This window comes from Arthrobacter sp. MDT1-49-2, from assembly GCF_059090185.1.
Genome location: NZ_JBNHFK010000006.1, coordinates 1 through 113,022 on the forward strand (window position 1 = coordinate 1; position 113,022 = coordinate 113,022).

At 66.3% G+C, this 113,022-nt stretch carries 108 protein-coding genes and 1 riboswitch (1 of these 109 only partly in view); of the genes, 72 read left to right on the top strand and 36 right to left on the bottom strand.

Annotated features, from left to right (window positions below; translation table 11 throughout):
* Nucleotides 1-132: 132 nt before the first annotated feature.
* Nucleotides 133-672, bottom strand: a complete 540-nt coding sequence (locus AC5RTS_RS09460; protein WP_493991812.1) for a YceI family protein — start codon at nt 670-672, stop codon at nt 133-135.
* Nucleotides 673-831: 159 nt separating this feature from the next.
* On the opposite strand from AC5RTS_RS09460, the gene AC5RTS_RS09465 reads away from it, so the two are divergent.
* The 5 genes from AC5RTS_RS09465 (at nt 832) to ccsB (ending at nt 5,802) form a co-directional block, all read left to right on the top strand.
* Complete coding sequence (locus AC5RTS_RS09465) at nt 832-1,494, top strand: histidine phosphatase family protein (RefSeq protein ID WP_493991813.1); 663 nt, start codon at nt 832-834, stop codon at nt 1,492-1,494.
* Between the two features lie 59 nt (nt 1,495-1,553).
* Nucleotides 1,554-2,183: a TlpA family protein disulfide reductase gene (locus tag AC5RTS_RS09470; RefSeq protein ID WP_493991814.1), complete on the top strand. Its 630-nt coding sequence runs from the start codon at nt 1,554-1,556 to the stop codon at nt 2,181-2,183.
* A gap of 4 nt (nt 2,184-2,187) precedes the next feature.
* Entirely contained in the window at nt 2,188-2,985 is a 798-nt protein-coding gene (locus AC5RTS_RS09475; RefSeq protein ID WP_493991815.1) for a cytochrome c biogenesis CcdA family protein, read from the top strand.
* 67 nt (nt 2,986-3,052) lie between these two features.
* Entirely contained in the window at nt 3,053-4,771 is a 1,719-nt protein-coding gene (resB, locus tag AC5RTS_RS09480) for a cytochrome c biogenesis protein ResB (RefSeq protein WP_493991816.1), read from the top strand.
* Nucleotides 4,771-5,802 carry a c-type cytochrome biogenesis protein CcsB gene (ccsB, locus tag AC5RTS_RS09485; protein ID WP_493991817.1) on the top strand — a complete coding sequence of 344 codons (1,032 nt, stop codon included), beginning with the start codon at nt 4,771-4,773 and terminating at the stop codon, nt 5,800-5,802. Before resB ends, ccsB begins: the two co-directional genes overlap by 1 nt.
* 485 nt (nt 5,803-6,287) lie before the next feature.
* Here ccsB and AC5RTS_RS09490 read toward each other — a convergent pair whose 3' ends face one another.
* Entirely contained in the window at nt 6,288-6,668 is a 381-nt protein-coding gene (locus AC5RTS_RS09490) for a PLD nuclease N-terminal domain-containing protein (protein ID WP_493991818.1), read from the bottom strand.
* Between the two features lie 86 nt (nt 6,669-6,754).
* Here AC5RTS_RS09490 and AC5RTS_RS09495 point away from each other — a divergent pair, with 86 nt between their 5' ends.
* The gene (locus AC5RTS_RS09495; protein ID WP_493991819.1) at nt 6,755-7,060 is read left to right on the top strand and encodes a DUF4229 domain-containing protein; all 306 of its coding nucleotides are present in this window, start codon (nt 6,755-6,757) and stop codon (nt 7,058-7,060) included.
* 133 nt (nt 7,061-7,193) lie between these two features.
* Here AC5RTS_RS09495 and AC5RTS_RS09500 read toward each other — a convergent pair whose 3' ends face one another.
* From AC5RTS_RS09500 to AC5RTS_RS09510, 3 genes are read right to left on the bottom strand one after another with little or no spacing between them, the layout of a single operon-like run.
* A complete protein-coding gene (locus tag AC5RTS_RS09500) occupies nt 7,194-8,078 on the bottom strand; it encodes a 1,4-dihydroxy-2-naphthoate polyprenyltransferase (protein WP_493991820.1) in 885 nt (294 codons plus the stop codon).
* A 39-nt stretch (nt 8,079-8,117) separates the two neighbouring features.
* On the bottom strand, nt 8,118-9,254 hold the full coding sequence (locus AC5RTS_RS09505) for an AMP-binding protein (RefSeq protein WP_493991821.1): 1,137 nt from the start codon (nt 9,252-9,254) through the stop codon (nt 8,118-8,120).
* 7 nt (nt 9,255-9,261) lie between these two features.
* Complete coding sequence (locus AC5RTS_RS09510; RefSeq protein WP_493991822.1) at nt 9,262-10,215, bottom strand: 1,4-dihydroxy-2-naphthoyl-CoA synthase; 954 nt, start codon at nt 10,213-10,215, stop codon at nt 9,262-9,264.
* A 138-nt stretch (nt 10,216-10,353) separates the two neighbouring features.
* Here AC5RTS_RS09510 and AC5RTS_RS09515 point away from each other — a divergent pair, with 138 nt between their 5' ends.
* The 9 genes from AC5RTS_RS09515 (at nt 10,354) to AC5RTS_RS09555 (ending at nt 21,542) form a co-directional block, all read left to right on the top strand.
* Nucleotides 10,354-14,073: a nitrate reductase subunit alpha gene (locus tag AC5RTS_RS09515; protein WP_493991823.1), complete on the top strand. Its 3,720-nt coding sequence runs from the start codon at nt 10,354-10,356 to the stop codon at nt 14,071-14,073.
* Complete coding sequence (narH, locus tag AC5RTS_RS09520) at nt 14,073-15,860, top strand: nitrate reductase subunit beta (RefSeq protein WP_493991824.1); 1,788 nt, start codon at nt 14,073-14,075, stop codon at nt 15,858-15,860. The genes AC5RTS_RS09515 and narH overlap by 1 nt, the downstream gene beginning before the upstream one ends.
* Nucleotides 15,857-16,555: a nitrate reductase molybdenum cofactor assembly chaperone gene (gene narJ / locus AC5RTS_RS09525; protein WP_493991825.1), complete on the top strand. Its 699-nt coding sequence runs from the start codon at nt 15,857-15,859 to the stop codon at nt 16,553-16,555. The genes narH and narJ overlap by 4 nt, the downstream gene beginning before the upstream one ends.
* 29 nt (nt 16,556-16,584) lie before the next feature.
* Entirely contained in the window at nt 16,585-17,403 is an 819-nt protein-coding gene (narI, locus tag AC5RTS_RS09530; protein ID WP_493992012.1) for a respiratory nitrate reductase subunit gamma, read from the top strand.
* Between the two features lie 34 nt (nt 17,404-17,437).
* Entirely contained in the window at nt 17,438-18,670 is a 1,233-nt protein-coding gene (locus AC5RTS_RS09535) for an MFS transporter (protein WP_493991826.1), read from the top strand.
* 62 nt (nt 18,671-18,732) lie between these two features.
* Complete coding sequence (locus AC5RTS_RS09540; protein WP_493991827.1) at nt 18,733-19,473, top strand: histidine phosphatase family protein; 741 nt, start codon at nt 18,733-18,735, stop codon at nt 19,471-19,473.
* Nucleotides 19,454-20,335, top strand: a complete 882-nt coding sequence (locus AC5RTS_RS09545) for an NAD(P)H-hydrate dehydratase (protein WP_493991828.1) — start codon at nt 19,454-19,456, stop codon at nt 20,333-20,335. Before AC5RTS_RS09540 ends, AC5RTS_RS09545 begins: the two co-directional genes overlap by 20 nt.
* Nucleotides 20,336-20,429: 94 nt before the next feature.
* The gene (locus AC5RTS_RS09550) at nt 20,430-21,191 is read left to right on the top strand and encodes a CPBP family intramembrane glutamic endopeptidase (RefSeq protein ID WP_493991829.1); all 762 of its coding nucleotides are present in this window, start codon (nt 20,430-20,432) and stop codon (nt 21,189-21,191) included.
* Between the two features lie 192 nt (nt 21,192-21,383).
* A complete protein-coding gene (locus tag AC5RTS_RS09555) occupies nt 21,384-21,542 on the top strand; it encodes a hypothetical protein (protein ID WP_493991830.1) in 159 nt (52 codons plus the stop codon).
* On the opposite strand, the gene AC5RTS_RS09560 is transcribed toward AC5RTS_RS09555, so the two are convergent.
* From AC5RTS_RS09560 to AC5RTS_RS09580, 5 genes are all read right to left on the bottom strand, one after another.
* A complete protein-coding gene (locus tag AC5RTS_RS09560; protein WP_493991831.1) occupies nt 21,535-21,969 on the bottom strand; it encodes a VOC family protein in 435 nt (144 codons plus the stop codon). The genes AC5RTS_RS09555 and AC5RTS_RS09560 overlap by 8 nt on opposite strands.
* 237 nt (nt 21,970-22,206) lie before the next feature.
* On the bottom strand, nt 22,207-22,641 hold the full coding sequence (locus AC5RTS_RS09565) for a hypothetical protein (RefSeq protein WP_493991832.1): 435 nt from the start codon (nt 22,639-22,641) through the stop codon (nt 22,207-22,209).
* A 15-nt stretch (nt 22,642-22,656) separates the two neighbouring features.
* Nucleotides 22,657-22,789, bottom strand: a riboswitch (SAM riboswitch).
* Nucleotides 22,790-23,114: 325 nt separating this feature from the next.
* Nucleotides 23,115-24,212 carry a CU044_5270 family protein gene (locus tag AC5RTS_RS09570; protein ID WP_493991833.1) on the bottom strand — a complete coding sequence of 366 codons (1,098 nt, stop codon included), beginning with the start codon at nt 24,210-24,212 and terminating at the stop codon, nt 23,115-23,117.
* Entirely contained in the window at nt 24,212-24,736 is a 525-nt protein-coding gene (locus AC5RTS_RS09575; protein WP_493991834.1) for an RNA polymerase sigma factor, read from the bottom strand. The genes AC5RTS_RS09570 and AC5RTS_RS09575 overlap by 1 nt, the downstream gene beginning before the upstream one ends.
* 219 nt (nt 24,737-24,955) lie before the next feature.
* On the bottom strand, nt 24,956-25,975 hold the full coding sequence (locus tag AC5RTS_RS09580) for an LLM class flavin-dependent oxidoreductase (protein WP_493992013.1): 1,020 nt from the start codon (nt 25,973-25,975) through the stop codon (nt 24,956-24,958).
* A gap of 80 nt (nt 25,976-26,055) precedes the next feature.
* Here AC5RTS_RS09580 and AC5RTS_RS09585 point away from each other — a divergent pair, with 80 nt between their 5' ends.
* The 3 genes from AC5RTS_RS09585 (at nt 26,056) to AC5RTS_RS09595 (ending at nt 29,171) form a co-directional block, all read left to right on the top strand.
* Complete coding sequence (locus AC5RTS_RS09585) at nt 26,056-26,607, top strand: RBBP9/YdeN family alpha/beta hydrolase (RefSeq protein WP_493991835.1); 552 nt, start codon at nt 26,056-26,058, stop codon at nt 26,605-26,607.
* A 10-nt stretch (nt 26,608-26,617) separates the two neighbouring features.
* Nucleotides 26,618-27,685 carry an ATP-dependent DNA ligase gene (locus tag AC5RTS_RS09590; protein WP_493991836.1) on the top strand — a complete coding sequence of 356 codons (1,068 nt, stop codon included), beginning with the start codon at nt 26,618-26,620 and terminating at the stop codon, nt 27,683-27,685.
* A 115-nt stretch (nt 27,686-27,800) separates the two neighbouring features.
* The gene (locus tag AC5RTS_RS09595; protein WP_493991837.1) at nt 27,801-29,171 is read left to right on the top strand and encodes an FAD-binding oxidoreductase; all 1,371 of its coding nucleotides are present in this window, start codon (nt 27,801-27,803) and stop codon (nt 29,169-29,171) included.
* A gap of 77 nt (nt 29,172-29,248) precedes the next feature.
* On the opposite strand, the gene AC5RTS_RS09600 is transcribed toward AC5RTS_RS09595, so the two are convergent.
* Nucleotides 29,249-30,241 (bottom strand): SGNH/GDSL hydrolase family protein, encoded by a 993-nt coding sequence (locus tag AC5RTS_RS09600; protein WP_493991838.1) that lies wholly within the window; start codon nt 30,239-30,241, stop codon nt 29,249-29,251.
* 280 nt (nt 30,242-30,521) lie between these two features.
* Here AC5RTS_RS09600 and paaZ point away from each other — a divergent pair, with 280 nt between their 5' ends.
* On the top strand, nt 30,522-32,594 hold the full coding sequence (gene paaZ, locus AC5RTS_RS09605) for a phenylacetic acid degradation bifunctional protein PaaZ (protein ID WP_493991839.1): 2,073 nt from the start codon (nt 30,522-30,524) through the stop codon (nt 32,592-32,594).
* Between the two features lie 6 nt (nt 32,595-32,600).
* On the opposite strand, the gene AC5RTS_RS09610 is transcribed toward paaZ, so the two are convergent.
* The gene (locus AC5RTS_RS09610) at nt 32,601-33,227 is read right to left on the bottom strand and encodes a TetR/AcrR family transcriptional regulator (RefSeq protein ID WP_493991840.1); all 627 of its coding nucleotides are present in this window, start codon (nt 33,225-33,227) and stop codon (nt 32,601-32,603) included.
* Nucleotides 33,228-33,482: 255 nt separating this feature from the next.
* On the opposite strand from AC5RTS_RS09610, the gene AC5RTS_RS09615 reads away from it, so the two are divergent.
* From AC5RTS_RS09615 to AC5RTS_RS09640, 6 genes are all read left to right on the top strand, one after another.
* Nucleotides 33,483-34,466: a DedA family protein gene (locus AC5RTS_RS09615; protein ID WP_493991841.1), complete on the top strand. Its 984-nt coding sequence runs from the start codon at nt 33,483-33,485 to the stop codon at nt 34,464-34,466.
* 415 nt (nt 34,467-34,881) lie between these two features.
* On the top strand, nt 34,882-36,180 hold the full coding sequence (locus AC5RTS_RS09620; protein ID WP_493991842.1) for an ABC transporter substrate-binding protein: 1,299 nt from the start codon (nt 34,882-34,884) through the stop codon (nt 36,178-36,180).
* 105 nt (nt 36,181-36,285) lie between these two features.
* Nucleotides 36,286-37,245, top strand: a complete 960-nt coding sequence (locus AC5RTS_RS09625) for a carbohydrate ABC transporter permease (protein WP_493991843.1) — start codon at nt 36,286-36,288, stop codon at nt 37,243-37,245.
* Entirely contained in the window at nt 37,242-38,186 is a 945-nt protein-coding gene (locus tag AC5RTS_RS09630) for a carbohydrate ABC transporter permease (protein WP_493991844.1), read from the top strand. Before AC5RTS_RS09625 ends, AC5RTS_RS09630 begins: the two co-directional genes overlap by 4 nt.
* Entirely contained in the window at nt 38,183-39,643 is a 1,461-nt protein-coding gene (locus AC5RTS_RS09635) for a GH1 family beta-glucosidase (RefSeq protein WP_493991845.1), read from the top strand. The genes AC5RTS_RS09630 and AC5RTS_RS09635 overlap by 4 nt, the downstream gene beginning before the upstream one ends.
* The gene (locus AC5RTS_RS09640) at nt 39,640-40,692 is read left to right on the top strand and encodes a LacI family DNA-binding transcriptional regulator (protein WP_493991846.1); all 1,053 of its coding nucleotides are present in this window, start codon (nt 39,640-39,642) and stop codon (nt 40,690-40,692) included. Before AC5RTS_RS09635 ends, AC5RTS_RS09640 begins: the two co-directional genes overlap by 4 nt.
* On the opposite strand, the gene AC5RTS_RS09645 is transcribed toward AC5RTS_RS09640, so the two are convergent.
* Complete coding sequence (locus tag AC5RTS_RS09645; protein WP_493991847.1) at nt 40,693-42,870, bottom strand: S9 family peptidase; 2,178 nt, start codon at nt 42,868-42,870, stop codon at nt 40,693-40,695.
* Nucleotides 42,871-43,017: 147 nt separating this feature from the next.
* On the opposite strand from AC5RTS_RS09645, the gene AC5RTS_RS09650 reads away from it, so the two are divergent.
* Both AC5RTS_RS09650 and AC5RTS_RS09655 read left to right on the top strand, forming a co-directional pair.
* Nucleotides 43,018-43,440 carry a hypothetical protein gene (locus AC5RTS_RS09650; RefSeq protein WP_493991848.1) on the top strand — a complete coding sequence of 141 codons (423 nt, stop codon included), beginning with the start codon at nt 43,018-43,020 and terminating at the stop codon, nt 43,438-43,440.
* A 15-nt stretch (nt 43,441-43,455) separates the two neighbouring features.
* Nucleotides 43,456-43,668 carry a helix-turn-helix transcriptional regulator gene (locus AC5RTS_RS09655; RefSeq protein WP_493991849.1) on the top strand — a complete coding sequence of 71 codons (213 nt, stop codon included), beginning with the start codon at nt 43,456-43,458 and terminating at the stop codon, nt 43,666-43,668.
* On the opposite strand, the gene AC5RTS_RS09660 is transcribed toward AC5RTS_RS09655, so the two are convergent.
* Nucleotides 43,665-44,270, bottom strand: a complete 606-nt coding sequence (locus tag AC5RTS_RS09660) for a hypothetical protein (protein WP_493991850.1) — start codon at nt 44,268-44,270, stop codon at nt 43,665-43,667. The genes AC5RTS_RS09655 and AC5RTS_RS09660 overlap by 4 nt on opposite strands.
* A gap of 145 nt (nt 44,271-44,415) precedes the next feature.
* On the opposite strand from AC5RTS_RS09660, the gene paaA reads away from it, so the two are divergent.
* The 7 genes from paaA (at nt 44,416) to AC5RTS_RS09695 (ending at nt 49,339) form a co-directional block, all read left to right on the top strand.
* Nucleotides 44,416-45,348: a 1,2-phenylacetyl-CoA epoxidase subunit PaaA gene (gene paaA / locus AC5RTS_RS09665; protein WP_493991851.1), complete on the top strand. Its 933-nt coding sequence runs from the start codon at nt 44,416-44,418 to the stop codon at nt 45,346-45,348.
* Between the two features lie 2 nt (nt 45,349-45,350).
* Nucleotides 45,351-45,701 carry a 1,2-phenylacetyl-CoA epoxidase subunit PaaB gene (paaB, locus tag AC5RTS_RS09670; RefSeq protein WP_493991852.1) on the top strand — a complete coding sequence of 117 codons (351 nt, stop codon included), beginning with the start codon at nt 45,351-45,353 and terminating at the stop codon, nt 45,699-45,701.
* Nucleotides 45,698-46,516 (top strand): 1,2-phenylacetyl-CoA epoxidase subunit PaaC, encoded by an 819-nt coding sequence (gene paaC, locus AC5RTS_RS09675; protein ID WP_493991853.1) that lies wholly within the window; start codon nt 45,698-45,700, stop codon nt 46,514-46,516. Before paaB ends, paaC begins: the two co-directional genes overlap by 4 nt.
* Before the next feature lie 5 nt (nt 46,517-46,521).
* Nucleotides 46,522-47,025, top strand: a complete 504-nt coding sequence (gene paaD, locus AC5RTS_RS09680; RefSeq protein WP_493991854.1) for a 1,2-phenylacetyl-CoA epoxidase subunit PaaD — start codon at nt 46,522-46,524, stop codon at nt 47,023-47,025.
* Between the two features lie 3 nt (nt 47,026-47,028).
* Nucleotides 47,029-48,159, top strand: coding sequence for a 1,2-phenylacetyl-CoA epoxidase subunit PaaE (gene paaE / locus AC5RTS_RS09685; RefSeq protein ID WP_493991855.1), 1,131 nt, complete (start codon nt 47,029-47,031; stop codon nt 48,157-48,159).
* Between the two features lie 9 nt (nt 48,160-48,168).
* The gene (locus tag AC5RTS_RS09690) at nt 48,169-48,936 is read left to right on the top strand and encodes an enoyl-CoA hydratase/isomerase family protein (RefSeq protein ID WP_493991856.1); all 768 of its coding nucleotides are present in this window, start codon (nt 48,169-48,171) and stop codon (nt 48,934-48,936) included.
* Nucleotides 48,937-49,090: 154 nt separating this feature from the next.
* Entirely contained in the window at nt 49,091-49,339 is a 249-nt protein-coding gene (locus tag AC5RTS_RS09695) for a DUF6480 family protein (RefSeq protein WP_493991857.1), read from the top strand.
* A 113-nt stretch (nt 49,340-49,452) separates the two neighbouring features.
* Here AC5RTS_RS09695 and AC5RTS_RS09700 read toward each other — a convergent pair whose 3' ends face one another.
* Entirely contained in the window at nt 49,453-50,286 is an 834-nt protein-coding gene (locus tag AC5RTS_RS09700) for an SDR family oxidoreductase (RefSeq protein WP_493991858.1), read from the bottom strand.
* A 94-nt stretch (nt 50,287-50,380) separates the two neighbouring features.
* Nucleotides 50,381-50,830: an Lrp/AsnC family transcriptional regulator gene (locus AC5RTS_RS09705; protein ID WP_493991859.1), complete on the bottom strand. Its 450-nt coding sequence runs from the start codon at nt 50,828-50,830 to the stop codon at nt 50,381-50,383.
* A gap of 188 nt (nt 50,831-51,018) precedes the next feature.
* Between AC5RTS_RS09705 and pdhA the strand changes: the two genes are divergently transcribed.
* The 5 genes from pdhA to AC5RTS_RS09730 all read left to right on the top strand — a co-directional run bounded on the left by pdhA (nt 51,019) and on the right by AC5RTS_RS09730 (nt 57,004).
* A complete protein-coding gene (gene pdhA / locus AC5RTS_RS09710) occupies nt 51,019-52,182 on the top strand; it encodes a pyruvate dehydrogenase (acetyl-transferring) E1 component subunit alpha (protein ID WP_493991860.1) in 1,164 nt (387 codons plus the stop codon).
* Nucleotides 52,183-52,205: 23 nt separating this feature from the next.
* Entirely contained in the window at nt 52,206-53,324 is a 1,119-nt protein-coding gene (locus AC5RTS_RS09715; RefSeq protein WP_493991861.1) for an alpha-ketoacid dehydrogenase subunit beta, read from the top strand.
* The gene (locus AC5RTS_RS09720; protein ID WP_493991862.1) at nt 53,282-54,763 is read left to right on the top strand and encodes a dihydrolipoamide acetyltransferase family protein; all 1,482 of its coding nucleotides are present in this window, start codon (nt 53,282-53,284) and stop codon (nt 54,761-54,763) included. The genes AC5RTS_RS09715 and AC5RTS_RS09720 overlap by 43 nt, the downstream gene beginning before the upstream one ends.
* Nucleotides 54,764-54,824: 61 nt before the next feature.
* Complete coding sequence (locus AC5RTS_RS09725; RefSeq protein ID WP_493991863.1) at nt 54,825-55,685, top strand: MBL fold metallo-hydrolase; 861 nt, start codon at nt 54,825-54,827, stop codon at nt 55,683-55,685.
* Nucleotides 55,686-55,726: 41 nt separating this feature from the next.
* Nucleotides 55,727-57,004 (top strand): MFS transporter, encoded by a 1,278-nt coding sequence (locus AC5RTS_RS09730; protein WP_493991864.1) that lies wholly within the window; start codon nt 55,727-55,729, stop codon nt 57,002-57,004.
* On the opposite strand, the gene AC5RTS_RS09735 is transcribed toward AC5RTS_RS09730, so the two are convergent.
* The gene (locus AC5RTS_RS09735; protein ID WP_493991865.1) at nt 56,970-57,878 is read right to left on the bottom strand and encodes a phosphatase PAP2 family protein; all 909 of its coding nucleotides are present in this window, start codon (nt 57,876-57,878) and stop codon (nt 56,970-56,972) included. The two genes, AC5RTS_RS09730 and AC5RTS_RS09735, sit on opposite strands and share 35 nt — an antisense overlap.
* Before the next feature lie 86 nt (nt 57,879-57,964).
* On the opposite strand from AC5RTS_RS09735, the gene AC5RTS_RS09740 reads away from it, so the two are divergent.
* Nucleotides 57,965-58,990, top strand: a complete 1,026-nt coding sequence (locus AC5RTS_RS09740; RefSeq protein WP_493991866.1) for an o-succinylbenzoate synthase — start codon at nt 57,965-57,967, stop codon at nt 58,988-58,990.
* Nucleotides 58,991-59,108: 118 nt separating this feature from the next.
* Here AC5RTS_RS09740 and AC5RTS_RS09745 read toward each other — a convergent pair whose 3' ends face one another.
* Nucleotides 59,109-59,537, bottom strand: a complete 429-nt coding sequence (locus tag AC5RTS_RS09745) for an ACT domain-containing protein (RefSeq protein ID WP_493991867.1) — start codon at nt 59,535-59,537, stop codon at nt 59,109-59,111.
* Between the two features lie 386 nt (nt 59,538-59,923).
* On the opposite strand from AC5RTS_RS09745, the gene AC5RTS_RS09750 reads away from it, so the two are divergent.
* The 3 genes from AC5RTS_RS09750 (at nt 59,924) to menD (ending at nt 64,514) form a co-directional block, all read left to right on the top strand.
* Nucleotides 59,924-61,210 carry an amidohydrolase family protein gene (locus AC5RTS_RS09750; protein WP_493991868.1) on the top strand — a complete coding sequence of 429 codons (1,287 nt, stop codon included), beginning with the start codon at nt 59,924-59,926 and terminating at the stop codon, nt 61,208-61,210.
* Between the two features lie 35 nt (nt 61,211-61,245).
* Nucleotides 61,246-62,766: a nucleobase:cation symporter-2 family protein gene (locus tag AC5RTS_RS09755; protein ID WP_493991869.1), complete on the top strand. Its 1,521-nt coding sequence runs from the start codon at nt 61,246-61,248 to the stop codon at nt 62,764-62,766.
* Between the two features lie 80 nt (nt 62,767-62,846).
* Nucleotides 62,847-64,514: a 2-succinyl-5-enolpyruvyl-6-hydroxy-3-cyclohexene-1-carboxylic-acid synthase gene (gene menD, locus AC5RTS_RS09760; protein ID WP_493991870.1), complete on the top strand. Its 1,668-nt coding sequence runs from the start codon at nt 62,847-62,849 to the stop codon at nt 64,512-64,514.
* A gap of 64 nt (nt 64,515-64,578) precedes the next feature.
* Here menD and AC5RTS_RS09765 read toward each other — a convergent pair whose 3' ends face one another.
* The 5 genes from AC5RTS_RS09765 to AC5RTS_RS09785 all read right to left on the bottom strand — a co-directional run bounded on the left by AC5RTS_RS09765 (nt 64,579) and on the right by AC5RTS_RS09785 (nt 69,454).
* Nucleotides 64,579-65,328 carry an amino acid ABC transporter ATP-binding protein gene (locus tag AC5RTS_RS09765; protein WP_227902411.1) on the bottom strand — a complete coding sequence of 250 codons (750 nt, stop codon included), beginning with the start codon at nt 65,326-65,328 and terminating at the stop codon, nt 64,579-64,581.
* Between the two features lie 5 nt (nt 65,329-65,333).
* On the bottom strand, nt 65,334-66,119 hold the full coding sequence (locus AC5RTS_RS09770) for an amino acid ABC transporter permease (RefSeq protein ID WP_227928667.1): 786 nt from the start codon (nt 66,117-66,119) through the stop codon (nt 65,334-65,336).
* Nucleotides 66,120-66,190: 71 nt separating this feature from the next.
* Nucleotides 66,191-66,979 (bottom strand): basic amino acid ABC transporter substrate-binding protein, encoded by a 789-nt coding sequence (locus tag AC5RTS_RS09775; RefSeq protein ID WP_493991871.1) that lies wholly within the window; start codon nt 66,977-66,979, stop codon nt 66,191-66,193.
* A gap of 153 nt (nt 66,980-67,132) precedes the next feature.
* Nucleotides 67,133-67,915, bottom strand: a complete 783-nt coding sequence (locus AC5RTS_RS09780) for a transporter substrate-binding domain-containing protein (protein ID WP_493991872.1) — start codon at nt 67,913-67,915, stop codon at nt 67,133-67,135.
* 189 nt (nt 67,916-68,104) lie between these two features.
* A complete protein-coding gene (locus tag AC5RTS_RS09785; RefSeq protein ID WP_493991873.1) occupies nt 68,105-69,454 on the bottom strand; it encodes an isochorismate synthase in 1,350 nt (449 codons plus the stop codon).
* Nucleotides 69,455-69,574: 120 nt separating this feature from the next.
* Here AC5RTS_RS09785 and AC5RTS_RS09790 point away from each other — a divergent pair, with 120 nt between their 5' ends.
* Genes AC5RTS_RS09790 through AC5RTS_RS09800 form a run of 3 tightly spaced genes read left to right on the top strand, consistent with a single transcriptional unit; the run spans nt 69,575 to nt 72,718 of the window.
* Nucleotides 69,575-70,273 (top strand): demethylmenaquinone methyltransferase, encoded by a 699-nt coding sequence (locus AC5RTS_RS09790; RefSeq protein ID WP_493991874.1) that lies wholly within the window; start codon nt 69,575-69,577, stop codon nt 70,271-70,273.
* A gap of 8 nt (nt 70,274-70,281) precedes the next feature.
* Nucleotides 70,282-71,610 carry a geranylgeranyl reductase family protein gene (locus AC5RTS_RS09795; protein ID WP_493991875.1) on the top strand — a complete coding sequence of 443 codons (1,329 nt, stop codon included), beginning with the start codon at nt 70,282-70,284 and terminating at the stop codon, nt 71,608-71,610.
* A gap of 52 nt (nt 71,611-71,662) precedes the next feature.
* On the top strand, nt 71,663-72,718 hold the full coding sequence (locus AC5RTS_RS09800) for a polyprenyl synthetase family protein (RefSeq protein WP_493991876.1): 1,056 nt from the start codon (nt 71,663-71,665) through the stop codon (nt 72,716-72,718).
* 215 nt (nt 72,719-72,933) lie between these two features.
* Here AC5RTS_RS09800 and AC5RTS_RS09805 read toward each other — a convergent pair whose 3' ends face one another.
* Nucleotides 72,934-73,305, bottom strand: coding sequence for an ArsR/SmtB family transcription factor (locus AC5RTS_RS09805; protein ID WP_493991877.1), 372 nt, complete (start codon nt 73,303-73,305; stop codon nt 72,934-72,936).
* A 108-nt stretch (nt 73,306-73,413) separates the two neighbouring features.
* On the opposite strand from AC5RTS_RS09805, the gene AC5RTS_RS09810 reads away from it, so the two are divergent.
* The gene (locus AC5RTS_RS09810; RefSeq protein ID WP_493991878.1) at nt 73,414-73,836 is read left to right on the top strand and encodes an arsenate reductase ArsC; all 423 of its coding nucleotides are present in this window, start codon (nt 73,414-73,416) and stop codon (nt 73,834-73,836) included.
* The gene (locus AC5RTS_RS09815; RefSeq protein ID WP_493991879.1) at nt 73,833-75,356 is read left to right on the top strand and encodes an NAD(P)-binding domain-containing protein; all 1,524 of its coding nucleotides are present in this window, start codon (nt 73,833-73,835) and stop codon (nt 75,354-75,356) included. The genes AC5RTS_RS09810 and AC5RTS_RS09815 overlap by 4 nt, the downstream gene beginning before the upstream one ends.
* A 250-nt stretch (nt 75,357-75,606) precedes the next feature.
* Here AC5RTS_RS09815 and AC5RTS_RS09820 read toward each other — a convergent pair whose 3' ends face one another.
* The 4 genes from AC5RTS_RS09820 to AC5RTS_RS09835 all read right to left on the bottom strand — a co-directional run bounded on the left by AC5RTS_RS09820 (nt 75,607) and on the right by AC5RTS_RS09835 (nt 78,743).
* Nucleotides 75,607-76,092, bottom strand: a complete 486-nt coding sequence (locus AC5RTS_RS09820) for an HIT family protein (RefSeq protein ID WP_493991880.1) — start codon at nt 76,090-76,092, stop codon at nt 75,607-75,609.
* Nucleotides 76,093-76,099: 7 nt separating this feature from the next.
* Nucleotides 76,100-76,528: a hypothetical protein gene (locus AC5RTS_RS09825; protein ID WP_227902401.1), complete on the bottom strand. Its 429-nt coding sequence runs from the start codon at nt 76,526-76,528 to the stop codon at nt 76,100-76,102.
* Between the two features lie 152 nt (nt 76,529-76,680).
* Nucleotides 76,681-77,310 carry a putative glycolipid-binding domain-containing protein gene (locus tag AC5RTS_RS09830; RefSeq protein WP_493991881.1) on the bottom strand — a complete coding sequence of 210 codons (630 nt, stop codon included), beginning with the start codon at nt 77,308-77,310 and terminating at the stop codon, nt 76,681-76,683.
* A 23-nt stretch (nt 77,311-77,333) separates the two neighbouring features.
* Nucleotides 77,334-78,743: a PucR family transcriptional regulator gene (locus tag AC5RTS_RS09835; RefSeq protein ID WP_493991882.1), complete on the bottom strand. Its 1,410-nt coding sequence runs from the start codon at nt 78,741-78,743 to the stop codon at nt 77,334-77,336.
* A 148-nt stretch (nt 78,744-78,891) separates the two neighbouring features.
* Between AC5RTS_RS09835 and AC5RTS_RS09840 the strand changes: the two genes are divergently transcribed.
* The 3 genes from AC5RTS_RS09840 to AC5RTS_RS09850 all read left to right on the top strand — a co-directional run bounded on the left by AC5RTS_RS09840 (nt 78,892) and on the right by AC5RTS_RS09850 (nt 83,632).
* A complete protein-coding gene (locus AC5RTS_RS09840) occupies nt 78,892-80,322 on the top strand; it encodes a gamma-aminobutyraldehyde dehydrogenase (protein ID WP_493991883.1) in 1,431 nt (476 codons plus the stop codon).
* Nucleotides 80,323-80,370: 48 nt separating this feature from the next.
* A complete protein-coding gene (gene gabT, locus AC5RTS_RS09845; protein ID WP_493991884.1) occupies nt 80,371-81,726 on the top strand; it encodes a 4-aminobutyrate--2-oxoglutarate transaminase in 1,356 nt (451 codons plus the stop codon).
* Between the two features lie 205 nt (nt 81,727-81,931).
* On the top strand, nt 81,932-83,632 hold the full coding sequence (locus tag AC5RTS_RS09850) for a CAP domain-containing protein (RefSeq protein ID WP_493991885.1): 1,701 nt from the start codon (nt 81,932-81,934) through the stop codon (nt 83,630-83,632).
* A gap of 246 nt (nt 83,633-83,878) precedes the next feature.
* Here AC5RTS_RS09850 and AC5RTS_RS09855 read toward each other — a convergent pair whose 3' ends face one another.
* Together AC5RTS_RS09855 and rarD are read right to left on the bottom strand one after the other, a co-directional pair.
* A complete protein-coding gene (locus AC5RTS_RS09855; RefSeq protein ID WP_493991886.1) occupies nt 83,879-85,540 on the bottom strand; it encodes an HNH endonuclease signature motif containing protein in 1,662 nt (553 codons plus the stop codon).
* 119 nt (nt 85,541-85,659) lie between these two features.
* A complete protein-coding gene (gene rarD, locus AC5RTS_RS09860; RefSeq protein ID WP_493991887.1) occupies nt 85,660-86,703 on the bottom strand; it encodes an EamA family transporter RarD in 1,044 nt (347 codons plus the stop codon).
* A 180-nt stretch (nt 86,704-86,883) separates the two neighbouring features.
* On the opposite strand from rarD, the gene AC5RTS_RS09865 reads away from it, so the two are divergent.
* Together AC5RTS_RS09865 and AC5RTS_RS09870 are read left to right on the top strand one after the other, a co-directional pair.
* Nucleotides 86,884-88,305, top strand: a complete 1,422-nt coding sequence (locus tag AC5RTS_RS09865) for an FAD-dependent oxidoreductase (protein ID WP_493991888.1) — start codon at nt 86,884-86,886, stop codon at nt 88,303-88,305.
* A gap of 121 nt (nt 88,306-88,426) precedes the next feature.
* Nucleotides 88,427-89,830, top strand: coding sequence for a GAF domain-containing protein (locus AC5RTS_RS09870; RefSeq protein ID WP_493991889.1), 1,404 nt, complete (start codon nt 88,427-88,429; stop codon nt 89,828-89,830).
* 40 nt (nt 89,831-89,870) lie between these two features.
* On the opposite strand, the gene AC5RTS_RS09875 is transcribed toward AC5RTS_RS09870, so the two are convergent.
* On the bottom strand, nt 89,871-91,541 hold the full coding sequence (locus tag AC5RTS_RS09875; RefSeq protein WP_493991890.1) for a DHA2 family efflux MFS transporter permease subunit: 1,671 nt from the start codon (nt 91,539-91,541) through the stop codon (nt 89,871-89,873).
* Between the two features lie 171 nt (nt 91,542-91,712).
* Between AC5RTS_RS09875 and adh the strand changes: the two genes are divergently transcribed.
* From adh to AC5RTS_RS09910, 7 genes are all read left to right on the top strand, one after another.
* Complete coding sequence (gene adh, locus AC5RTS_RS09880; protein ID WP_493991891.1) at nt 91,713-93,236, top strand: aldehyde dehydrogenase; 1,524 nt, start codon at nt 91,713-91,715, stop codon at nt 93,234-93,236.
* Nucleotides 93,237-93,294: 58 nt separating this feature from the next.
* A complete protein-coding gene (gene adhP, locus AC5RTS_RS09885) occupies nt 93,295-94,314 on the top strand; it encodes an alcohol dehydrogenase AdhP (protein WP_493991892.1) in 1,020 nt (339 codons plus the stop codon).
* Nucleotides 94,314-94,727 (top strand): DUF779 domain-containing protein, encoded by a 414-nt coding sequence (locus AC5RTS_RS09890; protein ID WP_493991893.1) that lies wholly within the window; start codon nt 94,314-94,316, stop codon nt 94,725-94,727. Before adhP ends, AC5RTS_RS09890 begins: the two co-directional genes overlap by 1 nt.
* A 97-nt stretch (nt 94,728-94,824) precedes the next feature.
* Nucleotides 94,825-95,166 carry a hypothetical protein gene (locus AC5RTS_RS09895; RefSeq protein WP_493991894.1) on the top strand — a complete coding sequence of 114 codons (342 nt, stop codon included), beginning with the start codon at nt 94,825-94,827 and terminating at the stop codon, nt 95,164-95,166.
* Nucleotides 95,167-95,488: 322 nt separating this feature from the next.
* Nucleotides 95,489-95,788 carry a DUF4193 domain-containing protein gene (locus AC5RTS_RS09900; protein WP_227902387.1) on the top strand — a complete coding sequence of 100 codons (300 nt, stop codon included), beginning with the start codon at nt 95,489-95,491 and terminating at the stop codon, nt 95,786-95,788.
* A 121-nt stretch (nt 95,789-95,909) separates the two neighbouring features.
* Nucleotides 95,910-96,554, top strand: a complete 645-nt coding sequence (locus AC5RTS_RS09905) for a nucleotidyltransferase family protein (RefSeq protein ID WP_493991895.1) — start codon at nt 95,910-95,912, stop codon at nt 96,552-96,554.
* Nucleotides 96,555-96,696: 142 nt separating this feature from the next.
* Nucleotides 96,697-97,887, top strand: a complete 1,191-nt coding sequence (locus AC5RTS_RS09910) for a TerC family protein (protein ID WP_493991896.1) — start codon at nt 96,697-96,699, stop codon at nt 97,885-97,887.
* A gap of 93 nt (nt 97,888-97,980) precedes the next feature.
* Here AC5RTS_RS09910 and AC5RTS_RS09915 read toward each other — a convergent pair whose 3' ends face one another.
* Nucleotides 97,981-98,622, bottom strand: coding sequence for a DUF2238 domain-containing protein (locus AC5RTS_RS09915; protein WP_493991897.1), 642 nt, complete (start codon nt 98,620-98,622; stop codon nt 97,981-97,983).
* A gap of 89 nt (nt 98,623-98,711) precedes the next feature.
* Between AC5RTS_RS09915 and AC5RTS_RS09920 the strand changes: the two genes are divergently transcribed.
* Nucleotides 98,712-99,509, top strand: a complete 798-nt coding sequence (locus AC5RTS_RS09920; RefSeq protein WP_493991898.1) for a glycosyltransferase family A protein — start codon at nt 98,712-98,714, stop codon at nt 99,507-99,509.
* Here AC5RTS_RS09920 and idi read toward each other — a convergent pair.
* Nucleotides 99,500-100,021: an isopentenyl-diphosphate Delta-isomerase gene (gene idi / locus AC5RTS_RS09925; RefSeq protein ID WP_493991899.1), complete on the bottom strand. Its 522-nt coding sequence runs from the start codon at nt 100,019-100,021 to the stop codon at nt 99,500-99,502. The genes AC5RTS_RS09920 and idi overlap by 10 nt on opposite strands.
* A 35-nt stretch (nt 100,022-100,056) precedes the next feature.
* Here idi and AC5RTS_RS09930 point away from each other — a divergent pair, with 35 nt between their 5' ends.
* The 6 genes from AC5RTS_RS09930 to AC5RTS_RS09955 are packed head-to-tail and all read left to right on the top strand — an operon-like array spanning nt 100,057 to nt 105,299.
* Nucleotides 100,057-101,124, top strand: coding sequence for a polyprenyl synthetase family protein (locus AC5RTS_RS09930; protein ID WP_493991900.1), 1,068 nt, complete (start codon nt 100,057-100,059; stop codon nt 101,122-101,124).
* Between the two features lie 3 nt (nt 101,125-101,127).
* On the top strand, nt 101,128-102,048 hold the full coding sequence (locus tag AC5RTS_RS09935; protein WP_493991901.1) for a phytoene/squalene synthase family protein: 921 nt from the start codon (nt 101,128-101,130) through the stop codon (nt 102,046-102,048).
* Nucleotides 102,045-103,712 carry a phytoene desaturase family protein gene (gene crtI / locus AC5RTS_RS09940; protein WP_493991902.1) on the top strand — a complete coding sequence of 556 codons (1,668 nt, stop codon included), beginning with the start codon at nt 102,045-102,047 and terminating at the stop codon, nt 103,710-103,712. Before AC5RTS_RS09935 ends, crtI begins: the two co-directional genes overlap by 4 nt.
* Entirely contained in the window at nt 103,712-104,050 is a 339-nt protein-coding gene (locus AC5RTS_RS09945) for a lycopene cyclase domain-containing protein (RefSeq protein ID WP_493991903.1), read from the top strand. The genes crtI and AC5RTS_RS09945 overlap by 1 nt, the downstream gene beginning before the upstream one ends.
* On the top strand, nt 104,047-104,412 hold the full coding sequence (locus AC5RTS_RS09950; RefSeq protein ID WP_493991904.1) for a lycopene cyclase domain-containing protein: 366 nt from the start codon (nt 104,047-104,049) through the stop codon (nt 104,410-104,412). Before AC5RTS_RS09945 ends, AC5RTS_RS09950 begins: the two co-directional genes overlap by 4 nt.
* A 38-nt stretch (nt 104,413-104,450) precedes the next feature.
* On the top strand, nt 104,451-105,299 hold the full coding sequence (locus tag AC5RTS_RS09955; RefSeq protein ID WP_493992014.1) for a prenyltransferase: 849 nt from the start codon (nt 104,451-104,453) through the stop codon (nt 105,297-105,299).
* A 104-nt stretch (nt 105,300-105,403) separates the two neighbouring features.
* Here the strand turns inward: AC5RTS_RS09955 and AC5RTS_RS09960 are convergent, their stop codons facing one another.
* Nucleotides 105,404-106,894, bottom strand: a complete 1,491-nt coding sequence (locus tag AC5RTS_RS09960; RefSeq protein WP_493991905.1) for a catalase — start codon at nt 106,892-106,894, stop codon at nt 105,404-105,406.
* Nucleotides 106,895-106,946: 52 nt separating this feature from the next.
* Nucleotides 106,947-107,399, bottom strand: coding sequence for a Fur family transcriptional regulator (locus AC5RTS_RS09965; protein ID WP_493991906.1), 453 nt, complete (start codon nt 107,397-107,399; stop codon nt 106,947-106,949).
* Between the two features lie 160 nt (nt 107,400-107,559).
* Here AC5RTS_RS09965 and AC5RTS_RS09970 point away from each other — a divergent pair, with 160 nt between their 5' ends.
* Both AC5RTS_RS09970 and AC5RTS_RS09975 read left to right on the top strand, forming a co-directional pair.
* The gene (locus AC5RTS_RS09970) at nt 107,560-108,324 is read left to right on the top strand and encodes an alpha/beta fold hydrolase (RefSeq protein ID WP_493991907.1); all 765 of its coding nucleotides are present in this window, start codon (nt 107,560-107,562) and stop codon (nt 108,322-108,324) included.
* Nucleotides 108,325-108,389: 65 nt separating this feature from the next.
* Nucleotides 108,390-109,079 carry an esterase/lipase family protein gene (locus AC5RTS_RS09975; RefSeq protein ID WP_493991908.1) on the top strand — a complete coding sequence of 230 codons (690 nt, stop codon included), beginning with the start codon at nt 108,390-108,392 and terminating at the stop codon, nt 109,077-109,079.
* Nucleotides 109,080-109,104: 25 nt separating this feature from the next.
* Here AC5RTS_RS09975 and AC5RTS_RS09980 read toward each other — a convergent pair whose 3' ends face one another.
* On the bottom strand, nt 109,105-109,857 hold the full coding sequence (locus AC5RTS_RS09980) for an MBL fold metallo-hydrolase (RefSeq protein ID WP_493991909.1): 753 nt from the start codon (nt 109,855-109,857) through the stop codon (nt 109,105-109,107).
* A gap of 134 nt (nt 109,858-109,991) precedes the next feature.
* Between AC5RTS_RS09980 and AC5RTS_RS09985 the strand changes: the two genes are divergently transcribed.
* The 3 genes from AC5RTS_RS09985 to AC5RTS_RS09995 form a co-directional block, all read left to right on the top strand.
* Nucleotides 109,992-111,263, top strand: a complete 1,272-nt coding sequence (locus AC5RTS_RS09985; protein WP_493991910.1) for an MFS transporter — start codon at nt 109,992-109,994, stop codon at nt 111,261-111,263.
* Between the two features lie 189 nt (nt 111,264-111,452).
* Nucleotides 111,453-112,325 (top strand): zinc metalloprotease HtpX, encoded by an 873-nt coding sequence (gene htpX / locus AC5RTS_RS09990; RefSeq protein WP_493991911.1) that lies wholly within the window; start codon nt 111,453-111,455, stop codon nt 112,323-112,325.
* Between the two features lie 42 nt (nt 112,326-112,367).
* Nucleotides 112,368-113,022: the 5' portion of a histidine phosphatase family protein gene (locus AC5RTS_RS09995; protein WP_493991912.1), read on the top strand. Its footprint extends 23 nt past the window's final position; 655 of the gene's 678 nt are visible here — the first part of the coding sequence; the start codon lies at nt 112,368-112,370; the stop codon falls past the right edge of the window.

Genomic DNA, 113,022 nt, shown 5'->3' on the forward strand with positions numbered 1-113,022 from the left:
GCGTTGGTCCTCGGACAATGAACTGCGCGCAGGCATAGAACTGCTCCCCGTAAGTTAGAACTGATTTCTCAGTCCAACTTTCGGGGAGCAGTTCAATGGGCCGGGGCTGCGCTGAAGAGTCGGTGCTGCTGCCTATGCCGCTACGAAGGCGGCATCGACATTGATGGTGACCTTGTCGCCCACCAGGACGCCGCCGGTCTCCAAGGCTGCATTCCAGGTCAGGCCGAAGTCCTTGCGGCTGATCACGGTGCTGGCGGAGAAGCCTGCGCGGGTGGCGCCGAAGGGGTCCACGGCCACGCCATTGAATTCGGTGTCCAGGACGACGGTGCGGCTGATGCCCTTGATGGTCAGCTCGCCGGTGACCTTGTAGGTTTCACCGGAACCCTCGATGCCCGTGGCGGTGAAGGTGAGTTCCGGGAACTGCTCGACGTCGAAGAAGTCGGGGCCCTTGACGTGGGCGTCGCGGTTGGCGTCGTTGGAGTTGAAGGAATCGGCGGCGATCACAGCGGTGACCTTGGTGTCCGCGATGCTCTCGCCGACCGTCAGGGTCGCTTCGACCTTGTCGAAATTGCCGCGGACCTTGCTGATGCCGGCGTGCCGGACGGTGAAGCCGACCTCGCTGTGCGAGGCGTCGAAGTTCCAGGTTCCGGTGGTGAGGCCGCTGGGGATCATGTGGTTGCTCCTTCTATGACAGTGTGGTGCGGGAGGACCCCCGCACCATTTTCATGCATTTGCATACAGTGTTGCATGGATTGGTTAAAGGTTCAAGTGAATCACTCAGTCTGGTTACGAAATTTAACGGCTGGCTCCATCTCTGCGAAACTGGGACACATGTCCCGCTCATCCATACATCTCGTGCGCCACGGCGAAGTCTTCAATCCGGACAAGGTCCTTTACGGGCGCCTTCCCGAGTTCCACCTGTCCGATCTGGGGCGCCAAATGGCGGACCGCGTGGCCGGTCACTTTGCTGAACGGCGCAACGAGGGTGCCAATCTGGTCCACCTCGTCGCCTCGCCGCTCACCCGTGCGCAGGAGACGGCGGCCCCGATTGCCGCCGCGCTGAAGCTGGATATCACCACAGACGAACGCATTCTGGAAGCAGAGAACCGCTTCGAAGGCATGTCCAATATCCAGGCCAAGCTGCGCAACCCCCGCTTCTGGCCGCTGCTGCGCAACCCCATGCGTCCGTCCTGGGGGGAGCCTTATGCCAAGCAGGTGGCCCGGGTGATGGCTGCCGTCGACGATGCGCGGATGCGTGCGGTGGAGCTCGGCGGAGACAACGCGGAGGCTGTCCTGGTCAGCCACCAGCTGCCTATCTGGGTCACCCGCCGCGCTGCCGAAGGCCAAAAGCTCTGGCATGATCCGCGCCAGCGGGAATGCACCCTGACCTCGGTCACCACCCTCGATTTCGACGGAGGCGTGCTCGTTGGCGTCCGCTATGCGGAGCCCAGCGCCGACCTCCTGCCCGGCGCAGCAAATGTCCCGGGAGCATAATAGAATTACTACGCGTTGTAGAAGTGGCTCCCCCCTGCCGCGATGAAAGCTGGAAATCCTTGAAGAAAAGTCAGAGCTCTGGCGCCGCCCTCGGGCGCCGCTCCTTCCTTCGGCTCGGCGCCGGACTGGCCGTCAGCGTCCCGTTTGTCGCCGCCGCCGCCGGCTGTTCCTCGGATGACCCGCTGGCCGAACAGGCCAATGCAGGCGACAACAAAAACTACATTGCCGGTGACGGCTCGGTCACCGAATACGATCCGGCTGACCGCGGTGAAGCCGTTCAGCTCTCCGGCACCCTGTTCGACGGCACTGAAGTGAGCTCCGCGGACTGGGCGGGCGACGTCGTCGTCCTCAACTTCTGGTACGCCGCCTGCGCCCCCTGCCGCAAGGAAGCCCCGGACCTGGTGGAGCTGCACAATACTTTCGAAGCCGACGGTGCGCGCTTCTACGGCGTGAATATCCGCGACGAAAAGGCTACGGCCGAAGCCTTCGAACGGAACTTCAATGTTCCGTACCCCAGTTTTTATGACAAGGACGGCGGCGTGCTGCTGGCGATGGCGAATGTGGTTCCGCCGCAGGCTGTTCCCACCACGCTGGTGCTGGACCGGCAGGGCCGCGTTGCAGCCCGTATCCTCGGACTGGCTGACAAGGGAACCCTCAAGGCCCTGATCAGCGACGCGCTGGCAGCGTAGGGACGTGTCCTTCCTTACAGCAGCGGTGAACCCGGCCGCGGAATCCACAGCCAATGCCTTTGCCGACACCGTGCTCAACGGTTCCGTGCTGCTGGCCATCCCCGTGGCTGCCCTCGCCGGGCTGGTTTCGTTCCTCTCACCCTGCGTCCTTCCCCTGGTCCCGGGATACCTCGGCTACGTCACCGGGCTGACCGGTGTGGACCTGCAGAAGCAGCGCCGCGGACGGATGTTCGCCGGCATCGGACTCTTTGTCTTGGGCTTTTCCCTGGTGTTCGTGGCACTCGGTGCCGGTATCGGGCAGCTGGGGGCCTGGCTGAAGGGGTCCGAGCAGGAATGGATCACGCAGGCGCTCGGGGTGGTGGTGATTCTGCTCGGCATTGTTTTTATGGGCGGCATGAGCTGGTTCCAGCGCGACCGTAAGATCGAAGCCAAACCGCCGGCCGGCCTCTGGGGCGCTCCGGTGCTGGGGATCACGTTCGGGCTGGGGTGGGCGCCGTGCATTGGCCCGACGCTCTCCGCGGTACAGTTGCTCTCCTTCTCCGGCAGTGATGCCAGTGCGGCAAAGGGAGCGCTGCTGACCTTTGTCTACTGCCTCGGGCTGGGACTGCCGTTCCTGCTCCTGGCCGTCGGCTTCCGCCGGGGAATGGGCGCGTTGGGCATCTTCCGCCGGCACCGCCTCGCCCTGCAGCGTTTCGGCGGGGGAATGCTGATTGCGTTGGGCGTGCTGATGGTCAGCGGCGTCTGGAACGTATGGATCAACCAGCTCCAAGGTTGGCTGGGTAATGTGACCCTGCCGATCTGATGTGCGAGCAAATGAACAGTGAGAACAGACGAAGCATGAGAACACCTTGACCCCGAAACCGGATGCCGTGACTGACAAAGCCAAAAAGCCCGAATCCCCGTCCCGCCCCTCCAAGGGCCGCCGGGATGACGTGGCGGTGCCCGCGCTGGGAGTACTGGGGATGCTCCGGTGGGCCTGGAACCAGCTGACCAGCATGAAGACGGCGCTGTTCCTGCTGCTGCTTCTAGCCGTCGCCGCAGTGCCCGGTTCGCTGTTTCCGCAGCGCCCCGCCGATCCGTCGGTGGTCACGCAGTACATCAAGGACAACCCCGAGACGGGGCCGTGGCTGGATCGGTTCCAGCTTTTTGATGTGTACTCCTCGGTCTGGTTCTCAGCGATCTACCTGCTGCTGTTCATCTCACTGATCGGCTGCGTGATCCCGCGCGCCAAGGTGCATTTCAAGGCCATGCGCTCCAAGCCGCCGCGCACCCCGAGCAAACTCTCGCGGATGCCCGAGTACGGCACCCTCACCGTTCCGGCGTCCGCCTCCCTGACTCCGGCCGACGCCGTGCGCGACGCAGCGAAAGTCCTGCGCAAGCGCGGCTACCGGGTGGATGTCCGGGGAACCGACACGGACCGGCCCTCGGTTGGCGCAGAGCGCGGGTTCGCGAAGGAACTGGGCAACCTGGTTTTCCACACCTCCATGATCGGGGTGCTCGCCTGTGTGGGTATCGGCGGGCTCTTCGGTTACAGCGGACAGAAAATCGTGGTCGAAGGGGAATCCTTCGTGAACACCCTGGTCAGCTACGACACCTTCACTCCGGGTTCCAACTTCACCGAGGATCAGCTGAGCCCGTATGCGCTGACGCTGGACAAGTTCGAGGTCGAATTCGACCGAGAGTCCCAGACCCACTACGGACAGCCGCTGGACTTCTCCGCCTACATGACGGTCAGGGAAAACCCGGACGCCGAACCGCACGAGGAGGTGCTCAAGGTCAACGCCCCCCTCACGGTGGGCGGCACCCGCGTGTACCTGGTCGGCAACGGTTACGCACCCACAGTGACCGTGCGCGACGGCGAGGGCAATGTGGCGCTGCAGGGGCCGGTTGTCTCGGTCCCCACCGACGGTGTGTACACCTCCCTTGCCGTGATCAAGGCGCCCGATGCAAAGCCGGACCAGCTGGGCTTTGTGGGTTTCTTCCTGCCAACCGCCATGATTGACGACGCAGGGGTCAGCTACTCCGGGGACCCGGATCCGATCAATCCGCAGCTGAACCTGAACTCCTACTATGGAGACCTCGGACTGGACGAGGGCGTTCCGTCCAACGTTTACGTGCTGGAAACCGAAGACCTCACCCCGCTGAACAACCGCGACCTGGACTCGGGCGGCATCGTGCTCGCCGCCAACCAGACGTACGAACTGCCGGAGGGCAAGGGGTCAATCACCTTTGACGGGCTGAAGCGCTACGCGGCCCTCGATATCCACTACGATCCGGGCAAGACCGGCGTGCTGATCTTCGCCGTCCTGTGCCTCTCCGGCCTGGCGGTCTCGCTGTTCATGGCCCGCCGGCGGGTCTGGATCCGGGCCGGTCAGCATCCGGACGGCCGGGTGATGGTGGAGTACGGCCTGCTGGCCCGCGGCGAGGATGCCCGCCTGTCCAGCGAAGCGGCTGCCATCCGAGGCCTGCTTTCGGAGAAGTGGCTGGCACATCAGGACACAGACGGACACAATGATGGGCGGGTCAGCGTACCCGCAAACGCAGCGGCGGAGCGCAGCACCGCCGAAGAATCAGGTAAGGACCGGTAATGCCCTCCATCGATTACACCCTGGCGAGTTACAGCGAGCTGTTTATGCTCCTGGCAGCATTCGCCTATACGGTCGCGTTCCTGGCCTTCTCCTGGGACCTGGCCAAGAGCAGCAAGACCATTCAGGCGGTCGAAAGCCGGCTGGAGAACAAGGCCCGGGTGCGCGAAACCGTTCCGGCAAGTGCACCCGCGAACGGCGCCGCCCGGTCCTGGGACCCTGATGGCGGGCGCGAAGCCCAGACCGCCGACGAGGGCATGGGGTACACCGGTCCTCGCCGTAACGCCGCCCGGGTAGGCGTGGCACTGACCGTGCTGGCTGCTGCCGTGCACGCCGCAGGCGTCATCACCCGCGGTATGGCCGCCCACCGGGTGCCCTGGGGCAATATGTACGAGTTCTGCACCACCGGCGCGCTGGTGGTGACCGTGGTGTTCCTGCTGGTGCTGACCCGCCGCGACCTGCGCTTCCTGGGTACGTTCGTCCTCGGTCTGGTGTTGATCATGATGATGGCTGCCACCATCGGCTTCCCCACCCCCGTGGCGCACCTGGTGCCTGCCCTGCAGAGCTACTGGCTGATCATCCACGTTTCCGTTGCCGTCATTGCCTCGGCCCTGTTTACCCTGACGTTTGCTATGTCGGTGCTCCAGCTGCTGCAGGCGGACCGGGAGACCCGGATCCGCGCCGGCCGTCCGGAACGGCTGCCGTTCCTGCGGATTGTTCCCTCCGCGCAGAGCCTGGAGAACCTGGCCTACCGCATCAACGCCGTTTCCTTTGTCCTGTGGACCTTCACCCTGATGGCCGGTGCTGTCTGGGCAGAGCAGGCCTGGGGCCGGTACTGGGGCTGGGATACCAAGGAAGTCTGGACCTTTGTCATCTGGGTGGTCTACGCCGGTTACCTGCACGCCCGGGCTACCCGCGGCTGGACGGGCACCAGGGCTGCCTGGCTGTCGATTGTCGGCTACCTCTGCGTGGTCTTCAACTTCACCATTGTGAACATGTTCTTCTCCGGCCTGCACAGCTACGCCGGCGTCTAACGCTTCCTAAAAAGGCCCGCCCCGGGATACCGTGGCGGGCCTTTTTACGTGCGCAAGGGGGTGGCAGGCAGCAGGCAGGCGACAACCTGCAGGACCAGGGGCGCCGTCGGGTGCAGGTGGCCGGGGAAACACGGCCGGGTAGGACGGGGGTACGCAGGAGGGAAACGCGGCAGTGGACAAGCAGCTGGGAACCCGGCCCCTGGGAGCGTCCCCACCCTGCCCGGCGGGCCATCCAGCCGCTCCCCGCACACCCTCCCACCGACTGATACTGGTGGTGCCAGAGGGGTCCCATCAAGAACACCAGCCCCACTCGGTGGGATCCTGTGCCGGTCCGGGAGCGAACCCAGCCCCGAGAGCCCGGGAAAGCGGGCCCGGGAAAGCAAGGAACGAGCCCGAGTCCGGGAGCGAACTGGGAAACACGGCGGGGTAAAGACCGGGGCACAGAAGCCTGGCAGCCTGCGTGTCACCGGCCGGAGCCGGGGGAGCTAGGCGCCGGGCTTGCCGTCGTCGTTCTGCCGGTTCTGCTGCTCTTCGCGCGCCCGGAGCTCCGCCTCGCGGGCCTTGAGCTCGGCTTCCTTCTGTTCCTGACGGCGGCGGATTTCCAGATTCCGCAGGAAGTCGGGATCGTCGTCGGGCGCTGAGGGACGGCGGGGCTGCCGCGGTCCGGATCCTCCGGAGCCGCCGGACGGCCGGCCGAAGAGGAACCACAGCGCCGCACCAAGTACCGGTACGAGGATGATGGTGAGCACCCAGGAGACCTTGGAAATGCTCCGCACCTCGTTCGCGCGGGACATAAGGCAGTCGATGACGGCGTAAATGATCACGGCAGCGACAACGATGACGCCGAACAACACAAGACGAGGCATAGGCCCATTGTAGTTGAGTGCCCCGGCGGCAGGGCCCGGTGACGGGCACGGAACCGGCCGGACCTGCGGGCGCCTAGAATGGAGGCGTGGCTTTCTGGAAATTTACTGCACTCCGCCTGGGTTTGGTGGCCGTCTTCTTCGTGATCTGCCTGTGGATGGGACTAGGCATCCTGCTGTCGGCGCTGGCTGCCGCCATCCTTGCCTGGTGCGTGACCTATCTGTTTGCCCGCAACATGCGCGACGAAGCAGCCCGCACCGTCCAGCGCCGCTTCACGGAGGAACGGGCGCCCAAGCGCAACCGTGCCGAACTGGATGATTCGGCTGCCGAGGACGGACTCGTTTCCGACAACCCCGACGTGCAGATCGACAACGACCGCCGCCGCGACGCGTAAGCCCCTCGACGCTTAAGTCCTCGCGACGCGTAAGTCCTCGCGAGGCGTAAGTCCCGGCTGGGTACGCCCCCGCTGGCTAAGTCCCTGCCGGGCCGCGCCGCCCGGATAAACCCGGAACCCCGAGCCGAACCGGCTAGGCCAGCAGGCGGGTGAGGACGAGTCCGGCGGCGTAGAGCACGGAGAAACCGAGGTTGATCAGCCCGGTCTGCTTCAGGACCGGGATCAGGCTGCCGCGCTTTTTGCCCGTCAGCATCAGCCAGCACGGCATGATGCACGCCGGCACCAGCAGCAGCACCAGCAGAATCCAGGGGTAGCTGCCGGCGATCAGCAGGGGCAGCAGCAGGGCCAGCGCCAGCATCATCACGTAGCTGATCCGCGCCGGGCCGTCCCCCAGCCGCACCGCAAGGGTCCGCTTGCCGGCCTCACGGTCCGTGGGGATGTCCCGGACATTGTTGGCCATGAGCAGGGCCATGGCGATCAGCCCGGTGCCTACCGCGCCCAGGACAGCGGCGGTGTTGATTTCCAGGGCCTGCGTGTACGTGGTGCCCAGAGTGGCCACCAGGCCGAAGAAGACGAAAACGAACACATCGCCCAGGCCCATGTACCCGTAGGGGTTCTTTCCACCGGTGTAGCCCCAGGCCGCCGCCACGCAGCCGAAGCCAACCAGGATCAGGTACCAGCTCGAGGCCAGGATCACGAGGGCAAAGCCGGCAATCATCGCGGCGCCGAAACATGCGAAGGCCGCGTACTTGACCTGTTTGGGGGTGGCCAGCCGGGAACCGGTCAGCCGCAGCGGACCCACCCGGTTATCGTCGGTGCCGCGGATGCCGTCGGAGTAGTCGTTGGCGTAATTCACGCCCACCTGCAGCAGGATGGCCACGATGGCTGCCAGTGCTGCGCGGACCGGGTGGAAGGCTCCGAGGTCGTAGGCAGCAGCCGAGCCGATAATGACCGGCGCTATTGCCATCGGCAGCGTCCGGGGACGGGCGCCTTCTAACCATTGGGCGGCTGTAGCCACAGTTTCAGTCCTTAGTTCTTCGGTTACGGGAAAACAGGTTCAGTGTTTCGCCGCGGCGAGCAGCCGCAGCAGGGTCATCCGGTCCGCCTTGCCGTTGGGCAGCAGCGGCAGGGATTCGAGCAGCAGGACCACCTTGGGGACGGCCGCGGCGCCCAGCCGGGAGCGGACGGCCTCCCGGATCAGTTCCGGGTCAACGCTGCCGACGACGGCGGCCCCCACCCGGGAGCCCCACTCGGCGTCGTCGAGGCCCAAGACAAAGGCCTGGTCCACGCCGGCCACGGTCTCCACGGCCTCGGCCACCGCCTGTGCCGAGATCTTGATGCCGCCACTGACGATGACGTCGTCAAGCCGGCCGGAAACACTGACCCTGCCCTGGTCATCCACAGTGCCGGTGTCATCGGTGCGGAACCAGCGGCGCCCGGAATTGAACCGGAAGCGGTCCTCGGTCAGGTCCGGCCGGCCCATGTACCCGTCGGCAAGCACGTCCCCGGCAATCCACAGGCGCCCTTCCCACCGGATGACGTCGACGCCGGGCAGCGGAACACCGTTGTAGACGCAGCCGCCGCAGGTTTCGCTCATGCCGTAGGTGGTCACCACGTTCAACCCGTGGCTGCGTGCCTTCTCCAGCAGGGGAGCCCCCGCGGGGGCGCCGCCGAGCAGGATCGCGTTGAAGCGGCGCAGCACGCGGAGGGTTTCCGGTGCCGGGTCCTGCAGCAGCCGGTGCAGCTGGGTGGGCACCAGGGAGGTAAACCGGTTGCGGTCCGTCATCTCTTCGGCGGCCCGGGTGAACACCTCCGCGCTGAACGGAACTGACAGGTCCATGAACACCGGCTGCGTGCCGGCGTACAGGGACCGGATGAGTACCTGGACGCCGGCAATGTAGTTCACCGGCAGGGCGGCCAGCCACTGGCCGTCGGCTTCCAGTGCCATGGCTGTGGCCATCGAGGACGCGGCCAGAGCGTCCGTGGAGAGCATGGTCTGCTTCGGGGTTCCGGTGGAGCCGGAGGTACTGATCACCAGCGCAATGTCGTCATTGGGCAGTTCGCCGTCGAAGGTCTGACCGGGATCCGTGTGCGGCGCGACGGCGGGGCCCTCGCCTGCCAGTGCATCGGCCAGCGGGGCCAGGAGCATGCCGGGGTCGAACCCCGGGGTTATCAGGACTGGGAGCAGTTCCAACGCGGTCCTAGAAGTAGTAGGGGAAGGAGGACCAGTCCGGGGCCCGTTTGGCCAGGAACGCCTCTTTGCCCTCCACAGCCTCGTCCGTCATGTACGCCAGGCGGGTGGCTTCACCGGCAAAGACCTGCTGGCCGGCCAGGCCGTCGTCGGCCAGGTTGAACGCGAACTTCAGCATCCGGATGGCCTGCGGCGACTGCCGGGCAATGTCCGCGGCGTATTCCAGGGCCACTTTTTCCAGGTTTTCGTGGTCTACCGCTTCATTGACCGCACCCATGGCCACCATGTCCTCGGCGGAGTATTCGCGGGCCAGGAAGAAGATTTCGCGGGCCTTCTTCTGGCCGATCTGCCGGGCCAGCAGGGCCGAGCCGTAGCCGGCGTCGAAACTGCCCACGGTGGCATCGGTCTGCTTGAACTTTCCGTGCTGGCGCGAGGCTATGGTCAGGTCCGAGACCACATGCAGGCTGTGCCCGCCGCCGGCAGCCCAGCCGTTGACGACGGCGATGACGACCTTGGGCATGGTGCGCATCAGCCGCTGGACTTCCAGGATGTGCAGCCGCCCGGCGCGTGCCGGATCAATGGTTTCCTTGGTCTCGCCCTCGGCGTACCGGTAGCCGTCGCGGCCGCGGATGCGCTGGTCTCCGCCGGAGCAGAAGGAGTGGCCGCCGTCCTTGGGGGAGGGGCCGTTGCCGGTGAGCAGCACGGTGGCGACGTCGGGGGTCATCCGGGCGTGGTCCATAGCCCGGTAGAGCTCGTCCACGGTGCCGGGACGGAAGGCATTGCGCACCTCGGGGCGGTTAAAAGCGATCCGCACGGTCGGCAGGTCCCGCACGACGGTGCCGTCGGCGTCGCGCTCCACCTGGCGGTGGTAGGTCATGTCCGCCAGGTCCTCGAACCCGGAGACAAGACGCCACTGCTGCGGGTCGAAGATATCGGACACCTGTGCTGGAAGTTCTGTGCTCACAAATCGAGTTTATCGCCCGGGGCCAAACCGGCCGGACACGGGCGATCCGTTCGAAAAGGAGGCATTGTTGCCGGGCCGGGACGGCGATATGCGCATTCCCCCTGTCTGTGCGGGCAACGCTGTTCCAAGCTAGTACCTATGGCTGGCTCCGCTCCGGGGATCGATGGCCCCGCATCCGATGCAATGCTCAAACTCGGCCGGTTCTTCACCCGCTGGGACGAGACCGCTGACGGACGGGCCGTGTTCCGCGAAGGCGGCCGGCAGGGGGACGCCTTCTACCGGAACCGGTGGAGCCACGACAAGGTGGTGCGCTCCACCCACGGCGTGAACTGCACCGGCTCCTGTTCGTGGAAGGTGTACGTCAAGGACGGGATCATCACCTGGGAGGCGCAGGAAACCGACTACCCGAGCGTGGGACCGGACCGGCCCGAGTACGAACCCCGCGGCTGCCCGCGCGGCGCGGCGTTCTCCTGGTACACGTATTCGCCCACCCGGGTCCGGTTCCCCTACATCCGCGGCGTGCTGCTGGAAATGTACCGGGAGGCAAGGGAGCGTACCGGGGATCCGGTGCTGGCGTGGGAAGAGATTGTGAATGATCCGCAGCGCCGGCGCACCTACCAGCAGGCGCGGGGCAAGGGCGGACTGGTGCGCTCCAGTTGGGCCGAGGCGCTGGAAATGACTGCCGCGGCGCACGTTGCCACGGTGAAGAACTTCGGCCCGGACCGGTGCACCGGGTTCTCGCCCATCCCGGCCATGTCCATGGTCTCGCACGCGGCCGGTGCCCGGTTCATCAACCTCATCGGCGGAGTGATGAACAGTTTTTATGACTGGTATGCGGACCTGCCGGTGGCCAGCCCGCAGGTCTTCGGCGACCAGACCGATGTGCCCGAATCCGGAGACTGGTGGGACGCCACCTACCTGATGATGTGGGGGTCCAACATCCCGGTCACCCGCACCCCGGATGCGCACTGGATGGTGGAAGGGCGTTACCGCGGCACCAAGGTGGTTTCGGTGAGCCCGGACTATGCGGACAACACCAAGTTCGCCGATGAATGGCTGCCCGCTGCCGCCGGTTCCGATGCCGCGCTCGCCATGGCGATGGGCCACGTGATCCTCAAGGAGAATTTCGTGGACCGGCGGGTGCCGTTCTTCGAGGACTATGTGGTGCAGTACACCGACCTGCCGTTCCTCGTGGCACTGGAGCCGGGCCCCGACGGAACCGTGGTCCCGGGCAAATTCCTCACCGCCGCGGAGCTTGGCCGGAGCGAGGCCAAAGCCGCGGACTCGGTGTTCAAGACCGTGCTCCTGGACCGCGACGCCGGCACCCCGGTGGTGCCCAACGGTTCCGTGGGCTTCCGGTACAACGAGGCCGACGCCGGGAAGTGGAACCTGGACCTGCAGGGCGTGGTGCCCGCCCTGTCGGTGGCCGATGCCTCCTCCTACAGCCACGGAGTCAGCCGGGTGGATCTGCCCGCCTTCACCGACCCCTCCGGTGTCGGATCGGTGGTGCAGCGCGGAGTGCCCGTGATGGAGGTGGCCGGCCGCACCGTCACCACCGTCTTTGACCTGATGCTGGCCCAATACGGTGTGGGCCGGGACGGGCTCCCCGGACAGTGGGCGGCAGGCTACGACGACGCCGCGAGTCCCTACACCCCGGCCTGGCAGCATGAAATCACCAACGTCAGCCCGGAAGCGGTCATCCGCACGGCCCGGGATTTCGCCGCCAACGCGGAAAAATCCCGCGGGCGGTCCATGATCATCCTCGGCGCCGGCATCTGCCAGTGGTACCACGGTGACGTCACGTACCGCGCCATCCTGGCCATGCTGATGCTCACCGGCTGCCAGGGCCGCAACGGCGGCGGCTGGGCACACTACGTCGGCCAGGAAAAGTGCCGTCCCATTACCGGCTGGGCGGCCATGGCCTCCGCGGGGGACTGGAACCGGCCGCCCCGGTTCATGATCGGCACGGCCTTTTGGTACATGCACACGGACCAGTTCCGCTCCGACGGGTATTCCTCCGACGCCATGCAGTCTCCGCTGGCCACCGGCCACCTGCGCGGAATGCACACTGCCGATGTCATTGCGAAGTCCACCCGCATGGGCTGGATGCCGTTCTTCCCCCAGTTCGATGCGTGCAATTCCCTGGACGTGGCCGACGATGCCGCCGCTGCCGTCGCACGCGGCGAGGCGGATACCGAGGCAGCATGGGTGGCGCGGCAGCTGAAAGAGGAGAAGCTGCGCTTCGCCGTGGAGGATGTGGACGCCCCGGAGAACTGGCCGCGCACCCTGATCCTGTGGCGCTCCAACCTGCTGGGGTCCTCGGCCAAGGGCGAGGAATACTTTCAGAAGCATCTGCTGGGCACGCTGAACAACGTGATGGGCAAGGACCATGCCGAGGCCCGGCCCCGGGACGTGGTGTGGCGGGAGGAGGCGCCGCAGGGCAAGCTGGACCTGCTGGTCTCCGCGGATTTCCGGATGACCAGCTCCACGCTGCTCTCCGACGTCGTGTTCCCGGCGGCCACCTGGTACGAGAAGTACGACCTGTCCTCCACCGACATGCACCCCTACGTGCATGCCTTCACGCCGGCCATCGCCCCGCCGTGGGAGGCCAAGACGGATTACGATCTGTTCCGGCTGCTGGCCGAGGAGTTTTCCCGGCAGGCGGCGGTGCATCTGGGCGTGCGCAGGGACATGGTGGCCACGGCGCTGACCCATGACACCCCCGGGGAGATAGCCCAGCCCGGCGGCCACGCCCCGGATTGGAAGGGCACGGACATTCCCGCGGTGCCGGGGAAGAACCTGCCCTCCCTGGCGGTGGTGGAACGGGACTACACGGCGATCGGTGAAAAGTTCGTGGCCGTCGGGCCGCTGGCGGACAAGCTGGGCCTGACCACGAAATACGTCAAATACGATGTGTCCCGGCCGCTGGTCCAGCTGGCACGCAAGCACGGTGTTTTTGACCGCGGCGCCGCCGCCGGGCGGCCGGCGGTGGACACGGATGCCCGGATGGCCGAAGCCATCCTGCTGCTCTCCGGCACCACCAACGGGGAGTTGGCCGTGCAGGGCTTCCGAACCCTGGAAAAGCGGACCGGGATCCCGCTGGCGGATCTGGCCGAAGGCGCGGAGGACCGGCAGATCTCCTTCCGCGACACCCAGGACCGGCCCACGCCGGTGATTACCTCCCCGGAATGGTCCGGGTCCGAGACCGGCGGGCGGCGGTACGCGCCGTTCACCATCAACATCGAGCGGCTCAAACCGTTCCATACCCTGACCGGCCGGATGCATTTTTTCCTGGACCACGACTGGATCCTGGACATGGGTGAGGCGCTGCCGGTGTACCGGCCGCCGCTGGACATGCACCGCCTGTTCGGCGAACCGCAGCTGGGCACCCGCGGCGAGCTGTCCGTCGCCGTCCGGTATCTGACCCCGCACAACAAATGGTCCATCCACTCCGAATACCAGGACAACCTGCTGATGCTGTCCCTCTCCCGTGGCGGCACCTCGGTCTGGATGAGCGAGCAGGACGCCGCTTTGATCGAAGTTTCCGACAATGACTGGGTGGAATGCGTGAACACCAACGGTGTCCTGGTGGGCCGGGCCATCGTGAGCAGCCGGATGCCGGCCGGGGTGCTGTACGTCTACCACGCGCAGGAACGCATCATTGATGTGCCCAAATCCGAAGCGACCGGCCGGCGCGGGGGCATCCACAATTCGGTGACCCGGATCCTGGTCAAACCCACCCACATGATCGGCGGCTACGCACAGCTGTCCTGGGCCTTTAACTACCTTGGGCCCACCGGCAACCAGCGCGACATTGTCTCCGTCGTCCGGAAGCGTTCCCAGGAGGTGGCGTACTGATGCGAATCATGGCGCAGACGGCAATGGTGATGGCACTGGATAAGTGCATCGGCTGCCACACGTGTTCAGTGACGTGCAAGCAGGCCTGGACCAACCGGGCCGGCACCGAATACGTATGGTTCAACAACGTGGAAACCCGGCCCGGGCAGGGGTATCCGCGCCGGTATGAGGACCAGGAGAAGTGGAAGGGCGGTTGGGAACTGAACGGCCGCGGAAAGCTGAAGCTGAAGGCCGGCGGCCGGCTTGCCAAGCTCTTCGGCATTTTCGCCAGCCCGGTTCAGCCGGAGCTGAATGACTACTACGAGCCGTGGACCTATGACTTCGAGAACCTGATCAACGCGCCCGCCGGCAAGGACTTCCCCGTGGCCCGGCCCAAGTCCCTGATTACCGGCGAGAACATGAACATTGAATGGTCCGCGAACTGGGACGATGACCTGGGCGGATCGAAGAAGACCGGGCAGCAGGATCCGGTGCTCCAGAAGCTGCGCAGCGAGGCCGAGGAAAAGGTCAAGGCGGACTTCGACAACACTTTTATGTTCTACCTCCCGCGGATCTGCGAGCACTGCCTGAACCCTTCCTGCATGGCATCCTGCCCCTCCGGTGCCATCTACAAGCGCGAGGAGGACGGCATTGTGCTGGTGGACCAGGACCGCTGCCGCGGATGGCGGCAGTGTGTCACGGGCTGCCCGTATAAAAAGATGTACTTCAACCACCGCTCCGGCAAGGCCGAGAAGTGCACGTTCTGCTATCCGCGGATCGAGGTGGGCATCCCGACCGTTTGCGCCGAAACCTGCGTGGGCCGGCTGCGGTACATCGGCATCTTCCTGTACGACGCCGACCGGGTCACCGAAGCCGCCTCCACCCCCAATGTGCAGGACCTGTACGAAGCCCAGCTGGACCTGATGATGGACCCCAATGATCCGGAAGTGATCGCCGGGGCCCGGGCCGAAGGCATTCCGGAGGACTGGCTGGACGCGGCCCGGCGCTCGCCGGTCTACGCCATGGCCAAAACGTTCCGGGTGGCGCTGCCGCTGCATCCGGAATACCGGACCATGCCCATGGTCTGGTACGTCCCGCCGCTGTCTCCTATCGTGGACGTGCTCAACGAACAGGGGCACGACGGCGAGAGCGCGGACAACCTGTTCGGCGCCATCGAGGCGCTGCGGATTCCGGTGGAATATCTGGCCGAGCTGTTCACTGCCGGGGACACGGACCTGGTCACCGGGGTGCTGCGCAAGCTTGCGGCGATGCGCGCCTACATGCGGGACATCACCCTCGGCGACGCGCCGGATGAAAGGATTGCCACCGACGTCGGCATGACCGGCGAACAGATTGTGGCGATGTACCGGCTGATGGCCGTGGCCAAATACGAAGAGCGGTACGTCATCCCCAGCGCCCATCTGGAGGACGCCCACAATCTGGAGGAAATTGGCTGCTCCCTGGACGTGGAGGGCGGTCCCGGGATGGGCCAGACCGGCGTCTTCGGTGAGGCCTCCGGCCGGCCGACCCCCGTGGCGGTGGAGAACTTCGAGGCCCTGCAGGCCCGGCAGCGCGGCGAGGACCCCACCGGAAACGGAAACCTGGGCGGCCGGGTGAACCTGCTGAACTGGGACGGACGGGGTTCGCCCCGCGGTCTCTTCCCGGCGAACAACAACCGCGGTGTGGCGGACCAGGGGGCCGCCGAGGGAAAGGGGGCGGGCTACGACCAGGCTGATGGCGACGGTCCGGCGGGCCGGGAGAGCGGCGGAGCGGAGCCGCCGTCCTCCGGTCCGGGGGTGCGGCCATGAGCCTGTTGGAGAAGCTGCTGGGCAAACCGGGCAAGGGCACACTCTCGCCGGAACCCTACGCCGACGCCCATCCGGAACGCAGCCGGATGATCCGGCAGGCAGCGGCGCTGCTGCTGGAGTATCCCGACCAACAGCTGATGGACGCACTGCCTGCCCTGCGGGCCGCGCTCGCCGAAGCCGGTGCAGCCGGCGCCGAGTTGGACGAGTTGTTCGCCTGGTTCGCAGAGACCCCGCTGCGCGAGGTGCAGGCAAGCTACGTGCAGGAGTTCGATCTCTCCAAGCGGCACAGCCTGCACCTGACCTACTGGACCGACGGCGATACCCGCCGGCGCGGGGAGGCGCTCGCCGCCTTCAAGGAGGTTTACCGCTCGCACGGTGTCCTCCCGGAGGGGAGCGAATTGCCGGACTACCTGCCGTTGGTGCTCGAATTTGCAGCCAAGGTATCCCCGGAGGACGGTTACGAGCTGCTTCAGCGCTACCGGCCCTCCGTGGAACTGCTGCGCCTTGCCCTGCGGGATGCCGGGCTGCCCTATGAAGGTGTGCTGACCCTGCTCTGCAGCACCCTGCCCGGGGTGTCCCCGGAGGACCAGGCTGCGGTGATGCGTACCGCCGGCTACGGGCCGCCCACCGAGACCGTGGGTCTGGAACCGTATAGTTCGCGGCTGCTGCCGGTGAGTGAAAGGAACAGCCCATGATCGCAGCGGACCTGCTGCCGGCGTCGGGCATGCCGCTCGGCGTGCCGCTGGACGTGCCGCCGCCGGACAACGTCCAGGTGGGTGTTGCCGATGTGATGCTGTGGGGTGTCCTGCCCTATCTGGTGCTGGCCATCCTGGTTCTCGGCTCCATCTGGCGCTACCGGTATGACCAGTTCGGCTGGACCACCCGGTCCTCGCAGCTCTACGAATCCCGGCTGCTGCGCATCGCCTCTCCGCTGTTCCACTTCGGCATCCTCGCGGTGATTGTGGGGCATTTTGTGGGGCTGGTGATTCCCAAGACCTGGATGGACGGCATCGGCCTGAACGAGGACACCTACCATTTCTTTGCCCTCAGCGTCGGAATCCTGGCCGGGGTGGCCACACTGGTGGGCATCGTGCTGCTGATCTACCGGCGCCGCACCACGGGGCCGGTGTTTATGGCCACCACCCGCAACGACAAGGCGATGTACGTCTTCCTGCTCGCCGCCATCCTCACCGGGCTCGCGACCACCGTCTTCTCCGTGTTTGACACCAAGATCGTGAACTACCGGGACACGGTGGCACCGTGGTTCCGTTCCATCTTCATCTTCTCGCCGGACATTGCGGGCATGGCCGCGGCTTCCGTGTCCTTCAAGATCCACACCCTGTTCGGCCTGGTGCTCTTCTCGCTCTGGCCCTTCACCCGGCTGGTGCACGCCTTTACAGCTCCGCTGCAGTACCTCTTCCGGCCCTACATCGTGTACCGCTCACGCGGCAAGCGGCCTGCTCCGGGCACGGGAATACCACGGCGGGGCTGGGCACCGGTGGGGACGCCGGACCGGGACCGTCCCGGTGTTCCCCGGAACTGACGACTAACGGGACCTTTCTGGAAGCGAGGACGCCATGCCGGCAACGCCAGTAACTCCGGCACCAACCCCGGACTTGAAATCAGGCCAGCTGCGCAACCTGATCGTGGCCACCATCGCCTCCACGGTCGGCTTTTGGGCCTGGACCGTGATCGGGCCGCTTTCCAGCCGGTACGCGGCGGAGATGGACCTGGGCGCGGGGCAGACGTCCGTTCTGGTAGCCATGCCCATCCTGGTGGGTTCCGTGGCCCGGATTCCGGTAGGTGCCCTCACCGACCGGTACGGCGGGCGGATCATGTTCACCGTCATCCTGGGCGTCACGGCTCCGCTGGTTCTGCTCACCGGCATTGTGGGCGGGCTGGGCAACTTTCCCTTTCTGGTGGTTATCGCCTTCTTCCTGGGCATCGCCGGTACGGTGTTTGCCATCGGCATCCCGTTCTGCTCGGCCTGGTATGACCGCAGCCGCAAGGGCTTCGCCACGGGCGTCTTCGGTGCCGGCATGGTGGGTACCGCCGTCTCGGCCTTTTTCACCCCGCGCCTGGTAAACGCCGTCGGTTACATGGGCGCCCACATCACCATCGCCGTCGTAGTGGCAGCCATGGCCGTGCTGAGCTGGCTGGTGCTGCGCGAATCCCCGGCCTGGTCCCGGCCTACCGAACCGGTGCTGCCCAAGATCACCCACGCCTTCACCCTGCGAGCCACCTGGCAGCTGTGCTTCCTGTACGGGGTGGTGTTCGGTGCGTTTGTGGCGTTCTCCAACTACCTGCCCACGTACCTGGGCAACGTCTACGACTACGACGCGACGGCCGCCGGAACCCGTACCGCGGGTTTCGCGGTGGCAGCCGTTATCGCCCGGCCCATCGGCGGAACCATTGCGGACATAGTGGGCCCGAAACTGGTCACCCTCGCCTCCCTGGCCGGGACCGCGGTGCTGGCCGTCATCGTGGCGCTGCGGCCCGAGGAGGAACGGGTCTACGGCACCGCATTCATCCTGATGGCGCTCTTCCTGGGACTGGGCACCGGCGGCGTGTTCGCCTGGGTCGGCCGTGCAGCACCGGCACAGGATGTCGGCACCGTCGGCGGGATCATCGCCGCGGCCGGCGGCCTGGGCGGATATTTTCCGCCGCTGGTCATGGGGGCCACCTACGACCCGGCGAACCGGAGCTACTTCGTGGGGCTGATGCTGCTGGCAGCCTTCGCCGCCGTGGCCTTCCTGCTGACCTTTACCGTGCGCAACGGCGGACGGGTGGATGAACGGACGCGTACCTGAGCACCCCTCCCGGGCCGTGTTTCGCTCCCGGGGAGGGCGCAGGCGGGAGTATGGTCAGCAGCATGGGTGCAACCGAACTGATCCTGATCCGGCACGGTGAAAGCGCAGGCAACGTGGCTGCCACCCGTGCCAGCCGAGAAGGTGCCCAGCGCATCGAGATCGAATGGCGGGACCCGGACGTCCCGCTCAGCCCGGACGGAGAATCCCAGGCCGAAGCACTGGGCCGCTGGTTCGCCGGGCTGCCTGCTGATGAACTCCCCGACGCCGTGTGGTGCTCGCCCTACCTGCGGGCACGGCAGACCGCGGAACTGGCCGGACTGCCCGGCATCGCCGGGCCAATGCGCATCGACGAACGCCTGCGCGACCGGGAACTGGGCGTCCTGGACCTGCTCACCTCCGCCGGCGTCGCGGCCCGCTACCCGGAGGAGGCCGAACGCCGGGCCTGGCTGGGGAAATTCGTCTACCGGCCGCCGGGCGGGGAATCCTGGGCCGACGTTGCCCTGCGCCTGCGCTCGGTCTTCCGGGACCTGGATGAGGAAGAGGACGGCAAGCGGGTGGCCGTTATCTGCCACGACGCGGTGATCATGCTGATCCGCTACATCTGCGAACGGTTCTCCGAGCAGGAACTGCTGGATACCGCCGCCGCCAACAGTGTCCGCAACGGCTCCGTCACCCGCCTGGTGCGCCCGGCCGGAACCGGGCCGTGGGAGGTCCACACGTTCAACAGCGTGCTCCATCTGCAGGACAGCGGCGCGCCCGTCACCGAACATGCAGGAGATGAGCATGACATCCACCCGCGCTGACCTCGTCACCCCGGACCTGCTCCGCGGCTGGCAGCTCACCACCAACACCGCCGGGAAGAAGGAACGCGGCACCGTACTGGTGATCGGCGGGGAGCGCCGTACCCCGGGCGCCGCAATGCTGACGGGCCTCGCCGCGCTGCGGGTCGGAGCCGGCCGGCTGACCATGGGACTGGCGGAATCCGTTGCCGTGAGTGTCGCCGTCGCCGTTCCTGAAGCCGGCGTCGCGGGACTCGCTGAATCCGAGGGTTACATCGACGGGGCCGCTGCCGGTGCGGTCCTTGCGGCGGATCTGGACTCCGCGGCCGCGGTGGTGATTGGCCCGGGCCTCGCGGACGCCGACCAGACAGCGGCCCTGTTGATATCCGTGGTGCCCCTGTTGGGGGAAAAGACCCAGGTGGTCCTGGACGCTTATGCCCTCGGGGTCCTGCCCGGGCAGCCGGAGGTGGCTCAGGCGCTGGCTAACCGCCTGGTGCTGACCCCGAACAAGACCGAGATTCTCCACCTGCTGGGCGAGGAGGACACCGACGAAGAGTCGCTGGACATGGCTGACGCCTCGCTGAAGGTGGCACGGCAATACTCGGCGGTGGTGACGGCGCAGAACCTCATCACGGCGCCGGACGGATCCAGCTGGGAGGTACCGGCCGGGAACCCGGGGCTGGGGACCTCCGGCTCAGGGGACGTCCTGGCCGGCGCGGTGGGCGGTTTCCTGGCCCGCGGGGCGACGCCGGAACAGGCGGCCTGCTGGGGTACCTACCTGCACGCGGTGGCGGGGGACCGGCTCTCGGCGTCGCGCGGGCCGCTCAGTTTCCTGGCGCGGGAGCTGCTGGAGGCGCTGCCCCCGGTGATCGCGGAGCTGAACTAGCGCCCGCTTGCACGGGAGTGACCCGCGCCGGTGTGCGGGCCGAAACCCGGGTTACGGACTGCACGGCGGCGCCCCGGCCTCCTATCCTGAGGTGATGACAGCAAACGAATACCGGACCGGTCCGGCAGGACGGCCGCCGGCGCAGATCCCGTGGCTTTCCTACCGCTTTACCCGCAGCGACGGTGTCGCGGCGGGCTTTTACGTCCTGTTCCTGCTGCTGCTTAGTTTTGTGCCCATCAACGTTCCCGGGTTGTCAGTGCTGATCCCGGACCCGGTGGTGGCTGCGTACGTCATTAACCTGGGCTTTTACGCGGTGGCAGGGATGCTGGCCCTGATTGCTGCCCGGCGCTATGTTGCCCGCGAAGCTCGAATCCTCGCCACCCGGCCGGTGCTGACCGCTGCCCTGATCCCGACCGGCGTGATCCTCACGATCATCGCGTCCATGATCGGCGTCATCATCGCAGGCCAGGCAGAAACCGCCGTGAACCAGGAAGCCGTGCAGGGGCTGGTCACCGAAATGTCGCCCTGGCTGGTGGTGCCCCTGGTGGTGATTCTGGCGCCCTTCGTGGAGGAGTACATTTTCCGGCACCTGCTCATCGGCAAACTCAGCCGCTACTGGAACATCTGGGCGTGCAGCATCCTGTCGGTGCTGCTCTTCGCGTCCATCCATATTGTCGGCAAGGAATCCCTGTCCCTGCCGGTCCTGATGCCCTATCTGGCCACCGGGGCAGTCCTGGTCGGGCTGTACGTGTGGGCAGGCAACAACTTCATGCTGTCCTACGGAGTGCACGCCGCGAAGAACCTGCTCAGCGTGGTGCTGATCTACGCCATTCCGCCGGAACTGCTGCAGCAGTAGCCGCCACGTTTCCTGCAGCAGTTCCCACCCGGTGCTGCCCACTGCAGCCGCTGTTGCCCTTGATCCTGCGCCGCCACTTTGCAGCAGCCCTCCCGGGCGTGGCAGAGCCTGACCTACGGGTGGTGATCGTCTAGGATCGGCCCCATGCCCGGACCCGTCCCGAGGACCGGCACAGAGAAGCGGGGGACCACCATGGCAATCGGCTCTGGAATCGGTGTGGTGTTCGTGATTTTGTATTTTTTGGTGGTTGCCGCAGTGGCAGTCCTGGCGGTGTGGGCCTTGGTGCTGGTGATCATCTTCCTTCGGCTGCGGATTGCCCAGTTGCGCGGGGAAACGGGCCCGGTCAGCTGATACAGAACTCGTTGCCCTCCGGATCCGCCATGACGTACCAGGAGTGCGGTCCCTGGCTTGCCTCGTTCAGGAAGGACGCGCCGCGCGCCTCCAAGGCGGCCCGGGCGCCGTCCTTATCCTGACCCTGGAGCCGGACATCCAGGTGGATGCGGTCCTTGACGGTCTTGGGCTCAGGCACCGGCTGAAATAGGATGCGCAACCGGTCCTCCCGGCCCAGTTCGTCAGCAGGACAAATGGCGGCGCCGTCCCGCCAGACCCGGACGCCGTTGTGCTCGATAACGTCCTCCGGTTTCGCGAAGCCCTGTTCCAGCATGGATGAGATGAAGTCCTGGTCGGTGGGCTCCAGCGTCCAGCCCAGGGTCTCGGCCCACCAATCCGCCTGACGGTGTGCATCGGTGCAGTCAACGCAGATCTGTATGTTCGTCATGGCTCTGAGCCTAGAACGCGAACGCCGGGGCCGTCATCGGAACGCGGTCAGCTTCAGTCCGCAATCGAACCCCCCCGGGATCGAGTCTGCAGTTTTTACCGTTTCCAGAGCGAAAAATGGTAAAAACTGCAGACTCGATTGGCGGAGCGGTAAGTTTTGCAGACTCGATTCCCCGGCCGTGGGTTTTCCGACGGCGGGGCCGGCTGCTACGCGCGGCTGAGCGGCGTCGGCCGGAAGTCAGGGCTGGTCATCGATCCGCTCGCTTTCGGGAGCCCGGACCGGAGAGCCGATGCACGGCTGCACCCGCTCCGGCCGGGCCAAGTAGAAAAAAGAGCTCCGGGCATCCGACCCGAAGCCGCCGGGCACCATCAGCGTGGAGTACCGCTGGCACCACTGAGGCGTGTCGACGGCGGCGTCCAGGGCGGTGGCCACGGCGCCGACGTTGTGGAACCACATCAGCTGCTGCGCCCCGTCAACGACGAGGTGGATGAGGTCCAACTGGGGGTCCGCCGTGACCTCGACGTCGGCCCACTGCTCCCAGGCCTCGAGCCGGCGGCGGTGGATCCAATGAACGTTGTGGCCGGGCGCGAAGCCGCCGCAGCTGCTGCTGGTGGAAGAGTTGTTGAAGTCGGGGTTGTTGGAAGCGGAGTTGCTGACACTGGAAATGCTCACAGTGGGTTCCTTTGCAGGTTGTCCTTGCCTGCGCCGGTCGGAGCAGGCCGCTTCGTCATCCGAACCACCCGCCGAACAATGGGGTTGGTGTGGGGCCAGTCGGAGCTTTGATGCCCGGCGAACCGGGCGAAGGCCACATCTCGTGAAGCTGAAAACTACTGTAGCTGAGGGCACCGACATTTCTACAGGGGTGACTTTTTCCGACGTTTATCCGCTGGTGCCGGGTGGGTGCCGGTCGGGGAGTCCGGTGCCGGGCGGGCCGGAACGGCGGCAACGAAAACTTCCGCTCGCAGAGCTCGCGAAAGTTATTAAAGCCGCCTAACCCGGCCCGTCCGGCACCTTTGTGCCATACCTCGCCTAACCCGGAACGCCCGGACCCGCTACACCCCCCCGTCCCCGATATGCCCCGACCGGCCGGAGAAGCGCCGCAGCTCAGCGCCGGACCTCCCCGATGCCAGACGAAGCAGTTGGGGCTACGGCGCGGCGTCGACCACCGACGTCTTCACCGAGGTCCAGGTCACGACGGTGCCGGCCTGGGCGTCCGGCATGTCTTGGAGACGGACATGCTGTTCCCCGATGACCAGACCGGAGTCGGGATCGATGATGATGTCGTATCTCTCGATGTCCTCGAAGGGGTAGCCAATGGCGATGCCCGTTTTGCCGTCTACCGTTGCCTGTGTGTCCCCGATGATCACGCCCGGGATGAGCGCAGCTGCCTGATACAACGCGGCACGCAGATCAGCAGGGACCACACCGCTGCGCAGGCTGACGGCGATGGTTATGAACGCATCACCGTCCCGGGAGCCGCCGGACCCGTCAGCCCGCTCGTATACGAGGTCCAGAAGCGCCTGAGGATCCCGGGGCAGATTCCCGGCCTCCTGCAGGGGTGTCCCGACAATCGTCACGGGCGGATCCCCATAGAACGCTCCGCCCGGGGCCCGCTGAATCCCTACCGCGGGGTTTTCCACGTCCTCTCCGAGTTCTGCCAATTCGGCGGCTGCCGCTTTGGCGGCGTCGGAGGAGGCATCCAAAGGAACGAGTGCCCCGCGGTCCCAGATCCATTCTCCGTTCTGATCCGCCGGAATGTAGAGCCGGTCTGTGACGGTTGCCTGCCAGGAAAGCGAGCTGCCGTCTGCTTCCTCGACCCCGGTGTCAAAAAGGGTTGTTGTATCGGTCAACAGGTACTGTCCCGGCCCCACCACCGGGTCGGAGGTGCGGATGGTGGCGTCGGCCGCGGCGTTCAGGACTTGGGCGGCTTCGGCGGTGGCGCCGGGACCTCTTGGACGGACGACGTCGGCCACCACTATGCCTCCCACCAGCAGTGCTGCGGCGGCGGACGCGAGGAGTATCCGACGTCGGGCGCGGGGCGCTGAAGGCACAGCGCGGTGGGTGTTCAGCGGAGGTACGGCGTGCAGGCGGGCGGGCGAAGTGTTCTCTGCCGCGGACGGTGCATCCATCACGGCCAGGGATCTCGCCCGGCTGCGGGCCAGCTCGGATTCTCGAACGGAGCGGGCCGGATCCGCGGACGCAAGCCGCTGCCCGATGCCGTTCGGCAGGTTGTTTTTGCTCATCATTGCGCTCCCTCAGAAAGTGAATCCGAATCCAACAGACGGCCCAGTGCCTTGCGTGCCCGGTGCAGGCGCATCCTGACGGCCGTGGCGCTGGTGTCCAGGAGGTCAGAGACCTCGCTCGAGCTGAAACCATCCCAGTAGGTCAGCAGCAGGACCTCGCGTTCATCGGGTCCAAGCCGGGCCAATGCCTCGCGGACGCGGGATTCGCCGGTGTCGCCGGCCTGGTCCCGTCCAAGCTGCAGGGCTCCGAGGAGGTTCACGGACCGGGAGGCGGACCGGTCATGGTTGCGGAGGACGTTTTTTGCGATCCCGAACAGCACCATGACCGAAAGGCTCTCCGCCTGCCCGGTCTTTTCCCAGGCAATCCGGAAGACTTCAGCGCACAGGTCCTCAGCGGTGGCCGCGTTTTCGGTTCGACGTCGGAAGTAGCGGTAGACACGGTCGTGACCGGCGGCGTGGGCAGCCAGGAAACGTTTCTCCCTGTCCACGTCCCGCTGTTCCTTCCGGATGGTTTCTAAGCTCATGCCCTGTTAATGTCCGGCAGCTCCCAAAGTGTAACGGCGGTCTCCGAAAAACCCCGTTCCGTACGAATTCCGTACAAAACAGAAGGTGCCTGGACAAACGAAGGGGCCTGGAGGAGGCGGCTTTTTAGTATTCCCCGCGAGCTCTGCAAGCGGGGAATATCGTTGCCGCCGGATCCAGGCCCCGTAGGTGCCATGGCCAAGCGGGAGGAGGAGGGGAACTTACCGCCAGCCGGCGTCCGGAGCCACGAGCTTGACGATGCTTTCGAGCAGGTGTGCGTTGTAGTCCACGCCGAGCTGGTTGGGCACGGTGATCAGGACGGTGTCTGCGGCCTGCACGGCGGCGTCGGCGGCCAGGTCGGCCGCAATGACATCGGGTTCGCCGATGTAGCTCTTGCCGAACCGGGCCAGGCCGCCGTCGAGGTGGCCCACCTGGTCACGTCCTTCGGCCTGCGCGCGCAGACCGAAGTAATGCCGGTCCTCCCCGGTCACCAGCGGAATGACGCTGCGGCTCACGGAGACCCGCGGCGTGCCCTGATGTCCGGCGTCGGCCCAGGCCTTGCGGTACACCTCGATCTGCTCGGCCTGCAGCTGGTCGAACGGCACGCCGGTGTCTTCGGTCAGCAGGGTGGAGCTCATCAGGTTCATGCCCTGTTCGCCGGTCCACTTCGCCGTGGCCCGCGTGCCCGAACCCCACCAGATCCGCTCGGGCAGCCCGGGGGAGAGGGGGTCGATGGCCATGGGGGCGGAGGTGCCCGTCATGGCCGGATCGGACTGCGCCACTCCGGCGCCGGCAATCGCAGCCCGGAACACTTCAGTGTGCTGCCGTGCCATGTCGGCATCCGAGGAGTCGGGGCCCGGCACGTAGCCGAAGGATTCATATCCGCGCAGCGCAGGCTCGGGGGATCCCCGGCTGATGCCCAGCTGCAACCGGCCGCCGCTGATGAGGTCCGCCACGGCGGCATCTTCTGCCATCGAGAGCGGATTCATGTAACGCATGTCGATCACGCCGGTGCCCAGTTCGATTTTGCTGGTGCGGGCGGCCATGGCGGCGAGCGTGGGGAAGGGGGCGGAGAACTGCGGGGCGAAGTGGTGCACCCGCATGTACGCGCCATCGACGCCGAGTTCCTCGGCTGCCACCGCCAGCTCAATCTGCTGCAATACTGCGTCCCGTGCGCTGGGCGTCCGGGACCCCAATGCATTCCGGTAGTGTCCGAAGGACAAGAACCCTATTCGTTTCATATCAGCCACAGCGCCGGAGCATCCCGCGGTATTCCCGTCCCGTCGAGGGTGCGGAGTCCGGCGTCGGAAAGCAGGCATACGTGCACTTCACCATGGTTCCGGGGTACAAAGGTTCGCCGCCTGAACAGTGGCAAAGCCGCTGGGAAGCGGACCTGCCGAAGGTCACCCGTTTCGCGCCGTCGTCCTGGGACGAACCGGAGCTGGAGGACTGGATGGCGGCGCTGGACCGGGCCGCAGGGGCGCGGCACGGCGACACGGTGCTGGTCGCGCACAGCTTGGGCTGCCTGGCCGCGGCGGAATGGCTGCTGCGCAACCCCGAGGGTGCCCGCGGCGCCTTCCTCGTCAGCCCGCCGGACCCCGTGGCCGCATCCTTCCCCGCGCCGGCCGGATCCTTCCGCAGCCCCCGGCTGCAGCCGCTGCCGGTTCCCGGCCTGCTGATCGCCAGCGAAAGCGATCCCTACTGTGCGTTGCCCGCGGCCGAGGCGATCGCCGCGGCCTGGAACGTGCCCGTGGTGTGCGCCGGGGAACTGGCCCACATCAACGAGAAAAGCGGCGTCGGCTACTGGGAACAGGGCCGGGATTTACTCACCGCCTTCGCCGCGGGGCTGGGGGAACGGGCTCCGCTCGGATAAGAATGGGCACATGCAACTTCCGGTGATGCCTCCCATTGCGCCCATGCTGGCCAAAGCGGTTCCCTCCCTCCCCGAGGGCAACTACCTGTACGAGCCCAAGTGGGACGGGTTCCGGTCCGTCATTTTCCGGGACGGGGACGACGTCGAGATCGGCTCCCGGAACGAGAAACCCATGACCCGGTACTTTCCCGAGCTCGTGGAGGCACTCAAGGCCAACCTCCCGGAGCGCTGCGTTGTGGACGGCGAGATTGTGATGGTGGGCGCCGACGGCAAACGGCTGGACTTTGAACTGCTGCAGCAGCGCATCCATCCTGCCGCCAGCCGGGTGAAGCTGCTCGCGGAGCAGACTCCCGCCCGGTTCGTGGCCTTCGACCTGCTGGCGCTGGGGGATACCGATTACACGGACAAACCGTTCGCCGAACGCCGCGAGGCCCTGGTCCGCGCCCTGAAACCGGCACAGGCACCGGTGTCCGTCACGGCAGCCACTGACGATCCAGCCCTGGCACGGGACTGGTTCGAGCGCTTCGAAGGCGCCGGGCTGGACGGGGTGGTGGCCAAACCGCTGGACGGGTTCTACACGCCGAACAAACGCACCATGGCCAAGCTCAAGCACGAACGGACGGCCGACTGCGTGCTCGCCGGCTACCGGGTGCATAAGTCCGGTCCGGACCTGATCGGTTCGCTGCTGCTGGGCATATACAACGACGACGGCGAGCTCACCAATGTGGGTGTGGCCGGAGCCTTCTCCATGGACCGGCGCCGGGAACTCTTCAAGGAACTGCAGCCCCTGGTGGCGGAGGAGGACGGCCACCCCTGGGCCGCCCAGGAGCAGGACGGCGGTACCCGCACGCCGCGGAATTCCGAAGGCAGCCGGTGGAGCGGGAAGAAGGACCTGTCCTTTGTCCCGTTGCGCCCGGAACGGGTGGTGGAGGTGAAGTACGACCATATGGAGGGTGAACGGTTCCGCCACGTGGCCCGCTTTGTCCGCTGGCGGCCGGACCGAGCACCGGAATCCTGTACATACGAGCAGCTGGAAGAGCCGGTGAAGTTCGATCTGGCAGAGGTGCTCGGGGCCTGACGGGGGCCGGTTTTCGGCGGGGTCTGTACCTGCCTGAATGTGCGTGGCTAGCATTTTTTGCACAGATGTTTCCCGAGCCGGGGACCGGGAAACCCCGCCAACCCAAGGGGAAACCATGCTCCTCAACCCAGAACTGGAAGCCCTCCGTTCCCGTGTCCGCGGCCCGGTGAGCGGCCCGGAAGATCCGGGCTACGCCGTCGACACTTTCAACCCCTCACTGGTCCAGCGGCCGGACGCCGTGTTGGCCGCCGCCGATGCGCAGGACGTGCAGAACGCCGTGCGCTGGGCTGCGGAAACCGGGATTCCCGTGGGTATCCAGGCCACCGGGCACGGCGCCGCGGCGGCCATGGATGAGGGCCTCCTGATCAGCACATCCGCGCTGCAGGATCTCCGGCTTGATCCGGAGGCCGGAACGGTAACTCTGGGCGCCGGGGTGCGCTGGAAGAGTGTCCTGGAGCAGGCCATTCCGCACGGATTTACCGCCCCGCACGGGTCCTCGGGCACCGTGGGGGTCACCGGGTACGCCACCGGCGGCGGCCTGCCGGTTATGGGCCGCGCCCTGGGCTTCTGCAGTGACCATGTCCGGGCCATGGATGTGGTCACTCCCGACGGCGCGCTGCACCACACGTCAGCGGAGGAGGACACCGAGCTCTTCGCTGTCCTGCGGGGAGGCAAGGGGAATTTCGGAGTGGTTACCTCCGTGACCCTGGGGCTGAACGCCTTCACGGAGTTCTACGGCGGCGGACTGATGTATCCGGAGGATGCCGGGCCTCAGGTCCTGGAAGCGTTCCGCGGATGGACGGAGCAGCTGCCTTCTGACGCCTCCGCGTCCATGGCCTTCCTGCACCTGCCAGATGCCCCGTTCCTGCCCGAAGAGCTGCGCGGCACGGCGCCGGTGCACGTCCGCTTTGGCTGTTTCTGCAGCGCGGAAGAGGGGGATACGCTCCTCGAACCGATGCGGCGCGCAGCGGCGCCACTGATGGATACCGCCGGAGCCATGGACTACCGCGCGGTGGGCAGCATCCACATGGACCCGGAAGGGCCCATGCCCAGTCTGGATAGCGGGACCCTGCTCACCGGACTGCCGGACGGACTTGCCGCCGCCCTGCTGGAAGAGGTCGGTCCCGGATCCGGTACCCCGTTGATGATGGCGGAGATCCGGCTGATGGGAGGCGCCCTCGCCGTGGACCCTCCGGTCCCGGACGCCGTCTCCGGGCGCGGTGCCGGCTTCAACCTGTATGCCGTGGGGCTGAACGCACCGCCCCTGGCGGAGGCCACCGCGGCCGCCCTGGATCGGCTGGACACAGCGGTTGAGCCGTACAGCGAGGGGGCGCTGGTCAATCTCACCGGGCGGGCCCGGTCCGGATCCGGCGGTCAGCCGTTCTGGAGTTCCGACGTGCTGCTGCGCCTGCAGGCAGCCAAAGCGGCCTATGACCCGGATAACCTGTTCCGGTTCGGCCATGCGGTACCGCTGCCGGTCCTCTGACAGCTGCACGGATTCCGGTCCGGAGGATGACGGCTGACCGGTTTTCTGCCGGAATCGGGCTCCATCCGTCAGCAGGTTTAATGCCGCCCCCGGCAGCCCGGGGCAGCGAACTCGCTGCCGGCGTCGGCCAGGATCGCCGCCAGGTACCCCTCCCGGTAACCCGTTGCGTTGGGGTGCAGGTCGAACTGGCCGCCTTCGAGGCGGATCCATGAATCCGCCGCTCCCACACCGTGCCCGGCAAACTCGTCCACGACATCCACAAAGACACCGGCTTCCGGAACCTGGCCGGCAATCACCGCATTCAGGTCATCGGTGCCGGCATTAAACAGGGCCTGTGCCTCGGCGCTCAGCGGTCCTGCAGTGCCTGCTTCGAAGAGATACGGGTAGCCCGTGACCACCAGGGTTGCCCGTGGCGCCACCTCCCCGATCCGGGCGAATTGGGCGGCGAGCTGAGGTGCGAGGACTGTTGATGCGTAGGTGTTGGCCTGTTCGAGGGCGGGCGCGCATGTGGCCGGCAGCTGCGCGCCGATGCAGGCGGTAACCACCGTGCCGAAACGGATGTCGTTTCCGCCGATGGTTACCGTCACGACGTCGGTCCGGGCGTTGAGCGTACCCTGCGCCGTTGCGTTGCTAATCTGTTCCGGGAGATCCACCGGCGCGTCGGCCGGGGTCGTCAGCGCGGTGGCGCCGGCGCAGGTGGCGTCAGCCTCCAAATCCACACGATTTAAGGCGTCCAGCAGTGCAGGGTAGCCCTGCGCGGTTCGGCCGCAGGCGTCCAGCAGCGGGCCGCCGCCGAACCCGGAGGCGTAGGAATCTCCGAAGGCCACATAGTCGATGTCGCGGCCCCAGCCGTTACCGTTGCCGTGCCCACCACCGTTGCTGCCACCGTGCCCGTTTCCGTGCCCGCCGCGATGGTCGAGGAAATGGCCGTTCCCGGCGCCGCGGGGTGTCGGACTGTCTGCACTGGCTGGGGCCGCACCGCCGATCAGCAGGGCGGACATGACCAGGGCCAGCAGGGCAAGGATTCCACGACGTGGTCTGCGGCGGGACGTGTAGTGTGTGGGGCTCATCTTTGCGCTCCTTCGGGGCTGGGGGCGGCAACACTAAGGGGAGAAGTCTGTCGCACTGTCGGTCCGGCAGCAATCAAATACGCCGCATCTGTTCAATGTGAGGAGCTTTTACTGCAGTCGCCGGCTTCGCCGTCCTCACGCCTTTCCGGCGACCGAAAGGGGTGTCGGGCGCTCTGCTCTGCGCTACGCTGGCGAGATACCGACCGCATGTTCAGTAATCCATGAAGTGCGGCAACCCGGCAACGCCGCCGGGGCGCTGTGCTCCGCGAAAGGTTCCGAGATGACGGCAACTGCCCTCGACGTCGAATACGTGCCCAGCTATGTCTGCGACACCTGGTGGACTCCCGGTGCCGATGCCCCCGGCACCGAGGTGCGTGATGCCAGCACCGGCGAACTTCTCGCCCTGGTCAGCAGCGACGGACTGGATACGGCCGCCGCCGTCGGGTACGCCCGAAGCACCGGCCAGGACGAACTGGGACAGTACACCTTCCACCAGCGCGCCCTGATGTTGAAGGAACTCGCCGCCTTCCTCAACGGCCGCAGGGAGGAGCTGTACGAAGTCTCAGCACGGACGGGCGCCACGCGCAAGGATTCGCTGGTGGATATTGACGGCGGGATCGGTGTGCTGTTTGCCTACGGATCCAAGGGGCGGCGCGAGCTGCCCAATGCCACGGTCATCACCGACGGCACCGTGGAAACGCTGTCCAGGGACGGATCCTTCCTCGGCGAGCATTTGTACACCCGGCGCCCCGGCGCCGCCGTTCAGATCAACGCCTTCAATTTCCCCGTGTGGGGCATGCTGGAAAAGTTTGCTCCGGCGTTCCTCGCCGGCGTCCCCAGTATCGTCAAGCCGGCCACCCCCACGGGGTACCTCGCTGCCGCGGCCGTCCGCCTGATCATGGAGTCCGGCATTCTGCCCGCCGGATCGCTGCAGCTGATTTCCGGTTCCGCGCGGGACCTGCTGGACCACCTGGACTACCGCGACATGGTCTCCTTCACCGGCTCGGCGTCCACCGCGGACAAGCTGCGCGCCCATCCGAACGTCGCGGTTGGCGGGGTCCGCTTCACGGCTGAGACGGATTCCCTGAACGCTGCGATCCTGGGCCCGGATGCCGTTCCCGGCACCCCCGAGTTTGAGGCCTACATCAAGTCGCTGGTCACCGAGGTGACCGTCAAGGCCGGTCAGAAGTGCACCAGTATCCGCCGTGCCCTGGTGCCCCGCGGCCTGGTGGACGACGTCGTTGCTGCCGCCGCTGAGCGCATCCGGCAGCGCGTGGTGCTGGGGGATCCGCGCGCGGCAGAGGTGACCATGGGGGCGCTGGCCTCCGTGGAACAGCTGGCGTCGGTCCGCGACGCCGTCCGGACCCTGCTGGCGGCCGGCGGTGAGCTGGCGCTGGGCTCGCTGGAGGCGCCCGACGTCGTACTGGCGGACGGCCATACCGGTCCTGCGCCGGACGGAGCATTTATGGAGCCGGTGCTGCTGACCTGGCCGGATGCCGAGGCGGACGCATTGCACAGCGTTGAGGCCTTCGGGCCGGTGGCCTCGGTGGTGGGTTACGACAGTGTGGGCGACGCCGTCCGGCTGGCGGCCCGCGGCGGCGGTTCGCTTGTTGCCACGGTGTGCACCAACGATCCGCAGGTAGCCGCCGAGGTGCTCACGGGGATTGCCGGGCACCACGGCCGGGTGCTCATCCTCAACCGGGAGGACGCGGCAAGTTCCACCGGACATGGTTCGCCCGTGCCGCATCTGGTCCACGGCGGTCCCGGCCGAGCCGGCGGAGGCGAGGAGCTCGGCGGCATCCGGGCGGTGCTGCACTACATGCAGCGTACGGCCGTGCAGGGCTCACCCAACATGCTTACCGCCCTCACCGGGATCTGGCACTCCGGCGCGGACCAGCGGTTCGACGCCGGGCATCCGTTCCGCAAGCCGCTCAGCGAGCTGCGGGTCGGCGACGCGGTGCGCTCGGACCTGAGGACCGTGACCCTGGAGGATATTGCCGCGTTTGCGGAAACCACCGGTGATACCTTCTACGCCCACACCGATGCCGCCGCTGCCGAGGCCAACCCGTTTTTCCCGGGCATCGTGGCGCACGGTTACCTGCTGCTGTCCTGGGCTGCGGGGTTGTTTGTGGACCCGGCGCCGGGGCCGGTGCTGGCCAACTACGGGCTGGAGAATCTGCGGTTTATCACCCCGGTAGCCGCCGGCGACGCCATCCGGGTCACGCTCACGGCCAAGAAGATCACGCCGCGGGAAACGGACGGGTACGGCGAAGTCGCCTGGGACGCTGTGATCACCAACCAGAAGGACGAGCTGGTCGCCACGTATGACGTACTGACGCTGGTGGAGAAGTAGTCCGCTTTACGCCCGGGACGTTCCGCGGGTATGCAGCCCGTCGAACACCATGGTGATGATGTTGTCCGCCAGCTTTTGCGCGGGCAGGGGCCCGTCGGGGCGGTACCACTCAACGATCGAGTTGATGGTGCCGAACAGCAGCCGGGTGGTGGTGCGCGGGTCAATGTCGCTGCGCACTGAGCCCTCGCGCCGGGCGGCGTCCACCAGCTCTGCGACGCGGTGGTCAAACTCGCGCCGGCGGGCCAGGGCACTGCGTTCAACCTCCGTGTTGCCGCGCAGCCGCAGCAGCAGGGTCACGAACGGCAGGCGCTGGGTGAGTACCTCGATGGTGCCGCGCAGCACGAATTCCAAACGCGCATCGGCTGCCCCGGCCGACGCCTGCGGATCATCCAGAACCGCTTCCAGCCCGTCCAGCGCATGGTCCAGGGCCAGACGCAGCAGATCGCCTTTGGACGCCACATGATGGTAGATCGCCGACTTTGACAGTCCCAGGTTCTCGGCCAGGATTCCCATGGACGTAGCCTCGTAACCGTGCCGGTTGAACACATCCACGGCCAGCCTCAGTACCGTCTGCTGGTCATATCCCGGCCGGCCACGGCGGGGCGCTGCGGCGGGGGAAGTCGAGTCGGACATGGCGCCATTTTCCCACGTCCCATGCACCTTCCCTGCGATGCCTCGCGGGGTCGGAGTGTGCAATGTGGCGGAGCGACGGCGTCCGTCCGGCAAACCGCCCGAACCGGGCCCTGATGGCGAGCTTTCCTTCCACGTTTCTACCCGCTGCTGCCTCGGCCTGAGGCAAAACCATGGCCGGGTCCCGGACGCACAGGTCAAGACCGGAGCGGGGTTGGGCCGAGGAGATGCAGATTTTCCCAGGGGGCCCGGCGGGGCATGGCGTACCCTGAGGAAGTGATGCTTTCCGCGGCTGTAGCCGCCTTCGGGCCTGTGCGGCCCCTCACTTCCTCCCTACTGCCGGAATGGCTGGATCCGCAGGTTTTCCTGGCTGATCCTGCCCTGGGTCCATGGGTGGTGCTGCTGGTCTGCGGCATCGTATTCGCCGAAACCGGGCTTCTCGTGGGCTTCTTCCTGCCCGGCGATTCCCTGCTGTTTACCGCCGGATTGCTCGTGGCCACCGGCACCATACACATCAACGTGTGGTTGCTGGGGCTGCTGATTTTCATCAGTGCCTTCGTGGGCGACCAGACCGGGTATTACATCGGTAAAAAGACCGGCCCGGCCGTTTTCAAGCGTCCCAACAGCCGGCTGTTCAAACAGGAGAACGTGCGCCGTGCCGAGGTGTTCTTCGAACGCCACGGCGGCAAAGCCGTGATTCTGGCCCGCTTTGTGCCAGTGGTGCGTACCTTCACGCCGGTGGTGGCCGGCGTCGCGCGGATGAACTACCGCACTTTCGTGGCGTTCAACGTCATCGGCGCCTTCCTTTGGGGTGTGGGAGTCACCATGCTCGGCTACGTGCTGGGGGACCGGGTGCCGTTTGTCCGGGAGAATCTGGATCTCATCTTCGTCGGCGTCGTAGTGCTATCGGTGATTCCGATCGTCCTTGAAGTGCTGCGCCAGTCCCGCAAGGCTGCGGCCAAGGACGACGGCGGGTCCTCCGCACCTGCCACGCCTGCCGAGTCTGCCGCGGCCGCCACAGCAGACGGTAGCGGACAGGAAGCCGGGGCGGCTGCCGAGCCGCCCCCTGCCGGTGCCATCAATGCCGCCGAGGCGCCCGCGCCCACCACGGCTCCGGGGCAGACTGTGCGCGGATCCGGGCCTGACTCGATGCGACGTCCTGCCCGCCACGCGGCGGCCACTGACGGCCGACGCTTCGCCGGACCCAAACCGAAGGTGGAAGGCGCCGGCACGGCAGACTGACCTCGAGCGGGAGCCGGAGCCGGAGCCGGATACCCGGGTCCCAGGGCCCGGGTATCTGGCCCGTTCCTCCGACGCCGGGCCCAAGAGCCGGGTGCGCGAAGGTGTGTTTGTCCGCCCCGGGCCGCAGCCCCTACGGCATATATACGGGTAACGATTAGGTTACGTCGCAGTACCCAATGGCCGTGTGACCTGCGGTTATGTCGCACGCGCCGACTTTCTTCCATTTATGGGAGCGCTCCCACTTGACTTGTGATCTGTCACACATAAGCATTAGGCATTGCTTGTGGGAGCGCTCCCACGACCGGGGCATCACCGTCGATCCAGGCACACAGGGCGCATCCGTTAGGCATTGGCACGGCAGGCGCGGAAAACCGCGGACGCACTCGTGCACTCGTCACAGACAAAGGAGTCAGCAATGAGTACCAAACCGACATTGGCCGCCCGTGCGCGCCGCCGGGGTCCCGCAGTTGCCGCATCAGTTGCAGCCGCAGCCCTTCTCCTGACCGCCTGCGGCGGGGGAGACGACGGAGCAGCCGCAGAGGACGGCAAGGTGACGCTGAGCGTCAGTACCTTCAATGAGTTCGGGTATGAGGACCTCTTTGAGGAGTACATGGAAGCCAATCCGAACGTCAAGATTGTGCATGACAAGAAGGCCACGTCAGACAACGCCCATGACAACCTCAACACCAAACTGGCTGCCGGTTCGGGCCTCTCTGACATCGAAGGGATTGAAGTCGACTGGCTGCCCGAGCTGATGCAGTATCCGGACCAGTTCGCGGATCTGACCAGTCCTGAAGTGGAGGGCCGCTGGCTGGACTGGAAGACCGACGCGGCAACGGTTGACGGCAAACTGATCGGTTACGGCACCGATGTGGGACCGGAGGGTGTCTGCTACCGCTCCGATCTGTTTGCAGCTGCCGGGCTCCCGACCGACCGCGAGGAAGTTGCCAAGCTGCTTGAGGGTGACTGGGACCATTACTTCGAGGTTGGCGAGCAGTTCACCGCCAAGTCCGACGCCGCTTGGTACGACTCGGCAATGGCCGTTTACCAGGGTCAGATCAACCAGGTCCAGAATGCCTACGAGGAAGACGACGGCACCGTGATCGCCACCGAGAACCCCGAGGTGAAGGAGATCTACACGAAGGTGCTCGAGAACTCCGTGGACAAGGGTCTCTCCGCCCATCTGGAACAGTGGTCGGATGACTTCGAGGCCGGCTTCCAGAGCGGCGCGTTTGCAACCACTCTCTGCCCCGGCTGGATGCTGGGCAGCATCGAAGGCAACGCGGCCGGCGTCGAAGGCTGGGACATCGCCAACGTCTTCCCGGGCGGCGGCGGCAACTGGGGCGGCTCCTACCTGACCGTTCCGAGCCAGGGTAAGAACCAGGAAGAAGCCATCAAGCTGGCCCAGTGGCTGACCGCCCCGGAGCAGCAGATCAAGGCGTTTGAAGCCAAGGGAACCTTCCCGAGCCAGGTTGAGGCCTATGAATCCGAAGCGCTGCTGAGCTCCACCAATGAGTTCTTCAACGACGCACCGGTCGGCAAGATCCTGGTGGACCGCGCCAACGCCGTCACCATGACACCGTTCAAGGGCCCGAACTACTTCACCATCAACACCAACATGGCCCAGGCACTGAACCGCGTGGACGTCCTCAAGACCGACGACGCCGACTCCTCCTGGGAGAAGTTCGTCGCCTCCGTCGACGCGCTCCAGTAGCCCCTTGACCTCCGGTGCCTGTGGCAGCCCCTGTGTGTAGTCCGCAGGAAGGCGCTGCAGGCACCGGACCCAAGTTCTTCCCCCTTGAATGTTAGGAAGTCAGCCATGGCTGTGACCGTGAAGCCGCCTGCTGCGCGGACGCCGGTACGTCGGGTAGGGTTCAGCAGCCGGCTGGCCCGCTGGGACGTCAAAGTCTCCCCGTACCTCTACATCTCCCCGTTTTTCATCCTCTTCGCCATCGTTGGCCTGTTTCCGCTGATCTACACAGGATGGGTTTCCCTGCACAACTGGAACCTCATCGGCGGCAACCAGGGCTTTAGCGGCGTCGAAAACTTCACTTTCGTCCTGTCCCAGCCGTACTTCTGGAACGCGGTGGGCAATACCTTCAGCATCTTCCTGATCTCCGCCATTCCGCAGATTATCCTGGCGATTGCCATTGCGGCGGTGCTGGATGCCAACCTCCGCGCCAAGACGTTCTGGCGGATGGGCGTGCTCCTGCCCTATATCGTCGCCCCCGTGGCTGTGGGCCTGATTTTCGGCAACCTCTTTGCGGACCAGTCCGGCGCCATCAACGGCGCCCTGACCTCCCTCGGCCTGCCGGCCATTCCGTGGCACGCCAACTCCCTGGCCAGCCACGTCGCGATTGCCACCATGGTGGACTTCCGCTGGACCGGCTACAACGCCCTGATCTTCCTGGCCGCCATGCAGGCGATCCCGCGGGACATGTATGAAGCGGCCATCATCGACGGTGCCAGCCGCTGGCGGCAGTTCATCTCCATCACCGTCCCCATGCTGCGCCCGACCGTCATCTTCGTGGTGATCACCGCCACGATCGGCGGACTGCAGATCTTCGACGAAGCCCGTGTGTTCGACACTTACGGGCTCGGCGGAGCAGACCGGCAGTGGCAGACCCTGACCATCTACATCTGGGAACTGGGCTGGGGCCAGCGCAACCTTGGGCGTGCGTCCGCCGTCGCCTGGCTGCTGTTCGTGATCATCGTGGTCATCGCCGCACTGAACTTCCTCATCACCCGACGCATCGCCACGCAGGGAGGCCGGAAATGACTTCCGTACCCATGGTCGAACAGACCGCCGGCCGGAAGGCCGCCGAAGCCGCCAAACGCCGTCGTGAGCGCGTCGGCGGGCAGCCTCCGCGCCCGGGCGGCGTCCGGGCCCGCAAAACCGGCGGCTACAACCGCCGTCCCGGATTCCTGACGTACGGGATGCTGGGCGCCGTGCTCCTCGGTTCGGCCCTGCCGATCCTCTGGTCCGTCCTGGTCGCCAGCCACGACAGCACGGCTATCACCAAGGGCGTCCCCCTGGTCCCCGGCGGCAACTTCTTCGCGAATGCCGCCACGGTGCTGGACACCATCCCCTTTTGGAAGGCGCTGGGCAACAGCATCCTGGTCTCCACGGTCACTGCTGCGTCTGTGGTGATTTTCTCCTCCCTGGCCGGCTTTGCCTTCGCCAAGCTGCGCTTCCGCGGCAGCAAGGTGCTGCTGGTCTTTGTGGTCGCCACCATGGCCGTTCCCACCCAGCTCGGCGTCATCCCGCTGTTCATCGTGATGTCCAAGCTCGGCTGGACCGGCACCATGGGTGCGGTCATCATTCCGGGACTGGTCACAGCCTTTGGAGTCTTCTGGATGACCCAGTACCTGCAGGATGCTTTGCCGGACGAACTCATCGAGGCCGTGCGGATGGACGGAGCCAACATGTGGCAGTCCTTCTGGCACGTTGCCCTGCCGGCCGCCCGTCCAGCGGCGGCGATGCTGGCCCTGTTTACCTTCGTGGCCACGTGGACCAACTTCTTCTGGCCGCTGATTGTCCTGAACGCGCAGAACCCGACGCTGCCGGTGGCCCTGGCCCAGCTGCAGTCGGCGCGCTTTGTGGACTACTCGGTGGTGCTTGCCGGTGTGGTGCTCTCCACCATTCCGCTGTTTATTGTCTTCGCCGTCGCAGGGCGGCATCTGGTTGCAGGAATCATGCAGGGAGCGGTCAAGGGATGACGCAGAACAACAACAGCCAGTTCCCGCCGGGATTCCTCTGGGGTGCGGCCACCGCCGCCTACCAGGTGGAAGGCGCGGCGTCGGAAGACGGACGCAAAGACTCGATCTGGGACACCTTCAGCCGCGTGCCAGGAGCCGTGGTCAATGCGGACAACGGCGACGTTGCCTGCGACCACTACCACCGCCTCGACGAGGACGTGGCACTGATGCAGTCCCTGAACCTGGCCTCCTACCGGTTCTCCACCTCCTGGGCGCGGATCCGGCCCGACGGCGGGGCGGTGAACCCGGCCGGGCTGGACTTCTACAGCCGGCTCACCGACAAACTGCTGGACGCCGGGATCAAGCCCTGGCTGACCCTCTACCACTGGGACCTCCCGCAGGCACTGCAGGACGCCGGCGGCTGGGCCAACCGCGACACGGCCTACCGCTTCGCCGAATATGCCCTGAGTGTCCACGACGTGCTGGGGGACAGGGTGCAGGCCTGGACCACCCTGAACGAGCCGTGGTGCTCGGCCTACGTCGGCTATGCCAGCGGCGAGCACGCACCGGGCCTGCAGGACCGGTGCCAGGCCGTTGCCGCCAACCACCACCTGCTGCTCGCCCACGGGCTGGCAGCCCGGGAGCTGAAGGCGCGCGACGCAAACCTCGATGTGGGCCTGACCCTGAACTTCACCGTCGCGGACCCGGTGGATCCGCAGAACCCCGACGACGTCGACGCCGCCCGCCGGATCGACGGCCAGTTCAACCGGATGTTCGCGGACCCGGTGTTCCTGGGCTCCTATCCGGAAGACACCGTGGCCGACCTGGCAGCCTACGGGTTCGAGGACCACATCCGGGACGGCGACCTGGCCGTCATCAGCACCCCCATCGATTTCCTGGGCGTGAACTACTATCACGGTGAAGCGCTCACCAAAACGCCGCCGGTGGTCGCCCTGAGCACCGCCGCTCCGGCGGAGCGGCCCACCGCCAGCCCGTTCCCGGCGGCGGACGGCGTGTATTCCGTGCCGCGCGGACTGCCGGTAACCAACATGGGCTGGGAAATCCAGCCCGAAGGCCTGCACCGTCTCCTGCTTCGGCTCCAGCGCGACTACACCGGCCCGGCCGGCGTGCCGCTGTACATCACGGAAAACGGCGCAGCGTTCGACGACGACGTTGTAGTGGACGGGGTGGTGCAGGACGAGGAACGGCTGGCATTCATCGAAGCCCACCTGGAAGCCGTCCTGGACGCCGCCGCCGACGGCGCGGACGTCCGCGGATACTTCGCCTGGTCCCTGATGGACAACTTCGAGTGGGCCTGGGGCTACGCGAAAAGGTTCGGAATCGTGCACGTGGATTACGCGACGCAGCGCCGCACGCCCAAGGCCAGCGCCCGCTGGTTTGCCGAGGTTGCCCGTACCAATGCGTTGCCGGGGCGGTCCCCTTCAGCGGCATCCCATGTCGTATCGTCGGTAAGGTGAGCAGCTTGAGCCCCGGCACCCGCGCCGTGCCGGTCAAACCCCGCCGGGCCAGCCCGACGCTGGAGGACGTGGCAGCCCTTTCCGGTGTCTCCCGCTCCACGGTGTCGCGGGCAATCAACGGCGGGGCACGGGTCAGCGCACAGACACAGGCCGCCATCGATGCGGCGATCGGTGAGCTGGGTTTCACGCCCAACCGTGCGGCCAGGTCCCTCGCGACCAGCCGGGCCGATTCCATTGCCCTCGTCATTCCGGAACCGGACGGACGCGTGCTGGTGGACCCCTTCTTCGCCATGACCCTGAACGGCATCACGGAGGCGCTGAAGGACACGGAAGTCCAGCTGGTGCTGCTCATCGCCCGGCAGGGCGAAAAGGAAGGGCAGATCATCCGCTACCTGCGCAGCGGGCATGTGGACGGGGCCATCGTGGTGTCCCACCACAAGGCAGACGCACTGGAAACCCAGCTGGCGGATGCGCCCCTGCCGGCCGTTTTCATCGGACGGCCCTGGCAGGACCGGGACGGATTGGTCTTTGTGGACACTGACAACCGCACCGGGGGGCTGCTCGCGGCCCGGCACCTGGTGCAGCGCGGCTACCGCCGCATTGCCACCGTCACGGGGCCGGCCGATATGACCGCGGCGCAGGACCGGACCGAAGGATGGCGGGCCGGGCTCGCCGAAGCGGGACTTGAACCGGCGGGAACCGAAAGCGGGGAGTTCACCACCGACGGCGCCGCGGCCGCAGCGGCCAGGCTGCTGGACACCAATCCGGACATCGACGCCATCTTCGCGGCGTCGGACCTGATGGCCCTGGGCGTCCTGAACGTGCTGCGCGAGCGGGGTCTTTCCGTGCCCGGTGACGTGGCCCTCATGGGCTATGACAACCACCAGCTCGCCGCCTCCAGCACGCCCGGCCTGACCACCGTCGTCAATCCCATGATCGAGATGGCCAGGCGGGCCGCGGAACTGCTGCTTCAGGAAATCGAGGAGCCCGGCTCCCGGCTGGAGCCGGCGGTGTACCCGCCGGAACTGGTGGTCCGGGAGTCTGCCTAGCTAGGCGGCATCCTCCCGCGCGGCAGCAGGCAGCAGTTCCTGCGCACCGAGGGCGGAGAGGATGAAGGCGTAGTCCCACGCCCGGTCCTTCCAGGCCTCGTACCGGCCGGAGGCCCCGCCGTGGCCGCCGTCCATCTCGATCTTCAGCACGATCGGTTCTGCCCCGGTGGAGGTTTCACGCAGCTGGGCCACCCATTTGGCCGGCTCCACATACAGGACGCGGGTGTCATTGAAGCTGGTGACCGCTGCGATCTGCGGATAGTCCACAGCGCGGATGTTCTCGTACGGGCTGTACTCCTTCATGTACCGGTACACCTCGGGATCGGTGATGGGGTTGCCCCATTCCTCCCACTCCAGTGCGGACAGCGGCAGGTCCGGATCCAGGATGGTGGTCAGGGCATCCACAAAGGGCACCTGCGCCACGATGGCCCGGTACTTCTCCGGTGCCAGGTTGGCTATGGCGCCCATCAGCAGGCCGCCGGCCGAGCCGCCCATGGCCGCAATCCGGGCCGGATCCGCCCAGCCCGACGCCGCGACCCAGTCAGTGGCATCCACGAAGTCGGTGAAGGTGTTCTTTTTGTTCAGCTTCTTGCCGTCGTCATACCAGGCCCGGCCCATCTCTCCGCCGCCGCGGATGTGGGCCACCACGTAGACCACGCCCCGGTCCAGCAGGGACAGCCGGGCCACGTTGAAGCCGGGATCCATACTCACTTCGTAGCTTCCGTAGGCGTAGACCAGCGCCGGGTTGCTGCCGTCCCGGCGCAGATCGGCCCGGCGGATGACGGAGAGCGGGATGCGGGTGCCGTCCGCCGCCGTCGCCCATTCGCGTTCGGCCACGTAGTCCTCGGAACGGTAGCCGCCCTTGACCGGTGTCTGCTTCCGCAGTTCCAGGTCGCCGGTAGCCAGGACGTAGTCGTAGACCCGCGGCGGGGTGAGGAAGGAGGTGTAGCTGAGCCGGATAATCGGGGAGTCGAATTCCGCGTTGGCCAGGTTGGCGGTGTACAGCTCCTCGTCGAAGGCCGGTTCCACCGCCGGCGCCTGGGCAGGTGTGCCGAGGCCTTCCAGGGGAAGGATCTGAACGCGTTCGGTTGTGTCCTTGCGGACGGAGACGAGCACATGGGAACGGGTGACGGCGGCGCCGTTGACCCGCACCGTGTCGTCGTGGGGAACAACGGTCTGCCAGTGCTGCTCGGCCAGCGGCTTCGAGAACTCTTCTTCCGCAACCAGGGACAGCATCGAGTTCAGGGCCCCGCGGTTGTGCGTGAGCAGGTACTGCCGGTGTCCGTCCACGGTGAGGGGCTCGGCTTCGTAGAGAATCCGTTCACTGCGCGGAATCAGGACGCGGACGGTGTCCGCAGGATCATCGAAGTCCAGCACGCGGTACTCGCTGTACTCGGAGCTGCTGATACCGATGAGCAGCTGCCGGCGGTCGGCGGAAAGGTCGAAGCCGGTCCACATGGCAATGTCGTCCTCCTGGTAGATGACGGCGTCGTCCTCCACGGGGGTGCCGAGCGTGTGGGCCTTGACCTGGTAGGGCCGCCAGGAATCATCCACCACTGTGTAGAACACCCGCGTGCCGTCGGGGGAGAAGGCGAGGGAGTAGAAGACGTTGGGGATGGTGTCCGGCAGCAGGTCGCCGGTGCGCAGGTCCTTGATCCGCAGCGTGAAGCGTTCATCGCCGGCGTTGTCCTCGGAGTAGGCCAGCAGGTTGCCGTCTTCGGTGACGGCCAGCCCGCCGAGGGAGAAGAACGGTTTGCCCTCCGCTTCCGCGTTTCCGTCGATCAGGATCTGTTCGCCTTCCACCGGCACGCCGGGCACGACGGCGGGAGGCGTCCAGTCGGCGTCGAGGTCCCCGGTGTCGCGGGCGGCGGTGCGGCAGTGGATGGCGTACTGCTTGCCTTCCTCGGTGCGGGTGTAATACCACCAGCCCTTCTTGCGGGCGGGGACGGAGAGGTCTGTCTCTTCGGTGCGGTTCCGGATCTCGTCAAAGATCTTGTTGCGCAGCTGCTCCTGGTCGGCCGTGACCGCGGCGGTGTACTCATTCTCGGCGGTCAGGTGCGCCACCACCTCGGGGTTTTCCTTCTCGCGCAGCCACTCATAGTTGTCAATGAACGTGTCACCGTGGCGGGTGCGTTCGGTCGGGACTTTCTTGGCAACCGGGGGCTGGGGAGTAGTCATGGTTCGAATATATCCATCCGGCGGGCGGCGCCGAAGGGTTGCGCGCCGGCGTTATGCTCGCGGCTTAGTCGGCCGGCTTCCCCCGCTCGGGCGGACAAATGTAAAGCACCCTTTACATTCATCCGCGGCGGTGGCAAGCTCACGGCCATGACGACAGAAACCGCGGGCAGGCGAACCCGCAAACTGAGGATCGGAGCAAGCGCCGCGGCCGGTGCCGCCCTGGGGGCTGCCTTGGGCTGGGCAGTGTCACTGCGGACAGGCGGAGACCCTGCCCTCTATGTGCCGATCTTTGCGGCGGCGGTGGGCCCTGTGGCCGGAGTTGCCTTCTGGATGCTGGTCCTGGACGCGGGGGAATCCCGCAGGCTCGACGCCGCGACCGCTGCCGACGTCGAACGTTCCTGGTCCCGGGATGCCGCCGCAGCGGCCTTTACCGACCTGATGGTGCTGCTCGCCGCCGGTGTACTGGTGCAGGCCGTGGCCGGGTGGGCGGTTCCGCTTCCGTTCTACTGTGCCGCCGGATTGGCGGTCTGGGCGCTGCGCTATGCGGTGGCTCGGCGCCGGAACGCCTAGGAGCGGGAAACCGGAATGAAGAATTGCGTGGCACAGGAGAGGCTGCGGCTCGGGTTGTCGCAGGTGCAGCTCGCCGAGCGGCTGGGTGTCTCCCGGCAGACGGTCATTTCGATTGAAAAGGGACGGTTCGATCCCTCGCTGCCTCTGGCCTTTGGCCTGGCCCGCGTGCTCGGCAGCCGGATTGAAGACCTGTTCTTCCCGGAGGCCCAGCTGCATCCGGGGCCCTAATCGCCCAGCAGCAGCCAGGCGCAGACCGCGCCGGCTGTCAGGAAAAGCAGCCAGTTCACCGCCACCGTCAGCAGGGTGGAGGCGAAGGGCCGCGGCGGCAGTTCGCTGCGGGGGCGGAGCACCGGATCCGGTGCCGGACCCTTGCGGAGCTGGCCCCACAGGCTGGTGGCCAGCAGGACAGTGCCGCCGCACAACGCCAGCGGCAGGGCGGGCAGTGAGAACAGGACCAGCTGCGACGCCGCCAGGAACAGCGCCGCTTCCACCAGCAGGCAGGCCGCCAGCAGGATGACCGGGCGGCGCAGTGAGCGCCAGGTCGGACGCCGTGCGTACAGGGGGCTGACACCGGCCACCACCAGGGCGGTAAAGGCCAGCAACAACCCGGGCGCAGTCACCGCCACCGTGGCTGCCTCCGCCGTCACGGCCGCCGCCACGGCAACAAAGCCGAACAGGCCCAGGAGCGTCGGCACAATCAGGGCCGCTGCGGAACCGGGGGAAGCCCCGGCGTCGGTACCGGCAGCGTCTTCCGCGGCTGGGGTCCCTTCGGGCTGCACGGCGAAGGCGTCCACGGCCGGCAGTCCGGCGTCGGGCTCGGGGGTGCCCATAAGACTCCTTTCGTGCGGGAACACTGGTCTGACCCCTAGTTTTCCATAGCCGCGGCACCTGCCGGGCGCCGCGGGATCCCTTGACGGCCCTGTGCCCCCTCCATATCCTGAACGAACGGTCGGTAATTAGTGAACGGGGTTAGCCATGGACGGGCAAGAGCAGTTCGACGCATTGATCGCAGCTGATGCCCGGGTGGAGCCGCGGGACTGGATGCCGGAGGGATACCGGAAGACACTGCTCCGGCAGATCTCCCAGCACGCCCACTCGGAGATCATCGGAATGCAGCCGGAAGGGAACTGGATCTCCCGGGCGCCCTCGCTCAAGCGCAAGGCCATCCTCATGGCCAAGGTCCAGGATGAGGCCGGGCACGGGCTGTACCTGTACTCCGCGGCGGAAACCCTGGGCACCCCGCGGGAGCGGATGACCGAAGACCTCATTGCCGGCAAGGCCCGCTATTCCTCGATTTTCAACTACCCCGCACTGTCCTGGGCGGACATGGGCGCTATCGGCTGGCTGGTGGACGGCGCCGCCATCTGTAACCAGGTCCCGCTCTGCCGCGCCTCCTACGGTCCCTACGGGCGGGCCATGGTGCGGATCTGCAAGGAAGAGTCCTTTCATCAGCGGCAGGGATTTGAAATCCTGCTCGAGCTGGCCCGGGGCACTGACGAGCAGAAGGAAATGGCCCAGGATGCCATCAACCGCTGGTACGCGCCCTCCCTGATGATGTTCGGCCCGCCGGATGACGATTCGCCGAACTCACAGCAGTCTATGGCCTGGAACATCAAGCGCTTCTCCAACGATGAACTGCGCTCGCGGTTTGTCGGAATGATTTTCGAGCAGGTAAAGGTGCTGGGCCTGACCCTCCCGGACCCGGCCATCCGCTTCAACGGGGAAAGCGGCCGGTGGGAGCACGGGCCGCTGGACTGGGAGGAATTCCGGGAGGTGCTGGCCGGCCGCGGACCCTGCAATTCCCAGCGGCTCGCCCGGCGCCGCGAAGCCCACGAGGACGGTGCCTGGGTCCGTGAGGCCGCCGCAGCCTATGCGGCCCGGCAGAACCGCACAACGGAGGTGGCTTAGCTATGACGGGCGGATCAACTACCGGTGACGACGGCGCCCTGCCCGCCGTCCCTGTCGCCCCCGCCCCGCCTTCGGCTGCCTGGCCCCTCTGGGAAGTCTTTGTCCGGTCCTCCCGGGGCCTCTCCCATGTGCACGCGGGGTCCCTGCATGCGCCGGACGCGGACATGGCGGTGCGCAATGCCCGTGATCTGTACACCCGGCGGAACGAAGGCGTATCGCTTTGGGTGGTCCCGGCGTCGGCCATCATCGCCAGCGACCCGGACGCCAGGGGGCAGTTCTTCGAATCCCCGCAGGGCAAGGACTACCGGCACGCCACCTACTACACGAAGTCCGAGGGAGTGAAGCACCTGTGAGTTCCGAGAGCGCCACCCGCATCACCCCCGGTAATGCGCTGCGGCCGGAGGACATTGCCGCCGCAGGCACCCGTGCACCAGCAGACGCCGCCGAATACGCCCTGCGGCTGGGCGACGATGCGCTGGTCCTGGCCCAGCGGCTGGGCTGGTGGATTTCCCGTGCTCCGGAGCTCGAAGAGGATGTGGCGCTGGGCAACATTGCCCTGGACCTGATCGGCCACGCCCGCTCCTTCCTGACCTACGCCGGCAGCGCCGACGGGCGGACCGAGGATGACCTGGCCTACTGGCGGTCGGAAACCCAGTTCCGGTGCGCGCATCTGGTGGAACAGCCGAACGGCGACTTTGCCCGCACCATTGCCCGGCAGCTGACGGTCTCGTTTTACCAGTACGAGCTCTACAGTGCCCTGCAGCACTGCGCGGACCCCACACTGGCGGCCATCGCGGCGAAAGCGGTCAAGGAAGTGGACTACCACCGGGACCACAGTGCCCAGTGGGTACTGCGGCTGGCACTGGGCACCGACGAATCCCGCCGCCGGATGATCCGCGCGCTGGAGCTCACCTGGCCGTACGTCGGTGAACTGTTCGACGACGACGAGCTGGTGCTGGCCCTCGGGAACCGGGCGGTGCTGCCGTCCGGCCTGAAGCCGGACTTTGACCGCAACATTGCCGCCGTGCTGCAGGAAGCCGAACTGGAGGTGCCCGCCGTCCAACCGGCCCCCGGCGGAGGCAGGCAGGGGCGCCACAGCGAACATCTGGGCTATCTGCTGGCGGAAATGCAGGTCCTGGCCCGGGAACACCCCGGTGCCACATGGTGAGCCTGATGGAATCCCCGCTGCGCCCGGCGGATCCGGCGGCTGCCGCCGCCTGGGATGTCGCCGCCACCGTGTGCGACCCGGAGATCCCTGTGCTGACCATCGAGGATCTGGGAGTGCTGCGGCAGGTGGACGTCAGCGACGCCGGCGTCCGGGTGGCCATCACTCCCACCTACTCCGGCTGCCCGGCCATGGACGCCATCCGGGACGATGTCACCGCAGCCCTGCACGGGGCAGGATATGCCGAGGTGCAGGTTTCCCTGGAGCTGGCCCCGGCCTGGACCACGGACTGGATGAGCGCTGACGGGCGGGCGAAGCTGAACGCCTACGGCATCGCCCCGCCGTCGGGCACCGCCCCCGCGGGGCCGGTCCGGGTGGGGCTGAGCGTGAAATGCCCGCAGTGCTCGTCCCTGAACACCCGGGAGCTGTCGCGTTTCGGCTCCACCTCCTGCAAGGCCCTCTGGGTCTGCGGGGACTGCAGCGAACCGTTCGACTACTTCAAGGTGCTCTGAGCCATGACCGTCCTTCCCGCCGTGCCTGCACGGCGTGCTGTTTTCCATTCCCTGACCGTGGCAGCCGTGCGCCGCCTGACGGCGGATGCAGTGGAAGTCACCTTCGCCGTTCCGCCGGAACTGGCGGACGCCTACCACTACTTGCCCGGGCAGTACGTTGCCCTGCGCACGGTGCTGGACGGCAGCGAGCTGCGCCGCAGCTACTCCATCTGCGCCGAGCCCCGTCCCGGTGAACTGAAGGTCGCCATCAAGCGCGACCTAGGGGGACTGTTTTCCGTCTGGGCCAACGAGCACCTGAAGGCCGGAGACATGCTGGACGTGATGTCCCCGGCAGGCAGCTTCATCCCACGGTCGGTTCCGGGACTGGCCAATGAGCCGGTGCGCGGACAGGTCTTTGCGGCCGTCGCGGCGGGCTCGGGCATCACGCCGGTGATCGCGATTGCCCGCACCGTCCTGGCTTCCTCCGAGAGCACACGCTTCGACCTGGTCTACGCGAACAAGGCCGCCATGGACGTGATGTTCCTGGAGGAGCTGGCGGATCTGAAGGACCGTTACCCGTCCCGGTTCGGCCTGCACCATGTGCTCTCCCGCGAACAGCGGATCTCTCCGCTGCTCAGCGGCCGGCTCGACGCCTCGAAAATCACCAGCTTCATAGACTCCGTCCTCCCGGCGCACGCCGTGGACGAGTGGTTTCTCTGCGGTCCGTTTGACCTGGTCCAGCTCTGCCGCGACGCCCTCGCGGAACGCGGCATCGAGCCGGCCAAGGTCCGCTTTGAGCTGTTCACCACCGGCCGCCCCGACCGTCCCGTGGGTTCAGCGGGCAGGCCCGTGGTCGAGGACAGCGCGGGTGCCAACTATGACATTGCGTTCCGGCTTGACGGGCTGCAGGGCAAGGTCTCCAGCCCGGTGCACGCCCGCGAATCGGTACTCAACGCCGCGCTGCGGGTGCGTGCGGATGTTCCGTTTGCCTGTGCCGGCGGGGTGTGCGGCACCTGCCGCGCCAAGCTGATCACCGGGACGGTGGAGATGGAGGAAAACTACGCGCTGGAACCGGACGAGCTGGAGCGGGGTTACATACTCACCTGCCAGAGCCGGCCCACCAGCCCCGCAGTCACCGTGGACTACGACGCCTAGGAGCACACCTTGATTGATCTGGAGATCCGGAACGGTCTCGCCGAGGTGGTGCTGAACGCCCCGGCGAAACTCAATGCGCTCAGCACCGGGGCGCTGGCGGAGCTCTCACAGGCCTACGACGACGCCGCAGCCGCCGGCGTCCGGGCGCTGCTGCTGCGTGGGGAGGGCCGCAGTTTCTGCGCCGGCCGGGACCTTTCCGGCATCTCGCCCGAGAACGACGACGCCCGCGGTTACCTGGTGGATTCGCTGCGGCCCCTGCTGAAGAAAATGGCCGGTTTTCCCGCCCCCACCTTCGCCGCGGCCCACGGCGCCTGCCTGGGCGTGGGGCTCGGGCTGCTGGCGGTCACCGACGTCGTTTACGTTGCGGCCGATGCCAGGATCGGCTCCCCGTTCGCCAATCTGGGGGCCGCCCTGGACTCGGGCGGGCACTGGCTCTTCACCGAACGGCTGGGGCCGCACCGCACGCTGGATCTGATCTACACCGCCGAACTCATGAGCGGAGCCGAAGCCGTAGCTGCGGGACTGTTCAGCCGGACGATGGATCCCGCGGAGCTGCTGGAGAAGACACGGGCGGCCGCGGTGCGTGCGGCCTCCGGTCCCACGCAGGCCTTTGTGGCTTCCAAGGAACTCGTCGCGGAGATCAGGGACAGCCGCATGGGGTATTGGGACGCTCTTGATGCGGAAAACGATGTTCAGGTACGGCTGAGTAAAACGCCGGATTACGCCGAAGGGTTTACCGCCTTCCTGGCCAAGCGGAAGCCGGTTTTCCGCGGCTGATCGCCGTCCGGTCACCTTCCGTGCAGATGAAACCGTACGGTACCGGCTTGAGATGTGCCCCGCCGGGGGATTAGGTTGGGAGTAACTCGTAAGCATGCTTATTACGGTGCTTGCCAAGGCTGGTGAACTCTGAGAGATGCCGAGGAGGCAGAACATGGCCGAGAGCTACAACCCGAACAACGATCCCGCGAACCCGGATAAGCCCAAGGACGCGCAAAAGGGTGCAGGAACACAGGAGGGCACGGGAAACCACGCCCACAGCGAGGCGAAGGCAGACAGCCCCAACCCTGATCCCGCCGCCGGAAACATCACGGGACTGGAGCCGGGCGGCGGTGTTCCCCCGGGAGAAACCCCTCCGGCCGAAGGCCAGATGAGCAGCGATCAGGGGCACGACGAGAACTGACACCCCCGAGTCGGAAACAGCGCCCCGCAGCACCCTGCGGGGCGCTGTTTGCTAAGGTCCCGGGTCTGCTGGAGGCCCGGGTATTGCAGGCCCGGAATTGCCGTCCCGGGCCGTTACCAGCGGCGAAAGCCGCCTTCGGTGTTGAGGACCTGGCCTACCATCCACCGGCCTTCGTCACTGACCAGCCAGGCGATCAGCCTGGCGGGATCATCCGGCTCGCCGAACCTGCCGCCCGGAAAATGCGCGAGCACACTCTTCAGCTCCGCCGAGGGACGGTCCGCCGTGTCCTCATTCAGATAGCCGGTGTTGACCGGGCCCGGGTTGACGGTATTGAGGTTGATGCCCTGGCTAATCAGGCCGTCCGCCACGGAGGCGGTGACGCCGGCCAACGCGGCCTTCGACGTGGCATAGGCAATCTCGCCCGGCATCGGGCCCTGGGACTGGCCGGAGGTCATCCACACCACGCGTCCACCGGCCCGGCCGTCATGCTGCTCCGCAAAATAGCGGGTGGCCAGCAGGGCTGACCGGGTATTGACCTGCCAGTGGGCATCCAGCTTTTCCGGTGTCATCTCCGCCAGGCCGCCGTCGCTGCCGCCTCCGGCATGGTTGCAGCAGAGGATGTCCAGGTGCCCCAGCGCGGACTGTGCCCGCTCAATGAGTTCGGCAGCACCGCCCGCCGGCGCCAGGTCAATCCCGGCGTGTTCCAGCCGGACGCCGTCGGGCACCACGGAGCGCAGGTCCCGGAGGAGGTCCGCGACGGAATCGGCTCCCCATGGCTGCTCCTCGTCGTACGGCACGTGATGCTGCAGGAACAGATCGGCACCCATGGACGCCAGGCGCCGGGCAATGGCGAAACCGATGCCCTGGCGGCGGCTCACACCGGTAATGACAGCCGTGCGCCCGGACAGGGGGAGTGCCGGCAGTGGAAGGGAAGGGTCCGTGCTCATCCGCCCATGGTAGGTGCCGGGGCAGGCCGGGAGCGGTTCCGCCGGGCGCACGGGCATGGCGCTCTGTGGGAGCGGAACCTCTGAATAACAGCCGTCAGCGGGTGTCGCGCTCCTCGAAGACCAGGAAGGTCTGCGTATCCAGCACTCCGGGCATGGACTGCAGCTGGTCGAAAATGACGCGGCGCAGATGCACGTTGTCCTCGGCCCGCACCAGCACTATGACGTCGAAGGACCCGCCGACCAGGGCGATGTGGTGGATTTCCGGCACCTCGCTGAGCCGATCCTTCAGTTCCCGCCAGGCGTGCTGGCGGACCTTCAATGTCACGTAGGCCGAGGATCCCAGCCCGGCCTTTTCCGGGTCCACCAGCGCGGTGAAACGGCTCAGCACCCCCGATTCGGTCAGCCGGGCAATCCGGGAGTAGGCATGCGCCCGTGAGATGTGCACCGCCTGCGCAACGGCCGTAAAGGATGCCCGCCCGTCGGAGCGCAGCACGGCCAGGATTTTCCGGTCTGTCTCGTCCAGCACTGCCGGAGTTGCTGTCATAGTGTCCACGCTTTCCCCAAGTAATCCGCGTCACATTTGCAAGGTGTCCATCAGAGTACCCGCAGGGGTGCTTTCCGTCCAAGATTTGCGGGAATGCTGGCACCCGATGAGCGCCGGTCAGCATACTGGCTAGACAGTAGTACCCGCGTGCAATGGTGCCGCAGGCACTCACGGACGGAGGCTCCCGGATGACCATCTCGACGCCGCGGCACATCGGATTTCCCGAATCCCCGGGTTCCGCCGCAGACAGCGGGCTTCTTCCGTCCCCTGTCCCGGTCCAGTTGATTGATGCCGACGGCGCCGTGCACGGCGATGAACGCTATCCGCTGCCGGCCGGCGACACGTTGATGGATGCCTACGCACGGCTGGTGGCCGGACGGCGGGTCAATGACCAGGCCAACGCCCTGGTCCGGCAGGGCCGGCTGGCCGTGTATCCCTCGTCCCACGGGCAGGAGGCGTGCCAGGTGGCGGCCGCTGCCGTGCTGCAGGCCCGGGACTGGCTTTTTCCCACCTACCGGGATTCCGTGGCAGTGATGTCCCGCGGCGTGGATCCCCTGCAGGTGCTGACCCTGCTGCGCGGGGACTGGCACAGCGGGTATGACCCCTATGAGCACAGGGTGGCCCCCCAGGCCACGCCGCTGGCCACCCAGCTGCTCCACGCCGTCGGGGTGGCGCACGCGGCGAAACTCAAGGGCGAAGACACCGTGGTCCTGGCCCTGTGCGGCGACGGTGCCACCAGCGAGGGTGATTTCCACGAGGCGTTGAACTTTGCCGCGGTCTTCCACGTGCCCGTGGTGTTTTTCGTGCAGAACAATGAGTACGCAATTTCCGTACCGCTGCGCAGCCAGACGGTTGCACCCTCCCTGGCACATAAGGCTGTGGGGTACGGCATGCCGGGGGAGCGGGTGGACGGTAACGACGTCGGCGCGCTCCTCGCCGTGCTGGGCGCCGCCGTCCAGCGGGCCAGGGAAGGCGGCGGGCCGTCGCTGGTGGAGGCGCACACCTACCGGATGCAGCCCCACACCAACGCCGACGACGCCACGAGGTACCGCACGGCGGACGAGGTGCAGCGCTGGGAACCGCTGGACCCGCTGCTGCGGATCCGGACCTATCTGCGCGGCACGGGACTGCTCGACGACGACGCCGAGGAACGGCTCGCGGCCGACGCCGAGACCGTGGCCGCGGCGATGCGCGAGGGGCTGAACGCCGACGTCGAGCCCGAGCCGATGGCCCTGTTTGACCATGTCTACAGCCGCCGCACCCCGCAGCTGACCGAACAGGCCGGGCTGCTGCGCAGCGAACTGGACCGCGACGCAGCAGCCGGGGATCCGGATACCCGCGCCACGCGCTGACTCCCGACGGAAGGGCACACATCATGGCTACAACCTCCACGGAGACCCGGTCGGAGACCCGGCAGATCTCCGACACCGCTCACAGCACCGAAAACCAGCCCCTGACGTTTGCCAAGGCGCTGAACACCGCCCTCGCCGATGAGATGGCTGCCGATCCCACGGTGGTGATGTTCGGCGAGGACGTGGGGCCGCTGGGCGGGGTTTTCCGGATCACGGATTCCCTGACCGCACGGTTCGGTGCCGAGCGGTGTTTTGACACCCCGCTGGCGGAATCGGGCATTGTGGGCATGGCGGTGGGGATGGCCATGAACGGGCTGCGGCCCGTGGTCGAAATGCAGTTCGATGCGTTTGCCTACCCTGCGTTCGAACAGATAGTCAGTCACGTGGCCAAAATGCCGAACCGTACCCGGGGCCGGGTCAAGCTGCCGATGGTGATCCGGATTCCCTATGCCGGTGGAATCGGCGGGGTGGAACACCACTGTGATTCCTCCGAGTCCTATTACGCCCACACGCCGGGACTTACCGTAGTGGCGCCCGCCACCGTCGCGGATGCCTATTCACTGCTGCGCGAAGCCATCCGGCTTGATGATCCGGTCGTTTTCCTGGAACCCAAGAAGCTGTACTGGACCAAGGAAACCGTGGACCTGGCCGAGCTGCGCCGGGCAGCAGACGCCGCGGCAAAGACAGGCCGCGGAGTTGCCGGCGGGATCGGAACCGCCGCGGTGGCCCGGCCGGGCACCGATGCCACGCTGATTGCCTACGGTCCCTCCGTGTCCGTCGCGCTGGCCTCCGCTGCTGTTGCCGAAGCGGAGGGCCGGTCCCTGGAAGTCATCGACCTTCGCTCGATCGTTCCCTATGACGATGCCACGGTGGATGCCTCCGTGCGGCGTACGGGCCGGGCCGTGGTGATCGCCGAGGCACCGGGTTTCGCCTCCGTCGCCTCCGAAATCGCCGCCCGCGTCTCCGAGCGCTGCTTCCATTCCTTGGCGGCTCCGGTGCTGCGCGTGACCGGATTCGATGTGCCGTATCCCGCACCGAAGCTGGAACACTGGTTCCTGCCCGGGGTGGACCGGATCCTGGATGCGGTGGACGCGCTGCAATGGGACGAACCCGGCGACACCGGTTCGGAGGGACACCTGTGAGCGTGCGGACCTTCCTGCTGCCGGATCTGGGTGAAGGACTGACTGAGGCCGAGCTGGTCAGCTGGCTGGTGGCGGTGGGGGACACTGTCACCGTGGACCAGCCCGTGGCGGAGGTGGAGACGGCGAAATCCCTGGTCGAGGTTCCGTCTCCGTATGCCGGCCGCGTGGCGCAGCTGCACGGCAAGGCCGGCGAGAGTGTCGACGTCGGGCGGCCGCTGATTTCGGTGGACACTGCCCCGGTGAGGGATGCTCCGGTGAACACTGCCCCGGTGAACACTGCCCCGGAGGCTGCGGGGCTGGAAACCGCCGCTGCGGTGGGAACCGTGGAAGCGGCGGCGTCATCAGCCGGGGAAGCTTACCGGCAGGAGGAGAAGGCCGGGTCCGGCAATGTGCTGATCGGCTACGGAACCCCGGGAGCAGCAAAAACGGCGCGCCGCACCAGACCACCGAAAAACCCTGTCCGGACGGCCGTGGCGGTTCTACCGTCCCGGTCCGCTGCGCCACGCTGCATCTCCCCGCTGGTCCGCAGGATGGCGCGTGATGCGGGCCTGCGCCTGGCTGATCTCCGCGGGAGCGGTCCGGACGGCCTGATACTGCGCCGGGATGTCCAGGCGGCACTGCGGACGATGCCGTCCCGGGACGGGGCGGCATCCCTGGCGGAGGCCGAACTGTCCGTGTCAGACCTGTCCGTGTCGGCCCTCGACCCGCGGACCGGACTGCACGTCGCTGCCCGCACCCCCGTCCGAGGAGTGCGTCGAACGGTTGCCGCGAACCTCACCCGCAGCCGGTCCCTGATCCCGGAAGCCACCGTGTGGGTGGATGTGGACGCGACGGCGCTGATGGAGCTGCGCAGCGACCTCGGGCGCGGCGGCGGCGACGTGCCCTCGCTGCTGGCGTTCTTCGCCCGCTTCACCCTGGCTGGCCTGCGCAGGTTCCCCGAACTCAACACCCGGTATGTTCCCGGGGAGGCGGGTGCTGACGGCAGTTCCTCCGACGCAGCCATCGAGGCTTTTGAGGGCATCAACCTGGGCATTGCGGTCCAGGCCGGCCGGGGACTCATGGTCCCCGCCGTCCGCCGCGCGGACAGCCTGTCGACCCGCGACCTGGATACCGAGATCCGCCGGCTCACCGCTGCGGCGCAGGAAGGCCGGGCCACTGCTGCCGAGCTGACCTCGGGTACGTTCACCCTGAACAATTACGGAGTGTTCGGTGTGGACGGCAGCGCCGCGATCATCAACTACCCGGAATCGGCAATGCTCGGCGTCGGCCGCATCATCGACAAGCCGTGGGTGGTCCGGGGCGAACTGGCCGTGCGGAAGATGACGGAGCTGACCCTGGTCTTCGACCACCGGGTGTGCGACGGCGGTACGGCCGGGGGGTTCCTGCGGTACGTGGCGGACGCCGTCGAAAACCCGGGCAGGATCCTCGCAGACCTGTAATACGTGCCCCGGCTCCCTCCCCGCGGTAGGTTGGAGAGGGCCGGCGAAAGGGAAATCTGACATGACCGAAATACCGCACCAGCCCGCAGCGAGCACGGCGGACTGGCTGGAACTTGCCCCCCGGATCTGGGTGCGGCGCAACGAGGCATATGACGTAAACACCGGCCTGGTGATCGGTGATGAGCGGGCCCTGCTGATTGATACCGGTGCCGGTCCGGTGATGGCTGAGGAAATCTACGCGGCCGCCCGGGAGCTGACGGACCTGCCGCTGTCCGCGGTGAATACGCATGCCCACTTTGACCACTACTTCGGCAACACGCTGATGCTGGCCCGAGGCGTCGAAGATATCTGGGGCACCGCCGGCTGCGCCGCGAGCATCCTTGAAAACGGCGACAAGCATCGCCCGCAGGCTGCCGACACGGAGCCGGAAATGGCCTCGGCCATGGGAGAGCACACCGCTATTACCGGGCCCACCAAGCTGGTCGAGAACGCCCCGGTGGATCTGGACCTGGGCGGCATTTCGGTGACCCTGTTCCATCTGGGACGCGGGCATACGGACCACGATCTGCTGGTCGGGGCGGGCGAAGTGCTCTTCACCGGGGACCTGGTGGAGCAGGGCGCCGATCCGCAGTTCGAGGATTCCTTCCCCAAGGAATGGATCCGCACCCTGGGCAAAGTCACCGCGCTGGAGGACCTGTACACGGTCTTCGTGCCGGGACACGGCAAACCCGTCACCGTGGATTTCGTCTCCACACAGATGAACAAGATGCGCACCGCCGTTGCCGTAACGCGCAGCGCCATGGATCAGGCGTCCGTGGACATGACCAAGGCCATCCCCATTCTCCCGTACGGGCCCGAGCAGTCCCGTGCACTGCTCACCCGGCTGCGGACCCTGGCGAAATGGAAGTGGCTGAAGCGGTAGTCCGGTCAGGGCGCCGGCGGTGCGGAGGATAGTCTGGGGCTGTGCCAGCGGATGATTTCAGCCTTCGACGTATAGCCGTTCCGGCCTACGGGCCCACCCTGCTCTACGGGCTGGCGACCGGGGCCATCCTGCCCGTAATTGCACTCAGCGCCCGGGGGCTTGGCGCCACCGTAGCCCTGGCCGCCCTGGTCATCACCCTCACCGGTGTCGGGTCGCTTCTGACCAACGTTCCGGCCACGGTGGTGACCACACGGTTCGGGGAAAAGTGGGCCCTGGTGGTGGCCGCGGCGTGGTGTGCACTCGCCATGATCCTGGCGGCCTCGGTGCCCGTCCTCTGGGTCTTCGCGGTGGCCGTTTTTATGATCGGCATGGCCGGTTCGGTGTTCGGGCTGGCCCGGCAGAGCTACCTGACGGAGGCCGTGCCGCTGCACTTCCGTGCACGGGCCCTGTCCACCCTGGGCGGCGTGAACCGGATCGGGGTCTTCATCGGTCCGTTCGCCGGCGCCGGAGCCATCCACTTCCTGGGCACCACGGGCGCGTACTGGGTGGGGGCCGCCGCCGCCCTGGGCGCCGGAGTGCTCAGCCTGACAGTGCCGGACCTGGCCGTCCGTCCCGGGGCCGGCGGCCCAAGCGGCCGCGGCCCGGGTCCCCGCAACCCGGGCGCTGGCACGGCTGCCTCGCCCGCAGCGGTTCCCGCCCCCACCGTCCGGGCGATCGTGCGCAGCCATGCCCGGGTGTTCCGGACCATCGGTATTGGAATCCTGCTGATCGCCGCGGTCCGGGCCACCCGCCAGGCCGTCATTCCGCTCTGGGGGCAGCACATAGGCCTGGACCCCACCCAGACGGCGCTGATCTACGGGCTCTCCGGTGCCATCGACATGCTGATCTTCTATCCGGCAGGCAAAGCCATGGACACTCGGGGGCGGCGTTCGGTGGCCGTGCCCTGCATGCTCGTTATGGGAGTGGGGCTGGGACTGCTGCCGCTGGCCACCGAAGCGACGGGCCTGCTGCTGGCGGCTCTGCTGATCGGCTTCGGCAACGGCATCGGTTCGGGGATTGTCATGACCCTCGGGGCGGACTTTTCCCCTTCGCCGGGGCGTCCGCAGTTCCTGGGTGTCTGGCGGCTGCTGGCCGATCTGGGCACCATGGGCGGGCCGGGCATCCTGTCCGGTGTCACCGCCTTGGTCTCCCTGTCCGCCGGCATTCTGGCCACCGCGCTGCTGGGACTGGCCGGCGCCGTCGTCCTCTGGTGCTGGGTACCCAAGGGGAAGCCGGGCAGGGCCGCTAGCGCCGCGCCGGATCGCCGGCCTGCTGGCTGAAGAGCCAGCAGGCAAGGGCGCTGATCAGCAGGCCAACGCCCGCGATGAGGGCCAGTCCTGCCCAGAAGTAGAGGGGAGCGGCTGTGGCGACGGGTGCGGCATCCCAGCGGGCGTAGAAGTACAGCCCCAGGCTGAACAGGGCTGCCAGGGTCCCGGGAATCGCACAAAGCAGGGTGACCGCCCGTGCCGCGCCCTGTCCGCGTCCGGCCGCCGGCCACCGGTTCCACTCCGGGTTGGTCCGCATCATGACCAGGCCTCCGATCAGGGTCCAGGCCGAGACCACCAGGAGTGAGGCGACGACGTCGGCCGGCCGGTGCCAGGTGTTCAGGAACGTTGCGGCCCCCGCGAGGATGGCATAGCAGCCGCCCCAGAACGCGGCCAGCGGCCGCCACCGCGGGGCAGCCAGCAGGAAAACCGCCGCCGCAGCCGAGGCCGCCAGCGTGGTGTGCCCCGAAGGCAGCGAATTGAAGTCCAGGGTGAGGACGCCGCGGTCCGGCCGGTCCAGCACCAGCCGTTTGAGCAGCTGGCTGCTGATATTCGCCGCCGCGAAGGTGCCCAAGGCAATGACCGCCGGGGAAAGGCGGTGCCGCAGGATGGACACGAACACCACCACTATTCCGGCGATGAACACCGAGATCAGCGGCAGGTTGTCCAGGAAGGAAATGACGGGCAGGTGGTTGCCGGCGGCGATGAGTTCGGCTTCCTTGAAAGCGGACTCGTCAGCCAGCTGCCCGGTGGTGGTCCGGACAAAAAACCAATACGTCACGGCTACGCCCGCAGCGCAGCACAGAGCGGCAAAGAGGAAGAGCGCCGGATTATGCGCAGCCGGGCGTTGTGCCCGGGAGCGCTGTGCCAGCAAATTGCGAGTATCCATTGGTTCCAGATTGCCACATCATCTTGGTGGTTGCCTGAGCAGGGCTGCCGGGACGGGTACAGGGAGGCAAAGCGTAGGCTGGCAGGGTGTCGAATTGGAAAAATCCGGACCGCTCCGTACTCCGTGAAAGCGCCCGTGTGGTGTCCATTCCCATGCGGGTGAAATTCCGCGGCATCCTGCAGCGCGAGGCGCTGCTGCTGCACGGGCCCGCCGGGTGGGGCGAGTTTTCCCCGTTCCCGGAATACGCGGACGAGGAAGCCGTCCCCTGGCTGGCATCCGCCCTGGAAGCCGCCGAGCACGGATATCCGGCACCGCTGAGAACCTCCATTCCGGTCAACGGAACGGTCCCGGCGGTGGACGTGGACCAGGTAGAAACCGTGCTGGCGCGTTTCGGTTCCGTGTCCGCGGTCAAGGTGAAGGTGGCCGAAGCCGGACAATCCCCGGCCGAGGACCTCGCCCGGGTGGCGGAAGTGCGCCGGCTGCTGCCCGGCGCCGGGATCCGCGTGGATGCCAACGCGGGCTGGGACGTGCCCACCGCCGTCGATACGCTGACCCGGCTGGCCGAAGCCGGCCTGGAGTACGCGGAACAGCCGGTAGCCGGTATTGACGGGCTGCGGGCGGTACGCACGGAACTGCGGCGCCGCGGTGTACCGGTCCTGATTGCTGCGGATGAAAGCGTACGGAAGGAAACGGATCCGCTGAAGGTGGCACGGGAAGACGCCGCGGACCTGATCGTCATCAAGGCCGCACCGCTGGGCGGAGTGCGCCGGGCAGTGGAAATAGTGAAGCAGGCCGGGCTGCCGGCGGTGGTGAGCTCGGCCATTGATACCTCCGTAGGCATCCGTACCGGCGTCGCCCTGGCCGCAGCACTGCCGGAACTGCCCTACGCGTGCGGGTTGGGCACCCTGTCCCTGATGGCCGGCGACGTGACCGATGAACCGCTGCTGCCCGACGGCGGTGCCCTGGCCGTGCGGGACGTTCCGGTATCGGAGGGCCTGCTGGAGCGGTTCGCGGCATCCCCCGAACGTACCCGGTGGTGGCTGGATCGTCTGGACCGTGTCCACGCGCTGCTGGCGTCGGGCGGGACCGTCTCTGCGGCCGGGCCGGCCTGAGTCCGGTTACCGGTACCCGGCCGGGCCCCAGTTATACGGGCCATCCAGCTTTTGGTTACCCCGGTTCCCCTGGTTCCCCCGGTTCCTCCGGTTCCCCCGGTTCCCCCGGTTACCCGGGTTACCCGGGTGCCTCAGCCTCAGCCTCAGCCTCAGCCTCGGGCGTCCGGCGGAGCGTGTGGCCTGCCTCGAGCAGCAAACCGCAGGCCCGTGCGTAATCCTTCGAGGGAACCAGCAGGATGTCTCCGTCAAAGGTGGAAACCACAAAAACCGGGCAGCCCGCGGCGGACAGCGGTGCCACCAGCGAAGTGACAACTCCGGTCAGGCCGAAAGGCATCGGGCCGGCTGCGTACACGGCCGCCCAAGGGCCGTCGGTTTCGGTGTCCGCCGGCGCCAGTGCAGCCGGGCAGACCAGCGAAAGCTCCTGCGGGGTGCGGGTGACCGACACGAATCCGGCCCCGGGAACCGGCGCCGTAAATGCCGCCGGGACCTCGGCGGTCGCAGGAAGCCGTGCGATCACGTAGTCACCCGGAAGGGTGTGCAGTTCCACGGAAGGTGCGGGGGTCGAAGAAGAAGCGGGCGAAGAAGAAGCGGGCGTAGAAGAAGCGGGGATAGAAAGGGGCATGGCCGGTCCTGGTTCTGTCCGTGCGGAAGGCCCTGTGCAGCAGGGCCGCGCTGATCGCACCCCGTCATCATGCCAGAAGCGGTTCCTCTACGGGGTGGCTGATAACGGGGCGGCTGAGCTGGCAGGACGGCCGTGGCCGGAAGCCTTCCGAGTCGGGAACACGGCCGAAACATACCAACACGCACCGGAAACATGTGTCTGCGAATCTCTGTCTAACGGCGTCCGGAACGCCGGATTGAACGAGACGGAAGGCGCTATCGGTGAGTTTGGGTCCAGAAGATGTCGCAGTAATAAACGGTTATGTCCTGCCGATGAACAACCAGCCCCCCATACCGGACGGTGTCGTCACCTTCAGCGGCGGGGTCATTGACCGGATTGGTACTGCCGGGTCCATTGACGTCACCGGCGCCGGCCGGATCATCGATGCCCGCGGCGGGGCGATCATGCCCGGCTTCATCAATTCGCACACGCACAATGCCTCAAACATGCTCCTGCGCGGCCTGGATGAAGACGCGGAGCTGTGGTCCTGGCTGGAATCCATGTGGAAGCTCAAGCAGAACTTCGATCCGGAAACGCTTTATTGGGCAAGTCTGTGCGGCCTCATCGAAATGGTCCGCTCCGGCATTACCTGCTTCAACGAGCACTTTGACGCCTATGCCGTGGAACCGGAGGTCGAGGCGCTGAAAGTTATTCCGCTCCGGGCCACCCTCGGCTACGGGTTTGCGGACCGCGGGATCTACGAGCCCATCTCCGCCTGGTCCTGGCGGGCATTGGAGAACTTCGGCGAGAAAGTCGAGCGGCACCACATGGCCGGCAACGGCCGGATCCAGGTTGCGCTCTCTCCGCACGCGCCCTATTCGGTGGGCGAGGAGATGTGGAAGCTGACCCGGAAGGTGGCGGACGAGTACGGGGTCTCCATCCACACCCACCTGGCTGAGGGCATGAACGAAGTGCGCTACATGCAGGACACCTACGGGACCACCAGCGTGCAGTGGCTGGAGTCCATGGGCTTCCTCGGCCGCGATGTCACGGCCGCGCACTGCACCCGGCTGGACGACGTCGACCGCCGGATCCTGGCCGAGCGCGGCGTGAAGATTGCCCATTGTCCGGTCAGTAACGCGAAACTGGTCTCCGGCACCTTGGACCTGGGGGCAGTGACGGACGCGGGGATCACCGTCGGACTGGCAACGGACGGGCCGGCCAGCCACAACACCATGGACCTGTTCCAGGAAATGAAATTCGCCGGCCTCATCCACAAGGACCGCACGCAGGACCCGCTCTTCCTGCCGACCCGGCAGCTGCTCAACCTTGCCACCACCGGCTCGGCGGCCGCGATGCACCGGCCCGAGCTGGGCCAGCTGGCTCCCGGCCATCCTGCCGACATTGTGGTGGTGGATTTTGATACCGCCCACACCATGCCCGTCTACGATCCGGAATCCACCCTCGCGTATGCGAGCCGTGCAGACGATGTCCGCTTCACCATCGTGGCGGGACAGGTCCTGCTCGATGACAAACAGATTCCCGGCGTCGATGAAACCGAAGTCCGCCGCCGCTTCCGCGAAAGTGCGCTCGCCCTCCGGGCGCGGAGCGGGGCCTAACCGTGAAGAACGCCACCCCAGTGAAAGGAACGGACATGTCCGAAGCGCTAACCGGAGTCGATGAGAAGCTCCCGCCCGCCAAACTGGTACTGGCAGGTGCCCAGCACCTGCTGGCCATGTATGCGAGCATCGCGGCGGCGCCGCTGGTTCTCGCCGTGGCCCTGCAGCTTCCGCAGGAACAGGTGATCTACCTTCTGGCCGTCACCGCCCTGACCAGCGGGGTGGCGACCATCCTGCAGTCCGTCGGCATCTGGAACATTGGCGCCAGGCTGCCCATTGTCCAGGGCACCACGTTCACGGCGGTGGCCCCCATGATCCTGATCGGCGGCGAATGGGGACTGCCCGCCATCTTCGGCTCGGTGATCGCCGCCGGCCTGTTCACCTTTATTGCCGCCCCATTCTTCAGCAGGGTGCTCTTCCTCTTTCCCCCGGTGGTCACCGGGACCACCATTGCCGCCATCGGCATTTCGCTGATCCCCATTGCCGCGAATTGGATGGTGGGAGGGGACCAGGCAACCACCGCCATCTCCGGTCCGAACCTGCTGCTGGCTGTCTCCACCCTGGTCATCATCCTTGCCGTCTCACGGATATTTTCCGGCTTCCTGGGACGGATCGCCGTGCTGCTGGGCCTGGTCCTGGGCACCCTGATAGCCATTCCTTTCGGTCTGGTGGATTTCTCCGGCGTCGGCACTGCATCCGTTTTCGAGTTCCCCGCCCCCTTCGCCTTTGGCCTGCCGACCTTCCACTTCTCGGCCGTCCTCGCGATGATCATCGTCATGCTGATCACCATGGTGGAGACCACCAGCGACGCCCTGGCCATCGGCGACATTACGGGGGAGAAGGTCGATGAAAAACGCGTTGCCGCCACTCTCCGGGCGGACGGGCTGTCCACGATGCTCGGAGGAGTGTTCAACTCCTTCCCGTTTACGGCCTATGCCCAGAACGTCGGACTCATCCGCCTCTCCGGGGTGAAGAGCCGGTGGGCCATCACCGCGGCCGGTGTGCTGCTGGTCCTGATGGGGCTCTTCCCCCAGATCTCCGCAGTTGTGGCCGCCATTCCCATGCCGGTGCTGGGCGGCGCCGCCATGGTGCTCTTTGGCGGCGTGGCCGCAGTGGGTATCGGCATCCTGGGCCGGGTGGACCTGAACGATGCCCGCAACATCCTCATAGTCAGCGTCAGCCTTGGCCTGGCCATGGTCCCGGTGAGCAAGCCGGGAATCTTCAGCGGCTTTCCGGCGTCACTGCAGATAGTTGTGGAGAACAGCATTGTGCTGGCCTGCCTATCCGCCATTGTGCTCAACCTGATCTTCAACGTTGCCGGCAGGAACAAGGGCGGCCGGGACGGGGACATCCGGGAGGGGAACGTCGGGGACGGGGACATCCCGGCCGCCGCGGCAAAGCCGGCAGAGGGGCAGGTTACGCGGACCGCTATGCCGGCAGGTGAACCCGCCCGGTCCGGCGGGCAGCCCGTTCAGCCCTCGGGGCAGCCGGCCGACCTGCCGGTTCCGCAGGTGGGCGGGCCTGCCCGTCCAGAGGACAACCTGCCTGTGCCGTAGGGAAGCCAGCCACCCGCAACGGGGGCGGTGGACCGGATTGCCGCCACACCGCCCCCACACCGGCCCCCTAGGATGGAAGGGTGACTGGATCCCTGAGTTCCCTGCAGGCCGCCCGCTCCGCCGTCGCCGCACTCGCGGAGGCCGGAGTACGCGACGTCGTGATTGCCCCCGGCTCCCGCAGCGCCCCGCTGGCGTACGCACTGGCGGAGGCAGAACTGCAGGAACGGATGCGCGTGCACGTGCGCATCGATGAACGGGTCGCAGGGTTCACTGCCCTGGGCCTGGCCCGCGGCGGACGCCGGCCGTCCGCCGTGGTGACGACGTCGGGCACAGCCGTAGGCGAACTGCTCCCAGCCGTGATGGAAGCGCACCACTCCGGAGTCCCGCTGGTGGTCCTCTCAGCGGACCGGCCCGGCGAACTGCACGGCACCGGGGCAAACCAGACCACCGTCCAGCCGGGCATCTTTGCCGGCTTTCCGGCCGCGGCAGTGGACGTCGAAGCCGGTACCGATCCGGCAGGGGTTATTTCCACCGCCCTGGCGCAGCTGGGCAACGGTGTCCCGGCCGGTCCGGTACACGTCAACCTGCAGTTCCGGGACCCGCTGACGCCGGATTCCGGAGACCCGCTCTCCCTGGATGTCCCGGAGACCCGTGCCGCCCTGCCCGAGGTTACGGTGGCTGACCGGGTGCCGGCCCCGGCTTCGCCGCTTCCCGGAACCCATCGCACCGTCGTTGTGGCCGGTGACGGAGCGGGGGAACTGGCCGCACTCTTTGCGCTGCGCACGGGCCTGCCGTTGCTGGCCGAGCCCTCTTCCAATGCCCGCTTCGGCCCGAACGCCGTCAACGCGTACCGGCTGCTGCTGCCGGAGCTGGGCCCGGACATTGAACGCGTGGTGGTCTTTGGACGCCCCACGCTCTCCCGCCCGGTGGCCGCACTGCTGGCACGCGACGACGTCGAGAAGGCACTGTATCTTCCCCGGCCCGTGAACTGGTTTACCCCCGGGCGGCGGAGCGAAACCATCATCAGCGACATCCCCGGACTACTGGCCTTTGCCGGTACGGGTGCCCCGGGCTGGCTGGAGCGCTGGCGGGCCGCTTCAGAGGCGGCACAGAGCGCGCTCACCAATCTGCTGGCGGCACAGACGGAACTGACCGGCCTGCAGGTCGCGGACCTGGTCTGGGACGCCGCCGATACCAACCTGGTGCTTGGCTCCTCCAACGTCATCCGCGATATGGACCTGGTGGCTTCCCCTGACTGGCATCCGTTGGATGTGTACGCCAACCGCGGACTCGCCGGCATTGACGGCACCATTTCCACCGCTGCCGGCATCGCGCTGGCCAACGGGATCCCCACCCGGCTGCTGCTGGGGGACCTGACGTTTCTGCACGACGTCGGCGCCCTGCTTTTGGGCGCGGGGGAGACCGAACCGGACCTGCAGATAGTGGTGCTCAACGACGCCGGCGGCGGGATCTTCTCGGTGCTGGAACACGGTGCCCTGGGCGAAGACCCGAAGTACACCGCACTGGTGGAACGGTTCTTCGGCACCCCGCACCAGACGGACCTCGCCGCGCTGTGCCGCGGCTACGGGGTGCGGCACCAGCTCATCCGTTCCGCTGCCGAACTGGAAAGCGCGCTGGCCGCCCCGGTACAGGGCCGTTCCGTGCTGGAGGTACCTGTGGCACGGGATGCGCTGCGCGGGCTGCATGCCCGGGTGCAGGCCGCAGTGGCCTCGTCACTCCGCGGCTAGCAGGGCACAAAAAAGCGCGGTCCGCACCAGGTGCGAACCGCGCTTTTGTAGTTATATGCCGGCCTTAGAGGACCTTGGAGAGGAAGGCCCGGGTGCGTTCGTGCTGCGGGTTGCCCAGGACGTCCTCGGGGCGTCCCTGTTCCACCACTACGCCGCCGTCCATAAAGACAACGCGGTCTCCCACCTCGCGGGCGAAGCCCATTTCGTGGGTCACCACCATCATGGTCATGCCCTCTTCGGCGAGTTGGCGCATGACTTCAAGCACGTCACCCACCAACTCGGGGTCCAGGGCACTGGTGGGCTCATCAAAAAGCATCATGTCCGGGTCCATGGACAGGGCACGGGCAATGGCCACCCGCTGCTGCTGGCCGCCGGAAAGCTGGGCGGGGAAAGCCTCGGCACGGTCCGCCAGGCCCACCTTGGCGAGGTTCCGCCGCGCGGTTTCCTCCGCTTCGGCCTTGCCGCGGCGCTTGGCCCGGCGCTGGGCCAGGGTCAGGTTGCGCAGCACGTTCAGGTGCGGAAATAGGTTGAACTGCTGGAATACCATGCCGATCCGCGTACGGACCTTGTCCAGGTCCGTCTCCGGGTCCGTGATGTCCACGCCTTCGACCATGATGGTGCCGCTGGTGGGATCCTCCAGCCGGTTGACGCAGCGCAGCAGGGTGGACTTGCCGGAGCCGGACGGGCCGATCACGCAGACCACTTCGCCCTGGTCAACGTGGAAGTCGATGCCCTTGAGGACTTCGTTGCTGCCGAATGACTTGTGAAGGTTGCGGACCTCGATGGCAGGGGCGGCGTTCTTCTCGACGCTCATGACTGCTACCTGCCTCTCTGGTTGTGTCGTTCAAGCTTCGCCACCAGCTGGGTCAGCGGCAGCGTAATGATCAGGTACATCAGCGCGGCCAGCACCAGCGGCGTGGCGTTGGCCGTCTGCGAGACGGAGTCGCGGGCGAACGTGGTCAGCTCGCGGTCCTGCAGCGCCATGCCTGCAATAAAGAGCAGCGAGGTGTCCTTGATCAGGATGACCAGTTCGTTGGTCAGCGGGGGAGTGATGATCCGGAAGGCCTGGGGGAGGGTCACGGAGATCATGGTCCACATCGGACTCATGCCCAGCGAACGGGCGGCTTCGGCCTGGCCGGCGGGAACCGCCTGGATGCCTGCACGGATGGTCTCGGCAATGTAGGCGCCGGAGACAATGATCAGGGCCAGCAGGCCGGCACCGGCGCTGCCGCCCGGCGGACGCCAGTTGAAGGCAATCGGCACGGCGAAGGCGAAACCGAAAATCACCAGCAGGGCCGGAAGCCCGCGGAAAAGTTCAATGTATGCCGTGGCGGCCCAGCGGTACGGGGCCACCGGGGAGAGTTTCATCAGGGCAAGCACCAAGCCGAGCAGCAGGCCGCCGGCAAAAGCGATCACCGTGTAGATGATGGTGTTTTTTACGGCCACCGTGATGATGGTCGGGAACGCCTCGCGGGCCACCTCGGGGTCGAAGAAGTTCTCGCCGATGGCTTCCCAGTCAGCGAGCAGTGCAACGGCTGCCAGGGCAAGGACAAAGATGGCATACAGGACGCCCTGGAAGAGGCGTCTGCGGGTGGAGGGTTTCAAGATGGGGCCTTCCGGGGAAGAAAAGAGGCCGTCCCGGGCACCCGGCCCGGGACGACTCGATTGTCTAGGCGTTATTCGGTGAAGTACTTGTCGTAGATCTCCTGGTACTTGCCGCTGTCGCGCATCTCAGTGAGCTGCTCGTTGACGGCGGAGACGAGTTCGGTGTTGTCCTTGTCCATGGCGAAGCCGTAGGACTCATCGGTCTGGTATTCCTCGGCGATGGTGAATTTACCGTCTTCGGTGTGTCCAATGTTAACCGGCAGGTCCTGGAGCACGGCATCAACATTGCCGGACTGGATGGCCGGGAACAGTTCGGCATCGCTCGGGTAGGCGAAGATCTCCGCACCGGCGGCGTTCTCCCGGGCATAGGACTCGCCCGTGGTATTGCCCTGGACGCCGAGCTTCTTGCCGTCCAGGTCCGCAAGGCTCTTGATGTCCGAATCCGCGGGGACCAGCAGCGACTGCAGTGAGTCGTAGTACGGGTCGGCGAAGCCCATGGCTTCCTCGCGTTCCGGCGTGATGGTGATGGCGCTGGCGGAGAGATCACACTGGTTTGCCGCCAGCACCGTACCGCTGGCAATGCCCTCGAAGCCGGCATCCTGGACCGAAAGCTCGAGGCCCAGGCCCGAGGCGATCTCCTTGACGATGTCCATGTCGAAGCCGGTGTATTCACCGTTCTCTTCGTATTCGAACGGCACGTACGGGATGTCGGAGCAGACCGTCAGGGTCCCTTCGGAAACGAGATTGAATTCTGCGCCGGCATCGTCGGAGGCAGCGGAATCGTCGCCACCGCAAGCGGTCAGCGAAAGTGCGCCGATGGCCAGGAAGGCAAAGGCAGCGGTACGGGCTTTGTGCGGCATTGTTTTACAACCTTACGTCGGACGGTATGAGCCGGGTCAGCGTGACCCGGCTCACCCTTTACTGGTATTGGGATGCAGTCTAGAGCGTACGTACCGCATATTTCGGCAACATGTCGCCGCCCGGCGCGAGGGGCCTTGTCTCCGGTGCGGAGGCTACTCCGTGAAGTACTTGTCGTACAGCTCCTGGTATTTGCCGTTCTCCCGCAGGTTGGCAAGCTGTTCGTTCACCTGTGCGGCCAGATCGGCGCTGCCGTCCTTCTTCATGGCGAAGGCATAGACCTCACCGGTTTCAAAGGTGGCGGTCACGGCGTACTTGCCGTCTTCGGTGTGGTCCTGGTTGACCGGAAGGTCCTGCAGAACAAGGTCGATGCCACCTGCCTGCAGTGACTGGAAGAGTTCCGCATCGGTCTGGAAGGACATGATCTCAGCGCCCTCGGGGGCATTGTCCCGGGCATAGCTCTCACCGGTGGTGCCCTGCTGGACACCTACCTTCTTGCCGTCCAGGTCAGCCATGGAGGTGATGGAGGAGCCGGCGGGGGCCAGGATGGACTGCAGTGAGTCGTAGTACGGGTCGGAGAAGGCGAGCTTTTCGGCCCGTTCATCCGTGACGGTCATGGCTGCGGCAATCATGTCGCACTGGCGGGCAGCCAGCACGGTGCCGCTCTGCAGGCCGTCGAAGCCGACGTTCTGCATCTCGTGCTCCAGTCCCATGCCGCTGGCGATCTCACGGGTGAGTTCGACGTCGAAACCGGTGAACTCGCCGTCCACTACGTATTCGAACGGTTCAAAGGGGACGTTGGAGCAAACGGTAAGGGTGCCGTCATTGACCAGGGCAAGGCCGGACTCTTCAGTGTCGGTTCCCCCGCCGCAGGCGGTCAGGGACAGCGCGCCGGCAGCCAGGGCGGCGACGACGGCGGTGCGGGCTTTATGCAGCATGGCGTTTCAGAACCTTTGGTCGGTAGGGAAGGGATTCGGCCGCAGGCGGAAAACCAATCCGTCTCCAGGGCGGCAGCGTGCGGAAGCAGGCCCCAACCCGCTTCCGAGTTTCTATTCTACCTAATGCAAATTTATGCAACGAACCAAACGGCTATGCATCGGACCTTGCGGGCCGGGGTGTCGAACCGGTCAGGATGCGGCGGGCGCCGATGCATACTCAGACGGACGGCGCGGAACCGCGCGGGGCCGGTCCAGTCCCAGAGCCTCCAGCATCGGCCGGAACTTGCTCCAGGTTTCCTCTAATTCCGCGGCAGGATTGGATCCGGCGACAATTCCACACCCTGCATAAAGCCGTACTTCGGTAGGGCTTTCGACCACGGCGCCGCGTAGGGCGATGCCCCATTCGCCGTTTCCGGCTCCGTCCATCCAGCCCACCGGACCGGCATACGGGCCGCGGTCCATGTGTTCAAGTTCACTAATAAGTTCTCCGGCCACGCTGGTGGGGAAGCCGCAGACGGCAGCGGTGGGATGGAGTGCCTCGATGAGGGTCAGCGGCGTGGGGACGGCTCCGGTTTCATCCGCTGCGAGCTCGGCTGTGACATCGGAAGCCAGGTGCCAGACGTTGGGCAGCTCCAGGACAAAGGGTTCGGAGTGCGACGTCATGGAGGACGTGAAGGGTTCCAGGGCGCGGGTCAGGGAGTCGATGGCGATCTGGTGCTCGTGCCGCTGTTTTTCCGATCCGGCGAGTACCCGCTTTGCGTAGTCGGGATCATCCTCCGGTGCAGTGGCCCGGTCCAGGGTACCGGCCAGGACGCGCGCTTCCGCCGTGCCGCTCTGGACGCGGATCAGCATCTCGGGCGTGGAGCCGATCAGGCCGTCGACGGAGTAGGTCCAGCAGTCACGGTAACGGACGGCCAGTTCGCGCAGCACCTGGGAGGCGACCAGCGGGCTGCCAAGTTCCACGGCGACATCCCGGGCCAGCACAATCTTGCTCAGGTCGCCGGCGGCAATGTGGGCGACGGAACGTGCCACCGCGTTTTTCCATTCGGATTCACTGAGCATCCCGGGCAGGATCCGGTCCGCAGGGTCGCTCTGGCGGTACAGCGGCAGGTCATCGAGATAGCGGGCCAGGGTGTCGACCGCTGTTTCGGCAGTGACCTCGGCGTCGGGATCGGCCGTTGTATAGGTCACCCAGGCCTCGCCGTCGCGCAGCCCCACCACAATCTCCGGAACCACCAGACGGGATTCAAAGGGGGAGCGCTTGGAGAAGGCAAAGGACCCGAAGGCAACCAGCCCGGTGCCGGGCTGGGGCAGGGGATTATCGACATCGGCTTCGGCCAGGACGGCACGCCACCACTGCTGTGCGAGGGCGAACCGTTCCGGCCCGCTGGAGGTGAAGCGGGCTGCTTCGCCGAAGCCCACCAGTCCCTCCTGCCGCCGGATCCAGCACAGCTGTTCATCAAGAACCAGATACTCCAAGAGGCCGATGGTGGCGGAGCGCTCACCGACCGGCACTGTTACAGAACGCAGGGTGGTCATAGTGATTCCACACTACTCCGCCCCGGCCGCGGGCCTGCCACTACACGCCCCATCCTGAGAGCAACACGACAGGGCACGGTCCGGTTCGGCCGGAACCCCATTGTTTGAGACAATGGCTGGGTGAACCGCGCATCGTTGGAAAAACGTCCGGATGAAGTTGCTGCCATGTTTGATGACGTGGCACCCAAATACGACGTCGTTAATGACGTGCTGTCCCTGGGACAGACACGCCGTTGGCGCCGCATTGTGGTGGACGCCGTGGGGGCCGTACCCGGACAGCGGGTCCTGGACCTGGCGGCCGGCACCGGCACCTCCAGTGAGCCCTACGCCGATGCGGGCATCGACGTCGTCGCCTGCGACTTCTCGCTGGGAATGCTCAAGGTCGGCAAGCGCCGCCGCCCGGACATTGACTTCGTGGCAGGCGATGCCACCAATCTGCCGTTTGCGGACAACTCCTTTGACGCCTCCACCATTTCCTTTGGCCTGCGCAACGTCAACGAGCCGAAGAAGGCACTGGCCGAGATGCTCCGGGTGACCAAGCCCGGCGGACGCCTGGTCATTGCCGAATTCTCCTCGCCGGTGATTCCGGTGTGGCGGACCATGTACACCGAGTACCTGATGCGCGCCCTTCCCCCCATTGCCCGCAAGGTGGCGTCCAACCCCGACGCCTATGTCTACCTGGCCGAATCCATCCGGGCCTGGCCCAACCAGGACAGCCTCGCTGCCTGGATCACCGAGACCGGATGGTCCGATGTGGCGTACCGGAACCTGACCGGCGGCATTGTTGCCGTTCACCGGGCCGTAAAGCCCGGGAGGTAGCCGGCAGCGTGAAGGTCCTCATTGTCGGAGCCGGCCCCGCGGGTTCCACTGCCGCGTATTACCTCGCCTCGGCGGGCGTGGATGTCACAGTCCTGGAAAAGACCGCGTTCCCGCGGGAAAAGGTCTGCGGCGACGGCCTGACCCCCCGGGCGGTCCGTGAGATCCAGCTGCTGGGCCTGCCGCACGAGGAATCGGAGGGCTGGCGCCGGAACAAGGGCCTGCGCCTGATTGCCGGCGGCCGGACACTGGAGCTGCCCTGGCCGGTGCTCTCGGATTTCCCCGACTACGGACTGATCCGCACCCGGTTGGGCTTCGATGAAGCCCTGGCCCGCCATGCCGAGGTCGCCGGAGCGAAGATCCTCGAGCGCCACACCGTGGTTTCCGCTGTCCGCGCCGCGGATGGCCGGGTGGAAGGCGTCGTCGCCAACATCCTGGATGAAAACGGGCGGCGGACCGGTGACCAGCGGACGTTCCTGGCCGACGTCGTGCTGGCTGCGGACGGCAATTCCACCCGCACGGCCTTGAGCCTGGGCATTGAAAAGCGCGACGACCGTCCCATGGGCGTAGCCGTCCGTACGTATTTCGAAAGCCCGCGCACCAATGATGAGTGGATGGAAGGCTGGCTCGAACTTCCTGACGCCTCCGGAAACCCGCTGCCAGGCTACGGCTGGGTCTTCGGCGTGGGGGACGGCACCTCCAACGTGGGGCTGGGCATCCTGAACTCCTCCAAGGAATTCGGCAAGCTGGATTACCGGAAGGTGCTGCGCGACTGGACCGCGGGCATGCCCGCCGAATGGGGTTTCACTCCGGAAAACCAGGTGGGCGAAATCCGCGGTGCGGCGCTGCCGATGGGCTTCAACCGCACTCCGCACTATTCGCCCGGCCTGCTGCTGCTCGGCGACGCCGGAGGCATGGTCAGCCCCTTCAACGGCGAAGGCATTTCCTACGCCATGGAGTCTGCACGGTTCGCTGCCGAACACATCATCGAAGGTGCCGGAGCCGCCCTCTCACCCGGACTTCTCTCTGCCAGGGCGGCGTTCGACGTCGAACTGCGGGCTTATGCCGGACACGTGCGGCAGGAATGGGGCAGCCACTTCACACTGGGCCGTATCTTCGCTTCCATGATCGGGCGGCCTGCCGTGATGAAGCTGGCACTGCGCACCGGAATGCCGATCCCCGTGCTGATGCGGTTCGTGGTCCGCATGCTGGCCAACCTGACGGACCGAAACTCCAAGGGCATTGAGGATAGAGTGATTGCCATATTGGAAATGCTGGTTCCGGCCGCGAGCAACCAGGGAACGCCGGTAAGCTCCCGACAGTCCCAGCCGCACGCATGACGACGACGATGCCGTTTGCCCACCCGTTCCGACAAATAGTTAGTCTTGAACAGTGACTGAATCCACCAACACCAGCCCGGAGACCGGGACCAGCACCTCCACCTTGCCCCCAGGGTTCGCACTGCTGGCGGAAGATCCCAGGCTGGGGCCGTCCATGGTCGCCTCCCTGGAGCAGGTGGAAGTGCAGCTGCGCGAGGCCGTTGCCAACGCCGATCCGTTTGCGGACACCACCTCACGGCATCTGGTGGAGGCCGGCGGGAAACGCATCCGTCCGCTGCTGACGCTGCTGGCGTCCCACCTCGGGGAGCAGGAAGCCGGGGACAAGGTCATCCAGTCCGCCGTTGTGGTGGAGCTGACGCACCTGGCCACCCTGTACCACGACGACGTGATGGACGAAGCTCCCTACCGCCGGGGTGCCCCCACGGCGCACGAAATCTGGGGAAACTCCGTAGCGGTACTCACCGGGGACCTGATCTTCGCCCGTGCCTCCAGCCTGGTTTCGGCGCTGGGCGGGCCTGCGCTGGCCATCCAGGCCCGCACCTTTGAGCGGCTGTGCATGGGCCAGCTGCATGAGACCGTCGGCCCGGCCGAGGGGCAGGATCCCTTGGAGCACTATCTGTCCGTGATTGCGGACAAGACCGGTTCGCTGATCGCCGCCTCCGGGCAGTTCGGTGCACTGTTCTCCGGCGCAGGTCAGGACGTTATCGACATTATGGTCGAATACGGCGAAAAGGTGGGTATTGCCTTCCAGCTGGCCGACGACGTCATCGATGTGACCGGCATTCAGGAGAAGTCCGGCAAAACCCCCGGTACCGACCTGCGCGAAGGGGTGCCGACACTGCCGGTGCTGCTGCTGCGCCGCGCAGCTGCCGGCGGGGACGCCGACGCCGCGGCGGTGCTGGAGCTGGTGGAACGGGACCTGTCCTCGGATGAGGCGCTGGCTGAAGCCGTTGCCGCACTGCGTGCCAGCCCGGTGACCGACGAAGCCTGGGCCGTAGCCCGTGGATGGTCGGAGGACGCCGTGGCGGCTCTCGCCCCGCTGCCGAACTCGGTGGTGAAGGAAGCCCTGGCGTCCTTTGCCCGGGCCGTAGTCAACCGCGAGGTCTAGCTTCCCGGCTGCCGCCGCCGAACCTGCGCCTCTCCAGGAGCAGCGTGTCACGCCATTGGCCGGCCAGCGGGCCTGAGGTCATTTCCGCGATGCGTTCACGCCTGCCGACGACGCGTAATCCCTCTGCCCGGTGCAGGGCAATGCTGGCTATGGGGCGTTACGGGCCGGATGGAAAATGGGCCGTGCGCCAGGCGCCGGAACGGCAGCCATGATGTTCAGCGGGGAGAGAGAACAGCCGCTGCGCGCTCCAGTGCGCCGGGAATGATGGAGTAGTAGGCCCATACACCGCGCTTTTCGCGGTGGAGAATGCCTGCATCCACCAGGATTTTCAGGTGGTGCGACACCGTGGGCTGGCCCAGGCCCACCGGTTCCGTCAGATCACAGACGCACGCTTCCTTGTTCTCCTGAGCGGCGATCAAGGAGACCAGTCGCAGTCGCGTTGGGTCGGCAACTGCCTTGAGCAGGCGCGCGAACCGGCTGGCATCTTCTACGCTGAGCGGTTCGGAGGTCAGCGGCGTGCAGCAGGCATCGGGATCGGTACGGGTTGCAGCGGTGGTCACCCATCCATTATGCCCATAGATTGACATCTGTCGATGTCTGGGGGAATACTTCATATCGATATATTTCGATGTCTGCTGTTTTCCTTTCCGTTTCCACCCCGGGGAAGACTTTCGCCCCCTAGAAAAGGTGATTCGATGAGCACCGCCGATACTCCCGCCGTGCCCTCCGTCCTGTTCGTCTGCGTGCACAACGCGGGCCGCTCCCAGATGGCGGCGGCCTACCTTCGCAGCCTGGCCCAGGGCCGGATTGAGGTCCGCTCGGCCGGATCCGCTCCCGCTGAGTCCGTCAACCCCGCTGCCGTGGCAGCGATGGCCGAGGACGGTATCGATATGTCAGCGGAACTGCCCAAGGTCCTGACAACTGACGCCGTGCGGGCGTCAGACGTCGTGATCACCATGGGGTGCGGCGACTCCTGCCCGGTTTTCCCCGGCAAGCGCTACGAGGACTGGAACCTCCAGGACCCCGCCGGCCAGGGTCTGGAGGCGGTCCGGCCCATCCGGGACGAGATCAAGATCCGGATCCACAAGCTGGTCGCTGACCTGATGCCCGCGGCATGACACACGGTACCGACGCTGCTGTAACTGCAACCACCGCAGGCTCCGGGCTTCCGATTGGCATAATCGGCGCCGGACCCGTGGGCCTGGCCGCCGCTGCGCACCTGCTCGAGCGCGGCCTGGCCCCGATCATCTTCGAGGCCGGAGCAACACCCGCGGCCGCCGTCGCCGCCTGGGGACATGTCCGGCTGTTTTCCCCATGGCGGTACAACACCGACGCTGCCGCCCGCCGCCTGCTCGCCTCGTCCGGATGGCAGGCGCCGGACGATGAAACCCTGCCGACCGGTGCCGAACTGCAGGAGCAGTACCTGCAGCCATTGGCCGAGGTCCCGGCGATCGCGAAAGCCCTGCACACATCCACCCGTGTTCTCGCTGTGAGCCGGGAGGGCCTGGATAAGACCCGCTCCGGCGGACGGGACGACGCACCGTTCCTCATCCGGACCGAAGCCGCCGGTGGCGGCATCGCCGACTACCACGTGCGTGCCGTCATCGACGCCTCCGGCACCTGGCGGACCCCGAATCCGCTGGGCCGTTCAGGGCTGCCTGCCGCCGGGGAAGCCGAAGCTGTCAGGTTGGGGTTCATCACCGGACCACTACCCGATGTCACCGGGCGGGACCGGCCGCGGTTCGCCGGAAGGCACGTCCTGGTGGTCGGTGCGGGCCACTCGGCCGCGAACACTCTGCTGGCCCTGGGGGATCTTGCCGGGCAGCATCCCGGCACCCGAATCAGCTGGGCTATCCGCAGCGCATCGGCCGCCGGGGTCTACGGCGGCGGAGACCTCGACGGGCTGCCGGCCCGCGGTGCGCTGGGCAGCCGGCTCCGTGCATTGGTGACGGAGGGCCGCATCGAACTGCACACCTCGTTTACCATCACGGGATTCAAGGCCTCCGGGACGCTCGCGGTAACCGGTCGCACGCCGGCCGGCGAGATGCAGCTGGATGTGGACCAGCTGGTTCCGGCCACGGGATTCCGGCCGGATCTGGACATGCTGCGGGAAATGCGGTTGGAGCTGGATCCAGCGGTGGAGGCACCGCGGGCACTGGGACCCCTGATTGATCCCGAATTCCACAGCTGCGGAACGGTTGAACCACACGGCGCCGGGCTGCTGTCCCACCCGGAAAAAGACTTCTACATTGCCGGGATGAAGTCCTACGGCCGGGCCCCCACGTTCCTGATGGCCACGGGCTACGAGCAGGTCCGTTCCATCGCCGCAGCCCTTGCCGGAGACCGGAGGGCGGCCGACGAGGTCCAGCTTGTCCTGCCCGAAACGGGCGTCTGTTCCTCAGACGTGGGCGGCAGCTGCGACACGTCGTCAAGCAGCTGCGGCGCACCGGTTGCGGAAGTGGCGGCTGTGGAAGTGGCGGCCGCTGAAGAGCTGGGTGGGGAAGAAATGGGGGAACAACCTGGGGAAGAATCGGCCCGAGGGCTGGAACCGGTGGTGTGCTGCGGCACACCCGAACCCGCTTTCCTCGGCATTCCTACCGGACTGGCCCACGGCCGCTCTGCCGGAACGGGAAACTAGGGCGGACCAGGGGGGCGGGCGAGGGCCGACCCAGGCGGGCAGGACCACCGGAACCCGGGACGGCCGGACCGGCCGACCCAGGCGGGCAGGCAGGACCACCGGAACCAGGCCCGTGCCGCCGCCCGGCGGAACCAAGCCCGTGCCGTCCGGCGGAACCAGGGTCGGCACGCCCGGCGGAATGAAACCCGTGCCGTCCGGCGGAATCAGGGTCGTGCCGCCCGGCGGAACCAAGCCCGTGCCGCCGCCCGCGTTACAGGACGGCGCGGAGCTCTGCGGCCTTGCGGGCACGCACTGCCGGCGGCACGATGGGCCGTTTCGGCGTGAAGTAGAGCCCGTCATCGGTCCAGCGCGGCAGGACGTGCTGGTGGTAATGCCAGACGTGCTGGCTGCCGGCAGGTTCGTTGTGCTGGCGGGTGGTGACGCCGTCGGGAGCCCATGCCTTCTTGATGGCCACGGCCATGTCCCGGGTCACCACCATGATCCGGGCGGCGACGTCGTCGGGCAGTTCGTAGAGCAGTTCATAGTGGGCGCGCGGAGTGACCAGGACGTGGCCGGGCTCCGGATCGAAGCCGTGCGAGGCGATGAAGGCAAGCACCAGGTCATCCGAATAGATCAGGTCTCCGGGCTCGCAGAGGTTCCCGGCGAAACGGAACTCACCGGACGCCAGATCGCAGAACGGGCACTCGTAGCCCTGCGGGGCGTGACTCTTCCAGACGGCTTCACTCGCGTCCCTCATCGAAGGCTCAGTCCTCGTCCTCGTCCTCTTCGAAAATCCACTCGAACATGTCCAGCACGTACTCGCTCAGCGTGCCTTCCTCGCTTTGCCAGTCACCGCGGGCATTGTTGCGGCGCCAAACAATCGGATCCGGCACGTCCAGCTGGTCCTCGCGGATGCCCCAGACGAACTTCTCATCCTCATCCTCGAGGAAGAGCAGGTAACCGTCTTCAATTTCCAGCTCATCCGGGTCCCAGAAGAAGTGGAAGGCCTCCATCAGGTCTTCGCAACCGCCCAGCGCAAGGTAGAACTCACGCAGGACCAGCGGGATGCGGAAATCGTGCTCAGCCAGCATGGCATCGAGCTCCGGCTCGGGGATGCCGTCTTCTTCGCGCCAGTTGTCCTCAAGGTACTTGGGGACCAAGGCGCGGAAACGATCCAGAAAAATTTCACTCATGTGGTCTCCAAGCGTGCGGTGAGTGGGTGTATTCCAATCCTAGCGGTGCCGGGGGACGTGCCGAGCCGGTGCCCGGGGAGGGGGCACTGCCGGGGGAGAGTCCGGGACGGCCATGGACCGCCGGTCGCGGATGCTCCCTGATTCGGGGGTCCCTAAGGCAGGAGGGTCGCCAATCCGGGGTAGTCGATGACCGTGCCGTCGGCGTCGACCTTCAACTCCGCGGTAAACCCGTGACTCTCGGAACTGTAGAGCACGACGGCGTGGCCCGCCTCCGGAGAATAGGCCCGGACCTGGGAGTAGACCTGCCGGCTCGGTACCACCCGCAGGCTCGGCATTTCCACCCACGCCATGGTCAGCTGGGTTTCATCCGGGGGAGCAGAGTCATTAAGCAGATCCAGCCGCAGGATAGGCATGGTGTTTGTGGCCGGGCACAGGGCCACGTCGCAGTCCTGCGCCTCATCCAGACTGCGCGGATCGCTGATGCCCGGCTCAGGCAGATCAGCGGCGCCGCTCTGCGTTGTCTCGGCGGACCAGCGACCCTCAATGCTTCGCTCGAGCCTCAGCGAGCGGGACCAGCCGTTTCCGGTGACCGATACGGACAGCTGGCTGGTGACCCAGCCCGGAATCGTGGACAAGGTCCATGAGGCCGTGTAGTCCGTGCTCACGGAGGTCCCCGCAGCGGCGAGCTCCCGGTCACGGAAAGACACGACGGCCGTGTCCGTTCGGTCCGGATCATCCTGTCCCTGCCAGCGGATGGTCCTGGCCAGTGCGGTGCTCGTCATTCCTTTAGGTTAACTGCAAGGATTCAACTGCCAAGGCGGCGAACGTTCAGCGCCAGGTACAGATGGACCCGGTCAGCGGTAACTGCGGGGTCGTGCCCGGACAGCTCGGCTACCTGTGTCAGCCGGTAGCGGACCGTGTTGCGGTGCAGTCCCAGGTCCGTTGCCACGGCCGCCACTGAGCCGTTGTGCAGCAGGTATGCCTCCAGAGTGGGAATCAGCTGTGCCCCGTGCGCACGGTCAAACGCTTCCAGCGGGTCCAGTGCTTCCGCTGCCAGATCTGCCAGCGGAACATCACGGCTGGACATGAGCAGGGACGTCAGGCTCAAGCGCTCCGGTTCATTGACGGCGGCTCTTCGCTGCAGGGCCTCCCGGGCCTCGTAGTAACTCCAGCGAAGACCGGCCGCTCCCGTATAGGCGCCGCCAATTCCCACTTTGGCGGTGAGACCCGCTGCGAAAAGATAGGCGCTGAGCGCATCCGCTCTCCCGACCGTCTCTCCGGCGGGTACCACCACAGCCAGATGCCCGTCATATATGGCGGTTGGTGCGCGGTCCAAGTCAACGGGCAGCGGAAGGGCCGGAAGCTCCCGCACCTGCCCGGAAGCAACGGCTACCAGCAGTACGGACTGCCGTAGGTCGGTATTGATGCCGGCCGGGCGCAGCCGTGCCGCCGCATCCTGTCCGGTCAGCCGGCCGTCCACTACATCGCTGAGCAGCTGGCCAGTGACATCCCGCTCGCTGGCTCTGCGGACCGCCTGGTTGTTCAGCTCCACCCCGAGCAGGCTTCGGGCATAGGCCACGATGTCCGGCTGCACAAAGGGCTCAGCGATGGCGAGGGTGCAGCGATCCCGCCTTCCGGTAGCCACAGGGAAACGGCGCCAGGTGGCGTCCGGTTCCGCAGTGGCAAAAACGCAGGCACCGTACTGGAAAAGCCCCACGTCAGCGGAGACCAGCAACGAAAGCTGCTCGAGCAGGCGGGACAGTCCCTTTCCGCTGAGCAAAGCCTCCGCCAGGACCTGGTGCCCGGAAAGCAAGCGGTGCAGCTGCGCGACGTGTTCCGAGGAAAGGGAATCCGCGACCAGTTTTCCCAGCGCCATAAACGGGGTGCTGTAGGGAACCTCAAAAACGGGGATGCCCAGCCGGTCCGTCTCCCTGAGCAACTCGGCGGGTACCGTGTCGTGGCCCAGCCCGGTGCCGAATCCGATGCCCAGAGCGCCTGCCTTCTTCACACTCTGGACGAAGCTGCGCTGGACGTGCACGCTGCCGTGCCGCAGTCCCGTGGTCAGCACCACCTCACCGCCGCCGAGGAAGGGAGAGGGATCCTCCAGCTCCGTAACCGCTACCCATTGAATGGGTCGCATGGAAAGCGGCGCCGAGCCGTGGCGGATCAGGTGCAAGCCACCGGCGGTCAGCAGATCCGGAAGTGTGATGGGCATTACCCCACTATAAGAGTGCGGCCCTTGGACATCTGCACCGAATGTCACCGGGTTCCCTGTGCGGATGGCTCTGGATGTGACGGGTGCCGCACAGTAGCTTGGGGATACCCCGGGGCACGCCGGGACCGCTTGTGAAAGGACCTCCGGCATGGCGCAGACTTTGCAGAACTTCATCAATGGCGAGTTCGTCCCCTCCCGGGGTACGGAGGTGGTGGACATCGTCAACCCGACCAACGGAGAAGTGGTGGCTGTGTCACCGGTGTCCGTCCAGGCCGACGTCGATGCCGCCATGAGTGCGGCCGCCGGTGCGTTCCGGGCATGGAAGCGGACGACACCCAGTGAGCGGCAGATGATGCTGCTCCGTCTGGCCGATGCGCTGGAAGCCAACGCGGACGAGCTTGTCGAAGCCCAGCACCGCAACACCGGCCAGGTCCGCTCGGTGATCGCGGCCGAGGAGGTTGCCGTGGGTGCCGACCAGCTGCGGTTCTTCGCCGGTGCCGCCCGGCTGCTGGAGGGCAAGTCCGCCGGCGAATACCTTGAAGGGCACACCTCCTTTGTCCGTCGCGAGCCGATCGGCGTCGTCGCACAGGTTGCACCGTGGAACTACCCGCTGCTGATGGCCGTCTGGAAGATCGGTCCGGCGCTCGCGGCAGGAAACACCGTGGTGCTCAAGCCCTCGGATACAACACCGGAGTCCGCCTTGGTGCTTGCCCGTCTGGCCGGGGATATTTTCCCCGCCGGTGTGCTCAACGTGGTGCTGGGGACCGGTGAAACCGGTGCGTTGATGGTGGAGCATCCTGTGCCCGGCCTGGTTTCCATTACCGGATCCGTACGGGCGGGCATCGCCGTCGCCTCCGGGGCTGCGAAGGGCCTCAAGCGAGCCCATCTGGAGCTGGGCGGCAAGGCTCCCGCGGTGGTCTTCGCCGACGCCGATCTGGATCGCACGGCACAGGCCGTGGCCGAGTTCGCGTTCTTCAATGCGGGCCAGGACTGCACCGCCATCACCCGGGTGCTGGTCGAGGACTCAGCCCATGACGCCCTCGTGGAAAAGCTCGTTGCGGCGACACGGGAGCTGAAGACCGGCAGCGATAACGACGAAGACAATTACTTCGGCCCGTTGAACAACATCAACCACTTCAATGCCGTCAATGCAGTCATCGAAGCGCTGCCGGCGCACTGCACAGTGGAAACCGGCGGTAAACGCGCCGGCTCCAAGGGGTTCTTCTTCGAGCCCACCGTCATCACCGGTGCCCGCCAGGATGACGACATTGTGCAGAAGGAAACCTTCGGCCCGGTCATCACCGTGCAGAGGTTCACCAGTGAGGAAGAAGCAGTGGAAATGGCCAACGGCGTGGAATACGCGTTGGCCTCCAGCGTCTGGACCACCAACCACGGCCGGGCCATGCGGCTGTCCCGCGACCTGGACTTCGGCGCCGTCTGGATCAACACCCACATCCTGCTCACCGCGGAGATGCCCCACGGCGGTTTCAAGAACTCCGGTTACGGCAAGGACCTCTCGATGTACGGCGTCGAGGACTACACCCGGATCAAACACGTCATGACGGCTCTCGATGCCTAATTCCCGCAGCATCCTGACGTCCACAGCACTTTCCTGAGAGGCCGCGCCATGACCACGCCCATCATCACTCCCAGCTTCCGCATTGAACAGAACCGCCGGATCAATGGTTCCTTCCCCGGGCCGAAATCCGCCGCCCTTGAGGCACGCCGGGCGGCAGTTGTAGCCCGGGGAGTTGCCTCCACCGTTCCGGTTTATGCCGCCGACGCCGACGGCGGGATAGTCGTGGACGTTGACGGCAATGCCTTCATCGACCTGGGGTCCGGCATTGCGGTGACGAGCGTGGGTGCCTCCGACCCCGCCGTCGTTGCCGCCGTGCAGCAGCAGGCAGCGCACTTCACCCACACCTGCTTTATGGTGACCCCGTACGAGGGGTATGTTGCGGTGGCCGAGCGGCTGGCCGAGGTGACGCCCGGGGACTTCGACAAACGGACAGTGCTGTTCAACTCCGGTGCAGAAGCAGTGGAGAACGCGGTCAAGATTGCCCGCTCGGCCACCGGCCGCGACGCCGTGGTGGCCTTTGACCACGCGTACCACGGGCGGACAAACCTCACCATGGGACTGACGGCCAAGGCGATGCCCTACAAAACCGGGTTCGGACCGTTTGCGCCGGAAATCTATCGGATGCCCATGAGTTATCCGTACCGCGAGGAAAACCCGGAGATCACGGGCGCCGAGGCTGCCGACCGCGCCATTCTCGCGATTGAAAAGCAGATCGGAGCCGACCGGCTTGCGGCACTGCTGATTGAACCTATCCAGGGCGAAGGCGGCTTCATTGTTCCTGCCGAGGGCTTTCTGCCGCGTCTGGCAGAGTGGGCGCGGGCCAACGGGGTGGTGTTCATTGCCGACGAAGTGCAGTCCGGTTTCTGCCGCACGGGGGAATGGTTCGCAGTGCAGCATGAGGGTGTGGTCCCGGACCTGATCACCATGGCCAAGGGAATTGCCGGCGGACTGCCGCTGTCTGCAGTCACCGGACGGGCCGACCTGCTCGACGCCGTGCATCCCGGCGGGCTTGGCGGTACCTACGGCGGCAACCCGGTGGCTTGTGCGGCCGCCCTGGCCGCCATGGACACCATGGAGTCACAGGACCTTTCCGGCCGGGCACGCCGGATTCAGGATCTTGTGCTTCCGCGGCTTACCGAGCTGGCGGAAGAGACCGGGATCATCGGGGATGTCCGCGGGCGCGGTGCAATGCTCGCCATGGAGTTCGTGGTGCCCGGTTCCAAGGAGCCCGACGCCGGTGTAGCGAAAGCAATAGCTGCCGCCTGCCTGCAGGCCGGCGTGATTGTGCTGACGTGTGGCACGTACGGCAATGTCATCCGGCTGCTGCCGCCGCTGACCATTGGGGATGAGCTGCTGCTGGACGCCATGAATGTGCTGGTGGATGCGGTCCGCGCCGTCGGTTGAGAACCGGCTACGCCCGGCTGTGCCTTGTTGCAGATGGTGCTGGTGTTGTTGGTGCGACCTGAGTGGTGTAGATTCGCTGGGCGCCCCTTGGAACGGAAGGGGTGTTCCGCGGGCTGTCCGTTAGGGCCTCGCGTATGAAACCAGGGCCCTGTGCGGGTCCGGACTCAGAGGACTCGTAGTGCGTGTAAGGAAATCTGTCAGTGCCTTGGCAGTCGCCCTGATCGCCGTAGTGAGCGCCCTGGTGGCGCTTCCCTCGGCATCGGCAGCGACCATGGAAACACAAGCGGCCAACCGGATATACAGCTTGATCAACAGTCACCGTGCCGAAGCAGGCCTGGCACCGCTGGCCTGGAATCCGCAGATCAGCGCTGTGGCACAGGACTGGACTGCGGGCTCCGCCGTCGCCGCCGAGCTGGCCGGCGCATACACCTTCGCCCACAACGGCAGCCTGCCGGCCGGCTATCCTGCCGGTTCGCAGGGCTGGTCTGAAAACATCGTCTGGAACCACAACGTGGATCAGGCATTCTCGTGGTGGGTCAACTCCGCGCCGCACAACGCCAACATACTGAACCCTTCCTTTACGGACGTTGGTATTGGGGCCGTGCGCCTGACCGCAGGACCCAACAACGGCACCTATCTGATCACCGCCGATTTCGGAGCGTACCCTGCCGGTTCCGGCGGCGGACTGCCGGTAGTGAGCGAGGCCGAAAAGGCTGAAGCCGACCGGATCGCCGCGGAGAAGGCGGAGGCCGAAAAGGCGAAAAAGGCTGAAGCCGACCGCATTGCCGCGGAGAAGGCGGAGGCCGAAAAGGCGAAAAAGGCTGAAGCTGACCGGATTGCCGCGGAGAAAGCTGCAGCGGACAAGGCTGCGGCAGAGAAGGCCGAGGCTGACCGTGTTGCGAAGGCGGCCGCGGACAAAGCCGCCGCGGACAAGGCTGCGGCTGACAAGGCAGCGGCAGATAAGGTTGCCGCGGACAAGCCTGCAGGGGATAAGGCTGCGGCTGACAAGGCTGCGGCAGATAAGGCGGCCGCTGACAAAGCTGCAGAGGACAAGGCTGCGTCGGACAAGGCAGCCGCAGATAAGGCTGAAGCGGACCGTGTTGCCAAGGCTGCGGCACAGAAGGCTGAGGCTGATCGTGTTGCCAAGGCCGCCGCGGACAAAGCTGCGGCAGAGAAGGCCGAGGCCGACCGCGTCGCCGCGGAGCAGGCGGCCGCGGAGAAGGAAAAGCAGGTTGTTTCACCTGCCCCCGAAACACCTGCTGCACCGTCGCAGTCTCCGGTCATTGATGCCCCCACGGTCGCCTCGCCGCAGCCCGATGTTGAGGAAAGCGCCGAGGAATCGGTTGCGGCAGCCCGGACGGCCGAGAACGCTGCACCTCGTCCGGAAGCGCCGGCAAGGAAACCTCTTGCGGATCCCACGGCCCCGGCAGTGCTCACCGACTCCGCTCGCGGCGGCTTTGCAGCGGTGGCACACGGAAGTCTGCTGACGCTCAAGGGGCTGACTCCGAACGCTTCCTACCGGGTCGTCCTGCACTCCACCCCCGTGGATCTGGGTCTGATGACTGCGGATTCCCAAGGCATGATTGCCCTGGAGATTCCCGCGGAGCTGCCCGCCGGAAACCACCGGGTGGCGCTGTCCAGCAACGGTGAGTTTGCCGGATGGCAGGGGTTCTCGGTTGAAGCGCCGGTCACCGTACTGGGTTCCGCCGCCACGGCTGCAATGCCGGATGCTCAGGCCCTCCCCGACGGTACCCCCGCTGCTGCGAGCGCCGCCAACGAGGAAAGCCAGCTGGCCGCTACCGGCCTGAACTCCTGGCAGCTGCTCACCGCTGTGCTTGGTGCGCTGCTCGTGATGGCAGGTACTGCCGCCATCGTGACGGTCCGCAGGCGGACGCTTCAGGGATAAGCCGCGGGTTCGGACCCCTCGCAAGGACCGCAAATGCCCCTTCCTGCCGGATTTCCTGGCAGGGAGGGGCATTCCGTGTTTTGAAGCCGGCACTCCATCCGGTTGCCGTGGAAGGGGGGGGGCATAGAGGCGGCCATCGAAGTGGTCGTGGAAGGGCCCGTGGAAGGGGCTACAGAGGCGGCCATGGAAGGGCCCGTGGAAGGGGCCGTTTGGAAGGGGCCCTGGAAACGGAGGCCCTGCGGATTCCTACCCCGGGTGGAAGTAGGTGTTCCTCAGCAGCCGCCGCTCCGGATCCACATAGGCCGGAGGCCGGAACCACGGAATGCCGGACTGCATCGTTGCCTGCCAGTTTCCCTGATGAATCAGATGATGGTGGAACGAGCACAGCAGTGCTCCATTTCCTATCCCCGTCCCGCCTCCGTGTTCCCAGAAGGTGACATGATGTGCCTCCGTCCATGGCCCCGGAATGGTGCATCCAGGAAAGGTGCAGCCGCGGTCACGTGCGTGCAGCGCCTTACGAAGATGCGGTGGAAACAACCGCGCAGACCTTCCAAGCTCCAACACCTGTCCCGAGGTTCCCAGTACCGCCGGAAGCAGATCTGCATCGCAGGCGAGCCTGCGTACCTCCTCTACCGGTATCGGCCCGGAGAAGGCTGCGGTCCCGGGACTAGGAGAGTGTCCTGCGTACCTTGCCCGTGGGCCATCGGGAGGATTGGTGCCGTCCACGCTGTTCCCGGCGCTGGGCGTGTCTACGCGGGTTCGGCAAAGGGTGGCGATTCCTGCCAGCAAAACGTCGTGGCTGATGGTGACCATGACCTGCGGACGCAGACCGCCCGCGGCCGGCACCCCGCCCGAGGCGAGACCGGCCCGGACTGCCCCAAGCAGACCATTCAGAAGCTGCTGCGGCCGGGTTGGTTCCGGCAGCCGCCCGGAGGGGACGGGCAACAGGGGAGCGGGTGGATTGAGGCGCGGATTTGCCCCGCTGTTCATGGCCGTAGTGAGCGCCTCGTGCTGTTCGCCGGTGCAGTAAATATGCAGATGGTGAAGACCGTTCCTGCGGCGGCCAGGGAAGACGCCTTGGAACTGAGTGAGCTCCTTTTCGCTGGGAGGCGTTTCCTGGTCCAAAAGTGCGAGCCAGTGCTGTGCCGTACGGATCAGGAAATCATGGTCCTGTGCGGCACCCACAGCGGTCAGCTGCTTCTCCATGGTTGCGAGGGCATCAGCCTCCAGACGCGGCTCCGCCTGCTCCAGGGACTGGAGAATGAGCTCGGCCCCGGATACGGACAGCACCCCCTGGGAACACGTATCGGCCAGCAAGGGAAAGGACGGCGGGAGAGGCTGGCCGGTGATGCTGTTCCCCGGAAGGATGGCAGCGGCGAGGTTCAGCCGCCGTTTCGCTTCGCCCCGGGATATCCGCAGGCGGGCCCGCAGATAGTCTGCAGTACTCCGGAATTCCCGGAACTTACGGGATCGGCCTCGCAAGGGGAGACTTGGCCCGCCGCCGGCCGCAGACTCAACGGAGCCATCTTCCGTGTCTGCGTTCCTGGAGCCCGTGTCCCCGGGTCCCAGGGCGCCGGATCCCATGTTCCCGGATCCCAGGGCGCCGGAGCCGGACAAACCCACCGGCGTGCCCAGTGTCTCCGCGGGCCTGTGCCGGTCAATAGCGCCAGCCAGAAGCAGTTGCAGGTACCCGGTGACGCGGGACAGGTCTTCGACAAGGGACGCAGCTTCCGTCGCCTCGGCAAGACCCAAAAGATGCCATTCCCCGGATGCGGACTCAGCACAGCCGCGTGCCGCAGCGAGCAAGGCTGCTGCATCATGCACCGCGTCAGCAGTGGTCGGGGCCGCCGGAGCAGGAGCAGCGAAGGGGTTCACCTGCTCCGCCTGTGCCCAAAGCTCTGCCGTCATGAGAGCAGTCTGCCCGGCAGCAGCTCAAGCCGGAGAGGAGCCCGCTGAGTACGGGCATAACCCCGGCCCCTCCGCGACGAAAAATCCGATGTGGAGGGAAGGAGGAGCGGGGATACCGCCTAGAGTGCGGAAGCCGCGGCACGCAGCCGGCGGTTGCGCCGCGGTCCGCCAATCATGTCGACGGTCAGGATGACCAGGGCGAGCCACACCAGCCCGAAGCCCGCCCAGCGTTCGGGAGGCATGGCCTCCTTAAAAACGGCCAGGGCGATGATGAACTGCAGCGTGGGTGCCAGATACTGCAGCAGCCCTACCGTGGAGAGCGGAAGGCGGCGGGCCGCGGCACCGAAGAAGATCAGGGGTACGGCGGTGATGACGCCGGACGCGGCCAGCAACCAGAAATGTGCAGATCCGTTGTCGGTGAGGGTCGCTGCACCGGTAACGGAGAGCCAGATCATCACGCCGGCTGCAACCGGAGTCAGTACCGCGGTTTCAATGGTCAGGCTGGACACGGCATCCACGCGGGACCCGATACCCTTTTTCACCAGTCCGTAGAAACCGAAGCTGAACGCCAGCGCCAGGGCAATCCAAGGCATATTTCCGTAGGCCAGTGCTAGGACCAGGACAGCTATGAAACCCACACCCATGGCGGCCCACTGGAGCGGACGCAGCTTCTCCTTGAGAACCAGGACACCTAGCAGCACGGAGACGAGCGGATTGATGAAGTAACCCAGGGCCGCTTCCACGGCATGCCCGTTCAGGACAGCCCAGGAATAAGTCAGCCAGTTCACGGCGATCAGCACGGCGGCGCCGGCCAGGGTTCCTACGGTGCGGGGGTTGCGGCCGGCAGCGAGCATAGGCTTCCAGGCCCGCATGACCGTCAGGAGAATGGCGCAGAAGATCAGCGACCACACCACGCGGTTGGCCACTATCTCCACTGGTCCTGCCGGTTCCAGAACCATGAAGTACAGGGGCATCATGCCCCACAGGCCGTAGGCGCCTACACCGAACAGGATTCCGGGCAGGTTCTCGCGCCCAGTCGCCGGGCCACCCGCGGAACCGGCGGTTGCGGAACCGGAGCCGCCCGACCCGGACCCGGCAACAACAGAATTACCGGGATCGGCAGAACCCCGGCGGGCACCGGCATCGGGCTCGGCATTACGCACGCCGCGGAGGGCAGGGACAGGCTTTGAGAATGGCACGTGCTCATCAACACACAATCTCCGCCGCCTATTCCCGCATCCCTTCCCGGCACCGTTTAGACGGTGGGGAACCCGGCATTTAGAATAAATAACTGTGTGTTAATTGCGCACCTACGGATCTTTCGAAGAGAAGAAGGACTATCAGTGACTAACCCAGCCGCGGAGAGCGCCCAGCGTCCCTTGAGGGTCGCCATTATCGGTGCAGGCCCCGCAGGTGTTTACGCCGCCGACATCCTTACCAAGGCCGAGCGGGACTTCGAGGTCAGCATTGACCTCTTCGACCAGTACCCCGCCCCCTACGGCCTCATCCGCTACGGAGTGGCTCCGGACCATCCGCGGATCAAGGGCATCGTCAACGCCCTCCACAAGGTCCTGGACCGCGGTGATATCCGCTTCCTCGGCAACGTCAACTACGGCCGCGATCTGACGCTGACGGACTTCCGCCACTTCTACGACGCCATCATCTTCGCCACCGGTGCCATCAAGGACGCTCCACTGAACGTACCCGGCGTGGAACTGGAAGGGTCCTTCGGCGGTGCCGACTTCGTCTCCTGGTATGACGGACACCCGGACGTGCCGCGCGAATGGCCGCTGGACGCCAAGGAAGTAGCGGTGATCGGCAACGGAAACGTAGCCCTCGACGTCGCCCGCATCCTTTCCAAGCACGCGGATGACCTGCTCACCACCGAGATTCCGGCCAACGTCTACGAAGGCCTGAAGAAGTCTCCGGTGACGGACGTGCACATCTTCGGGCGCCGCGGACCGGCCCAGGTGAAGTTCACGCCGCTGGAACTGCGCGAACTTTCCCACTCCCGCGACGTAGACATTGTGCTTTACCCGGAGGACTTCGAGTTCGACGAGGGCTCCGACGAAGCGATCCGCACCAACAACCAAACCAAAACCATGGTCAACACACTGACCAACTGGCTGGTGGAAGAGCAGGACACCGGTGCCTCCCGCCGCCTGCACCTGCACTTCCTGCACAGCCCGGTGGAGATTTACGACGACGCCGAGCACCCGGGCAAGGTCGCCGGCATGAAGTTCGAACGCACCGAACTCGACGGCACCGGCAACGTGCGCGGCACCGGCGAGATCGTGGACTACCCGGTCCAGGCCGTCTACCGCGCCATCGGCTACTTCGGCTCCGAACTGCCCGAGGTCGGCTACGACGAGCGCCGCGGCGTGATCCCCAATGAGGGCGGCCGCGTCATCAACGAAGACGGCACCCCGGTACCGGGCATCTACACCACGGGCTGGATCAAGCGCGGTCCGGTGGGCCTGATCGGGCACACCAAGGGTGATGCCCTGGAGACCATCGGCTTCCTGCTGGAGGACAGGCTGAACCTGCCCGAGGCCTCGCACCCGGATCCGTCCTCCATCATCGACCTGCTGGAGGAACGCGGAGTTCCCTACACCACCTGGGAAGGGTGGCTGAAGCTGGACGCCTACGAGCGCAGCCTCGGCGCGTCCTACATCCACCCGGACCCGACCGCCGGAGAACTCGTGCGCGAGCGCGTGAAGGTAGTGGACCGTGAGGAAATGACCCGGATTTCCCGGGGAGAGTAAAGCGGCGGCTACTCTGGCCCCCGCCCGTCTGCGCATGGGAGCATGACACAAAAGAGTTGTGTTCCCTGACAGCGTCCGTCCGCGGACGGTGTCTGTTTATCAGCGTGGATAGGCGGGGGCCGTGCGCATTTCAGCGCGTGCAGAAAAACCGGGCAGGCAGGACACCCAACACTCAGGTGTCCTGCCGAGGACGCCCGCTGATGCCCTGCGGCACAACGCCATCCAAGCCCATGAATCGCTCGGCTCCGGAAACGGCTGGCTGGAGCGGCTGAGGCCCCCGGTCCGCGAGTCCTGGCAACGTTCCCTGCTGCACCTATCCGGGCCCGAGGTATCCGGTGCGGAGTTGGTTTTCGACGACGACGCCCTCCTCCGTTACCGTGCAGCCCACCCCCTCGCCGCCGTGATGCCGGTGATCCGCCGCCTGCTGGTGGAACCCGGCGAGGACTCCGGGCTTTTGGTAGCCGTTGGCGATGAACTGGGCCGGCTGATGTGGGTGGACGGCGACGCCGGCCTGCGCCGCCGGGCCGAGGGCATGCTGTTCGTTGCCGGAGCGGACTGGTCCGAAAGGACCGTGGGCACATCCGCTCCCGGAACGGCATTGGCCACCGCAGCGGACGTCCAGATCGCCGGGCCGGAACACTTCAGCCGTCTGGTCCACCCATGGAACTGCACCGCCGTGCCCGTCCGGGACCCGGACACCGGCGTAGTGCTCGGAGTCGTGGACATCACGGGCGGCCCGGATGCCGTGGCTCCGCATACGCTCGCCCTCGTCCGGGCGGCAGTAGCCGCCGCCGAGGCGCAACTCCAGGTGCAGCGGCTGCAATCCCGGCAGGACCCGGCCAGAAGAGCCGCCGGGACGGGTACCGCGACGAACCGCACCGCACCCGCCCCGCCTGCGGAAACCCGTGCTGTCTCCCTCTTTTCCGACACGTTGGAGGTACTGGGCCGGGATCACGCCGTCCTGCATACCGGCGGCAGCTCGATGGAACTGAGCTCCCGCCACGGCGGGCTGCTGACCGTGCTGGCGCTGCATCCGGAGGGGCTGACAGCGGGGGACCTGGCGGTGCTGGCGTACCCCGAAGGATGCCCGGCAGGCACAGTGCGTGCCGAAATGCTGCGCCTGCGCAACCTCATGGAGTCCTTACCAGCCTCCGGCGCGGACGCTCTGGTTCCGCTCTCGCGTCCGTACCGGCTGACCCGGCCCCTGGTCGTGGACGCGACGCAGGTACTGCGGTTCCTGGAACGGGGTGCCTACCGGGTTGCCCTGCGGATGTACCGGGGTCCGGTGCTTCCCCGCTCAGAATCACCGGCCGCCGTCGGGCTCCGCACCGAGGTCTCGGCAGTGCTGCGTGAAGCAATGCTCGCAGACGCGGGCGCGGACACCCTGCTCCAGTATCTGCAGCTGCCCGAGGCCGCGCACGACGTCGAGGCGTGGCAGCTCGCGCTGCGTCTGCTGCCGCCGCGTTCGCCCCGGCGGTCCGCCGTCGTGACCGCCCTCGAGCGGATTGAGCGGGACCTGGCCTGATCCCCCCGGCCGGTGGCGGCCCTGCCCGAAAATACGTCGCCTACGGCTTACGGCCCGGCTCCGCAGCGGTTCCGCCGGCAGCCGGAGGGGCGTCCGGGTGGCCGGAGCCGTCCTTTCTCCCGCCCTCCTGCGCAGCGGGAACAGGATGGATCCGCAGACTGGTGAGCAGCCCGATAACCAGTGCCCCGGCGGCAATCCAGCCGGCCAGAGACGCTCCATGGGTCATGGCCTCGCGGGCGGCATCGGCAATAAACGCAGTCGCCGGGTTCTCGGCGAGCGCACTGATTGTGCCGCCGGAGGAGGCATCAACGGACTCCACCGCCGGTGCCAGCTGGGGCGAGGCCGCCACCCCGTCCGCGGTGCCGTCCCGGGTGCCGTCGCGCAGGGTGGTGAAAAAGGCCGTGCCCAGGACAGCGATGCCCAGGGCGGAGCCGGTCTGCCGGGCGGTGCTTTGCGTGGCCGAGCCCTGCCCGCTGCGCTCCACCGGCACCTCGGCGAGGATGACGGAGGTCAGCTGGGCGGTGGCAAGGCCCACGCCCAGACCGTAGACAAACAGCAGCGGGGAGGTGAGCCACGCAGTGCTGTCCGGACGGAGCAGCAGCGCCAGCACGGCAATGCCCAGCACTTCCAGGCTTAGCCCGATGCGCACCACAATGATCGGGCTGTACCGCCGGGAGAGTCCTGCGACCGCGCCGGACGCCAGGAAGGAACCGGCCGCCAGCGGCAGCAGGGCAAGCCCGGCCTGGAAGGCGGTGTAGCCCAGGACGTTCTGGAACCACAGCGGCAGGGAGAGGATCAGCCCAAATTCGCCGAAACTGACAAACAGTGCCGTGAGGTTGCCGTTGGCGAAGGACCGGATGCGGAACAGGGACAGGTCAAGGATGACCCCCTGCCCGGCCAGTGTCCGCCGCCGCTGGACCAGCACAAAGGCCGTAAGGGACAGCGCTGCGAGCAGGAACACCCACGGGATGGGGGAGAGGGACGCCACCGTGAACGGGGCGTCCTCCGTGGGTGACCACCAGCCGTAGCTGCGGCCTTCGATCAGGCCGAACACCAGGGCACCGAAACCCAGGATCGAAAGCACGGCCCCGCCGACGTCGAGCCGCTGGTCACGGCCCACACTGGACTCGGAGGATTCCGCCACGAAAAGCAGCAATCCGGCGATGACGAGCACCCCGACCGGCAGGTTGATGCCGAAGGCCCACCGCCAGCTGGCATTTTCAATCAGCCAGCCGCCCAGCAGGGGCCCCACCGCCGCCATGCCGCCGATGGTCGAACCCCACACGGCGAAGGCGATACCGCGTTCCCGCCCCTGGAAGTTGGCGTTGAGCAGCGCCAGCGTGGTCGGCAGGATCATGGAACCGCCCAGGCCCTGCAGCGCCCGGCCGAAAATCAGCAGCCCGCCGGACCCGGCGAGCGCACACATCAGGCTCGCTCCGACGAAAATGACGACGCCGAGGAGCATGATCCGCCGCCGTCCCACCCGGTCCGCAATCCGCCCCCAGGTCAGCAGCAGGGCTGCGAACAACAGCGTGTAGATCTCCTGCACCCACTGGATCTGCGTGCTGGAAATACCCAGGTCACCCACCACGGAGGGAATGGCCACCGAAACAATCGTGGCGTCCATGATGATGGTGGCGACGCCAAGACTGATCGCCAGCAGCCCCCACCAGCGGTACTTCACGTAGCGGCTCTGCTCAGGTGTGCTCACGGACGTCCTTCCGCCGGGCCGCACGGCCTGCGGCTGAGGGCGGGCCGCCCGGATCCGGCTGTCCCGCGTGCCAATAGTAGGGCCTGTGTAATGCAACGTACATGCAACGTTGCCCTACCTACCCTCTGACTATCAGCACCGACACCGATGTCGAATACAGAAGGAGCGGAAATGAGTGTTTACGCCCAGCCCGGAACCGAGGGATCCAAGGTCAGCTTCAAGCCACGCTACGAGAACTGGATTGGCGGCGAATGGGTGGCCCCGGTCAAGGGCCAGTACTTCGAAAACATCACTCCCGTCACCGGACGTCCTTTCTGCGAGGTAGCCCGCGGAACCTCCGAAGACATTGACCTGGCACTGGACGCGGCGCATAAGGCCGCCGGCGCGTGGGGCAAAACATCGGTGGCCGAGCGTGCACTGATCCTGAACCGCATCGCGGACCGGATCGAGGAAAACCTCGAAATGCTCGCCGTGGCCGAAACCTGGGACAACGGCAAGCCGATCCGCGAGACCCTCGCGGCGGACCTTCCGCTGGCGGTGGACCACTTCCGCTACTTCGCCGGAGCCATCCGCGCCCAGGAAGGATCCCTGTCCCAGATCGATGACAACACCACGGCCTACCATTTCCATGAGCCGCTCGGCGTGGTGGGGCAGATCATCCCGTGGAACTTCCCCATCCTGATGGCCACCTGGAAGCTGGCGCCCGCGCTGGCGGCCGGCAACGCCGTCGTACTCAAGCCCGCCGAGCAGACACCGGCCTCCATTATGGTGCTGATGGAACTCATCGCGGACCTGCTGCCGGCGGGCGTGCTGAATGTGGTGAACGGCTTTGGTGTGGAGGCAGGCAAGCCCCTGGCCTCCTCCAACCGGATCCGGAAAATCGCGTTCACCGGCGAAACCACCACCGGCCGCCTGATCATGCAGTACGCCAGCCAGAACCTTATCCCGGTCACGCTGGAACTGGGCGGCAAGAGCCCGAACATCTTCTTCGCCGACGTTGCCCGGGAAAACGATGCCTTCTACGACAAAGCACTGGAGGGGTTCAACATGTTCGCCCTGAACCAGGGCGAAGTCTGCACCTGTCCTTCGCGGGCACTGGTCCAGGACTCGATGTACGACTCCTTTATGTCCGACGCCCTGGCCCGCACCGCCCAGATGGTGCAGGGCAACCCGCTGGACACCAACACCATGGTTGGCGCCCAGGCCTCCAACGACCAGCTGGAGAAGATCCTCTCCTACCTGGACATCGGCCGGCAGGAAGGAGCCAAGGTCCTCACCGGCGGAGAGCGCGCACATCTTGACGGCGACCTGTCCGAGGGCTTCTACGTGCAGCCCACGGTATTCGAAGGCAGCAACAGCATGCGCATCTTCCAGGAGGAGATTTTCGGACCGGTAGTCTCGGTGACGCGTTTCTCCGATTACGGTGAGGCCCTCGCCATTGCCAATGACTCGCTCTACGGGTTGGGTGCCGGCGTCTGGTCCCGTGACGGGAACACCGCGTACCGGGCGGGCAGGGACATCCAGGCCGGCCGGGTCTGGGTCAACAACTACCACGCCTACCCGGCCCACGCGGCGTTCGGCGGCTACAAGTCCTCCGGCATCGGGCGCGAAAACCACGCCATGATGCTGGACCACTACCAGCAGACGAAAAACCTGCTGGTCAGCTATGCGGAGAACAAGCAGGGCTTCTTCTAAGCACCGGGGAGTGCGCCTACGCTGGATTTCCCGTACCAACGATCGAAGTGAGGATCGAATGGCCAGCATGCAAGCAGCAGTTGTGAACCAGTTGGGTGAAGGGCTTTCCGTCGAGGACGTGGCGGTGCTGGAACCCGGGCCGGGGCAGGCACTCGTCAAGCTCGTGGCGAGCGGTGTCTGCCATACGGATCTGCACGCCGCGGACGGGGATTGGCCTGTCAAACCGACGCCACCCTTCATTCCCGGGCACGAAGGGGTGGGGGAAGTGGTCAAAGTCGGCGAAGGCGTCACGGATCTGAAACCCGGCGACATGGTCGGCAACGCCTGGCTCGCCTCCGCCTGCGGCGTCTGCGAATACTGCAGGACGGGGTGGGAGACGCTGTGCGAAGACCAGACGAACAGCGGCTATTCAGTGGACGGATCCTTCGGCCAGTACATGCTGGTGGATGCCCGGTTTGCCGCACGTATTCCGGAGGGTGCGGACCCGCAGGAAATTGCGCCCGTCCTCTGCGCCGGTGTCACGGTCTATAAGGGATTGAAAGTCAGCGAGGCGCGCCCCGGACAGTGGGTGGTCATCTCTGGGATCGGCGGTCTCGGCCACGTTGCAGTGCAGTATGCCAAAGCCATGGGGCTGCGCGTGGCCGCCGTCGATATCAGTGATGACAAGTTGGAGCTCGCGAAGAAGTACGGAGCGGAGGTGGTGGTAAATGCCAGCACCGAGGATCCGGCGGAAGCGATCCAGGAAAAGGTCGGCGGTGCGCACGCGGTCCTCGTGACTGCCGTTCATCCGGCTGCTTTCGGGCAGGCAATCGGCATGGCCCGCCGCGGCGGAACGATTGTTTTCGTCGGGCTGCCGCCGGGAGACTTCCCTGCCCCGATCTTCGACATCGTGCTCAAGGGGCTGACCATCCGCGGGTCCATTGTGGGCACGCGTCAGGACCTGGCCGAGGCGATTGATTTCTACGACCGGGGCCTGATCCATCCCAACATCAGTATCCGCAGCCTGGAGGAGATCAATACCGTGATGGACGAGTTGCGCGGCGGCCACGTCGACGGCCGGGTGGTGATCGGGTACTGATGGATGCTGCCCCTGACTCAGTGCTCAACGCCGGTGCGGCGCTGCCCGGGGAGGAATTCTCCCGGGTGGCGCTGAGCGCCGCGGCGCAGGAACTGCTGCGGAGCCTTCTCGAGCGCCACGGGCCCCTGATGTTCCATCAGTCCGGGGGCTGCTGCGACGGCTCGTCGCCCATGTGCTATCCGAAGGGTGACTTCCTGCCCGGGGACGCGGATGTCCTGCTGGGAGTGTTCAGCCTGGACGGGGAGGACCTGGAGTTCTGGATGTCCCGGGAACAGTTTGCCTACTGGAAACACACCCATCTCACCGTGGATGTTGTGCCCGGACGGGGAAGCGGGTTTTCCGTCGAGGCACCCGAAGGCAAACGCTTCCTCATTCGCTCCCGCCTGTTCGACCAAGATGCGAATCCGTCCTGAAATAGTAAGCTGGCTGTTGAACCTGCCGTTTTGGACGGTAGGGTGCATGTGGACGGAACTTATCGAGGCCCCGTGAGGGCAGGAGAAGAGGAAGACCATGGTAAAGAAGTTCGTATTTCTGGCCGGTATGGGCGTGGGCTACCTGGCAGGCTCCAAGGGTGGCCGCGAGAAACTGATGCAGCTTTGGAAGGACCCGAAGGTGCAGGACACGGTGTCCCATGGCACCGACTGGGCCAAGGAGAAGGCTCCGGGCCTGCAGGACAAGGTCACCGGTGCAGCCAAGGATGCTGCCTCCAAGGTCACCGGTTCATCTTCGGGATCCGGTTCTGCTTCCACAACGGCAGGGTCCGGCTCCTCCGCGGCGGGAAGCCCCGCCGGCGGCTACACCTCCGGGGGAGATCACAAGATGTCTCCCGCTGAGCCGCAGCCGGAGTCATAACCGGGCGGCACTGCGCCGTAAGGAAGTTGTTTTGAGAAGGAGCGGACGGGCCCGTCCGCTCCTTCTCTGTTCTCGGGGAAAGGAACACCGTCGCGGGGAAAGGAACACTGTCCCCGGAAGAGGAACACCGGACGGCGGAACCTGCACAGGTGCAGGCACGTTGGGATACCGGGGGGATTTTCGGGGCCGGATGCCGAACCTGAAGAAAAATGACTGTCGGAGTATCCGATGGGAATATCCTGCAGCGGAACAGCCGTTATGGTCGGCTAGTATCGAGTGCCCGGAAGAAGACAACTACGGATTTGGAGTGTGAGCCGAGAAGATGGCTACAGATTACGACGCACCGCGCAAGACTGAGGAAGAAGCCGGCACCGCCTCCATCGAGGAACTCCAGGCCCGGCGAAGCGATAAGCAGTCTGCCGTAGTTGACGTCGATGAAGCCGAAGCAGCCGAGGGATTCGAACTTCCCGGCGCCGACCTCTCCGGCGAGGAACTGCTTGTACGCGTAGTGCCGCCCCAGGAAGACGAGTTCACCTGCAACTCCTGCTTCCTCGTCCGCCACCGCTCGCAGTTGGCCGTGGAGAAAGACGGCGTCGCTTACTGCAAGGACTGCGAAGGCTGAACAGCCTGACCATATAGTGTGGCCGCCGCGCTGGAGCCTGCGCGGTGGCTGCAGCGTTTTAACAGGCGGGCATTGAGGCAGGGTGGTCCAGTCAGTGAGGGCAGCGGTGGAAGGGAAATCGATGAGTGAACCGGTGACGGCTGCCGTGGTGCTGGCTGCGGGGGCCGGCACCCGGCTGGGCCGGGGTCCGAAGGCACTGCTGCCCTTCCGCGGCCGACCCCTGGTGGAACACCAAATCAGCGTGTTGCTGGCCGGCGGGTGTAGGGACGTACTGGTGGTGCTGGGGGCTGAGAGCACCCGCATCCTGGACGAAGCCGACCTGACGGGTGCCGGAACGGTGCTGAATCCGGACTGGCAGCGCGGCATGGGCACCAGTTACCGGCAGGGGATCGCTGCCGCGGTTTCCCTGCGCCCCGCGGCGGTGCTCGTCGCGTTGGTTGACCAGCCCGGCCTGACTGCGGAAGCCGTCTCCCGGCTCCGCTCGGCCTGGGTGCCGGGACGGATTGCCGCCGCCGGATACCGGGACGCGGACGGACGGCTGCACCGGGGCCACCCCGTGCTTTTTGATGTATCGCTTGCAGCCCGGAGTCTCGGGCCGGGCGTCATGGGTGGGGAGGATCCCGCCGCTGCCGAGGCCGGGAACACGGACGCCGGTGCCCGGTCATTCCTGGCGGCACACCCCGAACTGGTGGATGTCCGGGACTGCTCCGACCTCGCGGACGGACGCGACGTGGACACGGAGGCGGATTTGGTCCTGTTAGACTGAAAACTTCGTAGGGGAGTATCCCAAAACGCCGATATCCGTCAACACGTGGAGCACCGACGCTCCGCCGGGTTCAGCGGCCAGCATCATTTGCTGGCGGGAGAGACCTATGCTCCTTTGGCGTACCCTACGAAAGCAGACGTTCATGACTGTTTCCCCCTTGGTCTGGGGAGTGACCATTGTTGTCATTCTGGGCCTTTTGGCCTTTGACTACTTCTTCCACATCCGCAAGGCGCATATCCCCACGCTGAAGGAAGCGGCCGTCTGGTCCGCCATCTACGTGGGCCTGGCCATCCTCTTCGGCGTTGTTGTGTGGCTCCTGGGCGGCACCCAGATGGGCACCGAATACTTCGCCGGCTACATCACCGAGAAAGCCCTGTCGGTAGACAACCTGTTTGTCTTCCTGATCATCATGGCGAGCTTCCGGGTGCCCCGTGAGGACCAGCAGAAGGTCCTGCTCTTCGGCATCGTCTTCGCACTGATTGCCCGCACCGGGTTTATCCTCCTCGGCGCCGCGCTGATCAACTCCTTCTCCTGGGTCTTCTACCTCTTCGGCCTGATCCTGCTGATCACGGCAGGCAACCTGCTCAAGCCCGAAAGCACCGAAGGCGACGACGAGGCGAATAACTTCATCATTCGCCTGGCCCGAAAGGTCTTCCACACGTCGGATAAGTACGACGGCGACAAGATGTTCACCATCGAGAACGGCAAGCGCGTTCTCACCCCCATGCTGCTCGTGATGGTGGCCATCGGCGGCACCGATATTCTCTTCGCCCTCGACTCCATTCCCGCCATCTTCGGGCTGACGCAGAACGTCTTTATTGTCTTCACCGCCACGGCCTTCTCCCTGATGGGCCTGCGCCAGCTGTACTTCCTGATTGACGGACTGCTGGACCGCCTCATCTACCTCAGCTACGGCCTCGCCACCATCCTGGCCTTCATCGGCGTCAAGCTTGTCCTGCACGCCCTGCATGAAAACACCCTGCCGTTCATCAACGGCGGCGAGCATGTCCCGGTCTTCGAAATCAGCACCGGCCTTTCGCTCTCCGTCATTGTGGGTGTCCTGGCCGTCACGGTAGTGGCTTCCCTGGTCAGCCCGGCTGGCAAGGCCATGGCCGCCGTGAACAACGCCCGCCGCCACGCCGACGCCTACCTGGACCTGAGCTACACCTCCGATCCGGAAGAGCGCGAGCGCGTCTACAAGGCTCTGTGCGATGAGGAGCGGGACATCATGAAGATGGACATCAAGTACCGCGACAAGGTCAAGGACATCGAAGAAATCCGTGAAACCGTGGCCCGTGCCCATAGCGAGCACGAGCGTTACCTCTCCCGTTAGGACAGCCGGGTACCGGACATAAGCGGTATCTGCACAAAATAAGGCATCCCGGGCAGCTGCCCGGGATGCCTTATTTTGTTTACCCTGCCGGGGTCAGCGGTCCGTGTTTTGCCGGTGATTGCTGCTCCGCGGCAGGGCGGTGTCGATCCGGGCACCCGAGCGCCGGACCGCAGTTCCCATGAAGATCCCGGCAACCAGGGCGCCCAGCCCTCCGGCCGCGAGATCAGCGAGTGTGTCCTCGTAGCCCACGTTGATACTCGAGTCCACGAAGGTGTGTCCCCACCATTCGCCGAACTCCCACAACACACTCATCCCCAAGCCGATGGCCAGGACCAGCACGGGCACCGCGAGGGTCAGGGCGCGGGACGGGCGGTGGGGCCGCCGAAGTGACGGGACCGCGCCGAACTGCACCAGCAGGAAGTAGGTCACCGCTGCAAGGACTCCCGTGGCGGCGCAGTGAATGACCAGGTCCCACCAGGAAATGCGGGCATACAGGTCTGCCACGCTGCTCCAGGCAGCCAGGAGCAGTACCAGCCCGTAGACGGCGTCGAAGCCCGGCAGCATGTCCAGCGCCCGGCCCACCAGCAGTCCGAGCAAAACCAGCAGGAACAGGGACGTTTCCACAGGGCCGAGCAGCACCAGCGCCGCGATGACGCTCAGCACGCCCAGCACCCGCACCGCGTCGGCGAGTAATTCCTTCCGGCTCGCCGGCGGCCGGAGCAGTGCATCGATCATCCTCATACGGTAGCCCGGGACGGCGGTCCGCAGGAGAGGCAGCGGAAAGCCCGGGGAGCCGGCAGCCTGCGCCACGCTAAACTCAGCGCATGCCTTCTTCGCGTTCCGCGGCGCTACCTGCGGTGTCCGTAGTCATTCCGTGCCGCGATGACGCGGCCCTGCTTGAGGCATGCCTGCAGTCCCTGGCGGAACAGAGCGTTCCCCCGGCGGAAATCGTGGTGGTGGACAATAACAGCACGGATGCCAGCGCGGAAATTGCCCGCCGTTACGGTGCACGGGTGGTGTTTGAGCCCGAGCCGGGGATCCCGGCCGCTGCCAGTGCGGGATACGACGCCGCCTCCGGGACTACCGGGGGGCATGGCACCGAAGCGGACCTCATCATTGCCCGCTGCGATGCGGATTGCGTCCTGCCGGCGGATTGGATTGCGCGCATAGCGGAAAACTTCGCTGCCGATCCTGACTTGGAGGTGCTCAGCGGTCCGGGAGTGTTCTACGGGATGCCGCCGTTGGCGGGCCGGCTTCTCGCGGGCCTGTATCTGGGCGCCTACTTCCTGGCCATGGGTTCAGCCCTGGCCCGGTGGCCCGTCTTCGGCTCGAACATGGCGCTGCGCGCGGGCACCTGGCAGGAGATCAGCAACGAGGTGCACCGGCATGATGCGCAGATGCACGACGACGTGTGCCTGAGCTTCCACCTCGGCCCGCGGCGGCGCTGCCGGCTGGACCGGGCTCTGGTGGTGGGGATGGCGCCGCGGGCAGTCCAGACCAGGGCCAGCGTCGCGTTGCGGTTCCGCCGGGCCTTCCATACCCTCGCCGGCCACTGGCCGCAGGAGTACCCCTGGCTCCGGTGGAGCCGGCGGTTTCGCCCGGCAGGTGCCGATCAGGGGTAGAGCAGCGGGAGCTGCAGAACCAGCCACGGGCTGAATGCCCAGGGCGTGAGCCGCACTGCGGGGACGAGCTGGGCTGGATCCGCCCATTCCCAGTCCATGACCTCATCCGCGGCGGGAACCGGGTCGGCCTCCGCCACCGCGGTATAGACCGGGCAGATCTCGTGTTCGACAATTCCCGAGGCATCCACTGCCCGGTAGCGGAAATCGGGCAGATGCAGGGTCAGATCCCGGATCTCCAACCCGAGTTCGCGCTGTGCGCGGCGGCGTACGGCGTCCTCGGTTGCCTCGCCGGGGCCGGGGTGTCCGCAGAAGGAGTTCGTCCAGACACCCGGCCAGGTCAGCTTGGACAGTGCCCGTCGGGTCACGAGCAGGCGGCCTTCAGGGTTGTAGACATGCGTCGAGAACGCCAGATGCAGCGGAGTATCGGTGGTATGCACGGTGGCTTTGTCGTGTGTACCCAGCGGGCTGCCGTCAATGTCAACCAGAACAACCTGCTCCGGGTGGCCTGTCATTTCTTCCCTTTGTCGCATACGTGTTTACTTTACCTATGGAGACGCACCCCCCGCTCGATTTATCTGCCGGCCAGGGCATGGTTGAGGATGTCCTCGACCGGTTCTTCGAACGGGCCAAAGCCCGGGCAGCGAAGCTCGGACCCAGCTACCTGTCCCTCTGGCAGACACTCGAGGATTCCACCGCCGGAGGCAAAAGGGTGCGTCCGCGGATCCTGCTCACGGCCTATCTGAATCTCGGGGGCACCGACACGGCCGCAGCGGCCGGTGTCGGCGCCGCTTTTGAGCTGCTGCACACGGCGCTGATTGTCCATGATGACGTCATTGACCTGGATTTCACCCGGCGCGGCCAGGAAAACGTTTCAGGTGTGTACCGAGACCTGGCTTCCTCGGCCGGAGCCGAAACCGGGGCAGCCCGGCACCGCGGACTCTCCGCCGGCGTCATCGCAGGCGACCTTGCGCTCACGGGAGCCTTCCGCCTGTTGGACCGCTCACCCGTGGCCCCGGAGGTACGGCTGCGACTCGCCGAAATCCTGGACGACGCCGTGTTTGCCTCTGCCGGCGGTGAACTGATCGACGTCGATTTTTCCTTCCATCCCGGCGCGCCGCCAATCGACGAGATTCTGCACATGGAACGGCTGAAGACAGCGGTCTACTCATTCGAAGCCCCGCTGCAGGCGGGCGCCGTCCTCGCCGGGGCGCCTGACGAGGTGGTCTCCACCCTGGGCCTCTACGGCCGGGACGTTGGCATCGCCTACCAGGTGGTTGATGACCTGCTGGGTGTTTTCGGTTCGGAAACCGCCACCGGCAAGTCCACGTTCTCGGACCTTCGCGAGGGCAAGCGCACAGTGCTGATTTCCTATGCGTCGGACAAACCCGAATGGGCCGAACTGTCGGAGCTGATCGGCAGTCCCTCGCTGACCGCGCGCGAGGCGGGCCGGGCACGGGACCTGCTGGTGTCCTCCGGGGCGCGGGACCACGCCCGGGAACTGGTGCGTGACTACGCCGACCGTGCCCGGCAGCGCCTGGACTGCCCTGCCGTAACGCCGGGCCTGCGGGCTGCCTTGTCCGCAGTGGTAGACGACGCCGTGAACAGGGGACGCTAGGACATGGCGGCTGAGCAGGGCCTCGCCCTTTACAACACCGTGGCCAGGGAAACCTCCGCGGTGCTGATCCGTTCCTATTCGACGTCCTTCGGCCTGGCATCCCGCCTGCTGCCGGTGCAGACGCGGAAGCAAATAGAAACCATCTACGCACTTGTGCGGTTGGCCGATGAGATCGTGGACGGTGTGGCCCTCGCGGCACAGATACCGCGCGAAGGGATCGGTGCGCTCCTGGACGAACTGGAAGCAGACACCGAACGGGCGCTGCGCACCGGATACAGCGTGAACCTGGTGGTGCACGCCTTCGCGCTGACGGCCCGGGCCACCGGTATCGGGACCGACCTGACCCGGCCTTTCTTCGCGTCAATGCGGGCGGACCTGGACCGGGCCGAGCACACCGAAGCCAGTTTCAATGACTATGTCTACGGGTCAGCCGAAGTGGTGGGACTGATGTGCCTGCAGTGTTTCCTGCAGGATCTGGCCATACCCGAAGACCAGTCCAAGCGGCTGCGTGAGGGGGCCCAGCGGCTGGGCGCAGCGTTCCAGAAGGTCAACTTCCTGCGCGATCTTGCCCAGGACTTTGAGACCCTCGGCCGCAGCTATTTTCCCGGCGTCACCGTCGATGCTTTCACGGAGGCGGACAAAAACCGGATCCTGGACGGCATCGACGCGGACCTGCTGGTCTCCGGGGCCGCGGCTGCCGAGCTTCCGCCCGGGTGCCGCGCCGCCGTCGTCCTGGCGCAGGAACTCTTTACCGAACTGGCCCGCAGGCTCCGCGCCACTCCGGCTGCCCGGCTGCGCACCACCCGCGTCCGTGTCCCGAATCCCGTCAAGGCCCGCATCGCTGCCCGCGCGGTCCTTACCCGGCGGGCCACCGTCCCGGCCGCTGCCCCCCATGACGCCGAACCGAACGGACAGCATCCATGAGAACCCAGCCGCGCACCGCCGTCATCATCGGGGGCGGAATTACCGGATTGGCCACTGCGGCCCTGCTGTCCCGGGAAGGGCTTGAGGTCACGGTGCTGGAGAAGCAGCCGGAAACGGGCGGCCGGGCCGGCAGCTGGGAGACCGGTGGTTTCCGCTTTGACACCGGGCCGTCCTGGTACCTGATGCCCGAGGTGTTCGACCATTTCTTCCGCCTGCTGGGCACCTCCGCGGCGGAGCAGCTGCAGCTGGTCAAACTCGATCCGGGCTACCGGGTGCTGTTCGAAGGGGACACAGGTCCCGTCGATATTGCCGCCACCCGCGAGGACAACATTGCCCTCTTCGAGTCGCTGGAGCCAGGTGCCGGGCGGCGCCTGGAGGAGTACCTTCAGTCCTCGGAAGAGGTCTATGCCATGGCGAAGAAGCGGTTCCTGTATTCGACCTTCGCGTCCTTCCTGCCGTTGCTGCGCCCGGACGTGCTGCGGCGCGGACCCCGTCTGGCCCGCCTGCTGCTGGAACCGTTGAGCAGCTTCGTGGCCAAACGCTTCACGGACCCGAGGATCCGGCAGATCCTCGGGTACCCCGCGGTGTTCCTTGGCTCCTCGCCGTTCACCACACCCAGCATGTACCACCTGATGAGCCGGCTGGACCTCGCCGATGGTGTGCTTTACCCCATGGGCGGGTTCCACCGGATTGTCTCCGTGATCGGTGACCTGGCGCAGGCCGAGGGCGCCAAGGTGGTCACCGGAGCGGAAGTTACCCGGATCCACACCGAAGGCTCCGGCCGCACGGCGCGTGCCACCGGTGTGCAGTACCGCCGCCCGGACGGCTCCCTGGAGTCGCTGGATGCGGACCTGGTAGTCTCCGCCGCGGACCTGCACCATACGGAAACGCAGCTGCTGCCGGAGGAGCTGCAGACGTACCCGGAAAAATACTGGGAGCGCCGTGTGCCGGGTCCGGGCGGGCTGCTGCTGCATCTGGGAGTGGAGGGTACGTTGCCGCAACTGGGGCACCACACCCTGCTCTTCACCGAAGACTGGGAAGCCAACTTCGAGAAGATCTTCGGCAAGGAGACTTCGGTGCCGGATCCCGCATCGCTGTACGTCTGCCGGCCCAGTGCCACGGATCCGGATGCCGCCCCCGAGGGTCATGAGAACCTGTTTGTGCTGGTGCCGGTTCCCTCGGATCCGTCCCTGGGCGCGGGCGGAATCGACGGTGCCGGTGATCCCCGGATCGAAAAGATGGCGGACGCGGTGATCGCGCAGATCTCCTCCTGGGCCGGTATCCCGGATCTGGCCGAGCGCATCATTATCCGGCGCACCGTGGGCCCGCAGGATTTCGTCAACGATCTCAATTCCTGGCGCGGGACCCTGCTCGGTCCGGCGCACATCCTGAAGCAGAGTGCCTTCTTCCGCGGCTCGAATGCCAGCCGGAAGGTGGACGGCCTGCTGTATGCAGGGGGTTCGACGCTGCCGGGCATCGGCCTGCCGATGTGCCTGATCAGTGCCGAACTGATTCTCAAGCGGCTGCGCGGCGACACCGGCACCGAGGCGCTGCCCGAACCCGCCCCGTGGTCCGCCACGGCGGCTGTACGCCCGGACCGCGACGCAGCTGCTGCCGGGCAGGCAGGGGAGTCCGTCCATCCGCCATCCGGGGATGACGCCTGATGGGTGTGTTGTATCTGCTCTTCCTGCTGCTCTCCCTGGGGTGCATGGCGCTGCTGGACCACAGATTTCGGCTGTTCTTTTTCGCCGATGCCCGCCGGGCCGCCGTCGTGATGCTGATCGGTGTGCTGTTCTTCACCGGCTGGGACCTCGGCGGAATCGGCGCGGACATTTTCTACCGTGGCGAGACCCCCTTTATGCTCGGCCTGACCCTGGCTCCGCATCTGCCCGTGGAGGAGATCTTTTTCCTGGCCTTCCTCTGCTACCTCACCATGGTGGTCTTCGGCCTGGTGCGCCTTGCAGCCGGGATGGCTGCCGCGCGGGACAGGGCAAAACAATGACCTATTGGACTCTCAACGCCTTCTTCCTGATCCCGGCCGCGCTGGTATTCGCTGCGGCCCTGCCGGCACGGCACCGCAGGCCGGTGTTCTTCCGTTCCGCAGCCGCCGTCACCGCGGCGGTGCTCCTGGGACTCACCGCGGTCTTTGACAATGTGATGATCCGGGTGGGGCTCTTCTGGTACAACGAGGACCGCATCTCGGGTGCCTTCATCGGGACGGCGCCGGTGGAGGATTTCGCTTATCCGATTGCCGCCGTGCTGCTGCTGCCCGCCGTCTGGGTGCTGTTGCCAGGGCGGGCGCCTGAACCCGTCGCCGCCAAACCGGGGACACGGACTACTCCGAATGCCAAGGAGAACCTGTGAGCGGCACCGCCACCCGAACGGCCGGCACCACCCTGCGGATGCTGCTGGTGTCCTCCCGGCCGCTCTCCTGGGTCAACACCGCCTATCCGTTCGCAGCGGCGTACCTGCTGACCACCGGACGGATCGATGCGGCCTGGATCATCGGGACACTGTACTTCCTGATTCCCTACAACCTGGCGATGTACGGGATCAATGACGTCTTCGACTACGAGTCGGACCTGCACAACCCCCGCAAGGGCGGCGTGGAAGGTGCCGTCCTGGACCGCAGCTTCCACCGCACCACGCTGTGGGCGGCGCTGGCCACCAATCTTCCCTTCCTCGCGGTGCTGGTGCTGCTGGGGAGCCCGCTGTCCTGGCTGGTGCTGGCCGTAAGCGTGTTCGCCGTGATCGCGTACAGTGCACCCGGCCTGCGGTTCAAGGAACGCCCGTTCCTGGATTCGATGACGTCCAGCACGCACTTTGTCAGTCCGGCCGTTTACGCACTGGTGCTTGCGGGGGCGGAGTTCACGCCGGGCCTGTGGGCCGTCCTGGGCGCCTTTTTCCTCTGGGGGATGGCCAGCCAGGCCTTTGGCGCGGTGCAGGATGTGGTCCCGGACCGGGAGGGCGGCATCGGTTCCATTGCCACCGTGCTGGGCGCCCGGCCGGTGGTATGGCTTGCCGCGGCAGCGTATCTGGCTGCGGGCCTGCTGATGCTGCTGACCCCTTGGCCAGCACTGCTGGGCGCGCTGCTGGCGCTGCCCTACATCCTCAACCTGCTCCCGTTCCTGCGGATTACGGATGCCGGGTCCGCCGCCGCCAACGCGGGGTGGAAGCGGTTCCTGAAGCTGAACTTCCTCACCGGATTCCTGGTGACGCTGCTGATTATCGCGTACTGGCCGAACCGGTAGACGGAACAGAGGCAACACAACAGCGGCCGGCCCCCGAAGGGACCGGCCGCTGCCATGTTTTATGCAGACCTACCGGAAACCGGTGTCAGCAGGTGCGGGAGCAGTTACTCCGCAACTCCCACGAACTCGGCCTTTTCGTTGGCCGTGGTCTCGCCCTGGGCCAGGGAGAGGCGCAGCTTCTCGCCGAGGGTCGCGTCAACGTTGGTCCAGTACTGGATCGCGGCTTCGCGGATGTGCGGGCGCTGCACGCCGGAGATGGCACCGGTGATGGTCTCCAGGAAGCGCTCCTTGGCGGCGTCATCGTAGACCTCGCGGTACAGGGTACCGGCCTGGACAAAGTCGCTGTCCTCGGAGTGCAGGGTCTGCGCGGAACGCACCAGTGCGCCGTCGCTCTCCCAGCTGCCTGCGCCGGCCAGCGCAGCGTCGGCCACGGGGCCGCCGAGCGTGTTAGGTGCGTAGACCGGAGTCTCCGGGGAGTTGTAGGAGAAGCGCATGGCGCCGTCCTGCGAGTAGTTGTTCACCGGAGCCTTCGGTGCGTTGACCGGCAGCTGGTTGTAGTTGGCGCCGACGCGGTAACGCTGGGCGTCCGGGTAGGAGAAGATGCGGGCCATCAGCATCTTGTCCGGGCTGGCGTCAATGCCGGGAACCAGGTTCGCGGGGGACAGGGCAACCTGCTCGATCTGCGCGAAGAAGTTCTCCGGGTTGCGGTTCAGGGTGTGGGTACCCACCTTGATGAGCGGGTAGTCCGCGTGCGGCCAGACCTTGGTCAGGTCAAACGGGTTGAACCGGTAGGTCTTGGCATCCTCGTACGGCATGACCTGAACGTGCAGGTCCCAGGACGGGAAGTTGCCGTTGGCAATGTTCTCGTACAGGTCGCGGCGGTAGTAGTCCGCATCCGCACCGGCAATGCGCTCGGCTTCGGCGCCGGTGATTTCGTGGTTGCCCTGGTTGGACGTGAAGTGGTACTTCACCCAGAAACGCTCGCCGGCGGCGTTGATCCACTGGTAGGTGTGCGAGCCGAAGCCGGGCATTTCACGCCAGGAGCGCGGGATGCCGCGGTCGCCCATGAGGTAGGTGACCTGGTGTGCCGACTCGGGGGAGTTGGTCCAGAAGTCCCACTGCATGTCAGCGTCGCGCAGGCCGGAGCCCGGCAGGCGCTTCTGCGAGTGGATGAAGTCCGGGAACTTGATGCCGTCGCGGATGAAGAACACCGGGGTGTTGTTGCCAACGATGTCGTAGTTGCCCTCGGTGGTGTAGAAACGCAGCGCGAAGCCGCGCACGTCGCGCCAGGTGTCGGGGGAGCCCATTTCACCGGCCACGGAGGAGAACCGCTGGACGGTCTCGGTGACGGCGCCCGGCTGGAAGACAGCGGCACGGGTGTACTTGGAGACATCCTCGGTGACAACGAACTCACCGAATGCGCCGCCGCCCTTGGCGTGCACGATGCGCTCCGGAATCCGCTCCCGGTTGAACTGGGCCAGCTTCTCGACCAGGTAACGGTCGTGAAGGGCAACGGCGCCGTCGGCACCGGTGCTCAGCGAGTGTGCGTCGCTGGCAACCGGGGTACCGGTCTGCGTGGTGGTGAAGTTGGACATACTTGTTCTTTCTCTGGTGCTGACAAAAGGGAGGGGAAAGTCTGAATGCGGGCTAGGACGCGGCTGCTTCGGCGCAGTCAGTGCAAAGCCCGCGGTAGAGCACGTCGGCAATCTGGATTCTCATGCCGGTGGAATGTGCCGGAGTAAGGCACGGGGCGTGGCCGACGGCGCAGTCCACGTCCTCGATCCGCCCGCAGCCGGTGCACACCGCGTGATGGTGGTTGTCATTCACCCGGGTTTCATACCGGGCCGGGGAGTTGGGCGGTTCGATCTTCCGCACCAAGCCGGTTTCCACCAGGTCCGCAAGAATGACATAGACGGACTGCAGGGTGATGTCCGGCAGATCCGTTCGAACGGCCGCCGCGACGTCGTCCGCCACCGTGTGCGGTGCGGTATCAACGGCGCGAAGCACGGCCAGGCGCTGCTTGGTGACCCGACGGCCGTGCGAGCGCAGCTCAGCGGACCACCTGGCGGTGGTTTCCTCTGCTGCTGCTGTGCGTGTCATGGCATTCATCGTACATGCTTAATCTGAGTTACTCATAATAAGCATCGCCTTACCTGTTCCGGTCCCGGTACGCTGGGCGTTGCAGCACAGCAGCAGGATGAAGCAGCACAGAGACGCAGCACAGGGAAGCAGGGACGCAGTGCCGGCAGCAGACGCACGAATGCAATTCCAGCGCGTGGAGGTGGGGGATACCCGGGTTGACCTGCGTACCTACCGGCGGCACGACGACGGCGGGGTGGCGCCGCCGCCCGACGCGGGGGTGGTGCTGGTGCACGGAATCGGGGCCTCGCAGCGGTACTTCGGCCCGCTGATCCGGGAACTGGTGCGAACCGCCACGGTTCATACCCTGGAACTGCCTGGATTCGGCAGCGCCCCGAAGCCGCCAAGGCAGCTGCAGATGGAGGAATTCGGTACGGTGGCGGCCGAAGCGCTGGCGGCCGCCGGTATCCACGGGGCGCAGTGGGTAGGCCACTCGATGGGCTGCCAAGTGGTGGTGGAAATGGCGCTCGCCGCCCCGGAAGAAGCCTCCTCGGTGGTCCTGCTGGGCCCCACCATCAACGACGCCGAACGCAATGTTCCCCTGCAGGCCCTGCGGCTGCTGCAGGACTGTCTGGGTGAGCCCCCGGCGATCAACGGGATCCTGCTGACCGATTACCTGTTTCGGGCCGGCCCGCGCTGGTACCTGAAGACCCTGCCGGTGATGATCCGGCACCGGATGGAGGAGCGGATCCGGGAGGTGCGGCCCCCGGTGCTGCTGGTGCGCGGCGGTAAGGATCCGGTGGTCCGCGCGGACTGGGTGGCCCGTCTGGCAGCGGCCCGGCCCGGCACCCAAACAATGGAGCTTCCCGGCCAGCCGCACGTCATGATGTATACCCGTCCGGTGGAAACCGCCGCCCTGCTGCGCTCGGCGGTTCCGGCACAGTGACGCGGGTACCGGATAGCCGGGGCAGCGAAACGCCGCCCGGTGTCCGCCCGCGGCGGAGCGGGAGCATGTTCCGGTGGGCGCGGGAGGCCGGCGGCTGGGCCTCGGACTATGCCTATGTGGCCTATTGGCAGGTGCGCAACTTTTTCCTCCGCCGCGATCCGTCTGCCTATCTGCATCCCGAGGGCCCGCAGCGGGCCCCGGTGGTGCTGATCCCGGGCGTCTATGAGAACTGGCAGTTCCTGCGCCCGCTGGCCGACTATCTGTTTGAACGCGGGCATCCGGTGCACACCGTGGCTCCGCTGGGCTACAACAGGGGAGTCATCGGGGATGCAGCCGTGCTGGTGGAACGCTACCTGCTGGAAAAGGACCTGCAGGGAGTGCTGGTGGTGGCGCACAGCAAGGGAGGGCTGATCGGCAAGCAGCTGATGACCCTGCCGGAGGGCTCCCGCCGGGTAGCCCGGATGATCGCCGTCAACACCCCGTTTTCCGGTTCGGTGTACGCCAACCTGTTTCCGCTGGCGAGCATCCGGGTGTTTTCCCCGCGGGATCCCTTCCTTCAGCAGCTGCTGCGCAACGAGGACGTGAATGCCCGGATCACCTCGGTCTACAGCAGTTTCGACCCGCATATACCGGCCGGCAGCCACCTCGCCGGCGCACGGAACATCCAGTTGGAGAGCATGGGACACTTCCGGCCCATCGGCGACTCCCGGCTGCTGGCGGTACTCGAACAGGACCTGTCGGAGGCTGAGGGGTAGCTGCCCTGCGGCAGGAGAGGGTCCGTCAGGAGGCCCCGCGCGCCAGTGCCTGTTCCACGGCTGCGGCTGCGCCGTCCCGCCACGGCTCGCCGTGCCCGGTGAGCAGCAGCGGCGCATCCGTTTCAGCCAGTACGGAGAGCGAAGCAAGCGCCTCAGGGCTGTTGGCTGTCGCGGCCCCGGAGACTATCTGGGGCCCTGTGGTGCCGGTGTAGGGGTTTAGTGTGACCAGGGAATCCCCGCAGATCAGCACTCCGCGTTCCGGGAAGTGCAGGGCCACATGCCCGGCCGTGTGTCCGGGTGTATGCAGGATCCGGGGCGTGCCCGGAAGTGCGGCCCCGGAAGCGTCGGTCAGGCTGTGTACGTCAGTCACGCCGCGGACATTCAGCGCCCCGGCCACGGTCATGGCGCCCAGGACCGGAACAGCTTTGGGGTACCGCAGCGGATACAGGAAGCGGTTGTTCTCATGCTCGTACCGGTACGGATGCGCGGCGATGTAGCGGTCCGCGTCGTGGACGAGGATGGGCGTGCGGTACTCCTGCCGCAGGCGCGCAGCGGTACCGACATGGTCGAAGTGGGCATGCGTGAGCACGAGGGCCCGGACGTCGCCGGGACCGTAGCCCAGTTCATCCAGGGCGCCGGTCAGGTGCGGCCACATACCGGGCAGGCCGGCGTCGATCACGGCCACGCCGTCGCCGTCCTCCACCAGGTAGACGTTGACGTAGGCGTGTTCAATGCGGTGGATTCCATCGGCAACGTTGCGGGTAAACACGGTGATCACTCCTCGAGGCGGAACGGCGTTCGGATCGGCACAGCAGCTGCTAAGAAGCAGCCCACCCCATCCTAAGCATGCTTGCTATTACCTTGTGCGCGTGGTGCCCCGGATCCCGGGCTCCGCGGACCTAGACTGCTCGGGTGCCAAGACTGCTCGCCGACCTCACACCGCTGCGCGAAAGCCCGGACTACCGCCGGCTGTGGACCGGAACGGCGCTCTCGGCTGTCGGCACGCAGCTGACACTGGTGGCTGTGAGCCTGGAGGTCTACGAGCTGACGGAATCCAGCCTGTATGTGGGCCTGCTCGGGCTGGTGGGCCTGGTGCCGCTGGTGCTCGCGGGACTCTACGGCGGTTCTGTGGTGGACGCCTATGACCGGCGCAAGGTTGCACTCTTTTCCTCCGTGCTGCTGTGGGCCAGCACCATTGGGATTGCTGCCCAGGCCTGGGCGGGGCTGGGCAACGTCTGGCTGCTGTACTTCCTGGTGGCGGTGAATGCCGGCGCGGGCGGCCTCAACCAGCCGGCCCGCAGCGCCATCATCCCGAGGCTGGTCCGCCCGGAGCTCCTGCCCGCCGCCAACGCGCTGAACATGATGACCTTCGGGCTGGCCATGACGGCCGGGCCCCTGCTGGCCGGCGTGCTGGTGGCCCGCGTGGGCTACGGCTGGACCTACACGATCGACGTCGTAACGTTCACCGCTGCCATGTGGGCGCTGTACCGCCTGCCTCCCATGCCCCCTGTGGGCAAGGTGCAGAAGGCAGGGCTGGGTTCGGTGATGGAGGGGTTCCGGTTCCTGGGCACCCGGCCGAATATCCGGATGACGTTTGTGGTGGATCTGTGCGCCATGGTGTTCGCCCAGCCGCGGGCCCTGTTGCCGGCCATCGGGGCGCTGATGCTGGGCGGCGGTGCCACCACCGTCGGGGTGCTGCTGGCGGCTACCGCTGTGGGTGCCTTCCTGGCCGGCCTTTTTTCCGGCCCCCTAGGCCTGGTCCGCCGGCAGGGGCTGGCAGTGCTCTGGTCTGTGGCTGCGTGGGCGCTCTCCGTCACGGCGTTCGGCATCGTTGTGGTGCTGGCCGGGCACAACGACGGCGAGGTTCCCTCGGTATGGCTGGTTCCGGCCGCCGTCGCAATGGCCTGCGCCGGCATTGCCGATTCGATCAGCGGAGTGTTCCGCTCCACCATCCTGCAGTCGGCGACACCGGATGCCATGCGTGGCAGGCTGCAGGGAGTGTTTGTGGTGGTGGTTGCCGGAGGCCCGCGGCTTGGCGATCTGGTGGCGGGCGTGAATGCCTCCTTCGCGGGGGAGGGGTGGGCCGCCGTCCTTGGCGGGTTGATCTGCCTGGCACTGGTGGCCCTGCTGGCCCGCACCCAGCCGAGGTTTGCCCGCTACGACGCGCTGCATCCCGAGCCCTGAGCCCGGCGGGGAGTCACGGGGCCGAGAGTCACTCGGACCGTGAGCCACTCGGGCCGTGAGTCAGGCGACCGGGGTGCTGTGGGCCTGCGGGCCGATGCCGTCAGGAACACCCCGCCCAGGTTAAACGTTGAAGCTTATGGACTCACCAGTTGGATGCAGGCCGGCATCGGCCTGCCTGAAAGGAACCACGTGCATCACCATTACAACGGCCTCAAGACTGCGGCGCTGTTCGGCGTGCTCTTCGCCGTGCTGCTGGGTATTGGTGCCCTGCTGTCCAGCGGAACGGGCAGCCCCGCGTATATCTGGATTTTCCTGCTGATCGGCCTGGCCACCACGGCATACAGCTACTGGAACAGTGACAAGCTTGCCATCCGCGCCATGCGCGCCGTACCTGTCACTGAAGCGCAGGCTCCGGAAATGTACCGGATTGTCCGTGAACTCTCCGCCAGGGCCGGCCAGCCGATGCCTCGGCTGTACATCTCACCCACCATGGCGCCCAATGCCTTCGCGACCGGCCGCAACCCGCAGCATGCAGCGGTGTGCTGCACCCAGGGGATCCTGGCCCTGCTCAATGAGCGTGAGCTGCGCGGCGTGCTAGGCCATGAGCTGATGCACGTCTACAACCGTGACATCCTGACCTCCTCGGTGGCGGCTGCCATTGCCGGCGTCATCACCTCGCTGGGCCAGTTCCTGCTGTTCTTCGGCGGCGGTGACCGGCGGAACTCGAACCCGCTGGCCACCATTGCCATGGCACTGCTGGCGCCCCTGGCGGCTTCCCTGATCCAGATGGCCATTGGCCGCACCCGCGAGTATGACGCGGATGAGGACGGTGCGAAGCTCACCGATGATCCGCTGGCGCTGGCATCGGCGCTGCGGAAACTGGAAACCGGAACCCAGCGTGCACCGTTGCCGGACACCGACCAGAAGCTTGCCAACGCCGCCCACCTGATGATCGCCAACCCCTTCCGTTCCGGGGTCCGCGGCCTCCTCGCTACCCATCCGCCGATGGCGGACCGCATCCGGCGGCTGGAGCGGATGGCCGGTCGGTCGCTGGGCTCCTAGCCCCAGCCTGCCGGAATGAAGGGGAGGAAGTAGGCTTCGGGAATGCGCCTTTTACTCATCCGACACGGTCAGACTCCGTCAAACATCGGGCATTTCCTGGACACCGATGTTCCGGGCCCCGGGCTGACCGAACTGGGACTGGAACAGGCCGCGTCCCTTCCGGAAGCCCTGGGCGCCGAACCCATTGACGGGATCTTCGCCTCCAACCTGACCCGCACCCAGCTGACGGCAGCACCCCTGGCGGCTGCCCTGGGCCTTCCGGTGCAGATTCGGGACGGCCTGCGTGAAGTCTCGGCGGGCGAACTGGAAATGCGCAATGACCGCGACTCGATCATTACCTACCTGAAAACGGTGTACCGCTGGGTCCAGGGGGATACCGGCGTGCGGATGCCCGGCGGCCCGGACGGCGCCGCCACGCTGGCCCGCTTCGACGCCGTGGTCCGGGAATTGGCCGGTGCCGGCCTGAAAGCACCGGCCATCTTCAGCCACGGTGCCATCATCCGCACCTGGGCGACCGCCCGCGCGGAAAACGTGGGGCCGGACTTCATTGTGCAGAACGCCCTGAGCAACACCGGCGTTGCCGTGATGGAAGCCGAGGAACTGCCCGGGGGCGGGCTCGGCCCCTGGCAGCTGCTCACCTGGATGGGGGAGCCCGTGGGTGGAGAGAACCTGCAGGACTTTGGCGAGGACGGCCCGG

Coding starts and splice junctions, on each gene's coding strand:
- AC5RTS_RS09620 (WP_493991842.1), top strand. CDS start 34,882: ATGAGTACCAAACCGACATTGGCCGCCCGTGCGCGCCGCCGGGGTCCC.
- AC5RTS_RS09580 (WP_493992013.1), bottom strand. CDS start 25,975: ATGAAACGAATAGGGTTCTTGTCCTTCGGACACTACCGGAATGCATTG.
- AC5RTS_RS09625 (WP_493991843.1), top strand. CDS start 36,286: ATGGCTGTGACCGTGAAGCCGCCTGCTGCGCGGACGCCGGTACGTCGG.
- AC5RTS_RS09660 (WP_493991850.1), bottom strand. CDS start 44,270: ATGGGCACCCCCGAGCCCGACGCCGGACTGCCGGCCGTGGACGCCTTC.
- AC5RTS_RS09765 (WP_227902411.1), bottom strand. CDS start 65,328: ATGAGCGTCGAGAAGAACGCCGCCCCTGCCATCGAGGTCCGCAACCTT.
- AC5RTS_RS09700 (WP_493991858.1), bottom strand. CDS start 50,286: ATGAGCACGGACCCTTCCCTTCCACTGCCGGCACTCCCCCTGTCCGGG.
- AC5RTS_RS09490 (WP_493991818.1), bottom strand. CDS start 6,668: ATGCCTCGTCTTGTGTTGTTCGGCGTCATCGTTGTCGCTGCCGTGATC.
- ccsB (WP_493991817.1), top strand. CDS start 4,771: ATGCCCTCCATCGATTACACCCTGGCGAGTTACAGCGAGCTGTTTATG.
- AC5RTS_RS09815 (WP_493991879.1), top strand. CDS start 73,833: ATGACACACGGTACCGACGCTGCTGTAACTGCAACCACCGCAGGCTCC.
- AC5RTS_RS09650 (WP_493991848.1), top strand. CDS start 43,018: ATGACGACAGAAACCGCGGGCAGGCGAACCCGCAAACTGAGGATCGGA.
- AC5RTS_RS09735 (WP_493991865.1), bottom strand. CDS start 57,878: ATGGATACTCGCAATTTGCTGGCACAGCGCTCCCGGGCACAACGCCCG.
- AC5RTS_RS09970 (WP_493991907.1), top strand. CDS start 107,560: ATGCAATTCCAGCGCGTGGAGGTGGGGGATACCCGGGTTGACCTGCGT.
- AC5RTS_RS09915 (WP_493991897.1), bottom strand. CDS start 98,622: ATGATCGATGCACTGCTCCGGCCGCCGGCGAGCCGGAAGGAATTACTC.
- AC5RTS_RS09575 (WP_493991834.1), bottom strand. CDS start 24,736: ATGAGCTTAGAAACCATCCGGAAGGAACAGCGGGACGTGGACAGGGAG.
- gabT (WP_493991884.1), top strand. CDS start 80,371: ATGACCACGCCCATCATCACTCCCAGCTTCCGCATTGAACAGAACCGC.
- AC5RTS_RS09810 (WP_493991878.1), top strand. CDS start 73,414: ATGAGCACCGCCGATACTCCCGCCGTGCCCTCCGTCCTGTTCGTCTGC.
- narI (WP_493992012.1), top strand. CDS start 16,585: ATGCCGCTCGGCGTGCCGCTGGACGTGCCGCCGCCGGACAACGTCCAG.
- paaZ (WP_493991839.1), top strand. CDS start 30,522: ATGACGGCAACTGCCCTCGACGTCGAATACGTGCCCAGCTATGTCTGC.
- AC5RTS_RS09540 (WP_493991827.1), top strand. CDS start 18,733: ATGGGTGCAACCGAACTGATCCTGATCCGGCACGGTGAAAGCGCAGGC.
- AC5RTS_RS09910 (WP_493991896.1), top strand. CDS start 96,697: ATGACTGTTTCCCCCTTGGTCTGGGGAGTGACCATTGTTGTCATTCTG.
- AC5RTS_RS09610 (WP_493991840.1), bottom strand. CDS start 33,227: ATGTCCGACTCGACTTCCCCCGCCGCAGCGCCCCGCCGTGGCCGGCCG.
- AC5RTS_RS09465 (WP_493991813.1), top strand. CDS start 832: ATGTCCCGCTCATCCATACATCTCGTGCGCCACGGCGAAGTCTTCAAT.
- narH (WP_493991824.1), top strand. CDS start 14,073: ATGCGAATCATGGCGCAGACGGCAATGGTGATGGCACTGGATAAGTGC.
- AC5RTS_RS09785 (WP_493991873.1), bottom strand. CDS start 69,454: ATGACCACCCTGCGTTCTGTAACAGTGCCGGTCGGTGAGCGCTCCGCC.
- AC5RTS_RS09930 (WP_493991900.1), top strand. CDS start 100,057: ATGGAGACGCACCCCCCGCTCGATTTATCTGCCGGCCAGGGCATGGTT.
- AC5RTS_RS09780 (WP_493991872.1), bottom strand. CDS start 67,915: ATGCTGCATAAAGCCCGCACCGCCGTCGTCGCCGCCCTGGCTGCCGGC.
- AC5RTS_RS09725 (WP_493991863.1), top strand. CDS start 54,825: ATGACCGAAATACCGCACCAGCCCGCAGCGAGCACGGCGGACTGGCTG.
- AC5RTS_RS09555 (WP_493991830.1), top strand. CDS start 21,384: ATGGCAATCGGCTCTGGAATCGGTGTGGTGTTCGTGATTTTGTATTTT.
- AC5RTS_RS09635 (WP_493991845.1), top strand. CDS start 38,183: ATGACGCAGAACAACAACAGCCAGTTCCCGCCGGGATTCCTCTGGGGT.
- idi (WP_493991899.1), bottom strand. CDS start 100,021: ATGACAGGCCACCCGGAGCAGGTTGTTCTGGTTGACATTGACGGCAGC.
- AC5RTS_RS09460 (WP_493991812.1), bottom strand. CDS start 672: ATGATCCCCAGCGGCCTCACCACCGGAACCTGGAACTTCGACGCCTCG.
- AC5RTS_RS09820 (WP_493991880.1), bottom strand. CDS start 76,092: ATGAGGGACGCGAGTGAAGCCGTCTGGAAGAGTCACGCCCCGCAGGGC.
- AC5RTS_RS09945 (WP_493991903.1), top strand. CDS start 103,712: ATGGGTGTGTTGTATCTGCTCTTCCTGCTGCTCTCCCTGGGGTGCATG.
- AC5RTS_RS09755 (WP_493991869.1), top strand. CDS start 61,246: ATGTCCGAAGCGCTAACCGGAGTCGATGAGAAGCTCCCGCCCGCCAAA.
- crtI (WP_493991902.1), top strand. CDS start 102,045: ATGAGAACCCAGCCGCGCACCGCCGTCATCATCGGGGGCGGAATTACC.
- AC5RTS_RS09965 (WP_493991906.1), bottom strand. CDS start 107,399: ATGACACGCACAGCAGCAGCAGAGGAAACCACCGCCAGGTGGTCCGCT.
- AC5RTS_RS09890 (WP_493991893.1), top strand. CDS start 94,314: ATGGATGCTGCCCCTGACTCAGTGCTCAACGCCGGTGCGGCGCTGCCC.
- AC5RTS_RS09630 (WP_493991844.1), top strand. CDS start 37,242: ATGACTTCCGTACCCATGGTCGAACAGACCGCCGGCCGGAAGGCCGCC.
- AC5RTS_RS09655 (WP_493991849.1), top strand. CDS start 43,456: ATGAAGAATTGCGTGGCACAGGAGAGGCTGCGGCTCGGGTTGTCGCAG.
- AC5RTS_RS09835 (WP_493991882.1), bottom strand. CDS start 78,743: ATGCCCATCACACTTCCGGATCTGCTGACCGCCGGTGGCTTGCACCTG.
- AC5RTS_RS09590 (WP_493991836.1), top strand. CDS start 26,618: ATGCAACTTCCGGTGATGCCTCCCATTGCGCCCATGCTGGCCAAAGCG.
- AC5RTS_RS09775 (WP_493991871.1), bottom strand. CDS start 66,979: ATGCCGCACAAAGCCCGTACCGCTGCCTTTGCCTTCCTGGCCATCGGC.
- AC5RTS_RS09955 (WP_493992014.1), top strand. CDS start 104,451: ATGCTGCTGGTGTCCTCCCGGCCGCTCTCCTGGGTCAACACCGCCTAT.
- AC5RTS_RS09560 (WP_493991831.1), bottom strand. CDS start 21,969: ATGACGAACATACAGATCTGCGTTGACTGCACCGATGCACACCGTCAG.
- AC5RTS_RS09840 (WP_493991883.1), top strand. CDS start 78,892: ATGGCGCAGACTTTGCAGAACTTCATCAATGGCGAGTTCGTCCCCTCC.
- AC5RTS_RS09935 (WP_493991901.1), top strand. CDS start 101,128: ATGGCGGCTGAGCAGGGCCTCGCCCTTTACAACACCGTGGCCAGGGAA.
- AC5RTS_RS09645 (WP_493991847.1), bottom strand. CDS start 42,870: ATGACTACTCCCCAGCCCCCGGTTGCCAAGAAAGTCCCGACCGAACGC.
- AC5RTS_RS09920 (WP_493991898.1), top strand. CDS start 98,712: ATGCCTTCTTCGCGTTCCGCGGCGCTACCTGCGGTGTCCGTAGTCATT.
- AC5RTS_RS09720 (WP_493991862.1), top strand. CDS start 53,282: ATGGGACGAACCCGGCGACACCGGTTCGGAGGGACACCTGTGAGCGTG.
- AC5RTS_RS09570 (WP_493991833.1), bottom strand. CDS start 24,212: ATGAGCAAAAACAACCTGCCGAACGGCATCGGGCAGCGGCTTGCGTCC.
- AC5RTS_RS09545 (WP_493991828.1), top strand. CDS start 19,454: ATGACATCCACCCGCGCTGACCTCGTCACCCCGGACCTGCTCCGCGGC.
- AC5RTS_RS09615 (WP_493991841.1), top strand. CDS start 33,483: ATGGCGTACCCTGAGGAAGTGATGCTTTCCGCGGCTGTAGCCGCCTTC.
- AC5RTS_RS09595 (WP_493991837.1), top strand. CDS start 27,801: ATGCTCCTCAACCCAGAACTGGAAGCCCTCCGTTCCCGTGTCCGCGGC.
- AC5RTS_RS09830 (WP_493991881.1), bottom strand. CDS start 77,310: ATGACGAGCACCGCACTGGCCAGGACCATCCGCTGGCAGGGACAGGAT.
- AC5RTS_RS09805 (WP_493991877.1), bottom strand. CDS start 73,305: ATGTCAATCTATGGGCATAATGGATGGGTGACCACCGCTGCAACCCGT.
- AC5RTS_RS09960 (WP_493991905.1), bottom strand. CDS start 106,894: ATGTCCAACTTCACCACCACGCAGACCGGTACCCCGGTTGCCAGCGAC.
- AC5RTS_RS09900 (WP_227902387.1), top strand. CDS start 95,489: ATGGCTACAGATTACGACGCACCGCGCAAGACTGAGGAAGAAGCCGGC.
- AC5RTS_RS09895 (WP_493991894.1), top strand. CDS start 94,825: ATGGTAAAGAAGTTCGTATTTCTGGCCGGTATGGGCGTGGGCTACCTG.
- paaB (WP_493991852.1), top strand. CDS start 45,351: ATGACGGGCGGATCAACTACCGGTGACGACGGCGCCCTGCCCGCCGTC.
- AC5RTS_RS09550 (WP_493991829.1), top strand. CDS start 20,430: ATGACAGCAAACGAATACCGGACCGGTCCGGCAGGACGGCCGCCGGCG.
- AC5RTS_RS09515 (WP_493991823.1), top strand. CDS start 10,354: ATGGCTGGCTCCGCTCCGGGGATCGATGGCCCCGCATCCGATGCAATG.
- AC5RTS_RS09750 (WP_493991868.1), top strand. CDS start 59,924: ATGAACAACCAGCCCCCCATACCGGACGGTGTCGTCACCTTCAGCGGC.
- paaD (WP_493991854.1), top strand. CDS start 46,522: ATGGAATCCCCGCTGCGCCCGGCGGATCCGGCGGCTGCCGCCGCCTGG.
- AC5RTS_RS09975 (WP_493991908.1), top strand. CDS start 108,390: ATGTTCCGGTGGGCGCGGGAGGCCGGCGGCTGGGCCTCGGACTATGCC.
- AC5RTS_RS09825 (WP_227902401.1), bottom strand. CDS start 76,528: ATGAGTGAAATTTTTCTGGATCGTTTCCGCGCCTTGGTCCCCAAGTAC.
- narJ (WP_493991825.1), top strand. CDS start 15,857: ATGAGCCTGTTGGAGAAGCTGCTGGGCAAACCGGGCAAGGGCACACTC.
- AC5RTS_RS09950 (WP_493991904.1), top strand. CDS start 104,047: ATGACCTATTGGACTCTCAACGCCTTCTTCCTGATCCCGGCCGCGCTG.
- adhP (WP_493991892.1), top strand. CDS start 93,295: ATGGCCAGCATGCAAGCAGCAGTTGTGAACCAGTTGGGTGAAGGGCTT.
- AC5RTS_RS09855 (WP_493991886.1), bottom strand. CDS start 85,540: ATGACGGCAGAGCTTTGGGCACAGGCGGAGCAGGTGAACCCCTTCGCT.
- AC5RTS_RS09705 (WP_493991859.1), bottom strand. CDS start 50,830: ATGACAGCAACTCCGGCAGTGCTGGACGAGACAGACCGGAAAATCCTG.
- AC5RTS_RS09905 (WP_493991895.1), top strand. CDS start 95,910: ATGAGTGAACCGGTGACGGCTGCCGTGGTGCTGGCTGCGGGGGCCGGC.
- AC5RTS_RS09715 (WP_493991861.1), top strand. CDS start 52,206: ATGGCTACAACCTCCACGGAGACCCGGTCGGAGACCCGGCAGATCTCC.
- paaE (WP_493991855.1), top strand. CDS start 47,029: ATGACCGTCCTTCCCGCCGTGCCTGCACGGCGTGCTGTTTTCCATTCC.
- AC5RTS_RS09535 (WP_493991826.1), top strand. CDS start 17,438: ATGCCGGCAACGCCAGTAACTCCGGCACCAACCCCGGACTTGAAATCA.
- adh (WP_493991891.1), top strand. CDS start 91,713: ATGAGTGTTTACGCCCAGCCCGGAACCGAGGGATCCAAGGTCAGCTTC.
- pdhA (WP_493991860.1), top strand. CDS start 51,019: ATGACCATCTCGACGCCGCGGCACATCGGATTTCCCGAATCCCCGGGT.
- AC5RTS_RS09600 (WP_493991838.1), bottom strand. CDS start 30,241: ATGAGCCCCACACACTACACGTCCCGCCGCAGACCACGTCGTGGAATC.
- AC5RTS_RS09695 (WP_493991857.1), top strand. CDS start 49,091: ATGGCCGAGAGCTACAACCCGAACAACGATCCCGCGAACCCGGATAAG.
- paaA (WP_493991851.1), top strand. CDS start 44,416: ATGGACGGGCAAGAGCAGTTCGACGCATTGATCGCAGCTGATGCCCGG.